Below are 115,343 nucleotides of genomic sequence, written 5' to 3' on the forward strand. Positions count from 1 at the left end.
TAAGTGAACGGCATTAGAGTCTAGGCTCTGCGTTTTTTCGTTCTTAATTCTCTGAATCTTATCCATAAAAAGTATCTGCAATGTTCTGTCAGATGAATACCTGAAAATATTTTGCGTCTTTTTCTAACCGCAGTCGTCTTACTCTGTGTAAAAACGATTTCGACTGGAGAATGCCATGTTCAAGCCACAGCCAACGCGCTCAGATATTAAAGACAAATTCATCAAGCATGATAACCAAATGCTCAACCAAGTGTACGGAACAGACCAAGTCGTACCGTATTGGATTGCCGATATGGACTTTCCTATTGCATCACCTATTTCGCAAGCGATGCAGCAACTTGTCAGCCGTGAAACCTTCTCATACGAGTTTGATAGCAAGACGGTTTTTCAGTCCATTGCTGATTGGAACAAGGATTTGCATGGTCTTGAGCTTAGCACTGATAACTTTGTTCAAGTGCCGGGCGTACTGAGTGCCATTGCGCTACTGATTCGCGAGTTCACCAAAGAAGGTGAGGGCGTATTGATTCAAACTCCGGTTTATCATCAGTTCCGACGTTTGATTGAATCAGCTGGCCGAACCGTTATTGGCAACACAATGAAAATTGAAAACGACCACTACGTGATGGACTTTGAGTTGCTTGAAAATCAGTTGAAAAGTGGTGAAGTGCAAATGATTTTGCTGTGCAACCCTCATAACCCAGTAGGACGAGTTTGGACCAAAGCTGAACTAGAGCGCATGGTGGCGTTAGCTGAGAAGTACAATGTGATGATCATCAGCGATGAAGTGCATGCCGACATCGTATTTGAAGGTTCAACCTTTACCAGTATGACTTCATTAGGTTATGAAAACAGCCTGACGATAATTGGTTCTCCGGCGAAAAACTTTGGTTTGAACAGCATCTCTAACGGCTACATTTATAGCGATAACCAGGCTCTTTTCGAGAAGATCAAAGCAACATCCGCTTCACTCTCTATCGATCATGGCAATGCGTTTACCACCTACGCGACCATTGCGGCTTACCAACAAGGTAAAGAGTGGTTTGAAGGTTTTCATGCTTACACGCAAAACAATCGTAACTGGATTATTGAGTTTATTGAGCACAACTTGCCACAGGTGAAAGCATTCCTACCACAAGGAACCAATCAAATTTGGTTGGATTTTTCTGGTTTAGAATTGGAATCTTCTCAGCTAAAAACCTTGCTGACAGAAGAAGCCAAAATGGCGTTGACGCCAGGTACTTGGTTTGGTGAACCCAATGAAAACTACTACCGCATGAACTTCGCTTGTTCTTTAGAGCAAATTCAAACCTCGTTTGAGCTGCTTAAAGCCGCTGTCGATAAACGTAAGTAAGTGAAGTGGTAGGAGAATAAAACGATGACACAAACCATCACTAAAGGCATCAAAGCTCTAGCGGAAGAAGCGCGCTTGAGTGTCGCAGATCTCTCTATTGAGGATGCCAAAGCGCTGTTTGCAGACGAAGGTTACGTATTCGTGGATGTACGAGAAACCGATGAAAGGCGCAAACTTGGCGTGATCCCGGGGGCATTTACCTGTCCAAGAGGCATGTTGGAGTTTTTGATTGATCCACAATGCCCAGTGCACAACCCAGTTTTTGCTCAAGATAAAACGTACGTCTTTTACTGTGCGCATGGACTTCGTTCCCTCTATGCGGCAAAACAAGCCACTGACATGGGGCTTGGGCCTGTGCTCAACCTTGCTGGTGGTTTTGCTGAATGGGTGAAAGCAGATGGCGCGGTTGAGTCTGAGTCATAATGTATAGGTCATACTTGCCATACGGCTTATATTTCGATTAATATCGAATTATTGTTTTATGTATAGAGACCGTCGCATGTTAGCAGAGTGGTTGGCACACAAAGAGCAGCTTAAAAACTACATTGTCAAACAGACCAGTGATCCAGATTTAGCCGATGACATTTTGCAAGAGGTGTACATCAAGGCGAGTCAAAAGATCGATCAGTTAGAAGCGCGAAGCAAAATCAAAAGTTGGTTATATCGCATCACGCACAACGCGATCATGGATCACTATCGTACGCACCAAAGTTATGAAGAGCTGATAGACAATCAGGTTGAAGAGGAAATGCCGATTGAGCTGGAGAATCTTCAAACCATGGGGCATTGTTTGCGCCCAATGTTTGAGTGTCTGCCGGAGAAATATCGCCAAGCCATGATTTTGTCTGAACTCGACGGTTTGCCTCAACAAACGGTCGCGGACCAGTTGGGGCTTTCGCTTTCTGCAACGAAAAGCCGAATTCAGCGCGGTCGAGTTAAGCTCAAAGCCTTGTTAGTTGAGTACTGCAATGTTGAAGCAGGTCGAGGAGGTATCGTTGATTTCTCGCCAGAACCGCAGTGTCTTCACATGGCTCAAATGTACAGTGCTGAAGTGGCATAAAGCCAAGATATCCGTTCGATTTACAATGTAAAAGCGCAGAGTTTTGGCTCTGCGCTTTTTTTGTTTCTACTCGCCGTTGGGAAGCTTTTCTTTGAGATAATCAATCAAGCAGCGAACCTTAAGAGGCGTATAACGGCTTTGTAGGTACACCGCATTGAACGGTAAATTTTGCCCTGTGTAGTCGCTCATCAATTGCGTAAGTCGCCTTTCTTTTAAGTGATGTTCAACCATCCAAATCGGAAGGATGACAATCCCCATTCCGGTTAACGCGACCTCTAGTAATACATCCCCATTGTCGCTTTGAAAATTACCATTTACCGCGACGGCATGTTTCTGATTTTGCTTGGTAAAGCTCCATACATTAATGTCTTTCATCCGCGAATAAACCAAACAATTGTGTTGTTTTAAGTCTTCAGGAGTTTTGGGTTCACCGTACTGTTGTAAATAATTCGGCGCGGCTAAAACTAGCATTGGGTTATCAAACAAATGGCGCGCAATCAGCGTCGAGTCTTCCAGTTGTTTAGCTCGAATCGCGACATCTATCCCATCACTGATCAAGTCGGTGTGCTGATCACTGAGCTGTAAATCCACCTTGATATCAGGATAACGTTGGAAAAACTCTGCCATGATAGGGGCAAGCAGAATGCGACCAAACGCCACTGGTGCTGAGATGCGAATCGTTCCCTGCGGAGAAGCCACCTCCGATCTTGCCTGAGCTTCGGCTTCATCCAGTTCACCTAAAATATCAACGCAAGTTTGATAATACTTCGCGCCTGCAGGCGTTAAAGCATGATCGCGACTGCTTCGAGCGAGGAGTTTGACGCCGATTTTCTTCTCTAACGCAGCCACTTTTTTGCTGATCGTTGTTTGTGAGGTATTCATTTCACGACCTGTGGCAGAAAAGCTGCCCGTTTGTACCACTCGAACAAATGCGCGCATTGCACTTAGTTGGTCCATTAGTGTTCTCAATTATTCCAAACAAGCATAGATACTAGTCATTGTAGCTCAGTTTTAGTCGATATTGGTTGGTTCTAAGATACATCCCAAGCCGAAAGACAAATCGGTAAGAAAGATTAACCAAGATTGATTCGCCAATGGAGGCGCTTATGGACATGCAACAAAAACTGCAACTACTACTTGATAAACAAGATATTACTGAAGTGATTTTCCGTCATGCTCGTTCTTTAGATCGTATGGATGCAGAGCTGATGAAGTCCACTTACTGGGAAGATGCCATTGAAGACCATCAAGACCCAATCTTTCCAGATTTGTTTTTCTATAACGACAGTGCCCACGCTTTTGTTGAACCAGCAATGAAAGGGTTTGAAGCGGTCAAAATTACACAGCACCGCATCAGCAACGTTCTCATCGAAGTGGATGGTGATACAGCAACTGCAGAGAGCTATGTGTGGGCGTACCACGTGCATGAAGAAGATGGCGTGGACAAAGAAGGCATTTTAGGTGGTCGTCACCTGTACCGTTTTGAACGTCGTGATGGTGTTTGGAAAATGGTACACCGTTTTACCGCTTTTGATTGGAACCAAAACCAAGATGCGAGCGCAGTGTGGTCTCCAGATTTTGAAGATAAGTACATAGGTAAACGCAATAAATCTGACGAAAGTTACGAATACATTCAACGATAACTCCGGTCTGTTAGTTGGAGCGCGACATGTGAGGGCAGCAATGCCCTCCACTCCAACCTGTGTCGCGCTCGTTTTATCTTAAACAACGTGAAGTAAATAGGACTGAATAATGACAACCACAAAATTTACCGCAGGTGACTTGTTCCCCTCTATCACTCTGCCAACGCTAAGTGGCGAAACTATCGAATTGGGTACACCTTCTGAGAATGTCGATTGGCGCTTAGTGGTGGTTTACCGCGGCAAACACTGCCCTTTGTGTACTCGTTACCTCAACGAGCTAGAGACACTAAAAGCGCGATTCTTGCAACTCGGGATGGATATCGTGGCGGTGTCCGCAGATAGCCAAGCACAGCTAGAACAGCATATGGAGCAGCTGAGCGTCACGTTCCCAATCGCTTATGACCTGACAGTAGAGCAGATGCAAACGCTAGGTCTTTACATCTCCGAGCCTCGCTCAGAAAAAGAGACAGACCATCTCTTTGCAGAGCCAGGTTTGTTTGTGGTGAACAGTAAAGGACAAGTTCAGTTAGTCGATATTTCCAACGGTCCATTCGCTCGACCTGACCTAGAAGTCTTGCTCTCAGGATTGGCGTTTATCCGTAACCCAGAAAATGATTACCCTATTCGTGGTACCTACCAAGTGGCAATCTAATCGCTGTTTTTGCTTGAGGCATTAAAAACCAACGACGTTTGCAGACTTCCTCTTCTAAAATGGGATTGTTCGTCTACTGGATTGTGGTAAAGTCCGCGCCTGCGATTTACTGCATCTATATTGTTGTACTGCCTCTTCAACCAAAAGCACAAGGTTAAGCTAATGCCATTTTCTAGTCTCTCTTTGAGTTCTGAGCTGATTCACGCACTGCCAAAAGATTTCAAGAAGCCAACTGATATTCAGGCTTTGGCTATTCCTGAGCTACTCAGTGGTAAAGATGTGTTGGCATTGGCAAATACAGGCAGTGGTAAAACCCTTGCTTATGGTTTGCCTTTGTTGGAAAAGCTAAGTGTAAATCCAGTGCAAAAAGCGCTGATTCTAGTACCAACACGTGAGCTAGCAACTCAGGTAAGTGAGGCGATTAACCAAGTTGGTCAATCTGTTGGTCTCAACGCCGTGTGTTTGTGTGGTGGCGTTGATAAAGAGGCACAACTACAAGCACTTGCATCAAATCCCCACGTTCTTGTGGCGACAACAGGTCGTTTAGTTGATCTGGCGAACAACGGTTTGGATCAGAGTAATATCCATTACCTAGTGTTGGATGAAGCAGATCGCTTGCTGGATATGGGCTTTTGGCCTGACGTACAAAATATTGCAGAGCTGATTTCAAACCAGCGTCAAACCGCGATGTTCTCAGCAACGTTTTCTGATGAGTTGAAGGGCAAAGCCAAGCTGCTGATGCATGCACCAAAACAGGTAGCAGCGCATCAAGAAAACAGCACCAATCAAGATATTTCTGAGACGCTATATCTCGTCAATAAAGGAAGCAAAACCAAAGCGTTGACTGAACTGATCAAGCAAAATGCATGGGCACAGGTATTGGTATTTATTGGCGCGAAAGAGAACGCTGATGGTTTGGCGAAGAAATTGAATAAAGCTGGAATCACAACCAATGCCCTGCACGGTAATAAGAGCCAAGCAGAGCGAGAAGAAGCGCTGGCGCAGTTTAAGTCTGGGCAAACACAGGTGTTGATCGCTACTGATCTATTAGCTCGCGGTATTCACATCGAGCAACTACCAGTGGTGATTAACTTTGAGTTGCCAATGCACGCAGAGACTTACGTTCACCGAGTTGGGCGCACAGCCCGTGCTGGCGAGCAAGGTGTTGCAATGTCGCTGGTCTGCCATGGCGAAGCCGAAGCGCTTACCGCGATCCGTAACCTGACTCAACGTGAATTGCCAACGCAAGACCTTGAAGGTTTCCCGGTAACGGATAAGCCATCAACAGGCGAAAGCAAACGCGCCCCACGCGATAAAAAAGCCAACCGCCGAACCAATGCCAAAAAGAGCATTAAGCAGTTCCAAGGCAAGCCGAAACGCCAAGCGCCTAAAGCTAAATAAACACAGCCAAATAAACAAAAGCCACGCTTCAATACGAGAAGCGTGGCTCTGTTTTATCTGTTGTTTGTATGGTTAGCTTAGTGCATGTTTGATTCTTACCAAGGCTTCATCCAGTGTGCCAGCTGGGCAGCCTAGGTTAAGGCGAACAAAGCCTGAGCCTTCTTTACCAAAAGCAATACCCATACTTGGCACAAGTCCAGCCGAGACAAATTTTTGTTCCAGCTCGGAGTCGGTCACTTTAAGCGCACGACAATCTAACCAAGCCAAATAGCCTGCTTGTGGGGCGACAAATCTCACATCTGGCAGTTCCGTTTCTACAAACAGCTCAAGTTTAGCGATGTTGGCTCGCAGGTAGTCTTTTAAGTCCACCAACCAACCGGAGCACTCTTGATAAGCAATAGTCGCGGCACTCATCGATAGGCTATTGAACACGTCCATGCCATGCGCATCTAGCCTGCGAGTAAACTGTGCTCGGAGTGATTCATCTGGAATCATAAAGTTAGAGATTCGCAGTGAAGACAAGCCAAACGTCTTGCTTGCAGCCGTAGCCACGATCAGACGTTTTGTGAGATTTTGTGGAAGACGCAAAGCCGAGTAGTACTGCGCATCGCCAACCACTAAATCGCCCCATATTTCATCACTTAGCAGCCACACTTGGTATTGCTCACACAGTTCGGCAACCTTTGTCATTTCGCTTTCAGACCAAACTCGCCCCGTTGGGTTATGTGGATTGCAGAAGATCATTGCTTTTGCACCATTAGCAAAACAGGTTTCGAGATGATCAAAGTCGAGTTGATAGTCGCCGTTGGTTTCCGTCAGTGGGTTCTCTACGACAACACGATCGTTGAATTCAATGATCTTACGGAAGGAGCCATATCCCGGACTTTGCATTACGATGCCATCGCCTTTTTCGGTGAGCATTTGTAATGCCATCGCGAGCCCAGGAAGTACGCCATGTACCGTAGTGATCCAGTCACGCTCAACGTTGGTAGCATGTTGGTTTTGATACCAATCGATAGTGGCTTGGTAGTACGCATCATCGCGTTCTGCGTAACCAAAAATCCCATGCTTCACACGTTGTTGTAGTGCGTCTAACACCACTTGTGGCGCTTTAAAATCATAATCGGACACCCACATCGGGAGTAAATCCGTCCCAGCCAATCCCAGCTTTTGCTGCATAAAGTCCCATTTAACAGAGCCACTTTCCTTGCGGTTCAGAATTTGGTCGAAAGCGTTCATCAATGATTTACCTTATTTTGTTTCTACTGCTGGTGTATTTGAATGCTCTTCAGCAATCTGTTGTTCGTTTTGTTCTGGCTTGGCTTTTGCGATACCAAAACCAGTGAAGCCATAAATCAGAGCGAAGATGACGCCGGTGTAACATTGAATCGCCCATGGTAGGTAATCCAAGGTTGCCACGCCTAGCGTACCTGCCATGTAGATACCCGCTGCTGTCCAAGGAACCAATGGCTCGATAATGGTGCCGGCGTCTTCGATGGTTCGAGACAGGTTCTTCGTGTCTAAGCCCATTTTGCGGTAAGCGTTTTGGAACAACTCACCCGGAATCAACAGCGCTAGCTTGCCGTCAGAAGTGGTGAAAACCACAGTGATGGTTGCCACAACGGTCGAAGCAATCAGCTGCCCTGTGGTGTGAATCGCATGTAGGAATTTGCCTAGCACCACGTTTAGTGCGCCAGTTAGGCTCAAAATACCAGCGAAGGCAAAGGCACAGAATACCAACAAAATCGTGCTCATCATTGAGAACAGACCGCCACGGTTAAGCAGCTTGGCGATATCTGGCACTAAGCCATTTACGCTGTGACCATTTGCCTCAAACATGGCTAGGTTGAAGCCGTCTACGTAGGCTTGGAAGCCTTGTTTTAGTGTGAAGTCTTGGAAAAACATGCCTAAAACAATCGCGATAGCCGATGCGCCAAGCATCAATGGCAGAACTGGCTTCTTAGTTAACGCGCCCCATAGAATCATCACTGGCGGGATAAGAAGTAGAATGTTGAAGTTGTAGAGGTTATCTAAGCCTGAGATGATTTGAACAACTTTCTCTGGCTCGTGAATGTTCGCGATATCAGCGCTTTGACCCGCAAAGAAGAACACCACAGATGCAATCACAAAACCCGGCAGAGTGGTGTAAAGCATGTGTTGAATGTGTTCATACAAGGTGGTACCTGAAACGACAGGCGCAAAGTTGGTTGAATCTGATAACGGTGAGATTTTGTCACCAAAGTACGCGCCAGATACCACTGCACCAGCCGCTGCTGCGAGCGAGACGTCAAGACCTGCTGCCACGCCCATTAGTGCGACACCAACAGTACCTGCAGAGCCCCAAGACGTACCGGTACAAACGGAAACGACACTGGTTACAAAGAAAGCGGCAATAAGAATGTATTCTGGGCTGATGACTTTTAGTCCCCAGTAAACCATGTAAGGGATTGTGCCGCTGACCATCCAGCTGGCAATCAAACCACCAACCGAGACCAAAATCAGAATGACTGGCATCGCCTTCGCCAGTTTTTCTACGATGGCGTTAATGATGTCATCCCAGTTGTAACCGATCTTCCACGCGATAAGACCAGTAAAGGCCGCTGAAATCAGCAACAGAACTTCAATGCGAAGTCCGAGTATTCCGTATCCGACAGCCAGAAGCGCAAACATCACCGCAATAGGGGCGAGTGCTAATCCGAACGACGGCAGAGGCTTAGAATTTGTCATGTTATTTATCCTCAGGATCGATGTAGGGTTTGTTCGGAATGGATAATAAAGGTCACATAATAGGCAAAATGAGAGCGGTGTGTTGTTTTCATGTAAGCGCTTACATGAGGTGTGCGAATGTAAGATTCATCACAGTTTTATCCGATCTTTTTTATTGCTTTGACGGTTTGACGGCAGACTAAGCTTGCTTCGAATTGATGTAAATTCGGTGGAGAATAGCCATCTTTACTCAAATTTAGCGCCAGTTTCGCCGCATAAGTCGACATTTCATCAATCGGGTTATGCATGGTGGTCAATCTTGGATAGAGGTAGCGAGCAAGCAACACATCATCAAATCCAACCACGGAGATATCATCTGGGACCGACAAACCCTGCTCATGCAAACTTGCCATTAAGCCAGCTGCCATTACGTCGTTAAACGTCACCACCGCAGTGACGCCCGGACAAGATTGAATAAGCTGGCGACCTGCTTGCTCCCCTCCAGACTCGCTAAAGTTTTGGTTGATTACCCAACCCGTTGGGATAGCTAAATTGGCTGCATTCATCGCGTCTCGATAACCTTCAAGGCGGTCGGTTCGATCTTCAATGGGCAAATCACTGGTTACACAGGCGATCTTGCGATGACCTTGCTGAATCAAATATTCGACCGATTTGCGCGCACCAGCTCGGTTGTCTACCCAGACAGAACGATTGGAGATTTGTGCAATGGTGCGGTTGAGCAACACCATCGCCGGAAGCTGCGCTGCGTACTGCATCAGCGTGGTGTCATCGAGCATTTTTGAGTGCACGACCATCGCCTCACAACCTTGGCTGATGAGAAAGTCGAGCCCTTCTTTTTCTCGTTGCGCATTGTGCCCGCCGCTGACCACGACCAACTGGCAACCATTGGCACGAGCCACTTCTTCTACACTTTTGGCGATCAAAGCGAAGAACGGATCGGCTAAGTTACCAGTTAATAGGCCAAGCGTATTATTGCTGCGGTTCGCCAACGCTGTTGCTCGTGCATCGCGGCGGTAGTTGAGTTCTTTAATCGCACGCTCGACTCGTTCTTGTGTCACTGGTTCAACATAACTGGTGCGATTGATAACACGCGAGACTGTTGCCGTAGATACGCCAGCCATGTCCGCGACGTCTTTCATGGTTGCCACTCGATTTCTCCAAGAGGATAACAAGGTAAAACAAAGGAAGATGAAACGTGGCTGAGTGTAGCGGCTATTTATTGTTGGTTATGTTAGTAAGCTCAAAGGATAGAACTTTAGAAAAAGAGGCTGTTTGCTTGTGTCGGTAATTCAACAAGATAGGAAGAACAAAAAGCCACAAACCTGACGATATCGGGTGTGTGGCTTATAAATTTGGTCACTTTAGGGGAGTCAGAAAGGGAATTAACCCGCAGTCGGACCAACCAAACGCATTTCCCAATCTTCGACTTCACCGGTTTCTAGGCGGCGTTCAACAAGCTTGCCCCAAGATTCAACCAATGGAAGTTCCGCCAGTTGGCTTAGCTCCGTTTTATCTAGGCAACCAGTAAATACTGCGCCCATGATGCGAGCCAATGACCAGTCTGGATAGGGTCTTTCGCACAGGATAATCTCGTCACCAGCGCCGATATCGCCTTCTTGCAACACTCGGAAGTACCAGCCTGTTCGAAGCGTGTCTTGTAGTCTTCTCGCCATGTCGTTTTGCTCAAAGCGGACGTTGAGTTTCCAGCAGGGCATGCGCCCTTGGGATACTTCTAACAAGGTTGAGCCGATGCGGATCTTATCTTTCAAGCAAATGGATTCTTCTGTTACGCCACTTGAGCTTAAGTTTTCGCCGAACGCGCCAGCTGCTTGGAAAATCGCTTTGTCGCCCAGCTCTTGCTGCCAAACCGGATAGTGCTCACTTGGATAAATATGAAGGGCTTTTTGAATCCCACCATGAAAGCGCGGGTCACCTTGTTCGTCACTGGTAAAACCCAGTTCTGTTGCGTGCTGGCGCTGCGGCAGAACCTGTTTGTTAATCGCACTTTTCGCACCATGTGCAAAGGCAACGGTTTTACCTGCTAATACGCTGTTAACTACGCCTAACTTCTTCATATTCTCTCCTTATCGCCTGAAACTGATTTGCCAAACGGCGTGAGACAAGACCACACTAGCGCTCGCCCAATGACTTAAATACCGGAATCGCTGCCAGTACTTCAATGCGCTTTTCTGTGCTTCTTAAGTAGCGCGTTTCGCTATCTGAAACCAACACATGACGTTGATAACCTTCCGTTTTAGGAAACTTGGTTAACACGGTTTCGAGCGATGCTTCGCACTTGTCTTGGTTGATGTTATCAATATCGACTTTGAATAAGAGTTGGTTTTCTTTGGATATTTCAACTTGATATCGCATACGTCGCACCTCACGGCTTCATTCACTTTGCCGAGCATGATAGCCTAGTGAGCTTGTGTCAGAGTAGGGATGTAAGGACAGTTAATGATGCCAACCCGCCAAATTGATTCTCACTCCGGTGTCATGACCTCCAATGAGATGATGGCTGCCAATCCCCACTCACCAGCTTTGGTTAAGACCATCGATATGCCTAAAGGTTACATTGATGCGATGCACCAACACACGTGGCATCAAGTCATCTTCCCTATCAAAGGGTTGTTACAAACCAAAACCGATCACTATCAACACCTTGTGCCCCATACCTCTGCGCTGTTTGTGCCTGCGGGTATTCAACATGAATCCATCGCGCTAAGCCATACGACATTTGTCGGTATCTATCTAAACCCTAAGTTCGGTACTGAGTACGAGCATCAAGTTAGAACCATCACTCTCACGCCGTTCTTAAACGAGCTGTTACAGGAAATACGCCACCAATGCGAAGGGCTCGTGAGTGATGAGGAAGTCTCACGATTGCTTGGCGTGTTGCATGATCAAATCATGAAAGATAACGTGCAGACCTTTCAGTTACTGCTGCCTGAAGACAGACGCTTAAAGCTGATATTTGAAGCGTTGACCGACACGCCAGCATTGGATTGGTCACTCAAACAGTGGGGAGAGACAGTAGGCGCATCCGAGCGAACTTTGTCGCGCTTGTTCTCCAAAGAGTTCAACACCTCGTTCCAACTTTGGCGACAACAAATTCGGCTGATTTATTCACTCTCTTTGCTAGATGAAGAGCTCTCCATCCAAAGCATTGCCGATCACGTGGGGTATCAAAACGACTCTTCTTACATCAAAGCATTTAAAGCCTATTTTGAAGTCACCCCACAACAGTTTCGCGTGAATGGTCGACGGGGGACTCTGTCTCTCCTTAGTTCGAAATACTGTTAGTTGATATAGAACCAGCATTAACTCATAAAATCAGCATTTTGCGAGACCATTAACGAAAAACACATCATATGATAAATGAAAGTATCATTTCATAAGGTTATGATTCACATCGGATTTACAGTATGAAATCAAAGCCAAACTTACTGTGAAGTGAGGACGGAAAACCACGGGTCTTAAAGGTGCGAGATAGCCGGGTTGCATTATATCAATGGATACGCCCATCAATAAGGGCGTGAGCTTTATCACTTGGAGTGTGAACAATGTCAAATCGGCTAATCGCGGCATTTACCCTGCCATTCTTGTTGTCTGCTTGCGGAGGAGGAGGATCTGATGACAACCCACCCCCACCCGATACTAATCCTCCTTCGATAACGTTATTCGGCAATGCCACTACGTATGTCGAGTATCAAAATACCTATAGCGAGCCTGGAGCCCTTGCCGTCGATGATGTGGATGGTGAAGTTGATGTCTCTATTACTGGTGTTGTAGACACCAATCAACTTGGTAGTTATGAAATTGTTTACTTTGCCCAAGATAGTAGTAACAACAGCTCGACCGTGGTTAGAACAGTTGAAGTTGTCGATAGCACTGCTCCGATTGTCACGCTGCAAGGTGGAAATCCAATTGATGTTGCTTTCGGTACAGACTTTTCTGACCTTGGTGCAACAGCGATGGACAATGTTGATGGACCTGTCGAGGTTACTATTTCTGGCTTTGTGGATACCAATCAACTCGGTCGTTACGAAGTGGCTTACTTTGCACAAGACAGCAGAGCTAATAGTGCTAAGGTCATTCGAACTATCAATGTCGTGGATCGTGAGGCGCCAGTTTTAATTTTGCAAGGAAACAACCCCCTCGAGGTTGCCTTGGGTAGCAACTTTAATGATCCGGGAGCAACCGTTACGGATAATGCTGACGATATGGTTGAAATTGCCGTTAATGGAAGTGTAGATGTTAACACTGTGGGCAGTTATGAAGTGTCATACTCTGCAATAGATGCTTCAGGGAATGAATCTAGCACTACGCGAGAAGTCGTTGTTAAGGATCTTGAAGCGCCCGTTATTAACCTAAATGGTGAAAGTAATATCATGCTCTTTGTCGGTGACATTTATGAGGAGCAAGGCGCAACAGCTTTGGATAACTTGGACGGTGACCTTACAAATGAAGTTGTTTCATCAGGCATAGTCGACCACACTTTAGCAGGAACTTATTATGTGGAGTATTCTGTTTATGATACAGCGGGGAACTTTGGTGAGGCCACACGTGAGGTAATCGTTGTAGAGAAGTCATATGACATTACTTTTAGGGATAGTGACTTAACATTGTACGAAAATGAGTACACCCATCGCTTCTGGTTCGATTTCGTTGAAGAGCAAAATACCTCTCGTAGTTTGACGTTTAAGGTATCAGCGCAATCAACCGCTGATCGTTTTGACTTTACTTTAGATCGCACGTTTAACCCAACAATGGAATCGAGCGGTTACATCGAGCTCACAATTTTTGATGATACCGTTTTTGAAGGTCAAGAAATCATCAGTATTGAAGTTCTAGATGAAGATCAGGAGTTAGTGACGCTAGTCGATATTAAGCTGGAAGACGAGAGCTCTCAACCAATTCGACACGCGCCTTTAAAAACAGATTTTCTAGACACAAGCTCTGCGGTATTCGATGACATACTTTACGTGACGGACGGTCAGAAAGTAGTGAAGTATGACCTAACAAAAGAGCAGAATATCGCATACGCTGAAAATATATTTACTCCGTATTTTTTCCTAGGAGATAGTATTGCTCACAATGGTGAGATGTACTATTTTGCTGATGGCGTTTTGCGGCGTTTAAATAAAGAGTTGCTAACATTTGAATTTGTTTCGTCTGCCCCAGAGGCTCTTGGCGGGAGCTCTCAAATTCAGGTAATCGAAAACAAAATCTATATGGTTGGGGGATTCAATGAACATGGAGATATTACCCGCTCGGCATACAGTTATGATCTTGAAGCACGAGAGTGGAAAACTTTAGCTTCTGCTAATGTTGAGCGCTATGATTCTGCTACCGCTGTTATTGGAGATACCCTTTATGTTTTTGGCGGTAACTACAGTAATTTTGAATACTCAAGCTACAATACACAGAGTGACTCATGGACCTCTTTAGGTACATATCATCCTTTAAACCGTGATAAACATACCGCGGTTACATCAGGAAAATACATATATGTATTGAAAACTGAGCTGTATGGCTATGGCTATCAAGAAGTAATGCGTTACGACACAGAGCTAGATACATGGCAAATACGCTACTTTGATGTCCTTAACTATGCATATCGAGACACATTCATTCATAAAGGCCGCATTTATCTTGTTGGTGGTGATGATGACGTAGAGGATAGCTCCAGAGTAGACTCTGTTTATTGGGGAGATGACTAAACTCATTTATAGCCAGCGTGAGATCGCTGGCTTGTACTTTAGATTGAAAGAATTACTCTAGCGGTAACTGGAATGTACTCTTGATTTCCTTAACTGAGACGTTGGATTGAATGGCGCTGATGCCTTTCACGCGGCGAATAGCACTGATGCGGTCAAAGTATTCGTCTAAGTCTCTCGCCACCACTTGCACCATGTAATCTGCGCTGCCTGCAATGCAGTGACACATTAAGATCCAATCGGTTTCTGCGACAAAGTCTTCAAAAGGCGTGGTGTTTTCTACCTCATGGCTGCCGAGGGTAACCAGAGTAAAACCAGAAACTTGGAAGCCGAGCTTTTTCCGGTTCAACTTCGCCGCGTAACCCTCAATGTAACCTTCCTCTTCCATCTTTTTCCAGCGTCGCCAGCAGGGTGTTTCACTCAGGTTAACGGTCTCAGCGAGCTTAGAATTACTCATGCGACCATCTTTCTGAATATGGTCAAGAATGGCGAAATCGGTACTATCCAATTCAAAGTTGGTGGATTCTTTCTTTTTCATAATTGTTTTAGAAATAGTCTGCTCAAATTGACTTTTATCGTAGCGCAGATAGCAATTTTCTTTCTACCCAAATCGTTAGACTGTTCCCATATTCGTTGATTACTTTTTGGGAGAGAGTGCATGAGTGCTCAATTGTTGGCGGCATTTTTGTTGTTTGCCGTTTCTATTTCTTTAACACCGGGAGCTGGTAACGTCGCGCTGTTAGGTATTTCAAGCCGATATGGGTTTTCTGCGACCGTGCCGTTTGTATTGGGCAATGCCGTCGGGGTGATCATTATGTTGCTTGGTGCAAGTGTGGGGCTTGTCAGTTTATTTACCCTTTACCCAGATTTGTACACGGCGTTAAAGTGGATTGGCGCGGCGTACCTGCTGTATCTTGCATGGTCGATTGCCACAATGGAAATCAACAATGATTCGAATGCGAAAAAGTCGGGCTTTTTATCTGGAGTTTGGGTGCAAATCCTTAATCCAAAAAGTTGGGTTGCGTCACTGACGGTGTTCTCTCAATTTATCTCGCCAAACAATGATTACCTAACTCAAGTGGTGATCATCATTAGCGTGATGGTGGGAACCGGTGTGCTGGGGATGTTTGCGTGGGCGTACTTTGGCACCGTATTAAACCGCTTTATACAGTCACCACAAAAGGTAGTGTGGGTAAACCGATGCATGGGCAGCAGTCTCGCTTTAGTGGTGGTGTTTATGCTGAGTCAGCCCGTTTAAGCTCTTATCTAATTTGACGTGCGCGCCGAGAAAACGTTATATACCCGTTTCCCTATGGCGCGCCATATTCCCTGTAACAATCCTGTGGTATCCAATGAGCTTAACCAAGACCAACTCGCATAAGACAAACACTCGCGTTAATCAACTGAGCTTTGGTTCGCCAAGTGAATCGTTGGTGTTGGAGCATGTTGAGCTAGAGCCACTCGCTTTGGGTAAAGTTCGCGTGCAAATCGAAGCCACGAACATCAATCCAAGTGACCGATTGTCGATTCAGGGAGTAGGGCAGTATCGTCGTACCCATGTACCGCCGCGAGTCCCAGGGTTTGAAGCGGTTGGACGTGTGGTTGAGATAAACGATTCGCATCAAACCGAATTTCACATTGGGCAAAAGGTGCTGGTGGCACAAAGCGGGACTTGGCAAAGCTATGTCGATGCGCCTGCGGAGAATGTCTTTGCAGTGCCGGAAGAGCTTGAGAATGGCTACGCTTGCCAGTTGTATATCAATGCCCTAACGGCTTGGGTGATCACCACTCACGTTGCCAAGTTGTGCGAAGAGGATGTGGTGATCATCAACGCGGGCAATTCTGCGATTGGTAAGATCTTCGCTCAGTTGTCGCATTCACTTGGATTTACTTTGATTGCGATAAGCTCCGCGCCAGAGCGTTATCCATACGACGCCATTGCAGTGCTAGATAACAAGCAGGATCTGCAATCTCAAATTGATGCCCGAGAGTTGCTTCAACCCAATGTCGCGTTCGATGCAATTGGCGGTAAAGTGGGTACAGAACTCATCCAAGTTGTGTGCAATTCGGGAACATACATCAATTACGGAACGCTTTCACTTACCCCTTATGAGTCTGCTTTCTTCGCTTATATGAAGCAGAACAATATCGATTTCAGCACGTTCTTTTTGCGTTATTGGGAAGAGTCGGTTGGTAAGACCGTTCGCAAACAAGTCTTTGCTGAGATGCTAGAACACTTTATGGAACACCAGGTACAACTCGATGTGGATTGCTACCTTCCGTTAGAACAATTCCAACGCGCCTTCGAGGTGATAGAAGATGAGTCGGTCACGCTGCAAGGAAAAATTATTCTGACCATGTAGTCACTGTATTCAAACACCTTGAGGTTACTGGGTAAATTGAAGAACAAAAAAGGGATAGAATTCACCATCCCTTTCGCGTTTTTGTTAGGGTTAACGGAACTGTGGCATGTAGTCGAGGTTGGCTTCAATTGTTTCTTCTAGAGCCTTTTCTAGAATCGTCCCTGTGGTTACTAACGGGTTCAAAATCAATGCTCGATGCGCGGCATTGCGGTCGCCTGTGACAGCCGCTTCTACCGTGAGTGATTCAAAGTCTTTCATCAATTGAATCAAGCGCAGTGTATCGCTTGGGAATGGCGCGACGTTTAAAGCCACAGGTCCCGATTTTGTGATCATGCAGCTGACTTCCACCGCGCAATCGTCAGGTAAACCTGCAATGGCACCGTTGTTACGGGTGTTTACGTGCATGATGGTGCGCTTATCGTTGTAGATAGAGCTCATCAGCTCGCAGGCAGCTTCTGAGTAGTATTGACCACCACGCTTTTCGAGCTCTTTTGGTTTCTCGTTGAGTTCTGGATTGCGGTAGATATCGAACAGTCGTTTCTCCATGGCTTTGACCACTTCACCGCGTGTGCCTTCGCCATTCGCTTCTTCAATCTCTTGGCTCATGATGTCTTCGCTGGTGTAGTAATAGCGTAGGTAAGCACACGGGATCATCCCCATATTACGCAGTAGCTCTTGTGGCCAGTCGAATGGAGGAATGTTTTGCGGCACCAAAGGATCGTTACCAGATAGGATCTCTTCGACCACTTCTTGAAGTTTGTCGCGACCTTCGTGCAGGATCTGGCGTGCCCAGATAAAGTGGTTCAAACCCGCAACTTGCAGTACAAATTCTTGCTCGTTAGCACCTAGCATTTGGGCGATGCCTTTTTGCATGATCACTGGCACGTTACATAAACCGACCGCTTTAACTTTGGTGTGTTTGAGAATCGCTTCTGTCACCATGCCTGATGGGTTGGTAAAGTTTAGCAACCAAGCATCTGGACACAGCACTTCCATCTCTTTACAGATTTCCAGCGCGATAGGAATGGTACGGCAGGCATTGGCAAAACCGCCTAACCCATTGGTTTCCTGACCGATCATGCCGTACTTCAGCGAGATGCGTTCATCACGGATTCGACCTTCCAAGCAGCCAGCGCGAAATTGAGAACATACAAAGTCTGCGTTTTTCAAAGCAGGTTTACGATCCAAAGTGACGTGCACATCAATATGCGACATGTCGTTTTTAGCCAACATGCGACGTGTTAAATCGCCAATGATGCTGACTTTCTCTGCGCCATCTTCAATATCAACCAACCACAGCTCGCCGATTGGCAGTTCATGATTTCGTTTGATTAGACCTTCGATCAGCTCTGGTGTGTAGCTAGAGCCTGCGCCAATGATGGTAATTTTAAGATTCTTTTTCATCGTGATGTTCTCGTTATGGATAAGACAGTTTGATTAAAAAGCATCCTGATTGGCTTCACAAACCAAACAAATCTTGCTATGGATTAGTACAGCTAATTTATAAAAGGTTGAGTGATGGACAGAAAGCAGCAGATGCTATCCAATATGTACACTTTTGCGATTGCAGGTAAGTTTCTTAGCTTTACCAAAGCAGCGGAAGAGCTCTTCATTACCCAAGGGGCGGTGAGCCAGCGAATCAAATCGTTAGAAGAGCAACTGGGCTTCAGTTTGTTTGTGCGCATGACGAGACGGCTAGAACTGACCAAAGAGGGTGAGCGATTACTGCATGCATTAAACCAATCGTTCGACGTTATTTTCTCTGAGCTCGAAGACATCAAGTTCAATGAACTGCGCGGTGAGTTATATATTGGAGCAGCTCCGACGTTCGCCCAGAGTTGGCTTTTGCCAAGGTTGCCAGATTTCCAACGTTTGTATCCGCATCTCAATATAAAACTGAGGGTGAAAGCGAGCCGTTTGGACTTTCAGCATGAGCCCGTCGATATCGCAATTTACTACAGCGATAGCGAACATCCGGGGTTTTACCATCAGCGTTTATTTGATGAAGTGCTATTGCCGGTTTGTAGCCCCAAATACTTTAACGACCATTTTACTGGGTCAGCACCATTGCTTGAGCAGCTGGCCAGCGTGACTTTTATTCATTGCTCTGAATCATTAGAGGCGAGTGAACCCAATCAAGAATGGGCGATGTGGCTGGATAAGCAATCTAACCCGCTACTCAACACACTTAACGTTATGGACAGAACGTACTTGTTTAATCACGCCGATATGGCAATGACAGCGGCTAAGAACGGAATGGGGTTGGGGATAGCCCGTGATTCTTTAGTGAAAAGCAGCTTAGAAAACGGTGAGCTAGTGGCACCTTTTGAGCGCGTAAGTGCAGAGCGAGGCTACGATTTGATCTGTTTAAACGGGCAGCAACACAGACCAAAGAATGCTGCATTTATTGAATGGCTTGAGACGCAATTGCCAAATAATGGATAAGGGATGATAGAGAAGGTAAAGCCAACTTCCTCCCTTCATTCATTTGATGAGAAGGGAGGAGGAACAAGCACTGTAATTAACTTGCGATTATCTCTTCCATCAAGCGGTCTATTTGAACGACTACTTGTTCGCTGGCGTCTTCCATAGCGTTAATTGCGGTCACCATGCCGGCCATGTTGCCAGATTTGGCTTGGCTCATCGCTTCACGTCCGCTGTCATGCACGCCTTTGTGTGGTTCTTCAAGTAACGCATAGCTTCTTAGGTGGCTGTAAGCCTTGCCATCGCCACGGTAGTACCACTGGCCTAAACGACACTCTGAGTGGCTATTCACCGTCTCACCGAATGCGCCGCTTTGTAGTAGGCGGTAAACGTTGTTTTTCCAGATGGCGTGGTCGAGTTTGATTGTATCTAAGAAGGCATGTGTTGAAGCGATATGAATTACTTGCTTCATGTGTTCTGACTTCACCACCACCTCATGCACGATGGTGCCAATTTGAGCCGAAGAGGCAGAGACTTCTTCCGCGCAAGTTTGGTTTTCATCGATGGAGTTTTTAATTGCGCTGACTTGCGTGAGAACTTGGTTAACCAATGAATCTATTTTCTCACTGGCCTCGCTTGCTTTGCCCGCAAGTGTTCTCACTTCGTCTGCGACCACGGCAAATCCACGTCCAGCTTCACCGGCTCGTGCAGCCTCAATGGCGGCATTGAGAGCAAGCAAGTTGGTTTGGTCAGAAATCTCTTGAATGGTAGATACAAGGTAGGAAATAGAAGTGGCGGTGTTATCTAATATTTGAACAGATTCAATGCTTTGTGAGGCTTGAGTGCTGATCTTTACAGCTCGGTTATCAAGTCGTGCTAAGGCTTGATGCGTCTGCTTAAACATTTCGTCAAGCTGTTGCAGTTCTTGGTTTTCATTCGCCATGGACTGAGCACTTTCGACCATTTCAGTTCGAATGGTCTGGAGCATATCGCCCCCTTTCAAGCTGCTCGACATTAACTCATCACAGTTGTGGTGCTCTTGTTGTGCTGAGCCAACAAGTTGTTGAGTTTCTTGGAGCTGATTTTCTAGAACGGCAACATCGGTTTGATATTTCTGCTTAAGGTCTGCTAACTCTTGTTTTAGCGCCTCATTTTCTGCTTTGATTCGTTTTAATCCAAACATAGGTTTTATAAATATTACAGAATTTAAAAAAACCATGTTAATCGAGTTGAGGAGCGAATACACGATGACTTTTATATCTTTGCTCGGTCGAATCACACTTTTTATGTAAGGTTATAACCAAGCAGAGGCTTCAAATCTTAAGAAAGATCTGACAGTCTCCGCCTACTTACACTTAGTTGTTATAGCTTTAGAGCTCTTGCATCAGTTGGATGTAGTTTCCGCAAGTATCATCAAGTACGGCAATCATCACAGTGCCTGCTTCTCTTGGCTCAATAGAGAACTGTACGCCAAGGGCAGTCAGCCTTTCATACTCACCATTGAGATCATCGACAGCGAAAGAAGTCCACGGAATACCCGCTTCTTTTAGGGAGGCTTGATACACTTTTGCTGGACCAAATGCCATCGGTTCTAACAATAGCTCCACACCCGATTGCTCTTGCGGAGAGACGACGGTGAGCCATTTATGTTCACCGATTGGTACTTCGGTTTTTTGATGAAGCCAAGAACATTAGTGTAGAAATCGAGGGCTTTGTCCTGATCGTCCACAGGTACGCTGGTTAGGGAAATTCTGATCACGGGTATTTACCTTTGCTGGGTTTGGATGAGGAAAAGATACTGAAAGTGAGGCTCAAAAACTTATTCTAGATTGCTTTTATGCATTTTTTGAAACGCTTTGGGTGAGTAACCCGTGCTCTTTCTAAAGACACTCGAAAACGTGGTTAGGCTCTCATAGCCAACCTGAAAACAAGTATCTGTTATCGAGTGATCTTCCTTGAGTAGCGCTTTGGCTTTCTTAATCCGCATATCTCTTAAATAGCTTCGTGGCGTTACGCCATACATCTGTTTGAAAATCCGCACATAGTGAAAGCGCGACATAAAAGAGGCTTTGGCTAAGTCGTTTAATTCGATGTTTTCTGAGTGATGCTTTTCCATAAACGCTTTCGATTGCCGAATTAGGAGAAATTGCTTTGGGCTCAACGGCATCTCGCTGTATACGCGGTCAATTTCTTGTTCATAGAAGGTCTTTGGGCGAGATGACATCGTATTTCCACATTCTGAAAGCATCGTATTGAGTCTAACACTGCTTCGGCAAGATTGGACAAACGAGTGAGTTAAGTGCTCGACCTTGCACGAAATACCTTTCATGCCTCACCCCAATCTCCTTCCTAAATGCGGATTATTTGATGGTGATTTGCTCGATCTGGTTAAAAAGGAATCACTCATTAACGTAAAGAATGCAAATGAGATTAATCATCATTAAGTTCATGTATTATGCTGCGCTCCCTCGTTATTGTTTATAAAATATAAGTAGTATTATGAAACTGAAGTCACTTTCCGCTGCCATCACCTTTGCGATTGCCTCTTTTGCTGCTCACGCTTCTGACGAAAACATCGTCGTTGTCGGTTCTGCTCTTGATCAACTTGTTCAAACTGAAATCAACTCAGAGACATTAGAACAAAAACAAGCGTCTGATATTAAAGACATCCTGAACACCATGCCGAGTGTAACGGTTGACGGTAACGCACGTTACTCGCGCAAGGTTTACATTCGCGGTATGGAAGACAAATACTCGGTTGTCACCATTGATGGTGCACGCCAAGAAGGTCAGTTATTCCACCACTCTGGCGACCAGACGTTTGACCCAGCCATGCTTAAATCTGCTGAAATCACCCTAGGCGGTAACTCGGTACTGTCAGGTGCGGGTGCGATTAACGGCTCATTCAGCTACGAAACGAAAGATCCCAGTGACCTCCTTGCAGAAGACGAAAGCATCGGTGCTCGCGTTAAAACGGGGTATCAAACGGCTTACGAACGCTTCACGACGAACGTTGCGGTTTACGCGAAACTGAACGATGAACTCCAACTTATGGGTATTGCGAACTACTCAGATGACGGTGAGTTGTACATTCCGGGTAAAGATGATGTGACTTCTAAGCAAGGTAAGCTGAAGTCTGGCTTGGTGAAAGTTGTGTTCGTACCAAACGACGCGAACGAATTCAAACTGTCTTACGACACGTACCAAGACGGTGGTAAACGTCAGCTATCGGGTGAGAAAGCGGGTGCACTTTACGCACACGATGAGCACAACTACCACTCGATTAACCGAGATACTGTGACGTTCATGCATCGCTATGACAATGGCAGTGACTTGGTGACCCTAAAGACGAACCTATACTACAACCGTCAGTACATGGATCGTGATGCGCTAACTGAAGAGTATGGCGATTGGAACCAAGTGAATGGCGCTTGGGAATTCACCAAAGACGGTGACCTATCAATTCCTTCTCGTGAGTACAACGTGACGACAATTGGTGGTGATATCCGCAACATCTCTTGGGTTGGCGAGCATGAATTGACTTACGGCTTCGAGGGTTACAAATCAGAGCAGTGGGTTGATTCTGGCCTTGGTCATTACACGTCGGGCTCGAAACTCGGTGAGACGAAGAACTACGACATCGACGGCGGCACAGTAACGGCTTACGGCATTTACGCTCAAGACGCATTCGAGATTAATGACTTCCGCTTTGTTACCGGTCTTCGTTATGACGTGCATGAGCTAGGTGGTGTATTTAAAGGTAAATACGATCAGTTGTCACCTAAGTTCCAAGGTGAATACCAAACCACAGATAACCTAAGACTGCGTGTTGGTTATGGTCGTCTATTCAAAGGCGCTTCACTACCTGAAACACTGACCATGAAATCTGCGGCTGACGTAACTCAGGCAGACACCAAAGCCATGACAGGTAATAACTACGAAGCGGGCTTCGATTACGACATGTCTGGTTTGTTGATGGCGGACAATGCGATTCTTGGCTTCACTGCATACCAGTACGATCTGGATAACCAAATGCATCCAACCAAGAACAACAGAACCTTGGCTAACCAAAATGATGTAGAAGTTTGGGGTGTAGAAACCGTATTTACTTACAGCATTGAAGATTTCGACCTGTACGCAAACCACTCATACTCTGATGGTGAGCAAACCAGTCTAGAAAGTGGCAAGACGAGCCACATGAACAAGACGGGTATTCACAACATCAAGGCGGGCTTCAAATACGACGTAACCAGTGAAGTGGTGTTCGGTTGGGATTCACGCTTCGTTCCGGGTAACGACTACACAGACGAAGATGGCGAGAAAGTGGAACGTCCTGGTTTCGCAACACATAACCTATGGGCTGTGTACGTACCAGATTTCGCGAAAGATCTATCAGTTAACCTAGCGGTTGATAACGTGTTCAACAAGCTATACGCAGAGCATACAGGCTTTGGTATCTCTTGGGGTTCAGTGAAATACACCAGCTACGAAGTAGGTCGTAACTTTAAAGCGTCTGTGGCTTACAGCTTCTAATCACGCTTAACTCAATCAGTCCAAAAAACAAAACCCCGATAATTGGTGATCAACTATCGGGGTTCTTTTTATCTCATTTTGCCTATCAAGGCGGAACGAGCATTATTTGGTATGAAAAATCTGCTCAGTCTCTAGCGACGTCATTGCACGAACTTGGCGCCAGATGTAGTAGAAAATACCAAACATCATCAACATGCTCGGAATCGCAATCATTGGGTAGCTGTACAGCGTTAGTTTTCCCAATTCTTCATTGAACGCTGCTGTACCTGATGGGCTGGTTACAATCCACGTTGCAAGGAAGTAGTTCATCGCTGAAGAGAATGCGAACGTACTTGCGAACATGTAGTTTGAAGACATTAGGCAGCGGTCAAACGCTTGTGTTTTGCCATTCTGAGCCAGACGCTCGTTAATCAGCGGCAGGTTCAAAATCGTGTCATTCAACAGCATCTTTTGCATCAACGGGTAGCGAGTGAAGGTTGAGCCCAACACTGCAAGACCAATCAATCCTGGGATTAATGCTTCTTTCAATGCCAACCAGCGCGTGTCTAGCTCTAACAGGCCAATACCACCGGTTAAGAGCACGCTGATAAAGCCCAGTGCAGAGATGAAGTTAAACTTTTTGTTGCGGATAAGATCCATACCGCCGTACACCAAAGGGAACATCAAAGCGACAACCAATGCCAATGCTGTACCTAGGTGCTCTTCACCACTGAACTTCATCAAAATGAATGAAGGAATGATGACGTTAAACAGGATCTCGAATAATGGATTCGACTTTTTCGCCGTCGTGTTACTCATAATTTTACTGACTCTACTATGTCGGCTGCGATTTTACTTTGGTGGGAAGTGTTCATCTCATTGCGCCAGATGTAAAGCCCTAAAGCCCCGAGTTGTGTAACGACTTATGAAATGAACGCCCAATTATCCACATATATGGGGATCTCTGTTCTTATTTACGAGTGGTGGGGCAAAAATGTGCTGCATTGCGATCTCAAAAGTCGTGTTCGCTTAAGCCGCTAAATTTGGCAGCGTTCGCCAAATACTAAAAAGCGCATTCTCATCGCCCTATATTGAATTGGGTTACAACCTCTCGTTGATGCCGCGCCTTATTCAGGTGATGCGTATTTATTTGTTCGTCATGACATCGGCAGGTTGAAAGACCACATTACATCACTGCCGCTCCCTTCGTAACTTATTAAGCTTCACCACTAACTTGAGAGCCTCTACGCGAGTTTCCCCTGCTGTAATGCTCTTGGGAGTGGCAAACGTGTATTCGTCATCCAATAAAACACCTGCTTTTAGGGCGCCTTGTTTCATCATGGCAAGGCTTCTGGATTTTCCATGGCAATGACCAGACACCAAACCGACCACCTGTGAGCCTTTTGAGGTAATGATTTGGCAAGCGTGTTCTATTGCGCCGGAGGTATTAAAACCACCACTAACGGTGTTGGTTGCTACGTCGTGTTTAGTGTAGGTTTTCTGGTTGGGGATAGGGCTAGAGGATGAGTGTCCCGTTAACGACAAGACGTAATCTCTACTGCTGTCTATCATGCCTTTTAGAGCCGCTTCGCTATCTGGGCTAAGACGTCCATCTTTTTGAAAAGTAGGGACAATATCCACAATATCTCGATGATCACGTCGAGTGCCAAGATGAAGAGAAGCGACTTTTCTCACAGGCTCTTGGGCTGCACCTGTTCGTCGTCTTTCAGCGTCTACTCTTGTTCGATTTGCTGCCCACCTTTGTTGGTCTGCATCGGTAAATCGAAGCTCTTCTGCTCGCGCTCGCCTTTGTCTGTTCAAGCGAGCGGACATTGTATCTTCTCTCCGAGGCTGACTGGTACTCTGCTGCACTGCGGGGTGCTGAGGTTGATACGCGCCGCCCGAAGAGGTGTGTGGTCTACCGTCTCGCCTTGTTGGGTTTCTTCCATCCATAGTTGCCTCGGCTGAAACAATCAAAGACTAAGAGTGTAGACGTCGTTAGGGCTTCGGTTATGCGTGCCAATGAAAAGGCTCGTTCTGACTATCAAAAAGCGCGTTTAGTTGGTGTATTGAGGCGCTTTCTCTCCTTCAGAACGATGGTTTTAACTTTTGTTAAGGCCAATGCCAAACAGATCGGTTAGCATCTCCAAATACAGAATCAAGAGAGGCAGTCGCATGGCAAATAACTTAACTTTCAGAGCCTTCCTACCAAGTGATAAAGAGGATTGCCTACGCATCTTCGAGGAAAACTGCCCTGAATATTTCGCAACCAATGAAAGAGAAGATTACGCGGAATTTCTTGATAGTGACCCACAAGGTTATGAAGTGTGCTTTCTAAATGGTGAACTCGTTGGTGCTTATGGTTTGAGTGGTAAAACACAGGCATTTCATAGCTTGAACTGGATTTTAATCTCACCAAAAGCGCAAGGCATGAAGATAGGGCATGAGTTTATGATCCGAGCTATTGATCGTGCTAAGCGCTTAAACGTCCCGCAAATCAAAATTGCGGCAAGTCATTTGTCTGCGCCGTTTTTTGCCAACTATGGTGCCGTAGAACTGAACTACATTCCCGATGGATGGGGCAAGGATATGCACCGCATTGATATGGAATTGAACCTCCCAAAGTAGCCAGATTCGGCTATTGAAAACGCCACGTGAGTATTCGGTCAAAACACTCTGCACCATATGGCGCTCAAATGAATTTCTGTTAGGTTATTGTTCTTGGTTATCGAAAGCGTATTTTGCCTTTCGTTATTAATATAAGGACAGACAATGCCAACAAAGATCTTAGTGCCAGCATTGGCGCTACTTCTCAGCGCATGTGGCGGCGATGGAGACTCGTCATCACCTGCAGACAGCGGCTCACAATCCCCAGATACACCACCGACAGAAATCACTTTTGCCGAGCAGATGCTGGCCGCCGTAAACGATGCTCGATCTAAAACTCAGCAATGTGGGTCTAAAACAATGCCACCGGTTGGCGCACTGACTTGGAGCTACGATCTCGAAAGCGCCGCTTATGGGCACTCTAGTGATATGGCAAACAGTGATTTTATGAGTCACACAGGGTCGGATGGCAGCACACTTTCAAGCCGAGTCAACGCGACGGGCTATGCTTGGAGTCGACTAGGTGAGAACGTGGCAGCTGGGCAAAGCTCAATTAATGCCGTGATGAACTCTTGGCTATCAAGTGAAGGCCACTGCCTCAATATTATGAATGCCAACTTCGACCAAATGGGGGCATCCATGGTTGAAAACCAGTCAGCAAGCTACCGCTATTACTGGACGCAAGTGTTTGCTAAGCAGCGTTGAGACTGAACGTTGGGTTAGGTGCTTGCAACCTTCTTCCACCTTTTGTTTGTTCGTGTTCTTGCTAATTATTTTCGATCGAGTTTGTGGTGAGTAGATTCCCAGTCTCACCTAGGTTCGCGGGAATGACGGGGAGAGAGCGTGAAACGAACTGCGTCATTCTGAAAGAGCCTAAGCGAGTATTCAGAATCTACTTTCAGCGCGTTGTTATGCCTACGGTGCGAATTGAATAATCCGTGAGTGCAGAACCCGTTCCTCCCCTTTGAGCTCGTTGTATTGAGAGCTTCGGAGTTTGATACAAGGGGAGGTTAGGTGGGGTCGCTGGTTTGAGGTTGAATGTTGGGTTATGTGCTTGCAACCCCCTCCAACTCCCCCTTTTCTCGACATGGTTTGCCAAGCTTTTGGATGTGGTTATCAGGGGGAGGGAATTCTTTGTTGCGGTGAGCTCAGAGCTTTCCCACCATCATTCTGAAGGAGCCTAAGCGAGTATTCAGAATCTGTTTTCAGCGCGTTGTGATGTTGCATTGTGAATTGAATTATCCATGAATGCAGAACCAGTCCCTCCCCTTTGAAATCGTTGTGTTGAGATCTTCGGAGTTTGATACAAGGGGAGGTTAGGTGGGGTTGCTGGTTTGAGGCTGAATGTTGGGTTATGTGCTTGCAACCCCCTCCAACTCCCCCCTTTTCTCGACATCGTTTGCCAAGCTTTTGGATGTGGTTATCAAGGAGGAGGGAATTCTTTGTTGCGGTGAGCTCAGAGCTTTCCCACCGTCATTCTGAAGGAGCCTAGGCGAGTTTTCAGAATCTACTTTCAGCGCGTTGTGATGCTGACAGTGTGAATTGAATTACCCGCGAATACAGAACCAGTTCCTCCCCTTTGAGCTCGATGTGTTGAGAGCTTCGGAGTTTGATACAAGGGGGAGGTTAGGTGGGGTTGGTGGTTTGAGGCTGAATGTTGGGTTATGTGCTTGCAACCCCTTCCAGCTCCCCCTTTTCTCGACTTGGTTTGCCAAGCATTTGGATGTGGTTATCAAGGGGGAGGGCTGTTCTTTCTTGTTGTGTGCTCAGTGCTTTCGCCACAAACCAAAAAAAGCCAGCAGTAGTAGCTGCTGGCAAAGTCTTTGGGCTTCTAGGTTTTTTGATTTTATTTCTTGTTACTCATCGCTGTCACGGTGCCCCGATTGGTTTTCCGGGGAAGAAAACACAGCACCGTGCGCTTTGTGCTCAAGAAATTGGAGATTAACCTTGCTTACGGATTAGGTAGTCAAATGCGCCTAAGCTTGCTTTTGCACCTTCACCCATCGCAATGATGATCTGTTTGTAAGGAACGGTTGTTGCGTCACCGGCTGCGAACACACCTTCTAGGCTAGTCTCGCCACGGCTACCGACTTCAATTTCGCCGCGCTCAGATAGCGCTACTTCTGAATCTTTTAGCCATTCTGTGTTTGGTACTAGACCGATTTGAACAAAGATACCTGACAGTTCAATCTCTTTGATCTCATTTGTGTTGCGGTCTTTGTACTTCAAGCTTGTTACGCGAGTACCGTCGCCTACTACTTCTGTTGTTTGTGCCATCGTGATGATGTCTACGTTTGGTAGTGAGTTCGCTTTGTCGATAAGCACTTGGTCTGCGCGAAGTACGTTTGCGAATTCAAGAACCGTTACGTGTTCTACGATACCAGCAAGGTCGATAGCCGCTTCGATGCCTGAATTACCACCACCGATAACTGCGGTTTTCTTGCCTTTGAACAGTGGACCGTCACAGTGTGGGCAGTATGCGACACCCTTGTTGCGGTACTCTTGCTCACCCGGAACGTTCATTTCACGCCAGCGTGCACCAGGGCTAAGGATGACACTCTTACTCTTCAGCGTTGCGCCGCTTTCAAGTTGGATGTGAATCAAACCATCTTCTGTGTGTGCTGCGCCCATTAGCTTCTCAGCTTGTTGCTCAGTCACGACGTCTACGTCGTATTCTTTTAGGTGTTCTGCTAGGTCTGTTGCTAGTTTTGGACCTTCAGTACGTTTTACTGAAATGAAGTTCTCGATTGCCATGGTGTCCATAACCTGACCACCAAAACGCTTAGCAACAACGCCAGTACGAATACCTTTACGAGCAGCGTATAGAGCAGCTGCGCTACCGCCAGGACCACCGCCGACAACAAGTACGTCGTATGGGTCTTTTTCGCTCAGTGCTTTCGCCGCTTTCTCGCTCGCGCCGTCATCCACTTTGTTTAGGATTTCAGTTAGAGACATACGACCTTGACCGAATAGCTCACCGTTCACGAATACGCTTGGTACGGCCATGATGTCGCGTTGTTTTACTTCATCTTGGAACAAACCACCGTCGATCATGGTTGCTTTTACTTTCGGGTTGATCGCCGCCATCATGTTGAACGCTTGAACCACGTCCGGACAGTTTTGGCACGACAGTGAAATGAAGATTTCTACGTCTAGATCTTTGTCTAGTGCTGCGATTTGCTCAATCACTTCTGGTTCTAGTTTGATTGGGTGACCGCCAGAGTGAAGCAGAGCCAATACTAGAGAGGTAAATTCGTGACCCATTGGCAAGCCTGCAAAGCGTAGTGCTGTGCCTTTTGCTGGGTTAGTTACCGCCATCACTGGTTTACGTGCGCTTGCGTTGTCGTCACGTTCAACGGTGATTAGGTCGCTCATCTCTGCGATTTGGTTCGCTAGAGACAAAATGTCATTCGATGCTTTGCTTTCATCTAGACTAACCACTAAACGAACTTCTTCTTTTACATTAGCCAGATATTGTTTGAGTTGTTGTTGGATCGCTTGGTCTAACATAGTTGTTACTACCTTAATTAAAACTAAAAAGTGGTTACTGTAGATAAAACCTGAGGGGGAGAGAGCAAATCAGGCAGAAGGTCGTCAAGGTATCTAACCTGAAGTGCTCTCTAATTCAGTTCTAATCAGAAAAAGGAAATCGGGAACTGATTAGAACTTAAATTTCAGTGACTTAGATTTTGCCAACTAGGTCTAGTGATGGAGCTAGTGTCTCTTCACCTTCTTTCCATTTAGCTGGGCAAACTTCGCCTGGGTGCGCTGCTACGTATTGAGCTGCTTTCACTTTACGTAGTAGGTCTTCTGCGTCACGACCGATACCTTCAGCAGTGATTTCCATTGCTTGGATAGTACCTTCTGGGTCGATTAGAAACGTTGCACGGTCTGCAAGACCTTGACCTTCACGCATCACACCGAAGTTGTTTGTGATGTTGCCTGTTTGGTCGCCAAGCATGTAGTACTGAATCTTACCGATTGTGTCTGAGCTGTCGTGCCATGCTTTGTGAGTGAAGTGTGTGTCAGTTGATACTGAGTAAACTTCTACGCCACGTTTTTGTAGCTCTTCGTAGTGGTCTGCTAGGTCGCCCAGTTCTGTTGGACATACAAACGTAAAGTCTGCTGGGTAGAAGAAGAATACTGCCCATTTACCTAGAACGTCTTGTTCTGTTACTTCAACGAATTCGCCGTTTTTGTACGCTGTAGCTGCAAATGGTTTGATTTGAGTATTAATCATAATTTACTTTCCTTTGAATGTTTTAAGCTGAGCTGTTGTTGCTTTCGGAAAGTATATTCTCATCGGAGTGTGTTTAAGGAAAATCGCTTGTAACTATCCTATTGATAGCCATTTCCTATTTCACTTGATAGGGAAATCCGATGTAAGTGAGTTTGCTTTGATAGGTTTTATTGAAAATGAATGCGGATTAGCAATAGAGAATACTGATGATGTCCTGGAGTAGCTCGTCTAGCTAAGATCGAAAGAGCCTGCATCTCGGCAGGCTCTTTCTAATAGGGAGTGGGTACGCTGATGCTTCTATTTTGTTAGCTCAGATTGTCGAGCACTTTGCCACACAACTTCTTCAGCATGATCATTTCATCTAGCTCTAAGGTGATTTTACACATCATGGCGTTTGGCACTGACTTGGCTTGTTCTTTGAGGACACGACCTTGTTCTGTTAGGTTTAGTACGCGAACGCGTTCATCGGTTTCACTTCGGCCGCGTTCCACATAGCCTTTTGCTTCTAAGCGTTTAAGCAGAGGTGTGAGTGTGCCTGAGTCCAAATGCAGTTGTGACCCCAATTCTTTCACGCTGGCACCGTCTTTCTCCCACAGCACCATCATCACTAAGTACTGCGAATAAGTCAGACCAAGCTCATCCAACAACGGGCGGTACGCTCGGATCACTGCATTTGCTGCGCTGTAGAGCGGGAAGCAAACTTGGTTTTCGAGTAAGAGTTTATCGTCGTTGGTCATGGTGTTGTCGGTGTAACACTGGCTCATTGGCGCTGCCTACCTGCTCATAGAGAAAGAGAGTCATAAAATAAATTGTGCACAATATAGTTGCAAACGATCTTTACTTCGATATAAGATTGCAAGCAATTAAATTGTGCGCAACTTAAATTAAGAAGGACACTCGCATGACTACTCTATACAAAATTCAAGCTACTGCTTTGGCTGGTCGTAATGGTCAAGTAAAAACAGATGACGGTCTTCTCGATCTAGAGCTGTCATACCCGAAGGAAATGGGTGGCACAGGCGCAGCAACTAACCCAGAACCGCTTTTTGCAGCGGGCTATTCAGCGTGTTTTTCTAACGCGATTCTTCACGTAGCGCGTGAAGGTAAAGTAAACCTGAAAAGCGCACCCGTAACAGCGGAAGTGGGCATCGGTCCTAACGATAACGGTGGCTTTGCACTAACAGTGAGCCTAGCGGTAGAGCTAGACATGCCACAAGAACAAGCGCTAGAGCTAACGCGCATTGCACACCAAGTTTGCCCATATTCAAACGCAGTTCGTGGCAACATTGATGTGGCAGTAACGGTAAACGGCGAAGCAATTTAAGCGGTTCTTATCACTGCACAAAGACAAGAAAGCCTGCAAATACGCAGGCTTTTTCTATATTTGAAGTAGAAGTCTAAATTTAAACTTAATTTGGTTTGTTCGAAATGCACAGGTATAGTTGGCAAGATTAGGTCAAAATCTAAACGAAAAATAGAATGTGATTAGCACTTTCTATTGATTCAAATATTTCGGTCAAACCTGCAGTATAGCTCGGCTGGGTTCGCTTGTTGTTACACCAGCGAGGTTGCCGATAGGAGTCATGTGATGAGCACTGAAACGGTAAGTTATTTAAAAAAGAATGCTGCGAAGCTTGAACTGGATGAACCAATGACGATTACGCAAAATGGTAAGCCTATTTATGTCGTTGAGTCTTATGAAGAACGTCAGAAGCGTGATGAAGCCATTGCTTTAATGAAGTTTGTTAGCTTTGCTCAAAATGATGTTGCGAATGAACGTGTAAAGTCATCAGAAGATATGAAGAGCACGTTAGCAGCACTCAAAGATTGAGTTTGATACGAGCATGGAAGCAAAAGTTCTCTATACACAAACCTTTGAAAATACGGCTATTCAGAGTATTAACTATTTATCGAACTGGAGCGCTCGCAACGATGTGATTGATAGATTAATTGCGGTTCAGCAGAGGTTTGAACACAACGTTTTGAATAACCCGTCTATCTATCCCCCTTGTTATGAACTGACAACAATCGGTGTTTACGACATCCGGCAATTTAGCTTTGATGGATTCAAGCTGCTTTACCGAATTGGTGACAAAAATACTATCTATGCTCTAGTGATTCTGAGTGATAAACAAAACCTACAAAACGCATTGATTGACCATTGCATCATGTTCAAATGATTCTATGAGAGACCGCATTAACGCGGTCTCTTTTGCTTTCTGGCTCTAGTGTATTAACGCGACTCTAGCGGGTAAGAGCGGTAGCTCCACATGCCGTAAGTACGCAGAGCATCGCGGTAGATACCAAGCAGTTCGCCATCGCTGGCTTTGGCTAAGTCTTTAAGTGGTTTGTCTGGGTAGCTCACTGTGTCAAAAGTGATGTCTTGCGGGCCAGTTTGCCAGCTTGCGATTTCAAACAAGGTTTGACCACGGCGCACATGGCTCGCTGAGCTTATGATGGTTGCGTGCTTGATGTTATGACGCGCCAAGGCGTAGCTGCTGAATAGGGCGTTACCTACCGTGCTGGTGGCGTAGTTTTCTTCAATGATGCGATCTTTGCTGATGCCTTTTTCGATCAGCCAATCCGCCATTAACTTGCCTTCCGTTTTGTGGTTCTTCGGTACGCCTCCCGTCAATACGATCAACGCGTCTGGGTTTGCTTTCGCCATTGCTAGCGTGGTTTCCAAACGCTCAACTAAGATCTGGTGCATAGAACCATCTGGGTTCAGCGCGTATCCCAATGTGACGATTGCGCCTCTGTCATCCAATTTGCCTTTGTCGGCTTTCTCTTTTAGTGGCGTTGCAAGTACGCGGTCTACGGTGTCGAAGATGCGTTGGATGTCTGCGGCTTTACCTGCATTGAGCTTAGTGAGCGTCGCCATGTGTTTCGCTGATTCCGCTTGGTTGCCCTCAAAGCGTTGCCATACCGCTAAGTAAGCGTGCAAATCCACATCGTCTGGCGCAACAGAAAGGGCTTGTTCGAACAGTTCAATCGCGCGATCTGCATTCTTGTTGTAGATCTGCGCATTTGCCGCAGAAATCAGCAGGTCAGTGCGGTACGGCTCAAGTTTGTAGGCTTCTAGTAAGCGGTCGGTAACAATCTCCATGTTGCTCGGCATTTTGGCGGTAAAACCCGCATGTGAGATACGCGCAGGGGATTTGAATGCTTGTACCGCGTCGTTCAGTAGTTGGTCGACAACCTGACGTTTAGTGACGATCTGTGAGTAATCGGCGGAAGATTGGACGGTAGCATCGTTAGCCGCGATAGAGTATGGGGCAGCAGTCAGCGCAATCACGCTACCAAGAGCAATGGCAAGTAAGTTCTTCTTCATGGAATGTCCTAGAGGTGCTGTAGTACCTAGTTTTTATTGTGCCTAGCGTTGTAGGTCGAACGGGGTCGATAGAATTTTTTCAGTCTAGGTTCGCTTCATGAATAATCTGTGAAATGAATCCCAACTCAGCCGAGCGAATGAATGCGCGTGGTCAAAACGCGAAGTAGGATCACGAAAATACTGAGGTATTCGTTCGTGTTCTAAGTAATTGGATTAAAAGATAAACAGCGTTTGGAAGAACGGACTTAAGCAACCAGAGTAAGAAATGAAAAAGCCTGCAATGATGCAGGCTTTTGGTTTATTTGATGGCAGTGCAGAAGCTAACGTCTGCATGGTGCGTTTGTGGGTCGAAGCTGTGGTAAAGCTCAAAGCAAGGGCGGTCGTCGTTCTCAATACCGGATTCAATTACCTTGCTCATGACATCATCCCACGCTTTTGAGTATTGGCTCGGGTCAGTAATGTGCTGGCGCATCACCGCATATTGACCGCCGGGGAAGTCTTGCAGCTCAATGCCTTTCGGAACTTCCGTGTCTTCTGGCACCATCAAGCAGATATCAGTACGGCACTTCTCGTCTGGCGTGATTTCAGGATTGTCATGGTAGATGAAGATGCAGGTATTGCCCGCCAAACCTTTCATTCCTGCCCATTGATACAGGCGACCTGATGGCTCTTCATAGCCTTGGCCGTAAGGGCCGTTTACACGAATGTAAGCCAGTTTTGCTTTTTCAAAGTTTTGCGTTTCCATTGTCGTGCTCCATTTGGTGAGTTCAGAGCCAGTATATGAATCGCTTGGTGTTACTTCGTTTCCATTCTTGCGCAACGTGTGTCCAATCTTGCTGTTTCGTGCTAATTCAGAAAACTGCTGGTAGTTTTCGCAGTCACGAAAGGCTGTAGGTGTGACGCCATAATGTTGTTTGAAGGCTTTGGCTAAGCTCTGTGAGCTAGAAAATCCGTACTCTAGGGCAATGTTCAATACCGGTTGCTTAGATTTGAATAAGTCATCGGCGGCGGCTTCTAGACGCAAACGTCGAATGAAATCAGCCAATGTCTCGCCTTGCACGGCTTTGAAGGTGCGATGAAAGTGATAAGGGGAAAGGTTCGCCAGCGCGGCCACTTCTGGCAGGTTGAGTGGTTCATTAAAGTGTTGTTCTAAATAACGAATCACAGGAACCAGTCGTTGGTGGTAGTCGACGCGCATCGGGGGATTTCCTTGTTCTGTTCAGCTTGTATTCTCTGCTCAAAGCCTACCGCAATCCAACAAGCTTGCAAGGGAGCAGGGTGAGAAATGCGTGGCGAGATGAGTGTCAATCAGTCACACTCAACGAATAGATGTTGAAGCAAAAACGTCGCGCTTATTATCTTTACTAACCGCTAGGACAATCATGATAGCTTGGAAACAGTCTCTGCCAGAGTACGAATGGCTCATTCATCAAGTTTGGTACTTGGAAGTGTCAGAGGGTGAAGTCATTGACCCCAAGCCGCACCTTATTCCAAATCCGCGTGCTCATTTACTCTTTACGCCACCAGAGCAAGGCTACAGCTACGACACGGGAGACACTAAGCTTGCTGGCAAAGGCTGCCACTTATTAACGGCTAACGAACACTTGCTGCTGTTGGAAGATACGGCTCCCATCAAGCGTATTGGTATCACCTTTCGTCCAGAGGGTCTGTATGCCATTGAATCACGGTTTAGTGATGCATCCCAAGTTGCAGCAATTAACCAATGCGAATGGTTTGATTGGCTCAACACGGCGTTTGATGTGTGCTTTCAACAAGGGTTATGGCAGCTAGAGTTGCAGGATTCACCGCAATGTTTGCTGGACTATATCAAGCGACATTTAGATGCGTTAGATATCGAACCTTGCCGCAGCAAACCGTTTTTGGCATCGCAAAAAGCGGTATCCGTGATGGACGCTCAAGCGCTACGCTCACCTGAGCTAGCGATGGATATTGATGAGATAGCCAAACAATGCGCCTGTTCTCGAAGAACGCTTGAGCGCAGTTTCAAGCAAGTGGTGGGGCTGAGTGTTAAGCAGTATCAACAAATGGCACGTCTGGAGCAGATGATTTTGACCCTCTACAAACAAGAAGCAATTGATTGGGCGAGTTTCTCACAACAATTTGGTTTCAGTGACCAATCGCATTTGATTCGTACCCTCAAACAGCAGCTAAGAAAAACGCCAAGCAAATACTTGAAAAAGCGCGACTTAACCATCGATATCTATGGCGATTTTGAGTCGTAATACATTGCTAATCAGCCCGAAAGTTGTCGCAAAAATCCAATTTTTCTCTTATCCGCTGGGCTACTATTTTCAGCAGATAACGAGGTAACACATGTCATATCAAAAACTAAAACAAGGCGAAGCCATCCCATTTAACGAATCGTTGACTATCCAACTGATTCAAGGCTCTGATCTACAAGATATTATCGAGATGTTGAACGACGATAAGGTCAATCAGTATCTGTTCTTCGCACCTGCTGACAACAGCCTGTATGAGGGTTTCTTTGGCCCTATTATTGAAAATACGGCACAAGCGATCAAAGAGGGTGTTTGGCCAGATAGCCCAACGTTCGTGATTCGTGACCAACAAGGCCAGTACATGGGAATGTGTGCAGTGACCGCGGTGATGTTCTTAACTGGCAACTACGAAGTGGGTTATCAATTACCTACTTGCGCATGGGGCAAAGGCGTTGCGACTCGCGCTTGTCAAATGATGACCGAGATTGGCTTTACTGAGCTAAACGCCCATAAAGTCAGTGCGGATTGCTACGCTTCTAATGCTGGCTCTTACAAGACGTTAGAGAAAAATGGTTTTACTCAAGAAGGCCGTCAGAAATACTACTACAAACTAGAGCAAGGCTTTGACGATAAACTTTACTACGGTATGACCGCAGAACAATTCGCGTCTTTAAATCGCTAATAACTAGCCGACAAAAAAGTAGCTAACAAAAAGGCCGTTAACCCACATGTTCGGGTTAACGGCCTTTTCTATATTCAGCGCTAATGGCTAAGACTTAGTTGCCTTGGTTTTGGCTTTGAAGCTTCTCTTTTGCTTCTTCAACCTTTGAGAAATCCAATCCCAACTCGTCTACGGCTTCTTTGATTAGCGCAGGGTTTTGCATCACTTGCGCCATCAGCATTTGTAGCTTGTCTTGTGGCAAACCTAGTTGGCTGATTGTTGCCATTGCCGCTAGAGGGTTTTGCGTCAGAGTCTGAAAAATCTCGTTGATTTGCTCGTCGCTGATGTTGTTCTCTTTTAGCAGCGCAATAATCGGGTTCATCGCATTTCCTTTTAATCACAGAATGAAATAGAACCCGAGTTTATCATTTGGCTGAGCTTGGTTGAACTAGGAACTTCTCGCCAAGGAAGTTGTTAGCTCCGCTGCGCGTTTTCGGTAGTTGAATAACATGCTCAAACTGATCACCGCAGTGAGCGTTTCTGCAAAGACTATGCTCGCCCAAATGCCGTCTTGTGGGAAGAACTTAGGCAATAGCAATACACCTAGCGCGACAAACACAAACCCTCGGCATAAGGAAATAAGCGTCGCTTGTTTTGGCTTGGCAATAGCTTGGAACAGGTTGGCAATCACCATGTTTAACCCCATCAAAGGGACGCCGAAGAAGTAGAACGTCAGTGCGCTTGCGGCGATTGGGATCAAATCATTTGCGTTACCCAAGTAAACTGAGGCAATCAGTGGCGCTGACAGCCAGATTCCTAAAAGAAAGACTGTGCCGCTGCCCATGGCTGCTTTCATCCCCAGTTTTAGAATCTCGTCAATGCGTTCTGGTCGCCCTGCGCCGTGGTTAAAGCTGATGATTGGCTGACAAGCTTGCGCGATACCGACCATCACAAACAGAGCGAATACACCGACATTGGTGGTTAAGCCATAGGCGATGATGTGGCTTTCACCGAATTGGCTCAGCAACACGTAGTTGAACAGCACGATGGTCATCGCGGATGTGACTTCGATAAAGAATGTTGGAGTACCGATGCTTAAGATTTCTTTAGTCTTGCTTAAGCCGATGCCTTTCAGACTGAATTCTAATGAGCCTTTCTTACCCACGAAATGAGTCAGCAAAATTAGTGCGATGACTGCTTGAGCAATGGCCGTACCATAAGCTGCGCCTTTCATCCCCATGTTCATCTCAATGATAAATAGGTAATCAAAAGCGAGGTTGGTAATGGCACCAATCGACATCGCATAGGTGGCCAATTTAGGGTTGGTATCGTTACGTACAAAGCAAGACAACACCCAAGCCAGTGAGTAAAGAACAAAGAAGGGTAGCAGCACGATCAGGTAATCATGAGCAAGCTGAGCCAAGTTGCCTGAAGCGCCCATCAAGGCTATCAATTCATCCAACCAAACGAGCGCGAGCGTCACCGTGATAGTGGATAGCAAAGTGGTAATCAACATGGATTGGCTAAACCACATCTGGCTGGATTCTGTGTTGCCTTTGCCTATTTCTATCGACATTTTGGCGGCGCCACCAATACCAACCATCATGGCGATGGCAGTAAAAATAGAAAAAGGTGGAATCACCAAGGCAATAGCACCAAGCCCATCGGGCCCGACGCCTAAACCGATAAATAACGCATCCCCCATGATGAACAGCGATTTAATCACCATTCCAGTGAGCGCTGGCCATAGATACTGATAAAAGGATTTTGAAATGGGATCAGTTTTTAGATTGATAGCCATGGATTAGAAAAATACCCGAATGTGGTGGATTTATGTTCGGGTATTATCAGTACATTCAAGCGTAGCGAAAAGGGATTATCCGCCCATTATATTGCACTATCTAAACATCGGTGACGAAATTCCGCTGGCGTTTCTCCTTTTTGTTTTCGATAGAAGCGGCTGAAATACGCAGGGTCATCAAAGCCCAATTCAAACGCTATGGTCTTGACGGTTTTCGTCGAAAACACCAGCTCTCGATTGGCTTCTAATATGATTCGATCATGAATCAGTTGCGTGACCGTCTTGCCTCTGTCGGCTTTCACTAACTCGTTTAGACGTTTGCTGGTAAGGGCTAATGCATCGGAGTAAAACTGGCATTTCTTTTGTTCGCGATAATGCAGTTCGATTAATTCGGTCAACTGAACGATGCGAGCGTCTTTCTGCTCCCCTTTCTGAGATGGCGTTTTAGCAAAGCGCAATGCATAGCGAAGAAAGCTGTTGATGAGTGATTCGACAAGGTCCCAGTCACAGTCCTCTCTTTCACACTCTTCTTTGATTAGGGTGTAAATCGATTCTAGGTAGGGAAAACTCTCGTCGCTGCAATCGAGGTACGGCGGTCGCTCAATCGTAGAAAATACGCTATTCACCAACTGTGTGCTACGTGGATTGGTTTCAGCAAAGCCAGGACGGAATATCAACATGCGAATGTTTTTACCCATGAACTCGGAATGGTGAACCTGCCCTGGTGAAATGGTAAACAAGCGACCAACGCGGTTTTGGTATTCGACGAAGTCGACGCTCTGCGTTCCGCTATTATCTAAACACCACACGATTTCCCAGTACTCGTGACGATGCGGTTCGATGTATGGGTCTTCTTGGATGTCTGAAAATTCAAGCGCTCGACACGGCTCACCTAAAATGAGTCGCACTTGTCGGATTGGCGAAATCATATTGCTCATGAGGGCATTCAACAGCTCTTGGGGATGAGGATTTGATCATTATGAATCGAATAACCAAGATTGCGCACGAAAATTTTTGTCCTCAGTAGCCGGTGAGTTCCATATAACCAGTCCCAGAATGAGATCCATCAATACGCACAGGGCCTTCCCAATAAGGCACCGAAAGGGGCATTTTCGCGTTCGGGTTGAGTGCAGAAACCGTAAGCTCGATTTGCTGGTTAGGAATCGACACTTGCCACTGGGTTGGATACGTTCGCCCTTGGATTTCTGTTTGCTTAGTCGCCTCTAGCTGAATGTCTTTCTGTGGGATAGCGAGGCCAGAACCATCTTGCTGCATCAGCCTTGCACTGGAGTAACTGGCTGCTCCGGTTTTGGAATCCCGCAATTGGAACATCACCAAGCTGGTGTCGTCACTCAACCTTAGGGCAAACCAGTCCCAGCCTTGTTGTGAGTCGAGTAAGAATTGCGAGCTCCACTCTCGGTCTATCCAACCTTTGCCGGATACTTGATGGGTTTCGCCGTCGATAGTGACCTCACCGGACACATCAATAAACGGTTGGCTGTAGTAATACGAAGCCACCTGACCATCGGCGCTTTTGGTGCTGTACCCTTGCTCGCCTTGCTTTTGATACGGTGCAGTGCTGGTAAGCGTCAGCGAATAGCCAAACTGTTCGGAGCTCGCCTTCAACGTGGCAGGGAATAGGTCGTTGGTTGAAGAAGTCCACTGCCAATCATCGAGGTAAACACGAAACGGTGAAGTGTCGACGCCGGCTAGAGAGGCTTGAGCGCGTGACCATTTTTCATCAGCGTAGTGTTTGTCCGCGGTCGTGACTGCGCTGTGCGCCATGTAGATTTGTTGAGCTTGCCACTCGGTTTTCTTCACGTCATCTTCGTCCTTTGGCGGCGCAGCAGCAAAGCGAAATTGTGTCCATTGGACGCCAAGTGGGTTGCCGTCTTCATCAATTAAGTTAGCGGTTAAGTACCACCATTCATGACGAAAGTTTGGGTGCGCTTGATGGTCTGCCGGGAAGGTGAGTTCATTCCCTTTTTCTACGGGTGTGAATAGGTTGCTCTCGCTTTGCGTATCTCCACTGCCCAGCAAAGTGCCCATATTTTGTTGTTGGGGATCTTCACAACCGAACAGGAACAGACTGCTCATGAATAGAGTAAGTGTGCTTGCTAATCGAACCATCACAACACCTCGCTTTGCAAACTGGATACTACAGGCTTGCTGACCAATCGCCACAGCGGAATCAAGGTTGCAATCACCGCCACCAAGATGGTGATCGCCGCAATACTGAGGGCATCACTCCAATTCCACAGATAATTTAAGCTCCAACCAAAAGCGCGCAAGGTGACGATGTCTGTCAGAACATAACCCACCATGGCAGCGAGGGGCAGGGCGATAATCAGAGTAAAACTGACCAGAGCGACGATCTGTCCGACCACCATGGTCATTAATTTACGACGACTAACGCCAAGTGCATACAGCCTTGCAATGGCGGCTTTACGCGCGTCGAGTAACATGAAACAAGCACTGAACAAACCAATCACCGCGACCATCAACGTCACGCCATTGAGCGCACGCGTAATGGCGAAGGTTTGCGAGAATATATCCAAAGCGATGGATTTGATTTGCGCCTGATCGTAGAGCTGACTTGGATGCAGATTCAATTGCTCGCGCAGTTGCTCGTATACGATTTGTGGGTCACCAGATACTTTAATGCCAAGGCTTGTCGGCAAGTCGGTAAAGCCGCTCTCTTGCCATAGCTTTGGTGCTAATAAGACTTCACCGTTAGGTGAGCCGTAATCATGGAATACCGCACCCACAAGCAGGTTCTTGTTTGGAACGGCATCAAGCGTGAGCTCGCTACCCAGTGATAAACCCAGTTTGACCGCGGTTGGCTCACTGATAGCGACTAACTCACCTTGGTAAAAGCGTGGCCAGAAGTTATCCAAATGCGATTTGAACACCATGGTTTGCTCTAAGGTGTCTTTGTCTTTGGTGCCAAGCAAAATCGGTAAGCCTTGCAGATTATCGTCGACGTAGTATTGCTTGTAGACGGTCTCAACATTGTCGAACTGTCCTAATGCGCGCTCTACATCAACGATTTCTCCTTGGGCAGGGCTAACGTAAATATCGGCGTGTAGCCTTTGTTCTAACCACTGTTTTAGGGTGGACTCGAAGCTACCCACTAGCGTGTTCATCCCCATATTGGCAGTAACGGCGAGTAGCAGTGCCATCATGGCGAGAGAAAGCGGAGAAATCAGCTCGCGCAGCTCAGCAAACAGATACTGCATCAAACCAGAACTGGTGCGCTTTTCACACCAATTGGCTAACATGCTGAGTGTTTTGGGTAGGTACAAAGGAATCGACACCACAAGCACGCCGAGCCACGCCATGGTGAAGCGGTGATGCTCACTCAGCCATAACCCTGCGAGTGCGAGAGCCGTCAACGCAGCACCTATCACGAACAATTGGTTTTCGTTAGAAGCTTCAGGTGCTTGATAAAATCCACCATGAGAGGAAAGCGGCTGACGCACTCGCTGTTTAAAGTGCTGCCAACATGCTAATAGGGTGGCGGCTAACGTGAGCAGTAGCGCTTGCGCCCACCATTGCCACTGCCAAGTGCCGGGCAGCAGTGTCGCGCCATAAAGTTGTTCAAGCGTTAGTGCCACGGTCGGGTGTAACCAATGGCTGAGCTGCATGCCCAATACAAAACCGAGGGAAGCACCGATGGTAACGAGAATAGTGAGTTCAACTAACAGCGCAGAGAACACAATGTTCGGCGCAACGCCCGCCTGTTGAATCTGCACTAACAGCCGATTGCGTTTCAGCAAGCTGTACTTTACGCCGTTGTAAGCGATGAACAGCCCGACTAAAAAGGCAAGTAAGCTCATTGCCGTGAGGTTGAGGTGAAAGCTGTCGGTCAGCGAACCAAGGTCTGTACTTTGATTATTGGAAATCCATTGTCCATGTTCGCCAACCAGCTTCTGCCATTTTGTTTGTTTGTCTTTATTACCTTTATCACCCGAATGGAAAACTGCAATGTAACTGAGCTGACCTTGTTTATTGAGCAGTTGCTGGGCAAAGCCAATGTCCATCAACATCCGGCTACCTAACTGCCATTCGTCTGGTAGCACCACCACTTGGGTTGGAATGTCGTCCAAAGTTAGGGTTTCTACCTCCCCTAAGTTTTGATGTTGAGATTGGCTCATCATTACGATCGGCTTGCCAGCCAAAAGCTCAGGTAAAGGTAAAGCACTGTCGAACAAAGACACGTTCTGTTCACTATCCGATGAATAGCGAGAACGTGAAGAGATAGCGGCAATCAACTCGCTACCTTGCACTGACCAGCGACGCCCTTGTTCGTCTCTCACTCGCCCTTCGATTACAGGTAGCGCTGCACTGAGCCCATTTTGTCTAAGGGTGAAGTAGAGCGATTCGGGCAGATAGTTTTGCCCCGCTGGTGGAATAATTAAGTTCTGAGCTTGTGCGCTGAGCTGCTCGGTAGACTCCGCATAACTGCGCTTGGCATTGAGGTTGATAGCTTGTACCGCAACAAACAAGGTCACAGCCAGCACGATACCGATTAGAATCGCGGCGGCTTGCAGTGGCGCCTGCCGATAGTGCGCTACAAACAGATTCAGGGCGAGTCGAGTATGAGTGAATCTGATATTTGATGGCTTAGCTTGCTTCATGGCGAAGCTCATGTTTGTTTACTTGATGACTGTTCTGTAGCTGACTATTATCCAATCGCAGCCGTGTTTTCATAAACTCCGCGCAGTCAGGACTGTGGGTGACTAACAGCACTGCCGTATTGCCTTGGGTGGTGATTTCACTGAGTAGCTTCATCACTTCTAACCCCGCTTTTTGGTCGAGGTTACCTGTGGGTTCATCGGCGAGTAGAAGCTTAGGTTTGTGTGCCAATGCGCGTGCGATAGCGACTCGTTGCTGTTGACCGCCGGAAAGGGCAGAAACATGTCTGTCGAGAAGTTGACTGATGCCTAGAGTCTCGACCAAATAATCGCACCAGTCGTTCCATTTCTTTTGATTCAAATGCAGAGGGAAGGCGATGTTTTGCTGCACGTTGAGCGGCGTTAATAGATTGAATTGCTGGAAGATAACACCGAGTTTTTGGTGTCGAAATCGGCTCCATTGTGGGTCTTTCCAAGCCGTCGTGTTATCGCCATCTAACCACAACTCACCTTCGGAAAGCGGCTCAAAGCCAGCGATGATGTTGAGTAAGGTGCTTTTGCCGCTACCACTGGCGCCCGTCAACGCAACACTCGCTCCTGTGTTCAACGTGAAGTCGACCCCTTCCAACACGCGATGTGTCTCTTTGCCATCAACAAAGCTTTTGCTGGCGTGTTTGAGTGTGACAAGTGGGCTTTCCATTTCCGCTCCCTGTATTCAAATGGTGTCGTTTCTTTTGGCAATCGCTATTGCAGTTAGTTCTCTAGAAACTTTAGACAACAATCAGATAAAAACAGCGATTTACATCGATTTCTTAATAACTTGTACTGAAAAGAAGAGGGAAGAGATTAAATGAGGAAGGGATATGACAGGCATTAAAAAAGCCCGAGTCAGACTCGAGCTTTCAAATACATTCAGCGTAGTCAGCTTACACGTAGTACGCTTCAACTTCGCCTTTAAGCTTGATTAGCATTGGGTTACCGAAACGGTCTTTTGCTTTAGGAGAAGCAATTTTTACCCAACCTTCGCTGATGCAGTATTCTTCTACGTCAGTACGCTCTTGACCGTTGATACGAATACCGATTTGGTGCTCGAAGCATTCTTTGATGAAGAATGGGCTACGTGGGTTACCCGCTAGGCGATCTGGTAGAGCTGGTTTAGCTGTATCTGTCATGTTTGTGACCTTGAAGTCATTAAAAAAAGTGCGCCATTGTAGTCAGTGCAAGGCGAGTGTTCAAGGATTCTCATCGCGTTTAATGACATCCTTCCTTAGGCAACACGGTGTATGTTTTCGATCAAGTAGTCAATAAGCAAACGAACTCGATTGGGTAAGTACTGCCTTGAAGAATAATAGACCCAAATGGTGGCAGGTTCTCCCCAATAAGGCTGCAAGATAGGGACGATGGTCTGCTGGCGCAATCGGAAAGCTGTGTAATGGTGCTTTGAATCGCTTCCAAAGAAGGGGTTAACTCATCGAAAAGTTGTTGGCCTGTTTGCGTCAAACTCAATGAGTGAGATGAGCGAAAAAACAGTTTCACTTGCCACTCTTCTTCGAGCTTGGTGATCGCCTTACTGACCGCCGGTGCGGAGATCCCCAGCGCTCGGGCTGCTTTGGCAAAGCTGCCGTTTTTTGCGACTTGAATGAAGATAGGAAGTTGGGATGGAAGTGATTTCATTAACCTTTACTCATCTTAAAAGTAACCATTTGCAACCTACAGGTTAATGAAATTTTGTTCAATACTATCGCCATTGAAGCAAAGCGCAGCAGCAACGAGGTCATCATGAACTTACCAGCATTACACCAAAGCATTGTCGATAATCACTATGAGCAGTTTGTTGGATTGATTGAGCAGGGTGCAGACGTAAACCAACTCGATCCTGTGATGGGAAACGCACCACTGCATATTGCCGCGCAACAAAGCTCAACGCAGTGGGTAAGCAAGTTGTTGGAATCGGGCGCGTTTATCAATCTTCAAACACCAAAGCATGGCGTGACACCTTTGATGGTGGCGGTTTGGCATCGTAAACCAGACATAGTGAAAGTGCTGCTCGCGCAACCAGATGTGAACACCGAGATTGTCTCTACCTTCGGAGCAAAAGCCGCGCAACTCGTCGACTTTGGCGCGAGCCGAGGTGATGTTTTTGGTCAGCACCAAGCCAAAGACATGGAGGGCATATTCGCCGACTACCAACAAAAATTCGCAGCTAAACAAGCACAATTGGCTGCTTATCAAGTCGTGACAGACGTGCAATCTAGCGACGAGCAAATGGCAGCGGCGCTTGACGCTTTGCAGGATTGGTCGACACTCAATGTAGCATCACCAGTCGATGCATCGGGAAATGACGAACACACGGCAGTAATGGTTGCCGCACGTGATGGCCATACCCAGAGCTTACGTTTGTTGATGGAAAAAGGGGGTGACCAAACCATTCCCGATCACTACATGAAGGCGATCCCACTGCATAAAGCCGCCTACAACGGTCGTGCTGATGTGATTCGCTTGCTGGCTAACTACGCTGGATTCCATGAAACGTTAAACACGCAAGGGCCAAACAATGGCTACACCCCTTTACATGATGCGGTTTGGCACGGACACACCGATGCGGCGAAAGCCCTTATTGAAGCGGGAGCAGAGGTGGCACTAAAAGGCTTTGACGGCAAAACACCACTCGGCCTCGCGAAAGAATACCACTACGCCGAGATTGTTGAATTATTGGAGAACAAATAATGAATGTACTTGTTGTTTATTGGCACCCAGAACCGAAGAGCTTTAATGGCGCAATGTTCCAAACGGCAATTGACGCGTTAGAAGGTGAAGGGCATAAGGTCAAAACATCGGACTTACACGCGATGAACTTTGATCCTGTTTCGGGTCGCCATAACTTCACGACGACCAATGATCCGGAGTTCTTCAAACAGCAGTTAGAAGAGATGTACGCGACCGATAATGATGGCTTCGCACCCGAGATTGAGGCTGAAATTCAAAAGCTCGAATGGTGTGATCTGGTGATCTTCCAATTCCCACTTTGGTGGTTTGGGATGCCAGCGATGCTCAAAGGTTGGGTGGATCGTGTGTTTGCAATGGGGCGCACCTATGGCGGCGGTCGCTTCTATGAAAATGGCGTTTACAAAGGCAAAAAAGCCATGGTCAGTGTCACCATGGGTGGCCCAGAAGAGCTGTATGTTAAAGACGGGTGGAATGGTGATTTGGATGCGATTCTTCGCCCAATTCATCGCGGTGTGTTTGAGTTCAATGGTTTCTCTGTGCTTGAGCCGCATAAGGTGTTTGGCCCTGCAAGAAAAACGGAAGACGAACGCAAAGCTGAGCTAGACAATTATGCGCAGCGACTCACGTCCATCTTTGAAGAACCTTCGATCAAAATTGGTCAGTACTAATTCCTTTTGCACACGGAAGTCGGCTTTTTCAACTTAGTTGGGAGTCCACTATGAACTCAGAAAAAACACATCAAGCCCTGATCGCGTGGGGGGCGAATAAGAACCAAATCGCCAAGCTTTTACCAAGCGATATGGATAAACAAGAAGCGATGCAACGTGAGCAGCATATCTTGGCAATTGAAGAGTGTTTGCAGCTACTTTTTCGTCAACCAGAAGAACGCAAAACCTTTATGAACAGCGCAAGCAAAAGCGTGTTCTTTGAAGGTAGAAAGCCACTAGAAGTGATCGCATCTGGCAGTCTCGACGACTTAGTAGAAGCACACCGAATCATTCGCAGTATGTTGTGTATCTAATCTGACCTGAAGGTTTGTATTATCGCTGTGCAATAAAGTACAAATCTTCAGGCAACAATCTTCAATCTTCCTTTTCCAAGCGTTGCTAATCTTATTACCAAGCAATCGGGGCGACTCGAAACACACAAATTGCGTTTTGTTGCTGAGGTCAGCAGCAAGAGAATTGGAGAAGAATCATGTCAAATAGCAACTTTGCAGCAATCAAACAAATCGGTTACGGCGCAATGGGTCTTGAGGGCTATTACGGTGAGAGTGATGACGCAGTGGCGGTGCAAACTCTGGTTCATGCTATTGAACAAGGCATGATGATCGACACTGCTGACGCTTACGGTGCAGGACACAACGAAGATTTGATCAAAAAAGCCATCGCGCAAACCAATCAAAAAGCGTTTATTGCGACCAAATTTGGCATCGTATTTGAAGAAGGCCAAACAGGTAGCACGCTAGACACTGGTTGGGGATTTCCTTTAACCATCAATGGTACAAAAGAGTATGTTGCTCGTGCGATTGATAACAGTTTAGAGCGTTTGGGTGTGGAACAAATTGACCTACTTTACGCACACTACCTAGATCCACAAATTCCGCTTGAAGAAACGGTCGCTGCAATGGCAGACGCTGTGAAAGCGGGGAAAGTAAAAGCGATTGGTCTGTCTAACGTTACAGCGGAGCAAGTGTTGCGCGCTAATGAAATCCACCCAATCTCGGCGGTGCAATATGAATACTCACTGTTCCGTCGTGAAGCGGAAACGGACATCCTACCTGCGGTAAACCAAATCGGTGCTGCGCTGGTTTGTTGGTCGCCACTTGGTGCTGGTTTTCTGACTGGTCAGGTCAAAGAGTTGGACGAAAATGATTTTCGCAACAACAACCCAAAAATGCAGGGCGATAACTTCACAAGCAATTTAGCGCGCTTAGAAGAGATCAAGAACATTGCTGCTGAGTATAACATCACTCCGGCACAACTTGCTTTGGCATGGTTGGTCGCGCAAGGCGATAACATCATCCCAATTCCGGGTAGTCGTAAAACCTCTCGCATTGATGAAAACTTGGGTGCTCTAAACGTCACTTTGAGCCAAGAAACGCTTGCGAAGCTTGATGAAATTGCTCCGATTGGCGCTTTCAAAGGCGCGACACTGGTTTAAGTCTTTTACTGTGTCCCGCATTTATCCCATCACTTGTTTGAACGAGTGATGGGCTTTTTGATTCCTAAAGAATGGTATCGTTAAAACAAAAAAGATACCGCCTATCAAGACGGTATCGAATGTTATGAATTTGGATGGTTAATGCTGATTAATCAGCCTGTTACGAGCAGCTGTCAATCAATGTCCAGCCTGAGTATGGGTCAGCAGGAGTGAGAGTCGAGTCTGTCCAACGGTCGGCTTCATACAAGCTGCCTTGGTAGGTCACTTGTTCGCCCGGTTGGTACTGTCTTTGCTCGAACTCTGGGATGTCGGCACAAATGCCATCACCGCCACCGCTGTTATCACCAATGACTTTCAATGACGTTGAATCTGAGGCATTTAGCTCGCCATCAGAAACCTGCACTGAAATCGAGAAAGTGAGGTCTGGGTCTGTGACCGGAGCCGTTACCACTAGCGTGTCGCTATTGGCGTCGCCGACAACCGTCAGGTCAGAAGGGACAGTCCATTGATAGCTAATCGAGCCACCATCCGGATCAGAGGCGTTAGCGGTAATGGTCACGCTTTCGCCGCTGTTCACTTGATAGTTCGGAGACAGTGAAACGCTTGGTGGATTATTGTCGACTGGTGGCTTATCGCCGCCGTCACCGCCCCAAATTGAGCCGTCACAATCGTTGCCAACCAAACACGTTGGATTTTGCGCGTAAGCGTCGACTTTGTTGTCTAGCCAGCCGTTGTCTGTGCCGTTTGAGCCAATGGTAACGACCGCCGTAGTTGAGCCACCACCCCAAAGTAAGGCAAACACGTTGCTTGCTGGTAGATCTTGCATAGCCACATGAGACCAGTCGTAGCCTGCGTCTTTTTCTAACAATTCGCGAACGTTACTCGCACCGTTGTAAGTGGTTGGATTGAGCTGCTTGTCGAGTAGGCCAGTACGTACGTTGTTGATATCCGTGCCGATGCGCGCATCACCCATAAAGTAAGAGCCACCAGACGCTTCATGCTCTACGTTGATCAGTGTATTGCCTTCATCTTGAGTCGGCATGTGGCCACCTGGGATTTGCCAAATCATGGCCGGAGACTCAACGCCATCACTGATGGTTTTCACATAAGATAGGTAACGCGTCCAGCTGGTGGCGTTGTACGCGTAGTTCGCGATCGCTTCTGAGCCGAAACCGTCGCGCTCATATTTGTCGAACACAATGTAATCTGGTTGGTAAGCGCCAGTGTAAACATCCAGCGAGTTGACGAAGTTCGCCACTTCTTGGCCTTTGTCAGCAGATTGGTCGTCGGTCTGGTGAATCCAGTTGGCAGAGCCTACCGCCCACAAGTTGATTTGCCAGCCGTAAGTTACGTCTTCTGCCAAGCCATTCATGATGAAGTTAAGTGACGCAATGTAGCCTTTCAGCGTGTTCTCGAATTGAGGAACGGCTACTGGTGGTTGATAACCGTAGGTCGTCTTCATGTAATCCAACGCACGAGCGAGTTGATCATTCACATTGACCGCGCCCGCTTGGTTTAGATCGTCCACATGGCTTGGATTTTTCTGTAGTTCACCTAAGAAGTCAGGGTTAAGTACAAACGACATTGGTGAGCTGCCATCACCAGCCGCGTACTCTTGCGCCGCAATGGCTTGAGTAATGAAGGTCGCGTAATGTTTGTAGAGCAATTCATCATCGACTAAGTCTGTCCAGCTTGCACCACCACTTGCGTTTGCGGTGTAAACCACCATCACTGGCAGAACGTGATGGCCTGAAAGATCTGAAGCGCTTTGTGCGTTCGCGTAGGTTCTATGCAGCGGAAGCTCGTCTTTCGGCAGGATTACCCCCGGATCACCAGAACCACTCAAGCCAGCATACTTGAAGATGGCGTTGACCTTGGTTGCGCCGATTTCATTGGTGGTCTGTTCGCTGTCGTTCGTCACCGTGCCGTTTGCTACGTAATCTGGGAAGCCTTTGACTGCAAGGCTCATCGCTTCGCGGAATGGCAGCGTCAGCAACAACGGAGCATCGCTTTGCGTGACAGAAACAGAGTCATCACCGTCGTAGGCGTAACGCGTGTCTCCAGCAAACACCGAATCGATTTGGATATCGTACTCACCCGGCTTAACGTCGTCAGGTAAGGTGAATGGCGAGCTAGTAATTTCGTAGCTGTAGCGACTAGAGCCATCTTTCGCGACAAGGTTGAGCACAATTGGCATCGCTTCTTGAGGTAAGTCGACAATGCTTGCTTGAACGGTAGTGAAGTCGTCACTCGCGATAGGCGTTTCAACGATGTTGGTGCTGATTTCTGTCGCCGTGTCTTTGTTGACCAATACATCGAGGTTGTCGCTCGGTTGGTAAAGCACGTTGTTCACCGTAATCGGTGAGTAGGAGAGATCGTATTTGTGGTTATCAAGCAGTTTGCTGATGTCGATCTCGCCGCCAAATGGCACCACTAGGCTGCGTTCAACGTCTTGCGTGCCTGCCGCTTTCACGGTGGCATCTGTGGTTAGGCTTGCCGTAATGCCATCCAGTGCAGGCATGGTGAGCGAGATGGTCGCGTAGTAGATAAACGCATCGTACTGCACGGAGACACTAGGCTGTGTTGCATCGCTATCGACAGTCACGGTTGAGGTTGGCGAGGAGGCGTGGGCAATCCCCATTTCGCTCGTTACGTCTTGCGCGGTGACTTGATACTCACCATCTTGGAGGTGCTCAAGCACAAAGCTGCTTCCCCACGGTACAGACACGGTCTCACTGTAGTTTTCACCCTCGACCAAAATCGAGGCTGCGGCTAGGCTGGCATGTGGTGCACTTGGTGCCTGTAAGGTGATCTTGCCTTGAAGCGCAGGATCATTCTTGATGATCACCTTCTCGACATGCACGTCGTTTCCATCGATGTAATCACCATTGGTAGCATTAAGACCAAAGAAGATTTGAGCTGTTTGACCATCGTTTAGAATTTGTGACGTGCTGTCATGAGTAAAGACAAACGTATTAGGAGCAGGGCTGCTGACATTAAAAGGTGCGCCCCATGAGCTATTCACCGTCGCGTCTTTGTCTGAGGTAACCCAAATCTCTGCGTCCGCCAAGTCTAATTGCTGACCTGAGATATTCTTCAAATCGACCTGCGCTTGTGAGTACCACTGGTCAACCTGTGGCACGGTTATCGTGGCAGAGACTGACTCGCTTTGAGCGGCCGTTATGATGTTTTCTTGTGTTGCGCCGAGTGCAGAGGTGGCCATGATTGGGGAACCCATGAGCACCGCTGTTACCATCAAACTGATTGTTGTTTTCTTCATTGTTGAATCCTCATCACTTGCTTTAAAAAGCTAAGTGACTGTCCTTGTTGATTTTCTATTCGTGGGGGATTTCCGGCGAGGACTTCAAACACTAAGCAAACGTCACAAAGAGAGGGAAGCCCCTTGATCTAACCACTGCCGAAATCACTCATATTTTTTGCTTACATCCAGTTACAAATGAAAAGAAACAACTCAAAATTTGAAGGCCGATTCAGAAAAAAATCACCATATGCACTTAGGTTTATAAACTGAGCTAATTTATTGATTGGGATGAATATTGATGTCAATTATTAGTGGTTAGAGTATTTACTTGATTAATACTTTTGGTTGGATGGGAGAGCATTGTTGGGGCGAATAAAATGAATTGCTAATACGATGAGAAAAGTGGATCTTGAGCCCAAAAATAGGCTGGTACAGAGTCAGAACAAGCGGGATAAAGTGATAAATTGGATGGCGATTTTGGTGTTCAAAACGGCCATCCAAGAGATAAAAATCAAGAGCAAAATCGCCTTGAAAGGGTTAAGCCCGATAAAACTTACTGTCGTTGAAAACATCACGATCACGCGGATCGTTCGATAGGAACTTCCACATCTCTTTCATGCTTTGTTCAAAGAACTCTTCTTCAAACACCACCATAGAGCAATGTTCACCAAGTCTAGTCACGAACGGTTCGAGTGCTTCAAACCCAATGCGCTCAATGTCTTCAATATCAATGAAATACAGCTTCTTATCGGTTCTTTGTTCGCTTCCTGCAGGTAATTCGCCTTTACCAAGTACAGAGAAGTTAAGCTCTACAGTTAAACCTGTGCGGTTTTGTTTGAGCTCATAAACCGCTTCCGTTTGCGCCATCACGTTGTAGTTCAAATCATCAAAGTAGCTCAGTGTTTCTTGCTTCATTGGGTGCATAAGTCTTCCATAAATTGTGCAGTTGAATCTGATGAGATTCCGTTACAAGCCTTTCAAGTATTGAGCGTTTGCCGTTGGGTGAATCATGGTATTAAGTGCTTCAACATGCTGCTCATTGTGTTCATTCAGCAGAGCGGTAAAGGCATCGATCAATTCAGGTTTGGTCATCGTGACTTTGGTTTCTGTCTGGATGTCGCGCAGGTCGATCAATACGTCAGTTAACAGTTGCGGCAAATCTTGCAGCACTTGTAGGTTCAACACGTTGTGCTCGCTGTAGATCGAGTTGTGACTGCCTTTTTGTTTTTGCACCACATACGGGTTGTCTTTTAGGTTGATGATCGATGTGCGCTTGTCACAACGCTTCAAACAGCCTTTGTTGACCTTAATTTTGCGGCAACCTTCGGTTTGTTGGAACAAACATTGGCGACTGGTGAGCAGTGTGTTCGGGTGGTAAACGCTGTAGTAGCTGCGCATGTTGTGTGGGCGCTTAATGTGGCGCATCTGCTTCATGTTCAGCTCGTTAGAGATAAACGCACCGCTTGCGGCGAACTCTTCTTGCAAACATTTGAACGAGTACGAGTTCACCGTGTTCATTTGCGGGCCTGCAACCCAACCTAATCCCAGCTCTTGAGCCAACATGCCCACGCCAGAGTTATTGGTGATCAATAATTCTGGCTTCACTGCCTCTAAGAATGCTCGTGCGGCTTGGTAATCGTCACCAATCAAAATAGCAGGGAACCAAGGTTTCAATCTTGGGTTTGCTTGGAACAACTCAATCATCGCATTCAGTTCACCCGCCAATCCCATTGGTAGCTGGAAATACACATCGACATTGCTGTCTTCGCATAGTGCGGTGTCTTCTACGGATGAAATCAATACAGATAGCTTCGGAGCGCCTTCGCGCATATCTGGTTGAGGCAGCGTCGGCAAAGTCGGTACATCAATCGCGCCTTTTAGGCTGCTGCCAGAGGCTTGCTCTGAAGTCACATCAAAATCTTGAGTCTTCTCTGCAACCTTCTCAATGATTGCGGTTTTGTCGTCGTAGAGCTTCTTCTTCACGCCTTGCACATCATCGGCGGATTCGCATTTGTAGATCTTCGAGAAGTGTTTTACGGCGTGATCGCGAGGGTTGTCGATGTACATCGCTTTACCGAAATCGCCTTGCAAAAACGCGTTAGAGAAATCGCGGTTAAATACGGTATACAACTCTGTGGTGTCGTTTGACAGTTCTACGCCATCACACAAGCGATCAATCTGTTTACGCCAGTTATCGACCACGGTGTAAACGTAGTGAGATTTCTTAATGCGGCCTTCCACTTTCAACGAATACACGCCCGCATCGGCAAGCGCTTCTAGATCGCCAAATGCCGAGTTGTCCTTCATGTTGAGAGGGTAGCTGTTGCCTGTTTTGGTGGTTTCGTATTGCTCACGACAAGGCTGGCTGCAGCGACCACGGTTGCCCGAAGCACCGTTGCGCGCAGAGCTGATGTAACAGATGCCAGAGAAACCAATGCAGTAAGAGCCATGCACAAACACTTCCATCATCACGTCATGCTCACGACCAAACTGAGCCAGGTGCTTGATCTCATTGATGTTCAGTTCACGAGAGAGGTTTACGCGGCTCGCCGTCAACTGATTAAGGAACAAGATCTGTCCTTCGTTGTGCGTGTTGAGCTGAGTTGAAGCGTGTACGTCTAGATCTGGGAAATGATTCTTGAGAATGTAAGCCAAACCAAGATCTTGCACGATCACGCCATCAATTGCGGTGGTGTTTAACTGGCTGAGCAAACGCACGATGGCTGGGATTTCGCTTTCCAGTATCAATACGTTCAGAGTCAGGAAGATCTTACAGTTGTGCTGATGAGCTAGCGTCAGCACGCCATTCAAGTTATCTAAAGTGAGGTTGGTCGCTCGGTTGCGGGCATTAAAACGGTCTAGTCCGCAGTAGATAGCATCGGCACCCGCAGCAATGGCTGCTTTGATGGAATCCAGATCGCCGCCCGGGGCTAATAACTCAAATTGATCGCGTGTCACTAGTTATCTCTTACTCAGTAAAATAGGTCACGTATTTTATGTGCTTCACGGTTTTAATGTTGGACTGATTAACGCTTTATTAATCTGAATCAATTTTCACTCTGGGTCGGTCTATTGTTGATAAGGAAAGCCGAAAATCAGACACGTGCAGGTCGCGAGTCTGGGTCTTGGCTTCTATAGTTTTTGGGTAGTGAGATCGAAGCATAAGGAATCAGCAGATGGTAAAAGCAATAACAGTAGGATTGGTCGCAGTGTTGGCGTCATTTTCCTCTTTGGCAGAAGAAAGTGTGGTACGAGTCGAGAGTCAACATTCGGTGCAAGATACGGCGAATAAGTTTGTCGAAATCGCGCAAAGTAAGGGCTTAAACGTGTTTGCGCGTGTGAATCACCAAGAGAATGCGGCTAAGGTCGATATGGATCTAAGACCAACCGAAGTGATTGTGTTTGGTAATCCCAAAGTGGGCACGCCGTTGATGCAATGCGCTCAAGAAGTCGCGATCGATTTGCCGCAAAAAGTGTTGGTTTATGAAGATGCAGAAGGCAAAACTTGGCTAGCTTACAACAACCCTATGTATCTAAAAGAGCGCCACAAGATTGAAGGGTGTGAAGAGGTGTTGACCAAAGTCAGTGGTGTGCTGAGTAAGCTCACAGGCGCGGCTGCGAAGTAGTTTCCTCATGCTGCTCGCGGTCTTTCCATGTGTGAGCAGCATTCTGCAAGCCAACCGTTACGGTGAGCGGCATTGTAAGCACCTCGACAACAGCGCAGCCAATCTCGTTTACTTGAGAAATAGGACGCGCTGCCTTTACAGATCTTAAGCGTCCATTTTGAACGTGCAGAACGCATGTGGGCGCAGCACCTTTTCATCCAGTTATTTCGGTGAGCGGCGAAGTAGGCTCCGCTGCATCCTTCTTGCCACGCTGTTCGTGTTTTGTAATCTGCCGCGCTTCTCATGCAGGCATCCAACGTCCATTTCTTTTGTGTTCTTGGTTCGCCCATATGAGCGCAACATTGCTCTAGCCACCCTCGATTTCTTGCCGCTTGATAGGCGCTTTTACAATGGCTAATCCATTCCGTACGAGTTTTGAATGGTCGGGCGCTTTGGATACAGGCTGATAAGTTCCACTTGAGTTCGATTGGTTTCATGTGGACGCAGCAGTCTTCTAGCCAACCGTTACGGTTAGCCGCGTTGTAAGCGCCGCTGCATCCGCGCTGCCAGTCTGAGCGAGTTTTGTACCGTTTGGCGTTTTCAGCGCAGGTTTCAAACGTCCACTTTTTCCCAGTTCGAGAAGGGAGCATGTGGGCGCAGCAATCTTCTACCCAGCCGTTTTTTCTGGCGGCATGGTAGGCGCTCTTACAGCCATGATTCCATGCAGAGCGAGTCTTGTATTTAGAGGCGCTTTGTTTGCACTTTTCGTACGTCCATTTCAGGCCAACGCGCTGCATATGAGCGCAACATTGGTCGAGCCAGCCGTTGCGATAAGCCGCGCTGTAAGCCGCTTTGCATCCCTCACACCACTCCGTGCGAGTCTTGAATTTTGCTGCACTTTGCTTGCACAGTTCTAGGTTCCATTTGCCCCGTTTTTTGGGTAGGTTCATAAGATTCATAAGCGCACCCCTTCAAAGTTTCTGAATAAGGTTGAAAAGCCGTTTCCCTAAAAGTTTTGCCTATCCTGCTCTCTGAGGAACTTACTGGTGTTGATAGGCGATAATGTTGATTGTGTTGCTTTTAAGTACGGTTATTCGGGGCTTTCGGGTCAAATTAAGCCGAATTTACAGGCGAGAAAAACAACAAACCCCGCAACATGGCGGGGTTTGAAATTAATGGTTGAATTGGGTTTTACGCCAGTTTGAAGGTTGCCACTTTCGAGTTGAGATCTTCTGCTTGAGATTTCGACTCAGATGACTGATTCATCGACTCTTCTGCACCGATAACCAAGTGATCCGTCACGTCTTTGATTGAAGTAACGTTTTGAGTGATTTCATTGGTCACGTGGGTTTGCTCTTCCGCGGCGGTGGCGATTTGTGTTGCCATATCGCTGATCATCGCCACTGCCGAGTTGATTTCATCCAACGCTTGAGAAGCACGGTCAGCATCTTCTACCGAGCCTATTGCTAGTTCAGAGCTGCGTTCCATCAAAGTAACAGCACGCTGAGTTGTGCGTTGTAGCGTTTCGATGGTGGATTTGATCTCTTCTGTCGATGTATGAGTGCGTTGAGATAGAACACGCACCTCATCCGCAACCACAGCAAAACCACGGCCTTGTTCGCCTGCACGCGCGGCTTCGATCGCGGCGTTCAATGCAAGTAGGTTAGTCTGCTCTGCAATGTCACGAATGGTCGACAGCACGGTATTGATGTCTTGAGCATGTTGGTTTAGTTCACTGATCACGCCGCTGGCTTGGTTCACTTCCGAAGACAGATTGTTTATCGAGTCTTTGGTGTTCACTACCAACGCATGACCATTTTGTGTGCTCACGGAAGAGTCCTGTGCCACTTTCGCCGTTTGCTCAGCATGAGAAGCGATCTCTTGCGTCGCAGAAGCCATTTCCGTCACTGCCGTTGCCACAAGTGTGATTTCTTGTTGCTGGTGGTTGAGCTCGTCAACGGATTGGTTTGCACGTTTGGTGCTCAGCTCTGACTGATGATTCAAGTCTTCCGCTTGGTGACGAATGTGGCCGATAAGTTGCTGAAGGCTGGCAACGAACTGATTGAAGTTCTCTGCCAATTCACCCACCTCATCACGGTTCTCGACTTTGATGCGCTGAGTTAAATCACCGCTACCATTGGCGATTTGCGATAGAGCATTAGAAACGTTGTAAAGCGGACGGAATAGGATGTTACACAGCAGATTAAACAAGGCCACACAGATGATCACTACGATCGTTGTCGCGATGATTTGGCCCCAAACTGCGTCGTAAAGTGGGGCAACCAAAGAGTCATTATCCAGAACCGTGACCGTTGTTAGCTTAGTACCGTCAATGGCTTTCGCGTAAACCACGAAGTCTTTGCCGTTGATGGACACAGTACGATCTTGACCAGAACTTGCTGCCGCTGTGATATCGCTGTTGTTCAGCCCCAATTTGCTGACAGGTTGGTTAAGCAGTTTGCTGTCATTGTGGGTGAAGATATTGCCTTGGTCGTTGGCGATAAACATATAACCTTCACCAGGCAGAATCACTTGGTTCAGGCTATTTAGGATGTCACCGATTTCCACGTCTGCACCTAGCACGCTGGTTTGACCGTGAAGTTGCAACGCCTTACCCAAAGACACCACGTTCGCGCCAGTTGCTGCAGCGACAGTAGGGTTGTCCATAAAGACTTTCGAAGGGTTTGCGATAGCGTTGGTGTACCAACCCCATTGACGAGGGTCGTCGTTACCCGGTGGCAGGACAACACCGTTCGCGTTGTCTTGAGAACCGTCTGGATACGCAAGGAAGACGTTATCAAACGCAGCAGAATCACGAACTTGTTTTAGGTGGGTCACAATGGCGGATTTCTCAGCATCTTGTGACAGTGATGTGAGTGCGCGCTCTTTCGACAGCAGCCAATCGCTCACATATTGGTTGTAAGATGCGCTGGTACTTTCTAGGCGTTGCGCGACTTCAACATCAAGTCGCTCCAAAGCATCACGGAAAGACAGCCCCTCCACCAACACTCCCCCGAGGATGATGGCAGCACTGGCAGAAATCGCCAGCTTGTTCTTCAAAGATAAATTCTTAAGCATAAAGGTATCGTTGGCTCTTATATTTATAAAAATGGGTGTTTCGCGCGAACATTATATTTTAGTAGTCAAAATAAATTCCGATCTATGTCGCGTATTTGAGTCGTATCAACCTCGATGAGTAAATATTAAACAATGCGTATTGCCTTTTTGCGCTAACTTGATTAATGGCGAAGTGTTATCTAAGACGTTGTAAAACCTTCTTATTTTATAAAATGTGAGCTAGATCTTACTATTCAGGCGTAGTTTTCATATTAAATATCAAGCATATGGCGTGCTCGATATATTGCCTCAATTGATTATTATTAGGGACGATAGTTATGCGTAGCACGTTGTTACTCACCGCATTGTTGCTGTCAGGGTGTGCTCTGACTCCCCAATCGACACCGCTTCAAACCGATCCGAATTGGTACGTTGATCAACTGCCTAATGGGATGAAATACCACATTTATCCAACCCAAGATGAAGAAGTCTCGGTACGTTTGATGATGAACGTTGGCTCCTTCCAAGAAGACGCGACTCAAAAAGGCTACGCGCATTTTATTGAGCACATGGCCTTCAACGGCAGCACTCACTTTTCTGGCAATGATGTTGTAAAGCTGTTTGAAGCATCAGGCGGCAGCTTTGGGGCAGATATTAATGCCACGACGACTTATCAACAGACGACTTACAAGCTTGATCTTGCTAATCCGAGTAAACTGGATGATGCGCTAACGTGGATGCGTGATATCAGTGATGGCATCGAGTTCGACCCAACGCAGGTAGAAAAAGAGAAAGGGGTGATTTTAGGAGAGTGGCGTCGTGCGCGGCCTGATGATAAATCCCTATCTTTTAACGCGTACCAAGCTTCTATTGAAGGCACGCCTTATGCGGAGCACGATCCGATTGGCACGCGTAGCTCAATAGAGAGCACGACATCGCCAGCGCTAAAAGCGTTCTATGACAAGTGGTATCAGCCGCAATACGCAGAGTTAATTGTCACAGGTAATGTTGATGTCGAATCCATCTCAAAGATCATTGAGAACAAATTTTCTAATTGGGAAAGCATTTCTAATGCGGCAGTAGAAAAGCGTCGTGATATTCGAGTGAATAACGCTAATCGCATTTTACCAAGCAGTAAGATGGAATCACCGAGCCTGCATTTGGTCATCGATCGGGATTCTGTTACTCGACAAACCATGCAGCAACAACACAAAGCTTGGCAAGATGAGTTGAGTGCTCAGTTGATCCAACAACGCTTACTGACGGTGTTGAATGATGCGGCGGAATCGTTCCAATACGCTTATGCGCAACCTTATTCTTCCAACTATCATCGCATGATGTCGGCAGGGGTGTCTTTTGCTCCTGAGCGCCGTGACAACATCCAACAAATCTTCTTGAATACTCTGACCTCGCTGCGTGATTACGGTGTGACTCAAGAGGAACTGGATGGCGTGATGTCGGGTTGGTATGGCGAACTGTCTAACCTAGATGCTGATTGGGCGAAGCGAAAGCCTGCTGGTTATGCAGAAGCGCGAGTGTATCAATTGGAGCGAGATTCAGTATCACAATCCAAACAAGGGTATGAGCAAAGCTTAGCCACCTTTGTCGCTGCCAATGACCTTAACCACGCGAACAACGAGTTAGAAGCCCTGTTATCGGAACCGGCGAATTTTGTGGTGGGATTAGGTAGAACGGAAAACAAAGAACAGTTCGCAGGTGAGTTTGCGTTGTTAGGCGCAGCTTACGCACAAGCCGGTGAAAAGCCGCTTGAGATGTACGCGAAAACCGATGGTTTTATTCAGCCAACTAAAGAAGGTGACATCACCGCCGTTCGAGAAGAGAAAGGCGGTTTCCAAGTTTACTCACTCTCAAATGGCATCGAAGTTTGGTTCCAGAAAGATGAGAAAGCGGCGAACCGAGCCTACATTTACTTGGCTAGCCAAGGTGGTAAGGCTGCACTTGATAAATCACTCTATCCTGCGTTTGAAGTGGCGACCATGGCAGCGGCACGCAGTGGGTTGGGGGATTTCTCAGGTTCTGAACTCGACAGCTACTTGCGCAAAAACGACATTTCACTCTTCCCAATCCTTGGGCCGACGAATCACGGCATTGAGGTCATCACACCCAAAGCACATTTAGCCAGTGCCATGAATGGTCTGTATAACGTGGCGACGGAAATCAAAGTCGATGAGCGTCAACTCGAAGCGGTAAAACGTGAATACGTTCAGCAGCGACGTGCTTTCTTTGAATCACCAATGGGCCAGTGGATTAAAGCCGCAAATGAAAACGCATACTTGCCGAACAGTCGCCATCGCCTTTTGTCCATCAATGGCGCAGAGAACGTCACACCGGATCAAGTGTTTGCGATGCATGAAGCCTTGTTCAAGCATAACTACGGTTACAAAATGATCATCGTAGCCGATGTCGAGCCTGAGCAGATCACACCGTTGCTGCGTAAGTATGTTGCATCGATTGATCTAAAACCGGCCACGCCTGTGGATTACCATATTGAGTTTGATCCCAATGCGAAAAGTCGTTTGGTCATGGCCGCAGGTAACGAGCCATCTTCGCTGTATTTGCTGCGTTTAACCAATGAGCGTGAGTCACCTAGAATGGCGCGTGATACGGTGGTTGAAGACATGCTGCAACGCATCGCTGCTGCACGTGTTACTGCACAATTACGTGAAGAAGCAAGCTTGGATTACAGCCCTGGTATCTACCCAATTACACAAGATAGAGAACAAGTATCGGATTGGTTCTTTGAATCACAAATCGATCCAAAAGACGTCGACAAGATGGACGCTCAGCTGGATAAAATCTTTGATGGTTTAGCGAAAAACATCACGCAAAAAGAAGTCGATACGGCTGCCAAGCAACTTGCTGTTTCTATGAAAGACATGGATGACAATCCGGGACAACGCAGTTGGTCATACACTCGCTACTTAGTGCATGATTACGGGCTTGATGTCTTGCTGGATGTTGATAAAGCAGCGCAAAGCGTCACGTTAGAAGAGGTGAGGGCGAAAGCGAAACAGGCCTTTGGTAGCAAAGCCAAACGTACCACCATCATTTTAAATCCCCAACAATAATCATCAAAAAGGGCGACATTCGTGTCGCCCATTGTTTTTGCGCGGTAAGGTAAACTCGATTACCCGTTTTAACCGCACTGGCAAGGCGTAGTTTCGCCTGTCTTTATTTGTTGCTTGTAAGCTTTAACGGCTTCTTTTCTTGCTGCATCAAGATCAGGGCGACGCACCACGACTTTCATCCCCGACTTAGGTTTTACCTTGCAAGCGTAACGAGGCTCACCGTCCACTTCCACTTTGCATACATGACAGCAACCGTGTTTACGTTTGTTCTTCAAACAAGGTGCGGCGATATTCACTTTGACCTTGCGTGCCACCTCAACCAGGTTTTGGTCGTCAGGTGAAAGGGTGATTTGGTGGTGATCAATCTCGATGATTGCAGGTTTAAAGGTAAACATAAGCTCTTAAATTAGGGTTAAACAACGACTAAGACGACGGACAAAAGAAAAAGACGAAGGAAATTGGAAATTATTTGTCGTTTTTGTCATATCAGTCTTTGCTTATTTTGTGACGGAAAGTCTCATATTTGTCAGGTACAGGAAACCATGTGGTATCGATTGAGTCTCACCTAACTCCAAACTGAAGTTAATGAAGGTTCCCCCAATGAAACGCTACCTATTGTCGACGATTCTACTACTAAGCAGCGCAAATGTATTTGCAGAAGCAGCACCAACTCAACCTGCAGCGCCAAAACCATTCGGTTTAGAGAGCATTACGGCTGATCAACAAGCGAAGATTGAAGAAATTCAAATCAATTTAAGCAGCAAACTAGCGGGTCAGCAGGATCCTAAAGCAGTACAAGAAAGTGCGAAGCAGTTCGAGAAGTTAGTGAAAGCGTCTTCTTTTGATGAAGCAAAAGCCAAGCAACTTATCCAACAAGCGCATGCAAAACAGCTGGACACGCAGTTGGCTCAACTTAAAGCACAGCACGACATCTACAATGTTCTAACTGCAGAGCAAAAGTCGACGCTAGAGAAGCGTCAACAAGAGCAGCTTAAAAAGTTAGAAGCGATGAAGCAGCAACAAGCGCAGTAATCGAAACCACTTTTTACTCCCTATAGAATGTTCAAGGCCCTTTAGCAGAGGGCCTTTATCGTTTATATTATTACGAGTAAATCAGGTTTAACTGACGTTAGTAACGATTAATCGTTCTTCTCTTTACCGTAAACGCGTACGCCCGCTTTAGAGCCTTCTGAGTTACCGTACACTTCGATGTTTTTCACACAGCGACGGTAACCGAAGTAACGCCAGTCCGTCATCTTGTCTTTCTTTAGATCACGGTGGAAGCGAATGGTTTTCTCGTCACCGTTTTGGAATCGCACAACGACCTTTCTTAGTTCTAGGTCTTTCTCTGCTTTCACTTTGATCGCATTGGTGTTGCGGCAAATCACCATTGGGATTTTTGCAGCTAGGTTACCGTGCTCAAGCAAGATAGTACGACCTAAAGTGAATTTATCGTCTGCGTGTGCAGGAGCGATAAGTGTTGTTGCAGCCAATGCTGCCGTGATAATAGCGGTATAAATTCTCATTTAAAAAATCACCAAAACACAGGAGCGCGAATCATAGTCGAGAGGAATGAAAAACAGCTAGCAATATTTTCTGATGTGGATGAAGTTTCACAATTCGCTGACTTTAGGCGAAGAAAGCATCAGTTGTATTAGGGAAGGGGCTAATTTTCCTCGCAACTTAGTCGGATCAAAAAAGGACCTGTTTTAAAGAGCACCAATTTGTGCCCTTCCATTTTGCTGCAATTACACGCTTTTGCGAGCTTGTGACTTATCCGTTTTATTGGTTTCAGTGGACTTCTCTTTCAGCGTCACCACTTCTTTTTCTGGTAGCTCTGCGGCCTCTCCAAAGAACTTGCCGCCTGCTTCAATACTCAGGTTGTTACTCCAAATTTTGCCACTGACACGGCCTTTTGCTAGCACTTGGATGTGTTCAGCATGGCAGTTACCATCAAGCAGGCCATTGACGATCAGTTGTTTCGCGTAGATGTCGCCTTTAACACGGCCACTCTCTGCGACGACCAATGTGCCTTCGACGTGCAATTGGCCTTCGATGATGCCATCAACCTGACTTTGAGTTCTCCGCTAACAGAACAGCCTTTGGCGATGAGAGTTGAAGCTGATGAGCCACTCGTTGTTCCACGGTTTTGATTAAAGATTCCCATCGTATTCTTCGCTCCTTGGTAAAGATGTCTTCAAAATTATTGAGGTTCCAATCCACGAATGGCCTTGGGTTTACGGCTCTTCCAATAAATCTCACTTCATAATGAAGGTGAGGACCAGAAGAGAGCCCGGTGTTACCAGAAATGGCGATGAGCTGGCCTTTTTTGACGAACTCACCGGTTTTGACTTTGAACTCTTTCAAGTGGGCATAAGCGCTCGAAAAGCCAAAGGAATGCTGTATATGCAGTAAGTTTCCATACCCTTTGCTACTTCGGCGTGTGGTTTCTATTACGCCATCAGCTGAGGCATACACTTTGGTGCCAGTGTTAACCGCGAAATCTAGCCCACGGTGCATTTTTGTTTTTTTGGTAACCGGATGAATGCGCTTGCCAAACCCCGATGAAAGCCGTGCTTTACCGACTGGAGAGCCGTTAGGGATCTGGTTGAGCATCACCATTCGAACATTAGACGTGATAGCGGCAGTATCAAAGCGCGCATCCAAACTCTCAGTGTTGGATTCGTTGGCGACACCGAGCACTTTCTCCAATTCGCCTAAACGCTCCGAGACCAATTGAACGCGCTCTTCTCGCTCTGAGAGGTCATTCTCAAGCTCTGATTTCAAAGCCTTTAGCTCACTTAACTCCTGACCCATACTGCGCGATTGCTCGGTTAACTTTGCTTGCTCAAGTACGGCGTTATCGACCTGAGAATAGAGATGATTGATCAAGATAGCGGTTGCGGTTAATCCCAAAAGAAATGCCACCAAGCCCGTTTTAAAGTTGCGCTGCATGGCTTTGCTGAAGTACCAATGCTTAGAGCCATTGATGTTGGAAATAGAGATAGTCAGCTGATCTTTCATGGTGATTAATGGCGCGATAGACGTTCAACATTCGTTATTGATAGCTCTGACTTTAAGTAAAAGTACGACCGTCTTCTAGAGGAGGAATCGACGAAAATGTCAGGTCGTGAGCTGTTTTCAGACAATAGAGAAAAATCGGTAATTGGATTTAATATTGCGTGGATTTTGGCCGATAGGGTATAGCATTTATGAAATTTTATTGAGTAACTTGCTAATAGTGCGGTCGCGCAATTTAACCAACTTCACGGTTCATCTTATAAATGTTGGATATCTTAAGAAATTGGCATTCAGCAAATAGATAACTCTGTTAGGCCGTTTATCATGGCATTGCAGATGAATAAATGCCGAAAATTGTCATCCTTCCCAAGCATTTATTCGGGGCTTAATGCTCACTCAAACCAATCTGTTGGTTTGAGGAAATAAAACTAAGACAACGGAGTTGGTCGTGAAAAAACTATTATTAGCTACTGCAGTGGTCGCAGCAGCAGGCGGTGCCGCGTATGTGTACCAAAATAACCTTGCCCAAGGTGAATCTTCAACCTCGCTACTTTCCCAAGTTCCAGCGGATACCTTGTTGATTACCTACCAAACGGAACCTTTTAATCACTACGAGTACATGAACGCATTCGGTACGTCGCAGCAACCACCAATGGGAGAACTGTTCGCAGAAGAAGATCTGACTCCTGGTTTAGAGTTTGCGGTTAACTTCTTGGATGCGTACATGGCTGCGGCGTCTTCTCCTGAGAGCTTGAAAGCCTTCTTAGGTACGGGCGATATGGTGAGCCCAATTATGTACACCCTAGGCCTTGTTCCTGTTTACAAGGTACAGCTAGAGAACCCTGCAGCGCTTTGGAAAACCTTGGATGAGCAAGAGCAACTTGCTGGCATCCAGCATGAGCTTGTGAAGCTAGATACGGTTGAGTTCCGCCGCTACGAGCTGACGGATTCGCAAGACCCACAATTGGGTATTGGTCTGGCGGTGGCAGTGGTTAACAACGTCCTGACCGTAACTTTCGACATTCCTGAACTTGGTGTTGAGAATCCACTTAAACTGGCTTTTGGTCTTGAATCTCCGAAGAGCAGCATCGTTGATTCTGGCCGTCTTGAAGCGGTACAAACTAAATACGGTGCGAGCAACAACTCATTCGGTATTTTCGACATCCGCGAAATCATTAAAGGTCTAACGACACTTGATGGCAACAGAATGGCGCGCCAACTGAAGATGGCAGACTCTGACCCAACGCTAGAGCAACTGCGTTCTCCTGCGTGTCACACTGAGTTCACTCAAATCGTTGAAAACTGGCCGCAAATGGTCGCGTTTGCCGAGTACAGTGCGGGTGACGATAAAGCTCGCATCAACGGCGGCTTTGTTGTTGAATCGAAAAACCAAGTGATTCTTGAAGCATTGCAATCAGTGCGCGGTGTCTTAGCGGAATCAAATGGTGAGCAGAGCATGTTTAGCGTGGCATTAGGTCTAGACGTGGCAACGTTGGCACCTGCGATTGGTAAGATCTGGACAGATTTAACGACCCCTGAGTACCAGTGTTCAATCCTAGCGCAGGCGCAAAATGACATGCGTGGTCAAAACCCAGCTCCGGCGATCAGCATGGGCGCGGGTATGGCAAATGGCCTGAAAGGTTTGAGCATGGAAATGTTCGGTCTTGATGTGAACATGAATGGCCAATACGGACCTGAGCTAGGTCAGCTGGATGCGATCTTCTCTATCTCAGCGGACGATCCAAACATGCTGCTGCAAACGGCACAAATGTTCATGCCTGAGCTGGCACAGATTCAAATCCAACCGGATAACCAACCAGTGAACATCGGTGGTCTGCTTGAACCATACGCGGGTAAACCAATGGATGTATTTGCTCGTCTAAACGGCAGCCACCTAACGCTTTACAGTGGTGAGGCAGCAGCGGCAGCAAGTGAGAAAGTCATGGCTCAACCGCTAACGGCCAATGGTCTATTGAGCTTCACTATGGACTCAGACCGCGTGCTGGAAGTAATTGAAACAGCGTCAGAAGTGTCTGGCGAGCCAGTACCGGAAGACGTGAAGATGAGCCTACAAGGTGAGCTTATCGGTGGTATGGCTTTGGACGTAACCAAAGATGGCATTGTGTTTGACTTCGACTACACAAGCTCAACCAAACCACAAGTGACGGTAGCGCAGCAATAAGCGTGATTCACCGGCTTCAATCTCGAAGCATTTCTTCATAATCAAAAGGCGACCTCGGTGTCGCCTTTTTTGTTTTTCTTGCGACAGCCCTTCAATTCCTTCTCTTTCATCCAAAAGTGGCCACCAAATAAGATCGATAAAAATCAGTGGTATGGATCTTTTCTTCTTATCAATGATCAAATGTATCTTTACTAAAACTGTACGGTACAGTACGGTTTGTGAGAATCATTAAGTTGGGTTTCAAAAATGAAGAAGAAAGTCATTGCGTTGTCGCTTGTTATTGGTTCGTTAGTCGCTGCAGGTTGTGCGTTATACCAACCGAATACGGTGACCACTGATAACGCTTATGTTCACTCGGATGTGACGGCGATTTCTCCGGAAGTTGGTGGGCAGGTAAGCCAACTTTTTGTCGAAGATAACCAGTGGGTCAGCAAAGGTGCACCGCTATTTTCGATTGATGATGAAGATTTCATTGCCAACCAAGAAATCGCGAAGTCGGCACTAGATGTTGCAAAAGCTGCGCTGACCGCAAACCAAACCAAAACCGAAATGCAGTTGGTAAAGATTGAGCAGGCGAAGCAGGGCATTCACAGTGCAAGTGCCAACGCGGAACATCAAGCGGCGGAGTTCAAACGTCTTTCACGCTTGGTACAAAAGCAGTCGGTGAGTAAGAACCAATTTGAAGCGCAAAGAACGCGTTCTATTGAAGCGAGCAGCAATCTTGAAACTAGCCAAGCTAGCGCTAGCCGCTGAACAGAAACAGCTTGATGCACTAGTAACAGAAAAGATGCAGCTAACCGCGCAACGCAAACAAGCCGAAGCGAACCTGAGACTGGTAAATATCGCCCTTGAGCGAACCATCGTTCGAGCGCCTTTTGATGGTTATGTGGCAGACAGACAAGTGCAAGTAGGTAAGTTTGTTCAACCGGGCATGGGTTTGATTGTGATGGTGCCGGATTACGTTTGGATTGAGGCAAACTTCAAAGAGACTCAACTAGAGAACGTCGCACAAGGGCAAGATGTAGAAGTGGTGTTAGACATGTTCCCTGATCATCCGTTGCATGGTCGTGTATCTTCTATTACCCCTGCAACAGATGCGCAGTTTAGTTTGTTACCACCGCAAAATGCGACCGGTAATTTTGTGAAAGTAGTACAGCGTGTGCCAGTGCGTATTGAGTTGGATATCCCACAAGAGCTGAAACAGCGCATCTACCCTGGCTTGTCGGCTGAAGTATCGATTGAGACCGCAACGCAAGGTTAATCGCCATGAAAACACGTTCACCATTGCTGATTTTTGCGCTGTTCGCCATTGCGGCTTTTGGGATCAATTCAGTGATGTTTACTGAGCTGTCCCACGAGATGGCCGCCACATCCGGTTTGTCCGCAGATGAAGTCGAGCAAGTGAAAATCGGCTTTATGATCACTCAAGTGTTGGGGTTTATGTTTACCCCAATCTTGGTGCGTAAGCTTGGTACGCCATTGCCATTACACTCTGCATTGCTGGTGGGTTTAGTAACAAACCTTGCGCTCTATTGGACTGGCCAGCATGCGTTGTTGTTTACGCTAACTTGGCTAGTAAGCGGCTTTTTCATGAGCATGTTATTGGTGGTGGTGAACCTTTATCTACTCAATACCTTTGAGCAGCGTTGGTTGCCTGCGATTATTGCGCTGACACTGATCTTCTCAACACTGTTACCAATGGGCGCTTATCCGTGGTTGGTGGCTGAGATTGTCGAAGTGTTTGATTGGTCGTTTTTGAACGTTGCCTCGGCTTGGTTGTACTTTTCAGCTCTAGTGATGATCGGCGTGTACAAACCTCAGGCGATTGAGATTGAAACCAAGCCAAAATCCTCAGGCTCGATGTACCTCGTACTCTCGTTGACAATGAGTTTGGTGGTGTTCCTACTCATGCGTGGCAGCTACTACAACTGGTTGGATTCAGACTGGTTTGTACAGGCTTCTTCAGTGGCTGCGGCACTAGCTTTGTTGGCGGTGTATCAGTTGGTGAAAACGCGCCAATTGGATACTGCGTCGATGCAATTGCACGGTAAGTTAAAGACCAACGTGTTTATGTATAACGCCTTTCTTGCGGGCTTTGCCGTGATGGCAAGTACAGTGCTGTTTGCCAACTTCCTAAAAATGGCGATGCACTACAACAGCCTCAATGCGGGCTATGCGCAATTACCATCGTTTTACGCCATGTTGGTCGGCATGCTGGTGAGTGTATTGGTGTATTACTTCCGCCGCCCGTTGGCGGATGCTGTGGTGCCTTTTGGCGTGCTGATGATTTTGTTGTCGGTGCACGAGTTCAGCCAATTACCAAGTTTTGTTGGCACAGAGTCACTACCCATCCCAATGTTGCTGCGTGGTTTTGGTGTTGGTTTGTTGAATGTGTCGGTGACGATTGCTGTGCTTATGTACTTCCAAGTAGGACAGCGTTTAGAAGGCATTGCTAACTTCTATCTGTTCCGAACCATGGGCGGGGTGATTGGCGGGGCGTCTTTCTCCCGTGTGATTCAAAGCCACAGCGCGCAAGCATCGGGCGAAATCGGTCGCACTCTGGACGGTTCAAACCATGTGTTTGCGGCGTATGAACAGGCATTGAGCAGTGCGATTCTGACTCATGGTCGCTTACCTAATCCGGCACTCGGCATGAGCCAAATTAGTGCGGTTGTGAAAGAGCAAGCTACGACATTAGCGCTGAGTAATTCGTTGGTGATGTTTATTGTCTCTATTTTTGCGCTTGCGCCAATCTTGTTGATTGGTAAGAAGCTAGCCGCAAAACAAGAAGCGCACTGAGGTTATGTAAACAGAACAAATAGCCAGCCAAGCAACTCGGTAACTAAGCCGTAAAAGAACAAAGGGAGCCAATGTGCTCCCTTTGTTTTTTTAGTTTTGAGGTTCTTATCGCTGATAAAGTTTAAGGAACGCCGTCACCGCTTTTTGTGTATGCGAATCCAATTCTTCATCGCTCAAGAAATCAAAGCCCATCAGTGCCATATTCTGGTAATCCATTTTGATCAGCGCGAGTAGCTGACCACAGGCTAAATCGGCATCATCGATGTTAAGTTGCTGGCTGATGGTTTCGGTTTTTAGAAACTCAATTAAGTATTGGTGAATACGCTGCGGCCCGGTTTGCCAAAACTGATTTGGAACCGAGTCATGTTTATTAAAATCAGCAGAGATGATGCGATAAAGCGATAGGATTGGGTTAGAGCAAATACCACGTAGATACTTTTTGGCGAAGTCTTCTAAGGTTTCTCTTAGAGGTTCGTTCTGTTTATCGGCAAGTTGGAAAACGGACTCTAGACTGATCTTGGTGTTATGTGCGAGCACTTCAACAAACAGCCCTTCTTTGTTGGAAAAGTAGCGATACAGGGTCTGTTTTGAACCACCACAAATCGCAACGATTTGATCGAGTGACGTGTCCTTGTAACCCTGTTCAATAAACAGCTCGGTTGCCACTTCGATGATTCGAGTTCTTTTCTTTTCAGTAGATGCGCGCATAACTAAATCAATCTAAATAAAACTGTTCAGTACAGTATCATTATTGCCGCCGAGACACACCGCTTTTCCGCGTTTAACGCTTTTTCATTGACCAAAATTAAAAAAGGCGACACGAGGCCGCCCTTGGAATCAGATTGGTTACGTTAACGTCGGTAGTACAACGAAATACGGTTGCCGTTAATCTCTTGCACGATAAATGGAATCTCGTAAATATCGCTCAGCACGTCGGCATCAATCACTTCTTCAACCAAGCCCGCTTTGATGACTTCACCAAGTTTCATTGCCACGATGTGGTCAGAGTAACAAGACGCAAAGTTGATGTCGTGAATCACGATCACTACGGCTTTGTTCTTCATTTCCGCAAGCTTGCGTAGCGTACTCATGATGTCGACGGAGTGTTTGATGTCGAGGTTATTCAGCGGCTCATCCAAGAAGATGTAGTCGGTATCTTGCGCCACCACCATAGCAATAAACGCCATTTGACGCTGACCGCCCGACAGTTGGTCGATAAAGCGATCTTTCAAATGGTCGATTTCCAAATGCTGCATCGATTCATCAATGATGCGGTGATCTTCTTCTGTCAGACGACCTTGCGAGTAGGGGAAGCGACCAAACGCCACCAAATCACGCACCGTAAAGCGCATGTTGATGTTGTTTGATTGGCGCAGTACTGATAGGCGCTTTGCCAAGTCTTCGGTGTTCCATTGGTCAAGCGGCTTATCACCAATCACGACGCTACCAGCATCGCTTTCTGTTAGACGGCTCGCCATAGATAGCAGGGTACTTTTACCCGCGCCGTTAGGGCCAATAATGCTGGTTACTTTACCAAGTGGAAAAAGGGCATCGGCGTTTTTTACCACGTATTTTTCGTTGTATTTTTTGCTAAGACCTTGAATACGGATCATGTGATGAACCCTTAATCGAATTTGTTTTTCATAAGCAGAAGCAAGAAGTAGCCGCCGCCGATAAAGTTGATAATAACGCTGATGGTGGTGTCGAAATCGAACAGGTTTTCAACCACCCATTGACCGCCAGACAGCAGCACAACTGACAGTACTGAGCTTGCAACAATCAATAAGCGATGCTGGTAGCCAGTGAAGATTTGGCGAGTCAGAGCCACAACAATCAAACCAAAGAACAGAATTGGACCAATCAAAGCGGTTGAGATAGACACCATCAAAGTGATGATGAACATGACTTGCATGGTCAGTTTGTGGGTATCCACACCGAGGCTTTTCGCGTTGTCGACGCCAAGCCACATTACGTCCAATTTGTGGGCGATGCGCATTAGGTATGCTCCACACAGCAGCATCGGAACCACACACCAGTACACCAATTCACTGTTGATGTTGTTAAAGCTGGCGAACATCGAGCTCTGGATGAAGGTGAACTCATCTGGGTCGGTGATCATGGTGAAGAAACCAGTGACACTGTTGAACAAGCTGCTCAGTACGATACCAATCAACAAAAGGGTGAAGATATTGCGCTGACGACCACGGAAGTAGAAGCTGAACAAAGTCATCGCACACACTATCATGATGCCAGTCGACAACACGAAGTTGAGCTTGCTGTTGATGACTAAAGCACTCAAGCCACCAAACATCACCACAAGCAGCACTTGAATCATCACGTACATGGAATCGAAACCCAGAATAGAAGGGGTGAGGATTCGGTTGTTGGTGATGGTCTGGAAAATTAGTGACGACGACGCAATCGCCATTGCTGCCAAGACAATCGCCAGTACTTTCGGGATGCGACGTGACAAGAAGAACTGGAAGTTATCTGGCGTTAAGCCTTTACCGATGAACACCGCACAAATCAAAACCGCCGCGATTGCCAGCAGCGTTACTTTCATAGAATCACGCATTCGATTTGTCTCTCAGAACTAGGTAAATGAAGATTGAGCCACCCAAGATGCTGATGATCATCGAAATTGGAATCTCGTAAGGGAAGATGATAAGACGACCGAGGATGTCGCAAGTAAGCACCAAAATCACGCCTGCGTATGCGGTCCAAGGCAAGTTACGACGCATGTTGTCACCAATGAACAAGGAGACAAGGTTTGGCACGATAAGCCCAAGAAACGGAATCATACCAACGATCATCACCACCGATGACGACAGCACAGCCACAAGAATGACGCCAACCAATACAATGCGTTGATAGTTCAAACCAATGTTTTTCGCGAAGCTCTCGCCTACACTCGCTGCGCTAAAGCGGTTGGCATAAGCGTAAGCCAGAACCGAAACCGGGAGCGCAAGGTACAAGAACTCGTAGTTACCGCGCAGTACCGATGCAAAGTTAGCCACAGTCCATGAACCAAGGGTCTGTACTAGATCGTATTTGTAGGCAATAAAAGTGGTCATGGACGAAACCACATTGCCGTACATGATGCCTATCAGCGGGACGAGCACGGTGTTCTTAAACTTCAAACGTTGTAAGAAGCGCACGAAGATCACCGTACCAATCACAGAGAACGCGAAGATGGTGATCAGGTGGACCCAACTACTCATGTCTGCAAACAGAATCAGTGCGACGATATAGCCGAACATTGCCCAATCGACGGTGCCAGTTGTGGATGGGGCTGCAAAGCGGTTTTGTACGATCTGCTGCATGATCAAACCAGCGATACTTAAGCCTGCGCCAGCTAAGACAATCGCCAACAAACGGGGTAATCGGCTAACCAGTAAGATGTTCAAACTGTGGCTGTCACCGGCCAAAATCTGCGAGAGAGAAACGTTCGCCACCCCAACCAGCAAAGAGGCGCAGGCGAGTACGACGAGCAATAAAAAAGCCAAGATATGATGTAATTTCATGGTGTATTTATAGGGTGATAAAAACAACAATGACCTTTCGCACCGTGAAGCGGGAAAGGTCATCTTTTAGAGTGAGATTGAACCGAATCTGTTAGTTAGCAATGACTTGGTTCAGCTCTTTAATCATGGTTTGCGTCGATTGGTAGCCACCTGCGGTTAAGTACCAAGCTGCTGGGTCCATAAACAGCACGCGGTTGTTTTTCGCCGCTGGTGTGGACTTCACAAGATCGTTGTCGAACAGCTGTTTTGCTTTACCGCTGCTCTGACCGATTGCTTGCTCGCGGTCAAGGATAAGCAGTACCTCAGGTTGCGCATCAGCAATGTATTCGAATGAAATCAGGTTGCCGTGGGTACGTGGTACAGATTTCACGTTCTCAGAAGTTGACGTTGCAAAACCTGCTTCTTCATACACAAATGAGAAACGGCTGTTGGTGCCAAACATCGCCAAGCTGTTACCGCTGTTTGAGACGGTCAGTGTGCGTGGTGGCTGAGCTTCTACTTTTGCGTGCAGGTGATTAATTTGTTCTTGAACGCCTTCAATCAACTGCTCTGCTTGCTCTTCTTTGTCGAAGATGTCACCCAGCGTGCGCCAGTGTTCTTGGGTTGTTTTCCAGTAGTCGGTGGTGTCGATACGGAACATGTAAGTTGGCGCGATGTCGCTCAGATCTTTGTAAATATCTGCCATGCGACCTTCTGCGATGATTAAGTCTGGCTTAAGCATAAACAGCGTTTCGAAGTTCACTTCTTTCACGCTGCCCGTGTTTGCGAACGAGTCGATTTGGAATTTTTCTAGCGACTTTGGCAGCAGCGTCTTTGGCATGCCGACGGGTGTTACGCCCAAAGCATCAATGTAGTCTAAACTGCCGTAACCCAACACAACGACGCGTTGTGGAACGCCATCAATGTCTACTGTGCCCAAGCTGTGTTGGTAGGTTTTAGCCATTGCCCCCATAGGAGCTAATGCAAGCAGCAAAGCTCCCGTTGCTACGCGAAGAGAAGTTTTACCAAACATAATGATTTCCAAAAGGTGCGATGCAATCTCGCATTAGTGCTTTAAAAATAAATAGTGCCTTAAAAACAAATAATGCTTTAAAAAATAGAGCGCGAGATTAGTCGTAAAGCGGTATAACTTATTTGATTAAAATCAAATAAGAATGATTATTGATTGCAGACACATTAGCAGATAGTCTATATGCAGCAACAGAATTAGCGGAATAGTGAGTATTCAAAAAATGAATTTAGCTCAAGTCGACTTGAACTTATTGTTTATTCTCAAACACCTACTTGAAGAGAAGCATGTTTCCAACACCGCGGTATCGCTCAATATGAGCCAACCATCGGTGAGCCGCTCTTTACAGAAACTCAGAAACTTGTTCAACGATGAGCTGTTAGTACGTACTGCACACGGCTATGAACTGACCCCAAAAGCGGAAGTGATCAAGCAAGATTTGAACACGGTGTTAACTGGGCTAGAAAAGCTGATGTACGGCCAGTCATTTGTGCCAGAAAAGAGCAACGGTACGATCCGTTTTTACGGCTTGGTTCCACAGGTGATTTTCTTACTGCCACCGATTGTTTCGCGCATCCGTGAAGAAGCGTCGAACATGATTGTCGATATTGATTCCATCCCGAAACGCCATTTCGATGCGCTGATCGCAGGGGATGTACATTTTGTGCTCTCAACCGCCGAGCCACCTAGCTCTGAGCAGAATTTGTACCGTATGAAAATTGCCAATCGCGACTACCGATTCTTGATGAGCGAAACCCATCCACTTGCCCATGTTGAGGAGCTGACGGTGGAGATGCTGCTCGATTGCAACTTCGGTCAAATCTCACTTCAAGGTGGCAAAACCCTGTCGATTTATCACCGTTTTGTTGAGCTTGGTGTGGTGGATAAAAAGCGCCAATTATCGATTCCTGTTCAGCTTTCAAACTTCAACGCTGCGCCAGCGATTGCCGAGCAAACGGACGTGATTTTCCACTTGCCAACGCCGTTTGCACAAGACGCTTGTCAGGGCAGAAAATTGATCACCAAAACCGTACCAAAAGCGATTCGAATGGACAGTGAATCGGTCTATTTATACTGGCATAAGCGCTATCATAACGACCCGATGTGTAATTGGGTTAAGTCATTGTTCAAGGAAATATATGGCTCAACTGAGGTTGAATGGTAAAGAATATTATTATTCATTTTTGACATAGTGGTAATTAATCCTACAAATGCTCGGTTGCTTGTCTTCGTCAAATAAAGGCTATTTAATGCGAACCATTATCATTATAAGTTCCATTAAAATTTATAGGTTTTTACCATGTCGAAGACGACTCCGTTTGCGCCAAAACCATTAGCAGTGGTGATCGGTGCGCTATGTACCTCTTTTTCCGTCTTTGCTGATACAACGCCAATCGAAACCGATGAGCAGCTTGTTGTAACAGCAACTCGTACCCAGATGGAGCTGAAAGATGCTCCAGCTTCTATGTCGGTGATCACCGCTGAAGACATCGAAAACGATCCAGGCATCACGCTGGCAGACATCGTGTCTAACGCAACCAGCGTGGAGTCAGACTTTGACAGCACACGTGCAGGTCGTCAGCAAATCTCGATTCGTGGTATGGATTCGAAATACACACTGATCATGGTAAATGGCCGTCGCATGAGTTCGGCAAGTGCGATCGTACGTGGTAATGACTTCGATCTTTCTGCGATCCCAATGGATTCAATTGAACGTGTGGAGATCATCCGTGGTCCTATGTCGGCGCTTTACGGCTCTGACGGTATGGGCGGTACGATCAACATCATCACTAAGTCACCAAGTAACGATTGGAGCTCCCAGCTTAGCTTAGACAACACCACGCCAAACGATGGCAATGGTGGTCAAGAGTACACAGTGGGTCTAACGACGTCGGGCGCTCTGATTGAAGACACACTATTTGCTCGTTTCTCTGTTTCTCAAACGAGTCGTAATGCATGGCAGCCATACTCTGGCGAGAAAGGCGGCATCGACCGTGAAGAGGTCACTGCACTTGAAGATCGCGATAGTTTAGCGATGTTCGGTACGCTTTCATGGCATTTGGCGGACAATCAATTTATCGATCTTGACCTTGGTTACAGTGACGACGAACGTGATACCGCAGCAGAAAGTGGCACAACGGTTCTGTTCTCGGAGTCTCGTGTTAAACGTAACAGCCAAGCGCTATCGCACACCGGTTTTTGGTCTTGGGGTGATACGCAAGTTCGTTACTCACGTGAAAACGTAGAGAACATTGAAGCGGCAAACGATGGTGCTGATTCAATTGAAGAACTCACACAAATTTTTGAAGCGTCAGCAACGACTTACCTAGGTGAAAGCCACACCGTGACGTTTGGTGTGGACTACCAAACTAGCGAGCTAACCAATCCAGAGCACATCGTGGGTAACAAAGCAGAAGCTTACCAAGGTGCGGTATTTATCCAAGACCAATGGGAAATGACCGATACGCTGATGGCGACGATTGGTGGTCGTTTAGACAAGCACGAGCACTACGGCGAAGAGTTCAGCCCGCGTGTGTACCTAGTACACCAAACAACGGATGACTTGGTACTTAAAGGTGGTGTGGGTAAAGCATTTAAAGCACCGACCATGACGCAAAACCACCCAGACTTCTCGATGAGCAGCTGTAAAGGTAACTGTAATATCGTAGGTAACGAAGATCTGGAAGCAGAAACCAGCGTGAACTACGAGTTCTCGGCGCTATACAGCGGTCGTAACTGGAACCTTGAAGGCGCGGTATTCCGTAACGAAATCGAAAACCTAATCGAACAGACAGACATCTTCTGTGAAGTTGGTACGTGGTCGAGCGCAGTAATGAGCTGTATTGATGACAATGGCGACCCAATCGATCGTGAACTGTCTAACCCGTACAAGTCTTACCAAAACGTATCGAAAGCCGTTATCCAAGGTGTGGAGCTAACGGGTAGCATTCAGTTCAATGAGCAATGGGCGATGTCTGGTAACTACACTTACTTAGACACCGAAGATAAGTCGACAGGTGAAGAGCTGAACGAGCGTTACAAGCACTCTGCATTTGCTCGCCTAAACTGGTACCCAACTCAAGATTTGAACCTGTTTGCGAGCGCACGCTACCGTGGTGACCGTAAGATTGATTCTCAGCTAACGCAAGACGCTTACACCACGATGGATTTAGGTACGGTTTACCATGTGAACGATGCACTACGTATTCGTGCGGGTATCACTAACTTAACTGATGAAAGTGTATCAAGAGAGCTAGAAAACATCGGTTATGTTGAAGCACCGCGTACTTACTATGTTGGTATGACAGCAGACTTTTAAGCTCTAATTACAGACTGATTCGATTGGATTTAAGTCGAATTTAATCGAAGCAAGACATGGCGTTGCAGTACACTCTGTAACGCCTTTTTTGCTTTTAGGGATAAATAGGAAAAGACAATGCTTCAAACTTCTTGGTTATTTTGGGCGCTCATGTCGGCGGTATTTGCGGCGATGACTTCAGTGTTGACCAAACTTGGTGTGGCGAACATCAACTCTGACTTGGCGACCTTTATTCGTACTTGCGTGATTCTTGTTTTGGTTGGTTTGATTGCTTACGCGACCAAGCAGTTCAGTGCCATTGGAGAGATCTCGACCAAAGGCATGGTGTTCTTGGTGCTATCGGGTTTAGCGACAGGTGCATCGTGGCTGTGTTACTTCCGCGCGATGTCATTGGGGCAAGCCTCTCAAGTTGCGCCGATCGACAAACTAAGCGTGGTGCTGGTGGCCATATTCAGTGTGGTTTTATTGGGAGAAAAGCTCAGCATGGTCAACTGGATGGGGATTGGCTTGATCACCGTTGGCGTGATTTTGGTGAGCCTACAAAGTTCTTAAAGATCACTATCACCTAAGTATCTCGTCTCTTGGAATAGCGAGAGACGGATGTAATTCAGAATCGATATGCAGAGTGCATGGGCTTGAAGAGAACAGTTTGGTTTCTCAGTACTTTGCTCTTCGATTCTTCGGGCACTGTTCTTTTCATTACGTCCTTTGCGCGACTTTCTGAATCACAAACGCTTGGCACTGATTAAACTGCGCGAAAGCATGTAGTTCCTCTTCTAAAGCGACGAAAAACGCCTCTCTGTCTTTGAGTGAAGGCTCGGTGACTAGGTTGAGAATGTTCAGCGTTGAACTGGTTTTATCCACTTTGCAGTCAGCGCGCGCGACCAGTTTCCCATCCCACAAAATTGGCAAACAGAAGTAACCGAACTGGCGTTTTGGCTCTGGAACATAACACTCTAGCAAGTAATCAAAGTTGAAAATTGCACTGGCGCGTTTTCGTTGGATAAGCAGGTTATCAAATGGGGAAAGGATTTTAGCGCGTTTGCGGTTGAGCCGTTTGTCGAGCAAGTTCAGCGCATCGCTACAGGCATAGTAAGCTGAATTGTTGATGCTAATGGCTTCTATCTCACCCAAATCGACCAATTCGGATAGAGCTTGTTGTACTGGCTTCTTAACTCCTTTCAGTAGGTAAACCATTTCAGGCAAAGTACCGACCCCATGAGATTTAAGATAGTTGAGGACTAAGAATCGCGCGTGTTCTTGCTCGGTTGGCATCGATATATCAATGTTTTGAGGCAGAACATGTGAGGTCAGGTCATACACTTTCTGGAAACCACGACGTTCGCTTATCATCAAATCGCCCTGCATGTATAAGTTCTCTAGGGCGCGTTTGGTTGGCTTAGTATTCCAGCCATCGGTCTTATGGTTGGCAGATTCGAAGTCCTTTGCCATCAATGGGCCTTCTTGCTCAATTCTCTTCAAGATAGACGCCATCAAGTCGTGGTCTTTTTTGTACCAATGCTTTTGCTGATCGGATTTGATCGCCGCTTTGCGAGGTAAGCTATGACGGTATTGCGACATAGGTAAATACGCCGCCGCATGAGACCAATATTCGAAGACTCTCTTTTCTGCCACCAGTTGGTCTAGGTGCTCAAGTTGGTAGCTTGGGTTTCGGCTCCATAAAGTATGATGGTGGGCGCGCTGAACGACAGAAATCGTATCAATCTGCACATAGCCCAGTTGTTCAAAGACGGCTAGAGTCTTTGCTTTGGCGCTGCCTTTGTTGCTTGCTAGCGGCAACCCTTGAGAGAGCAGAGCCAATTTTTGTGCTTGAGCAAGATTGAGTGATTTCATGTCGTTATTTGTCTTCCTTGTTACTTTTTATTGCCCGGACTCTATTGCTCGGAAGGTTGCTCAGTGGCAAAGCCTCGCAGAACGTTGGTCAGTGTGATGGTCGCAAAGACCACAATCACCAATGACAGATGCCACGCTTGGCTTAATCCGAGTTGCACCAATGCCATACTCACAATCGATGACACCACCATTTGCCCACCACCCGACATCGCCGCAGCTGCACCTGCTTGTTTCTTATAGGGTTGCATTACCATGGCTTGAGCACAAGGTAGAGCGATAGCATTGCCTAAAATCATCAACAGTTGGCCTAGCATTAAGTACAGCGGCTCAACAGGGCAGAAGAACAACCACGCGGCGGAACTGATATGCAGGATTGGCGTGACTAATAGCATCTTCTTTGTTCCGATGATTGGGCGCACACGGTTACAGATACTGGTGCCGCAAATCATGCCGAACGCCGGAATCAGTGCCCACATCGCGTATTGATCGGATGTCATGCCGATTTGGTTTTGCATGATAAAAGGCATCACCGAAACAGTGGTGATCATCAAGCTGAAGTTAAGCCAACCGATACTGGCAAAGCTCATAAAGTAACGAGAAGTCAGTAGGTCACGATATTGCAGCAGCATCTTTTTCGGTGATGGCAAGGCTGAGGTTTGTGTGATGGTTTCTTGGAAGCGAAATACGATCACAGTCCAAGCCAATAATACGTAACCCAACAGCGAGATAAACACCATAGTCCAGCCGAAATGAGCGTTAATGAAACCACCAATAACAGGAGCAACTAACGGTGTGATAGAAGCCGCCATCGCAATGTAGGACAAAGCGACAGGGAGCTCTGGACCATTGAAGCGGTCGCGAGTTGATGCTCTGGCTAACACCGCGCAACAGCCTGTGCCTAAACCTTGCAGAAAACGGCCTGCGACCATGCCAGTGAAAGTGTGGCTTAGGAAGATGATCATCAATAGACCTAGCATGGCAATCAACAAGCCGGCTAACAGCACCTTCTTACGGCCTAACGCATCGGATACCGGGCCATAGATAAACTGAGATGGTCCAAAACCAAGTAAGTAAACACTGACCAACAGCTGAGCTTGGTCGAGGGAAATATCAAAATCTTTCGCGATCCAAGGAAGAGATGGGAACACCAAGCCCATACTGAGCTGACCAACACTGATGATGAGACACGCCAGCAAGATGGTTTTAAATTCAATCGGTCGACTCATGATTTTTCACCATCGCCACGGCGGCGCAGGCTTCCTTCTTCATCAAATTCATTCAGTTTGGCTTTCACACGTTTGACCGTCGATAGGCTGACTTCGCATTGTTCTGCGACGCTTTGTAGCGTATTGCCTTCCAGAAGCAAAGTCGCAATGTGCTGATGCTTCGCTTTATCTGCTGGGCGACCTCGGAATTTCTGCTTCCACATCTGTGGGTCGTCTTTTAGCGCTTTTCGGCCTTGTTCTGCGGCGAACAAGCGATGTTGAGTTTGCACTTGCCCGTAGCCAGAAAGCAGCGAAAGCAGGGTTTGTGTTTGTACGGAACCGGGTTCAAAGGTCAATGGTTCACAAACGGTTTTTAGGGTGACGCCTTTGTTAAGCAGAGTTTGAATCGTGCTAAGGGCTTGGCTGAAGTCTCGGCCAAAGGCGGTTAACCACCAAAGTACAACGGTGTCGCCAGTTTGCACGGTAGTTAAGAGTTGTTGAAAGGCTTGTCGCTCGGCTGGTGGCGTGCAGCCGCGTACCTTGTCCTCAAGGTGAACTGCTTCTGGAGCAAAGGCTTTCAAAGCGTTGAGCTGCTCAGGGTAAGCTCGGTTTTTAGGGGAGTGCCGCGTATAGAGAAAGGTAGCCATGGATGCAATGCGTCTCTTGAAATTGGTTCATATACTGTAATGGTCCATAAATATACAGAGGTTCATTAGTAACCACAACACCAAATGAACCATTGGCTCGAAATCTTAGAAGCAGAAGTAAAAGATGAGAGGCAAGAGAAAGAAGAAATGAGGAAATAAAAAAGCCAACCGCTTGGATTGGCTTCTCTGGAACTAGGCTTTGGTTGTGCTGCGCTCTATCAATTTGACTGGCACCATCATCTTCACCAAGCTGCTGTTTTTATTGTTGATTTGATCAACGATGATTTTCACACACTCACGCGCCAGGCGACGGAAGTCTTGGCGGAAAGTGGTCAGTTGGTAGCTCAACCATTCCGTTTGTGGAATGTTGTCGAAGCCGATGACTTTCAGATCTTGAGGGATGCGAATACCACACTCAATACGTGCAATATCCATTACCGCCATTGCAAGGTTGTCGGTTGCACAGAACACGGCTTCTGGGCGATTCTTATCGGCCAGCATCGCACGTACTTTATCCAGCGAACTTGCGTAGTCGTAGCTCGCTTCAATGATGCGTGGTGTTTTACCCGTTAAGTCTTCAAACTCAGAGCTGAAGCCACTTTGACGCTCGTCGTTGGTAAAAGTTGGCACTTCACCCGTCAGGTAAACCGCGTTTTTCACCCCACTTTCGTGCAGCAGTTGTGCCGCTTGTTGACCAGCTTCGTAGTTGTCACTGATAACGTAACTGCTCTTTGTGCCTTCTACGACTCGCGCGTACTGAACGATAGGGATATTGAACTCTTCACACTCTTCATACAGTGATTTGTTGAAGGTAGCGGAAGCGGCAATGACACCATCTACACGGTATTGGAAGATGTTCGGGATCGAGTGGTTGTCTTCATCATCCACTTGCCATGGAATCAACACCGCTGAGTAGCCTTGCTTCTGCAATTCACTTGAAATCAATTGAAGTGTTTTCATGTGGATAGGGTAGTCCGCATCTGGGAATACCAAACCGATCAACTTAGATTCGTTGGTAGTCAAGCTACGTGCAAAAGCATTTGGACGGTAGTTTAGGGCTTTCGCGGCTTCGAAGACCTTTTGTTTGGTCTTTTCAGATACTGAGCTGCCCGGAACAAACACACGCGATACAGTAGATTGAGAAACGCCAGCCAGTTTGGCAACGTCCTTCGATGTTACGGTTTGTTTTGCAGGATTCATGTGAGTTGATTCATAAGTCAGTTTAACTGTGACTAGGTTAACACAAATAGGTACGTAGTCATAAAGAGAAATAAGCAAGATTTAAGTAAATAAAGGGTTAGATTGTCTTTGGTGGCGCAATTTGGGTAGTACCCAAGTCACATTTCATGTTTTGCATACGAAAAAAGCCTTACCCAAAAAAGGTAAGGCTTGCTCTTATTTCCCATTTCCACTAAATCGAATAAGTTACGTAACCGGAATAACTTATCTCGTGGTTATCAGAAGTAGTAGCGAATACCTGCCGCGAATTGATCATCACGGTTTTCGAATTTGCTGCCATCGTACTGATCTTTACCTAGGTCGAACTGGTATTCAGTCCAAACTAGGAATTTGTTCTTCTGGAAGTGGTATTCAAGACCAGGGATCAGCAAGTTACGCTCGTAACCTTGTGTCTCATCACCGCGATCTTCCATGTAGTTGTAGTTCAACGTTGGGCGCAGGCCGTTGTCGAAGTGGTAGTAAGTGTAGATTTCGCCACCTAGGGTATCGAACATTACGTCCGTACCGCCTTGGCTCACTGCTTCCCAGTTTTCGCCAACGTGGAAAGTCGCACCTGCGTAGAAGCCACCGTTGCTGTAGTTTGCGCCCAATAGCATGATGCGCATGTTGTCGCCGTTTTCTACACCAACCACGCTTGCGTCTAGATCCGCAACTTCATTTTGATGGTAAGCCGCACCCAGTGTTACGCCATCAACCGGTTTGTAAGTGATCGACGCACCCATGCCGTTTTTCAATGAGGCTGTCGCATTGCTTGCTAGAGCAACATCTTCACGCGTGGTTTGGTAAGTAAAGCCGTAGCTCACTTTTTCATTGATTGAATTACGGTACGTGATTGAGTTTTCTGCACGACCAGCACCGGATGCGATACCCCAGTCAGCTAGGTTGTAAACACCTGAGCCACGAGTACCGAATACACGACCTAAATCGGTGTACCATGCTACGTCGTAGAAGGTAGACCACTGCTTAGTACCCGCAGCAATCTTGCCGTATTTTTCGTGATCAACACCTGCGTATAGCAAGCGGTCGTAAATGTTGTCGCCGTTCGCGCCAGAGTTGTAGCCCCATTCCGCGTGACCGAAACCAGTCCAGCCGTTATCCAGACCCATTTGGCCTTTCAAACCGAAACGTGAGCTGCCGCTGTTCCATTCGCCGTTGTCATCACCGCCACGGTCTTGGTAGCGAAGATCGAAACGGCCATCGATGGTTAGGCTGTCGCCAGCGTCATTAACAAAAGTGTGTGCAGCAAAGGCTGAGCTAGAAGTAAGCGCTGCTAAAATCACTGCAGAAAGGGTCGACTTTTTCATCATCAATCTCATTATTCAGGGCGCAGAAAGCCACCGTGCGTTCATGCCCGTTGTGAATAAGGGTTCTATCTTTAGGTTGTGCCCCATCCTTGAGGCACGAGTTGGGAGCATGTCACCTGAACCGAGAGGGGATTCAGGCAACATAAAGGCGGGTTGACAATCCGCCCCTAGGACTTCTTATAGAGAAGGGTTTAGGATCTGTTGAGTACGCTCGAACACGTCTAGACCTTGCTGTTTTAGCCAGTAAGGAAGGTCGATCAGTACCCAGTTCTCAGATAGCTTGTCGCCGTCACGGTAGTAAACGTCAACCACTTGCATGTCTGCACGTACTTCACCACCTGTCATACCTAGGAAACCACCGATTGGCGTGTTAGATAGGTTTGGCCAGCCGAAGAAACAAGAGAAGTTACCTTCTGCAAAACGACATACGTGGCCGTTAAACTTCTTGTCTTTTAGGTTGTTACGGAACGGCAATTGGTGCTGCTGTTGGTAACGAGGAATTGTGTAAGACGCACCGATACCACATGGACCGTACCAGATCATGTCTTTAGACCAGCTCTTCTCAAGAACTTCTGGTGGGCAACCCATAGCGCCGCTGTCGTTTAGTGCAGATAGGTCATCAACCATCTTGTTCACTAGTGCTAGTGTTGCTACGCCTTCTTCTGGTGCTGCGTCTTCGAACAGTAGACCGTCGTGGTTACGAGGACCAGGGTATACGAAGTGCTTACCTGTTGATGGTGGTAGTGGGTAACAACCCGCTTGGTCCATCGCGCCTAGAAGGTCTAGGAATAGGCCAGTCTTAGTGATCTTGCCGTTTTCAACACAGTTAAATTCTGCGTAACGGATGTTCATGATTTTGCCAGTTGGGCGCATGCCTAGGTATTCAGCGTCGAACAGACCCATGAAGTGACCCATGCTCATTACCCAGATTTCACCTGATGTTACTTCGTTCTCACCACCGATGAAGATGTCTTGACGACGCTGCATGCGAGTCATTGATTTCATCAAAGGAGCCCAGAAAACGTCAGCCGCTGCTTGAGCGCCTTGTTGCTCACGGAATGGGTAAACACCACGCCATAGGTAATCTTCTGAAGTGTGTGCTTTTAGTACTTCTGCCACGTTCTCGTGAGTTGCGTTTTCCATTGCGCTGAAGTATTCACGTACAACGCGTTTCGCTTCTTGATATTTAGACATAATAAACTCTCTTATTTGCTGTCGAGTCGGCTTTGGGAACAGGACTCGAAATTAAGTTTTTTCATCCGGCCGGGGAGTCAGCCGGAGTTTTTGAAATTCAGTTACGCTTTTGCTGCTTCGGCTTTTTTGCTCTTATCGAACACGCCGCCTTTTAGTGTCTCTGGCAGTGATAGCCATAGAAGACCAGCAAGGATCCATACGATTGGTGAACCCCACATTGCGGTTTGTAGGTCGGTACGCTCTTGGATGAAGATAAGTACCATTGGTGCCCACATACCGAGGATACGACCGCCGTGGAATAGCGCTGCGCCGTAGCTACGTAGGTGTGCTGGGAACAGTTCTGAGAAGTAACCACCCCATACCGCTGAAGAAGACAGGCCGAAGTTGTAAATCAGACCAAGTAGAGCCAGCATGTTTAGGCCGCCAATCACCATGTCGCCAGGTGCAACAAAGAAGATTGAAACCATGATGCCTGCAAGGATGAAGCCAAACGCGTTCACCTTACGACCGAATTTGTCAGCTACCCAACCCCAGAACCACGCACCAAACAGTGAACCAAATGCTGAGATAGAGAAGATGAGACCGATGGTTGCACCGTCGAACATACGTACATCACGTAGGTAAGTGGTTACGAAGCCACCAAAGAATTGGAAACCGTAGAAGTTAAGGCCAGCCAGTAATAGACACGTTAGTGTGATCTTACGGTAAGGCTTGCTTAGCATTTCGCCCCAAGAGCCTTTTTTCTCTGGTGCATTTGATTCTTCTGCTTTTGCTTGCTCTTCTTCACCGTAAGCGATCACTTTGCTGTCGCTAGGTAGTACAAAGATCATGACAACAGCTGCTGCCAATGGTGGGATACCACCTACAAGCATTAGGCTTTCCCATGGTGCATCAATGCTTGCAATAAATGCTGCATACGCACCCATTACCATCAGTGCTACAGAGAACATAGAAGACGCGAATGCCGTCAACTTACCACGTACCGTTGGCGTAAATAGGCCGATCATTAGGCTTACTGCCACGGTGAAGTAACCACCCAGTGACAAACCAATGATGAAACGCATTGCTGCCCATGTTGTGTAGTCGGTGAACATCATATTGATGATCGTTGCGCCACCGTTTAGGGCTGTGATGGTAATAAGAGTGGATTTCTTACCAAATTTTGTTGCGAACCAAGCACAGCTCAATGCACCGATAAGTGCACCAACCGACTGCCATGTATAGAACTGGGCAGTGTCTGACAGGCTAATACCATCATACGCTTCAACGATGTATGGGCGTACGTAGTCAATAATTACAAAGTTATAACAATAGAAAAAGTAACCAACCAGTATCGCTAGATAGGCAGCTACCCTTTGAATCATAGGAACTTCGCTCATGTGTCTTTTGGCATTCATGACCGATAAACCTCTATTTCACTTAGGATTTGTTGCTATTCAAACTTAATGAACACGATCTTATTTGGATCATCTTCGATTTCGTGTCGGGGTGAATCATAGTTTTTTTAAGGTTATTAGATCCGTGATCAAAATCAATTTTAAAATGAATGCGTACCCATTTTGTGGGTTTTAGTGACAAGGATCTCACTAATCGGCGTTTTTGGCGATTTTGAATACATTTTCGCCTATATTGGTGATAATAATCACACTTACAGTGGGATTGTCGTTTAAAAATGCCTTTTTACAGTAATATCTGGGCATAATAATTAGCTACCCAGAATTAGGAAAACCTTAAAATGGTTACGTACTCAAGTTTTGTGGTGATTGCGTTATATGTAGCAATTACCATACTAATCAGCTATTTAGTGAATAAGCGCTACAGCAATGGTGGCGACTTTTCCACGGGTGGAAAGCAATTTGGCTGGTTTACGGCAGGTGTTTCGATACTTGCGACTTACATTAGTGCGATGACGTTTGTAGGGATGCCTGGTTGGGTTTATAGCTCTGGCATGGAAGCGATGAGTATTCACCTTAACTATCCCATCGTTATCTTTTTCACTGTCATTTTCTTTGTACCTGTCTTCTATAAGCTGGGTCTGACTTCGATTTATGAATACCTTGAGCACCGCTTTGGGGTGTATGCAAGAACCATCAACTCGATTGTGTTCATTGTGGTTCAATGTATCTCTGCGGGTGTGATTTTGTATGCCGTGGCGCTGATCTTAGTGCAAGTTCTGCCTATCAGTATTTCTGAAGCTATTATCTACATCAGTATTTTCACTGCTTGCTATACCTATGCGGGCGGGATTTCCACGGTTATCTGGACCGATATGTTGCAATCTGCAGTATTGGTTGCGGGCAGCATCGCTATCTTTGCCATTCTAATGACAGAGATTAATGCGGCAGATTACCTTTCTCGTGATCACCTGAATATCATCAATTTAGACTTTGATTTGGGCGTGGATACCACACTTTGGGCTGGCGTGGTTGCCGTGAGCTTTTTGCATTTGAGTGTGTACGGCACCAACCAATTGATCATCCAACGCACGTTAGCGACGAGATGTGAAAAGACGGCGCAGAAGTCGATGTTGTTGTGTGGTTACGGTGCGTTTTTCGTCTATTTGTTCTTCGCAGTACTCGGTGTTCTTTTGAGTGTTTTCTATCAAGATCAATCATTTGAAAACAGTAATGAAGTGATTTTGGATTTCGTCTTCAACCACACTAACCCAATTGTGGTTGGTTTGATCATTTCCGCATTGGCGGCGGCCGCAATGTCGACGCTGGACTCGACCTACAACTCGATGGCGACCGTCGCGACGTTTGATATCTACAAGCGTTTCGTTCGCAAGAGTGCTGATGATGAGCACTACGAAAAAGTCGCAAGAAAGATGAGTTTGCTTGCTGCGGCTATGGTGGTAGTGCCAGCTCTTCTGGCGGTATCGAATGAATCGGTACTCAAAACCATCGCTAGCCTGACTTCCATCTTTGTTGGTATCCGTTTGGGTTCATTCGTGCTTGGTTTATTCTGGGCGAAAGCCAATGAGAAAGGCGTGATCGTTGGCAGTATCATGAGTGTGATTGCGGTGTTTACTGCGATGTATCTCGACGTGGCTTGGCCGTGGTTCGCGCCAATTGGTACGTTCGTCTTCCTTTTGTTTAGTGTGTTAGTGAGCCGTCGTTGGGGCGCTGTGACTGCCGAGCAACAAATCTTTATCAATAATCAAAAACATCTTTTTGCAAAGCCAACCGCAAGCCATTACGGGCTGTTGGTGTTCGCTGTGGCGACCATCGCTGCTTGTATGGTTCTCCCTGATTGGCTTTATGCTGCATTGTCGTAATAGGTAAGTTTATGCTGTCCATCTTTGATATTTACAAGATTGGTGTGGGCCCTTCTAGCTCTCACACCAATGGTCCAATGATCGCGGGTTATCACTTCACTCGTTTGATTGAATCGAACTTGGCAAAAGTGGTTCGTATTCAAGTCGATTTATACGGCTCACTCTCGTTAACGGGGATTGGTCACCATACAGACCGTGCAACCATTTTGGGTCTGTTGGGTAACAAACCAGATACCATCAAAATCGCTTCTGCGAATAAAGCGATGCGCAAGGCGATTGAAGAGGGCATGATGTCTGTCGATGGCCGTCATGAAATCGAATTCAACTACAAAACGGACATGTTGTTCCACGAAGAGAACCTTCCTCTGCATGAGAATGGCATGACGATTACTGCGTTAGATGCGCACGGCAATCAGGTTGGGTTTGAAACTTACTACTCAATCGGTGGTGGTTTCATCGCAACGGCGGATGAACTGCAAAATGGCAGCGCGACTGATCCCGTAGAAGTTGAGTTTCCATTCTCCAGTGCGGACGAAATGTTGGCACAGGCAGAGAAGAACGGCATGAGCCTTGGCGGCATGATTCTGAAAAACGAACAAGCGTTTCAGGATATGGAAGCCATCAATCACCGTGCAGAACAGATCTGGCGTGTGATGACGCGTTGCATGGAGCGTGGTTTCGAGACAGAAGGTATCTTGGATGGCGGCTTGAACGTGACCCGCCGTGCGCCTAACTTGCTGAAGAAGCTTGAAGCAAATGCAGCGATTGAAAACGATCCAATGGAAATCATGGATTGGATTAACCTGTTTGCTTTTGCGGTGAGTGAAGAAAACGCGGCTGGTGGACAAGTCGTAACGTCGCCAACCAATGGTGCGGCGGGTGTGATTCCGGCGGTATTGATGTACTACCATCGCTTCATCAAAGAGCTTGATACTAAACAGCTTAAAGACTTCCTTGCTGTATCCGGTGCGATTGGCATTTTGTACAAAACCAATGCGTCTATCTCGGGTGCCGAAGTGGGTTGTCAGGGCGAAGTTGGTGTGTCTTCTTCCATGGCGGCAGCTGGCTTGACCGCGCTGCGTGGTGGCAGCAATGAACAAATTTGCATTGCGGCTGAGATTGCCATGGAGCACTCACTAGGCATGACGTGTGACCCGATTGGTGGCTTAGTGCAAGTACCGTGTATTGAGCGTAATGCAATGGGTGCAATGAAAGCGATCAATGCATCTCGCATGGCATTAAAGCGTAATAGTAAATGTTTGATCTCGTTGGATAAGGTGATTGAAACCATGTATCAAACGGGCAAAGATATGAACAAGAAATACCGCGAAACGTCACTGGGTGGATTGGCTTTGATCCACTTAGCGCCGCCTTGCGAATAAGCACAAAAAAAGCCAGTCAGAAACCTTCTGGCTGGCTTGCTACTCAAAGCGAGTGGCAGGGGGATTATGCCCCACAACCCCACCTTACTGCTCGATACTACTGAGCCCCCGATATCGAACAAGCAAGATGAGACTGTGTTGAGTGGGCAAGGAATTAAAACTTCTTATGCTGTCGCTGTCTTTGCTTGTTTTGCTTTATCACGCATGCCCAATACGACGGTCAGAACAAAAGCAGTTGCGAACGCGATAACCATACCGACAATGTAGTAACCAATCTTATCTGGTGCGATAGAAATAATGCCCGGCAGACCAGCAGCCCCTAGTGCTTGCGCTTTAACGTTAAATAGCGTGATGAATGCACTCGCGACAGCTGAACCGATGATCGCAGCGATAAATGGGTAGCGTAGTTTTAAGTTCACACCAAACATTGCTGGTTCCGTGATCCCTAGTAGACCAGTCACGCCCGATGGCACCGCGATGCCTTTCATCTTGGTATCTTTAGTAGTAAAGCCAACCGCCAGTGCTGCAGCACCTTGTGCAACGTTAGACATTGCCGCGATAGGGAAAATAAATGTACCGCCAGTGGTTGCGATATCAGCCAATAATTGGGTTTCAATCGCGATAAAACTGTGATGCATACCAGTGATAACGAACGGTGCGTAGATAAAGCCAAATAGCGCGCCACCCACAAAACCGGCTGAATCGTAAAGCCAGTTAAGGCCGTCACCCAGCATAAAGCCAAGGTCACGCGTAAACGGACCAACCAAAGTAAACGTTACGAAACCCGTAATGAAGATAGCCAGCATTGGTGTGAGCAAGTTATCCAATACGGATGGAATGACTTTACGTAAACCAAGTTCAACTTTAGCCAGAATGAATGCAGAAACCAGAACAGGCAACACTGAACCTTGGTAGCCAACCTTTTGGATTTCCAAACCCATGATGTTCCAAGTCGGTACCGTGCCGGATACAGAGGCGCTACCAAAACCCCAGCCGTTAAGCAGATCGGGGTGAACCATTAACATACCCAGTGCAGCGCCCAAGAATGGGTTACCGCCAAACTTCTTCGAAGCTGAGAACGCCAATAAAACAGGAAGGTAAACAAATGGTGCGTTCGCGAAGGTGTTGATCATGTTGGCCAAATCGGTCAGCCCTGGGTAGGCATCAATGATCGATTTACCTTCAATGAATAGACCTTGCGCCGTTAAGACATTGAACAGACCCATCAACAAACCACCTGCAACGATCGCTGGAATGATCGGAACGAAAATATCCGACAATCCTTTAACTGCGCGTTGAATTAGGTTTTGTTTATCCGCTCCGGCAGAAGCAACATCGTTGGTCGACATCTCAGCCAAGCCAGTTTGTTTCGCCATCTCTGCGTAAACTTGGTTTACGATGCCAGAGCCGAAAATGATTTGGTATTGACCCGCAACTTTGAATTGGCCTTTTACGCCATCAAGGTTACCGATCGCTTCTTCGTTGACCTTTTCTTCGTCTTTTAGCGCTAAACGTAAACGTGTTGCGCAGTGAGCAAGGGCTTGAATGTTTTCTTTACCGCCTAAATGCTCAAGTAGTTGTTTTGCTATGACTGGATAGTTCATTGCACACCCCGATTGGTATTACTTGTCTTTAATTGAAATAAATATTGTTTTGGTTATTATTGGGAACGTTTGCAAAGCGAATTTTTGATGATTAATGGCAACGGGTCAAAAGATAAGGCCGAATTATGTGAGAATGATCGTTATATTGGGTGACAATGATCCGCTTAACGAGGGTAAAATCACGTTAATCCTTCATGGGAAGTGGCAGATTTCTGCAAACAATCCCAATAATCAACAATGACAAAGATGGAATAGGGACAATATGGCGAGTTTGCACGATGTGGCGCGTTTGGCTGGCGTATCCAAATCTACAGTATCCCGTGTGATCAATAATGAATACGGGGTAAAAGAAGCGACGAAAATCAAGGTGCGCAAAGCGGTGGAAGAGTGTGGCTATGTCGTCAACCAAGTCGCCAAAGACCTAAAATCGCAAAAGACCAATTTGATTGGTGTGATAGTGCCTCGTGTTTCATCCCATGCGATTTCTCAGGGTGTGGACGGTTTAACCGCGATCATTGAGCAAGCAGGTAAACACGTCCTGTTAGCGAATACTCACCAAGTGTACGAAAAAGAAATCGAGTACATTCAGATCTTCAATCAAAAGCGTGTAGAGGGCATTATCCTATACGCCACGCACTTTGATGCCGCGCTGAACAAGGCCATTCAACAATCCAATGTTCCTGTCGTATTGGTGGGGCAAGATGGTTCACTGCATAACGTACCAAGCGTGGTGCACGATGACGTTCGGGTTGGCTTTGAAGCTGGTAATCGCTTAGTCGCCGCGGGTTGCAAGCAGATTGGTTTTATTGGTGTGCAAGGTGAAGACATCGCTGTTGATGTGCAGCGCTCGCAAGGGTTAAAGCAATCTTTGGACTTTCATCAGCAAGCTTTACTGTTCCACGCGCGCGGTGATTTCTCGATTGAATCTGGCTATCAGCAAGCGAAAGAACAGATGGAAGCGTATCCTCATTTGGACGGACTTTTCTGCGCCACCGACCGTATTGCCGTAGGTGCGGTTAAAGCACTTCGTGAGATGGGCGTAAAAGTGGGGGAGCAAGTTCGCGTACTCGGTGTGGGTAACGATGAACTGGCAAGCATTAGCATTCCAAGCCTATCTACTTTCAACTATGCGTTTGATAAAGCGGGCGAAAACGCAGCGAAAATGTTGATTGAACGAATCGAAGGTCGAGGAAAAGAGATGAGTAAAGTTGTGCTTACTTTCCAAAATATTGAGCGTGAAAGTTGCTAAGGTGAGGATACTTTAGAGAACGTTCCCGAAAAGGTACTAAAATTGAACGTAAAGCCGATGTGGAGAAGACGCATCGGCTTTATTTTTGGGTTTCTTTCTCAGAGCGACAGGCGAGCTTTCAGGCTTATCGCAGCAAGAAATAAGGCGTATTTACGTAAGCATGCCCTGCGGAAATCGCGTAAGGCAATACCACCTTACCAACAGAAACCGCCGTGTTGACTAGTGGCTGAACGTTGATGTTCGCGTTCATCAGCGTTGGGCGAACATTGGGGGCGAGGCGATAATGACCTGGTGTAGACACGCAACCAGAAAGTGTTGACGTGAATAGCAGTGCGATGATGATTGATTTGATGGCTTTCATAATGGTTACTCTCAATATTTTTATTTTGGCTCTGGTTTTGGTTTTCTGTATGAGCCTTGGTTGAGACGAAGATTGCCTGAGCGTGCACAGTACGGCCATCAATGCTGAACAAGTCACAGTTAAGAAGACTAAAAGTAACGATAGGCGTTACTAAGTATGAGTAATTGCGATGAAAGTCATTAAACCTGATGCTTTAGTCATGCCTTTTGAGACTTAAATAAGTAAAACGATAAGTTAGAAGCTCTCGATGGGGTAGGAGAGCGAAGTGGTGATTCAGAGCTGCTTTGAATTGTTATCAGAAATCGAATGTTATACAAATAAATCGAGTTAGCTTAGATACTCATATTATTGAGGTTTATTATAAAGACAAAAATAAATTACCAAGTTTGATTTATTGCATCTAAAATAAAAATAACTATTGAGAGTTGGATTAAATTACTTTTTAATAGCCTCAGATTCAATATCTAATAAATCATAACTGCGTGCGGATTTTACATATCAAGTAGTACGTTTTTAGAGTAATTATAGAAGGAGAGTAATATGAAGAAGTTTGTATTGGCTGTACTGATTATGCTCATCGCGCCTTTGTCTATTGCGAGCAGTGAACGCAATATGCCTGATTCTCCAAGGTATGAGGCGTGCCTGATTGATGGCAAGGTTGTCATGATGCAACCCAATATGTGTTATGCCATGGGTGGTCGCCGAGGCGGTTAATCAGCAAAACTCTGTTTTACGAAAAGTCGCGTAAGCGGCTTTTTTATTATCTATTTAAGACCTAAATAAAATAGAAATGGAAAGCTAACTAAAATTATTTTCTTTTATTCTTTCTAGAAAGTATATTTTCGTTAAATTAAGTGTAATTAAGTAAATGTTGAATTGTATTTACGAATGAAAGCGTAAATTCTTGTAATATATACCCAAGTAACCTCTCGCTAATGACAGGTTTGAATCTTTCACATTGAAGTCACTTGGGTATAAAAAAGCCAGAATGAAACCGCCCATTCTGGCTTGGAGCTAAACGAAGGCGCTCAAAACACAATCTGGAGGCAGATTGCTTACATGGAACGTACGGTCAGTGGTCGGCGGCGACCAATCTTAGTTAGGGCGAGCTGCCATAAACTCAAATCTCGTGAGCGAAAGGCGCCAGCACAGCTGAGTAAGTAGTATTTCCACATACGGTAGAAATCTTCACTGTAATCGCCTTTGATCTGATTCCAAGAGTGTTGGAAGTTAGAGAACCAGCACATCAAGGTTTTGTCGTAGTCTTCACCGAAGTTGTGCACATCTTCGATATTGAATCGGTCTTCCATCGCCTCTGCGAGGTTCTTCATCGATGGAATGACACCATTTGGGAAGATGTATTTCGAGATCCACGGGTCCGATGCGGTAGTGCTGTGGTGTGAACCAATGGTGTGTAGCAAGAACACGCCATCGTCTTTCATGAAGCGCTCTGCGCACTCGAAGTATTCCGCGTAGTTCTTCGGTCCCACGTGTTCAATCATACCGATAGACACTAGACGATCGTATTGCACGGTGGGTTTGAACTCACGGTAGTCCTTCAAAATGAAGTTTGCGACGACGCCATTTTCTATTGCCAGTTTGCTGCCGAGCTTCTTCTGCTCTTTGGATAGAGTCAGACCATCGCAAATTACGCCATACTTCTTCGCCGCGTAAATCATAAAGCTGCCCCAACCACAGCCAATATCGAGGATACGCATTCCCGGTTGTAGGTCGAGCTTACGACAAATCAAATCCATCTTGTGCTCTTGCGCTTCGTCTAACGTCGCAGCTCGGTTCCAATATCCGCAGGTGTAGGTCATGCGTGAATCGAGCATCTTTTGGTAAAGCTTATTGCCGATGTCGTAATGGTGCGGTACATCGAATTTACAACGCTCAATGCTTTGTGGGTTAACCCAGCTTTTCAGTTTTAACTTCGCAGCGGAAGAGGCGAACTTGAGCTTTTCAGCCAGTCCTAGTTTGCCTTCAATATCGTTTAAAAGTACGCGTTCAAAGAACTGATCCAAGCGGCTGCAATCCCACATCTTGGACATGTACGCTTCCCCTAAACCCAAGGAGCCTGACTGCATCACAAGCTCATACACTTTTGGGTTAAACACTTGGATATCCCACGGTTTAGAACCATTGATGGTGATACCTGCTGGGGCTAACGCCTCTTTAAACATCTCTTCTAGTTTGTTCATACTATGCCTATTTCACGTGCATGTTCGCTACGTATTCATCTTCTGCCCAATACATACGTTCGGCGACTTTGGCTTCCGGATTTAGGCTAACGCCATCTAAGACGCGCTCTCTAAAACGCAAGTAGCCGCCTTTATCAATCAGATGTCCCATGTGGAGGTAAATCGGCTTACCGCCCAACATCTCTTTTTCAAATTCGAACAGATTGTCGATGACAGGGTGTAGGACGTCTTCCGTTACCCAATTGAGGAACATCTTGCCAACGCGAGGGGTCTTCTTCGAAGTTCGACCGCCCAGTTTGACCATATAGAATTGTTTTGGATCTCGACGCCAAGCCAGTGTCGGACAAGCAAGCACACATTCGCCGCAGCCAATGCATTTGCTTTCTTCCTTCACCGCTTTACCGTCTTTGAGTGACAAGCAATCTACTGCGTGGTGCGCACAAGCTTTGACGCAAGCACCACAACCAATACAGCGATGACTTTCGAAATTAATTTTGGCGATACCTAAGATGCCGAAATCTGCCATATTGGCTTTGGCACAATCGTTCGGACAGCCTGCCATGACCATTTTTAAATGGTATTTACTTGGGTAAACGTGACGCTCCATTCGCTGTGCCAAGCCAGTGGTATCGGTATTGGCTTTTTGGCAGATTCGACTGCCCTGACACGCGACGATATTACGCCCACCAATCGACTGATAACCTGCTTGTGTGTCTTCGACATCAATGCCGCACGTATCGACGGTGATGTCTTTGATGAAGGGCTCCAGCGCTTTGTTGACCTCTGGAATGTCTTCATAACGAATGCCGGGCATCGCCAGTTTTTGTCGTGTGGTGAGGTGAATGACACCATTGCCCCATTTTTCGGCGATCTCTTGCGCGGCACCGAGTAAGTATGCGGGCATAATGCCACCCGGAATGCGCACGCTGATCATGCACTCGCCACGCACTTTCGATAGGCGGTAATCGCCATTGGCGCGCATTTTGATGATATCTACGTCCATCGTCATTGTGATTCCCTCCTAATCAATCATGGTTCTGGCGTGGTCATAACGGAAAACCGGACCATCCAAGCACACGTATTTGTCGCCAATTCGGCAGTGACCGCATTTACCAACTGAGCAAGCCATTCTGCGTTCGTAGTCGACCCAAATCTGATCTTCTTGAATGCCTCTGGATAAGAAGTCCTGCACGACAAACTTAATCATGATCGGAGGGCCCACTACGATGACGCGGATGTTTTCTTTGTCAGAGAGGTCAAGCTTGCTGATGTGTTCGGTGACCAGGCCGCTCTCATAGAAGTGTTCGTCGCCACCGTCATCCAAGGTGGTGATGACGTGATTGGAGTAAGACCAATTCAGCAAGTCGTTTTTGTACAATACGGCATCTTGGTTTTTGAATCCGAGGATCAAAGACATCTTCTTCACATCACTTGGGTTGTTGTGAAAGTAGTTAATCAGCCCTTTAACCGGAGCAACGCCAGTGCCGCCCGCGACTACAATGAGGTGTTTATCTTGGTATGCTTCCATCGGGTAGCCGTTGCCCATTGCGCCGCGCATCATCACGCGATCACTGGCGTTTAATTGGAACAGCTCGCTAGTTACCTTGCCGACATTACGTATCAGTAAGTCGACGTAACCTAAGCCGTAATCGGAGACGGAAATAGGTGCTTCTCCTACTAGGGATAAACCTACTTCGACAAATTGTCCGTAGTGCACCGGAAAGTCGCATGCAACGCGAAAGTTCCATTCCAGTTCGGTGTGCTTTTCGATATGAATAATCGGGTAGCTTTGCGGCAGCATTTTGTTTTCACAATCGCACATTAGAGCGCCTCCTCTACAATCGATGTCATCTTGTTGATGATGTTGCTAAATGAGATGTAGTGAGGGCATCGGTCGTCGCAGCGTCCGCATCCAACACACATATGGTGTTCACCTTGGCGAGACTTAAAGTCGTTGACCTTATGCAAGGCGCGATAACGTAAGCGCTCTCCGGTTTTATGGCGGAAGCTGTGACCGCCGCCTGCCATATCCGAGAAGCCATCAATCATGCAACTGGCGTGTTGGCGGCGACGCTCACCCACTTTGGCTTCTTGGTTGTAAACCACATCAAACACGTTGAAGCAGGCACAAGTCGGGCATGAAGAAGTGCAGCGACCGCAACCAATGCAGCGTGAGTCGTATTCTGACCACACCGGATGGCTGAGTAACACTTCACGTATTTTCGTTGGGTCATCGCAAACCGAATCTGGCGTACGGACTTTGACCGGATTGGACTTGACGAAGCTGACACTGTGCTCAACGTCTTTGCCTTGTGAAAAATACGGCGTCAATTCTGGATCTTTAATAGTGACAATGGCGCCATGGTCACTAAATTGCACTGAAGCGGCGAAGTTATCGATTTTGTTGGTCCCCATAGAGACACAAAAGCAGTTTTCGAAACTTTCGCTGCACTCAATCAGTACGAGTTTGAGTTTCTGGCGTAGACGTTTGTAGTAGAAGTCTTCGTGACCGCCGTTTTCTAAAAACATGTAATCAAGGCTTTTGAGCGCATTGATGTCACAAGCTCTGAGAAACAGAAACACGGGGCGCGCATCGACACTGGATTCTCGCAACTCGTCGGCGTTAAACCAAAACAGAGTTTCGGTGATTGGGAAGACGATCTCTTTGGGTGAAAAATGGCTTTTCTCTTTCCACTCCAGTTGGTCGTAACGTTCCAATTCTTGGTAATCCAAATTTGGGGTATGGGCAAAACGACCCGCGTATTCTTCATAGACGGGCGCCATCACCTTATAGCTCTGACGTAACGCCTCGATCGCCGAACCCATTTGCTGAGTAGTTAAAAACTTAGGCATTGTTCTATCTCGTTATTTTCAAAAACTAGTGAATCGTGCGTTCTAAACAGGGCTCGGCGGTGGACTCAAACCATTCCAGTGACTGCGAAAGGGAAACCACGCCTCCGACCACTATGATTGCTGGCAGTGGTGGTTTTTGCGTTTTGCTGGTTTCATACAGTCCGGCTAAGGTAGTGACGATCTTGCTTTGATTTTCTCGTGTCCCATTGCTAACGATGGCGCAAGGTGTATCTGGCGCGAGACCGTGAGCAATGAGGTTGTCTGCGATCGCTTCTGCTTTGTGTAGCCCCATGTAGAAAATTAGGGTGTGGTCGATGGCGGCAAGTGCGCTCCAATTAGGTTCGCTAGCATCATTACAGTTTCGTCCCGTTACCAAGGTTACACCCCTCGAAACTTGTCTATGAGTGACCGGTATCCCCGCGTAAGCGCAGCATCCTAGAGCCGCAGTTACACCCGGTACAACCTCATAGTTGATGCCTTGCTGTGTTAAATAGGTCGCTTCCTCACCGCCTCGACCAAATACAAACGGGTCGCCCGCTTTTAAGCGACATACCGTAAGACCTGTGATTGCGTAGCCCTTCATCATTTCGTTGATTTCTGCCTGAGTTTGCGAACACTTACCGTAGTGTTTACCCACGCAGATCTTTAGCGTTTTTCGTGGGATGACGTCCAAGACTTCTTCCGAAACCAGATGGTCATAAAGCACGACATCAACGCGATTAAGCAGACGAAATGCTTTAATGGTAAGCAGTGACGCATCGCCTGTGCCTGCTCCAACCAAATAAACCTGACCATAAGATGGATTGGATGCCTTCATGAGAAAATACCCCAAATCAATACAACGAATAGGATGGCGGCAATAACCCAATAAAGAACTTGATGGACGTTATCGCTGACCCAACCTAGTTCTTCTAACATCTCGCTAGTCAGGTCTAAATTTATCTGCTCTACGTAATCGTCCAGTTCTTTCATTTTCAATTGGCTTCGTGCAATCCCCTGATGCATTTAAGGTTATTGATGAGAGCCGTTAAGTTAAATCAAAGAAAAATAAACACCTGTTCAGAACTGATTAACGAGAGGGTATTTAGGGGCAGAATTTGAGTCGGTTAAAAGACGGAGAAAAGAGAGAAGTGTTGTGTCAGGATTTATGGGTTAACTGATTGTAATAAAGATAAAAAGCCAGAGCGATGTCTGCTCTGGCTTTGTCGTTTTTGGGAAAGAAAAGCGTTATGCCGCTTTGAGGTGGCAGACGCGATTCTTGCCCAATCTTTTTGCTTGATAAAGTGCTTTGTCTGCTTGCTCCACTACATGGTGATAGCTGGTTTCTAATGGCGTAAACCCAACACTTGCTGTAAATCGCACATCGCCACAACCCAATGTGAGATGGCTTCTTTGCAACGCAGTTAGGAAGTTATCAAGCTGATGTTTGGCATCAAACTCGTCATTGGCTTGGAACACGATGGCAAACTCTTCACCACCATAACGTGCTAAACAAATCCCTTTTGGTTTAGGGAAGCAATCGCGCATCACTTCAGCTGTTTTTTGGATGACTAAATCACCCACTGGGTGGCCGAATTTATCGTTGATGTATTTGAAGTTATCAATATCGACCATCGCGATAAAACGGTTCTCTGAATCAAGCTCTCTCGACACTTTTGCTGCTAAACACGCTTTGTTTTCGAGTTGCGTCATTGGATCTTGATGGCGCAAACGGTCATGTAATTTGAGGTTTGCCAAGGCTACTTGGGCGTAGTTCTGAATCAAACTGAGCACGCATTTGTAGGTTGGGAATCGACAACTGACATAAGTCACGCCAAGCAGTTCTCGTCCATCAAACAATGGAATGCAGTAGTGGTTACTGTTGATCTTGAGTTTTTTCGTCAGCTCATCGCCGTACTTCTTCGTTCTGTACGTTAAAGCGCTATAAGAAAAACGCGCCGCGAGTTCCGCGTCGGTTAACACCAGCTTTTTATTGCCATGATAATCGAGGGTGTAGAAGCTGTAATTCAAGCTGTCGTATAAACAGAACTGTATGCCTCTGTGGTAGCAAAAGCGATCCAAGACATGCTTGAGCTGGGTTTTGAACTCACCAACGCTCTCCGTGCCATTTAGGCGTGCTAAAGACAAATGCAGTTGGTAAGTGAGGTAGTTGATTCCGATGGCGAGTGCGAGCAGAGAGGCGATGACACCGGCGGTTAGCGTGAACGGATAACTGCTGTTGAGGATGTCGGCACGGTCTGTTCCTGCGACAAACACCCAGTTTAAGCCGTTGTCTGCATCGAAGACCGAGATCTTAAAATTATCTTGGTAATAGTATTCGTGTTTACCGAACAGTAAGCCCGATGCAACCTTATCGCTGATACCGCCATGATAACTTACTGAATAGTCACCGATGCGGCTTGGATCTGGATGGAATACCAGTCGTTCTGTATCTCTGTCTACGACAAACACATAACCTTTATTCAGTGTTTTAAGACCACGCAATTGTTGAGTGGTATGAAGAAGATCGAACTCAAGCCAAAGTTGATACTTTAGATTCGGATTGACGTGTTTGATGGCGAATACCCAGCGTTGTTGTGGGTTTTGGTACAGCGAAGAGATAGAGAATTTATCGCTGACAGTATCCAGTTTGTGCCATTGAATTGCGCTGGTGTCTGCTTGTTTTATTTGACCAGATAGGCCATAAGCGACGCTGTTGTTGGATGTGGTATAGAGGATATTGGAGTATTGCGGGGAATAGTCGATGATGCCTTGGCTTAGTTCGCGGAAGTCAGGATCATTGAGGTCTTGTTTGCTTGCTTTTAATGCCGTCTCTAGAAGGTAGAATTTGCTGAAAGCCGCTTCGATTTGAGAGTGGATCAACCGCTCGGCGGTGATGATATTGGTCTGTGATTGTCGATAGACCATCGACTCGGAATCGACTAACTGAGCATAAGCCAGATAGACCATGAAACCTGCGAGTAATAGCAGGTAAGGCCGCAGAATGCGGATTAAGAATTTAGGTAAAGCCATATGCCAAATAACGTTGTATATATTATAAATGTGATTTGGCTGGCAATATTAGATTAGTTTCACTTGTGCATCAATGCGTATGGTGTGCCATTTGAGCTGATTGCTGTTTATCTATTCGAAACGTTGATAAAACAAACCCAGCGCATGGCTGGGCTTGTCAGTTTTTGTAGGAATAAGCTTCGCTTGTGTCAGGTAAGGTTCTTATTCTGGTTGATAATGCAAAATTGCCATCGACGTAGGAGACAACAGTACTTCGCCTTCGGCATGACCAGGATTGAGATTTCGCACATTGGTATCACACACGGTTACCCACTCTTGACCACGTTCATTTGGTAGCTTAAATCGCGCAGGTGCGTTGGTTTGGTTGATCAGGTAAACCAACTCTTGTCCTTCCTTACCGATGCCTAAATGCAGCGCTACAGAGCTTAAACGGTTCCAATCGTCGTGCTCCATCAAGCTGCCATCAATACGACGCCAGAAGATACGGTTGTTATTGCGATTCTCACCACTGAACGCTCGAATGAATGGCACCATATACTGATTGCGATTAGCAACCATCTGTGACATCCACACTTTGAAGTGCTGTTTGCGTTCTGTGCTCGACCAATCTAGCCAGCTAGTTTCGTTATCCTGACAGTAAGCATTGTTGTTACCGCCTTGCGTGTGCGACAACACATCCGCGGTTAGGATGTGAGGGATACCAAAGGCAAACAGCAAGCTCGCCATTAAGTTGCGCTTTTGTTTTTCACGCGTGGCGATGATCATCAGGTTTTCGGTTTCGCCTTCCACGCCATAGTTTTCAGAGCGGTTATCGCCGTGGCCATCGCGGTTTTCTTCACCGTTCGCTTCGTTGTGCTTCTGCTTGTAAGACACCAAATCTTGCAGGGTGAAACCATCGTGATACGTGATGTAGTTAACCGTGAGTTTGTAAGGCCAGTTTGCTGCGCTGTAGATATCACGAGAGCCCATCAAACGAGTCGCAAATTCTTTTAGGTAGCCTTGATCACCGCGCCAGAAGCTGCGGGAGATGTCGCGCAGTTTATCGTTACACTCGTTCCAACCAAATGGGAAGTTACCCACTTGGTAACCGTTAGGACCGATATCCCAAGGTTCGGCGATCAATTTGGTTTCGCGAAGAATAGGGTCTTGCGCGACGGCTTTAAAGAAGGCTGCTTCTGGATTGTAATCGTCGCCTTGGCGACCTAGCGTTGCTGCCAAGTCAAAACGGAAGCCATCGACTTTAAATTCACTCACCCAGTATCGCAGCGTATCCATAACGAGATTCAGGGCTGGCTGGTAAGTTAAGTCGACTGTGTTGCCACAGCCAGTAAAGTTCGCGAAGTTCTGACCATGTTTGATGTAGAAACGTGAATCGAGTGCTTTTAGGTTGAAGATCGTTGAGCCTTCACCGCCTTCCGCCGTGTGGTTATACACCACATCGAGGATCACTTCGATGCCGTGTTTATGCAGCTCACGGATGGTAGTTTTGAGCTCGGTTACCGCGTCTTTTTCTGCATAGCGAGGGTCCGGCACCATGAACAAGTATGGGTTGTAACCCCAGTAGTTCACTTTATCCATCTTAAGCAAATGCGGTTCATGCATACACGCTGCGACAGGTAGCAATTGCAACGTATTAATGTTTTGCTGTTTGTAGAACGCCAACATTTCAGGTGAAGACAAACCTAAATAACGGCCTTTTGTATCGCTTGGAACTTCAGGGTTCTGCTGAGTGAGCCCTTTAACATGAGTTTCAAACAACACCATCTCTTCCCGTGGTATGCGAGGATGATCGGTGTCTTGCCAATCAAAGTTGTCTTCAATGACGACACACTTTGGCATATCGAAGCTTTTTGCAGGAGAGAATGGAGGCTGGTAGTGAAGGGCTTTATCAATCGACTTTGCATAGGGATCGGAGATCAGCAAAGGTTCATCTTTATGCGTCACTACATATCCATACTTTTGCCCCGGTTTGATGTCAGGGATAAAAGTATGGCGAATGCCTGCATATTCGCCTGGCAAGTCGTGCAGCTTGTAACTACCGTCTTCCGCAAATAGCGCTAGTTGAATGTCTTTACTACTCGGAGCGTGAATAGAGAAGTTACAACCTTCTTTATTTACGGTTGCGCCGAGTGGGTATGGGCGAGAGTGAAGTTGTGTCATCAGCGAATCTTTTTTTAATTTTATTGCTACCTTTAAGAAACTATAAGTAAAAAACTTTGTCTTACTAAGGTCAACCACCTTATATCGAAAATTATCACTGTAATTAAATTACTTTCTACGACCTATTTTTGACAAAAATATGAAATGGCTATCACTTTGTAGCGGCCATAAACTGAAGAAACTTACTAATTCCTCCCTAGATTGGTGATCTAACTCGAAAAAACACCATTCGGTATATTTTCTCATCCCTTCTCATCCCCCCTAAATTAGTTTGGGGCGGAGGAAGTCATCCTTGTACTCCTTGGGTAATCTGCAGACTGTTGAAACAAACGGGGACTTGTTCCCATCTTACCTCTCTTTCTTTAGGTGCATTTTTACTGCCTATATGTATCTAAAAGAGTGAGCAGGGAAGACAGAATTATAAATACCCTTAATGGAGTTAAGAATGAAAAAAGTAAGTGTAATTGCTGCTGCTGTTGCTGCAACTTTAGCTGCTGGTTCTGCTTTCGCAGTGGACTTTCATGGTTACATGCGTGCTGGTGTTGGCGTAAGCGCTGACGGTGGCCAACAACTAACGTTCGAAAAGAACAAAATTGGTCGTCTAGGTAACGAAGGCGACATCTACGGGGAAATCCAATTAGGTAAAGAAGTTTACAACAACAACGGTAAAACGTTCTACGTAGACTCTATGATTGCAATGACTTCTAACGGTTCTAACGACTGGGAAAGCACTGCAACTAACTGTGGCCTAAACGACGCTGGTGATGCAGTAAGCTGTACTGACGACGCTCAATTCGCTCTACGTCAGTTCAACGTTCAAGCTAAAGGCGTTCTAGGTTTTGCTCCTGAAGCAACTCTATGGGCAGGTAAGCGTTACTACCAACGTCACGACATCCATATCTCTGACTTCTACTACTGGAACATCTCTGGCGCGGGCGCTGGTGTTGAAGGCATCGAAGCTGGTCCAGGTAAAGTATCTTTTGCATGGGTTCGTAACGACCGTGGCGATATCGCTGACCCAGGTAACGATGGCGGCGATGCAAACGTTAACACTCTAGACGTACGTTACGCTGGTCTTCCAGTATGGGAAAACGGCTCTCTAGAACTAGGTCTAAACTACGCTCTAGTTAACGAAACTGACGACGCACCAAACAGCACTAAAGATGCAGAAGACGGTGTAATGTTCACTGCTGAATTGACTCAAGGTCTAGATTCAGGCTTCAACAAAACAGTATTCCAGTACGGTACAGAAGGCTACTCTAAAACAATGGCATTCTACGGCGACGGCAGCTGGTACGGTGCAGAAGCTGACAGTGGCGCATCTGGTTACCGCCTAATCAACTGGGGTGTAATCGGCATGGGCGAAAACTGGGAAATGGGTCACCAGTTAGTATACGGTGTTGGTGAAGACATGTGGGCTGGCCAAGACAAGTGGGAAGCAATGTCTGTAGTTGTACGTCCAATGTACAAATGGGATGACAACCACAAAACTATCTTCGAAGCTGGTTACGCTATCGATGATAACGACGGTGCAGAGAACAAGTTCGGTAAACTAACTGTTGCTCAAGCATGGTCTGCTGGCTCTAGCTTCTGGGCTCGTCCTGAAATCCGCGTTTACGCGTCGTACCTAACTGCAGATAAAGACGACAACTCTAACGCATTTGACGGCGGTCGTTCAGACGATACATTCCAATTCGGTGTACAAGCTGAAGCTTGGTGGTAATCATCTAGCCACTAAGTCCTAAATTGTCCTAGAATGATACAGCCAGAAACTTATCTGGCTGTATTTATTTCAAAAAACAATAATGAGTCGAGGTAGACGGTAATGAAAAAATGGCTTGCTCCCGTGCTGTTGGGAATGTTGGCTACAGGATGTACTTCTGTAGAACAAGTCGATATGAGCCCGAAAGGTCAACAACAAGTGATCACGCAATCGGGTGATATTCAATGGGTACCAGTTGATGTACCTGTGGTTACTGAGTTCGCTTTGACTGATAAAAGCCAGATGCTACTAGATGGTAATAGCGCAGGTGCAATTGCAGCGTTCGCATTACCAGGCAATCGTGGCAGTCTCGATATCAAACTAGAGACCTTCGTAAACAAAAATCTAGAGTTTTACGCACCTAACGTCGTTGTTATGAACACGGCAGGTGAAACTATTTACCAAGCAGATTTCTCAAAGTTTAAGTACGAGCCAGCAAAACTGTTGGACAACGATAAATTCGTACTTGAAATGAACGTGATTCCAGACATGACAGGTAATGACTTGCATGTACTGGTTTATACAACTTCCGCTGATCTAAAAGGAAGTTCTGAAGTTCTTCACCCTGCAAAAGCCTTCGCACTGGCAAATCACACTCAGCCGCCAGATATTGCAGACCCTCAAGCGAAACACAGCCCACTTGGCCAGTTCCGCTTTTCAGTATCCGCGAACGATATCGTGAATACTAAGATTGTTGCGAAAAACGACAACATTCCTCAAGGTACGGATTTAACCAGCTACTACCACAGCTCTATCAAGGCAGCGGTTGCCGCGGATGATATTCCTAAAGCGTTAACACTGCTAGATGAAGCAAAAGAACTGGGCATCGAAGGAGCACAAGAAGTATTTGTTAAAGCGGTAAATACCAAATAAATGAATAAAAAAGGTCAGCAAATTGCTGGCCTTTTTTAATTGATTTTAGAACGATAAAACTCACCCCTACATATAGTTAACTTATTCACAAATTTATTTGTTTTACTTTGTTTTTCATATTTAACAGATCAATAATTAAAGTGTGTTCCTAACCTTACTCGTCATCGATTAGGAAATAATTAAACCTCTCAAAGTAATCTGGCTCAGCAAGATAGAGAATAATATTCTTTATCGCTAGTTTGGTATTTTGTTCTTTTTAAATATTAACTTTATCCAGATTGGTGAGTTTGTATTTACTTTGGAATATTAAAAAGGAATTAACGTGAAAATGAACATGATGAAAACTTCACTTGCTGCTGCCTTACTTGTTGCTCTTGCTGGTTGTCAATCGACAGCAGAACCAGAAGGTGCTGCTGAACCTATTGTTAATCTGTCTCAAGACGAAGTCGTTGCTTTCATGGCGGCTTGTGACAACCCAGATAGCACGGCGAAAGGCCCAATTTCTAAACCTCTGTTTGTTGTCGGTACGTTTGCTGATTCAGATTGGAAACATGTACCTCAACGTAAATACACTTACAAAGGCAATAACTTCTATCAAGTTGTGACGCAAGAAAAAGCAGGCTCTTTCAAAATGCAGTACGCGACTGAGTTGTGGTTCCCACAATTTACCGCGAAAGGTAATCGAATGAATGTCGGTGAATTAACACCATTAACATTTGGTGGTTACGGCACAGATACTGCGGTTGATATTAAAGAAGATGGAAAATACGTTTGGAGCCTCCAATTTGAAGGAAAAGGTAAGCCACTTCACGTAATGGTTAATAAGTGCCAATAATATTCCATTCAGTTATTTAAAATTTATTTTTTATTTATTAACCCCTACATGGGAAACATGTTGGGGTTAATTTTATTTGGGAGAGCTTAATGCGCAACGTACGATATAAAAAACTATTTGGCCAATCGCTTTTAGCCTTGAGTGTGGTTGGTGTTTTATCCGCGTGTAATTCCTCTGGTGGAAGCGATAATGGCAGCACGCCACTTCCTGATACAAGTTATGCTTGCCAAGCGAATGTAATGGAGCAAAGCAACCAACTTCGCACCTATCAAATCATGGTTGAGAGCTTTGTTGATGGCGATTCGAGTATCGGCCATGGCACAGGTTACGGCACCAGCCATCATAACGGTGATCTTCAAGGGGTTATTGATTCGCTCGATTACATCCAAGACTTGGGCATGAATGCGATTTGGCTGACGCCAGTTTTTGAATCGGAAGCCATTGATGGACAAGATCATTGGGCTGATCGTTTGGATGCAACGGGCTACTTTGCCACGGATTATTTTAAGATTGATCCTCGCTTTGGCGATTTAGAAACGGCGAGAACCTTAGTTGATGAAGCACACAAACGCGGCTTGTATGTTTTCTTTGATGGCGTGTTTGGTCATCACAAAGAAGGGTTAATTAAGCCGTCTCCATCGGGTTTATTACCTTCTGGTTCGAGCAATCCGGTCGACTACCCAGCAAGCTTGGATTTCTATAAAGAAGTCGCGACTTACTGGGTCAAAGAGCTAAAAATTGATGGTTGGCGTTTAGACCAAGCGTACCAAGTTCCTACCGACGCATGGACACAAATCCGCAAAGCGGTGGATGAAGCCTCACAGAGTGTGACTTACACCAACGCAGAAGGTGATCAAGTGAATCCTCTGGGTTACATGGTGGCTGAGATTTGGAAAGGCGAGTCAGAAATCGCGAGTGACGCATACGGCGCGGCTGACGATCCTGCGTTGTGCTCGGCATTTGATTTCCCAATGCGCTATCGCGTGGTGGAAACACTGGCTGTTAATGAGAGCGGTGTCGGCGGTCGTGGTGTGGATTGGTTAGACAATGGCTACCAAACACACAACCAATATCCGTCTCATGCTCAGCCAAACTTGATGATTGGCAATCACGATTTGGTTCGCTTTGGTGACTTGTTGCAACGAGGCGGATTAGCGGATGTGAACGATGCTGAATACTGGCAACGCCACAAAGCCGCATTTGCATTCCAAGCGGCTTACACCGGACCAATCACACTCTATTATGGAGATGAAATCGGTGACCAAGTTGATGGTTTTGACGCAAAAGAAGACAACAATACGTGTGCGGTTCGTGGCGTGTGTGATGACCATGTCGCTCGCAGCAGTGCCAAGATCGAAGGCGTAACGGCAACCCTAGATGCTAACCAAGTTGATCTGAAAAACTACGTTAAGTCATTGATGACGATGCGTGCTGAACATCCTGCTTTGTATCAAGGCAGTCGCACTAACTTGGTAGCAAGCAATGGCAGTTATGTGGACTTGAAAGTATCTGGCGATGACCAAGTCTTATTTGCTTTGAATACCCTTGAGAGTGCCCGCAATATTGTGCTGACAGAAGCGCAAGTCGGCAGCAATCAAGCGCTGGTGGATTTAATCACTAACCAACAAATCACACCAAGTAACGGGCAATACCAGATCCCGATGTCATCATTACAAGGACGCTTCTTCAAAGTTACGGCAAACACTCAATAAGTCATTCTCAATCAAGATAACCTATACCAAGCCAAGTGTTGTTCTCTACCCCAATAGAAACGCACTTGGCTTTTTTTATCGCTTTGTCTAAGATGCCGCTCTTTTTAGTCATAGGTAGCGATATTCCACTTTGAACTCCCGCCTTCTTTCTTTGCATCTCTTTGTTTTTTATCGCACAACCGACGTTGAACAGATGAAAGAAACAGTACGCAGTTTGTGAGATGTGCTGCACGATAATGAGAATATTCACATTCATGCAACGTCAAACTGTGATTTATGACTTACTCATGTGTAATTGTTATGTTTATCTTTTTGGGGATTTATATAACTAATGGAAAATTATAATGAAATCCATAACGAAACTCCTCTGTCTCTTACCTCTCATTTGCTCTCCAATCGCCTATGCTGAGGTCTTGAATGGAGACTTTGAACAGTGGAATGGTAATGCACCAACGCAGTGGTCTGTGATTGATTCCGGCATTGCTGTTTCACCGACCAGTGACCCGCACCAATCTGGTGGTCTTGCGGCTCAAGTTATCGTAAATACAGGTACCCAAAGCAACACCGACTTTTTGCAAACCATTAATGTGGAGCAAGGGAAAACCTACCCATTTTCTGTCGCGGTTTATCATACGGAAGGTAATGTTAAAGCGCGTTTGGTCGTTGATGGATACCACAGCTACTCTAATCCTCAGCAAACCAATCAGTGGCAACAACTCACGCACAGTTACACTGCATCATCAAACAAAACGATCAATGTCGGGTTGCGCTTTTATGATGAGTCGGGTTTTGACGGTTCTGAAGTCGTTTATGTCGATAACTTTCAGCCAAACCAAAATGGTGGCACTCAGCCACCGGTAGAAAGCTGTAATGACAACGAAGTGTTACTGACATTGAACACTGACAGTTATGGCTCAGAAACCAGCTGGGAACTGAAGGATAGCCAGTCACAAGTGTTGTTTTCTGGCCAAGGTTTCGAATCGTCGAAAACTTACGAAAAAACCATGTGTCTAGCGAACGGCGATTACCAGTTTACGATCAGTGATAGTTATGGTGATGGCATTTGTTGCGGGAACGGTAGTGGCTCATACGCCTTAATGTTTGGCCAAACCACATTAGCGTCTGGTGGTGAATTCACGAAATCTCAAACCACAAGCTTTACTCTTGGCGGTTCAACGACGCCTCCGCCTGTTGTGGGTGAGTACTATAAAGCCGCAGAGGGCAAAACAGGTTTTGAGTTGAAAACAGCGCTGTTTAACATCATCAAAGATCACACAGGACGCGGCTACTCAGCGATTTGGACCTTAGTGAAAGACGCGGACATAGACAACTACTACGAGAAAGATGGCTCCATTCTCGATATGTATTCTGAAAAACCATCTGGCAGCGATACGGTGAGCTTTACCAAAGTTACAGACCAATGTGGCCAATACAAAACGGAAGGCGATTGCTACAACCGTGAACACTCATTCCCTAAGAGCTGGTTTGGTGGCAAGGTTGAACCGATGAACTCCGATGGTCACCACCTGTTTGCAACTGATGGCTATGTGAATGCGAAGCGCAGCAACTGGCCATTTGGTGAAGTGGGTAACAGCACTTATGTATCTAGCAATGGCTCAAAAGTCGGCTCAGCAAGCTCTACTTTGGGCTATTCAGGAACGGTATTTGAGCCTATTGATGAGTTCAAAGGTGATTTTGCTCGTGCGTATTTCTACATGGCGACGCGCTATGAAAACGTCATTGGCAACTGGGAAAGCAACTCTAGCAACTCTGACGCGGTATTGAACGGCACGAAAACGACCGTCTTTGAACCATGGATGCTGAACATGTTGAAACGTTGGCACAAAAACGATCCAGTCAGCGCGAAAGAGATCAGCCGTAACCAAGCGGTGTTTGAGTTCCAAGGTAACCGTAACCCGTTTGTGGATCACCCTGAGTTTGTAGAGATCATTTGGGGAAACTAACCCCGTAGCTAAAGCAAATCATTAGAAACAACAAAGCCGCCATCGTCACTGTTCGGGCGGCTTTTTTTATGCCGTTTTACAGGCACAAAAAAGGGGAGGTTTTACCCTCCCCAAGCTAGCACATGATTGCGCCTACTGTTTTTAGTTCTTAGTCACTGTCACGATTGGTGCTGCTTTATCTGCTGCGTTGAAGTGGAAGTTGTAGTTTCCTTCTTCTGCAATCGTGATCTTAAGGTTCGCACTTGAACCGCCTACATCCATAGTAACGGCTGTGTCTAGCTCAACACTGCCTTCGCCACCAAAGTTGGTTGCATCAGCCCAATCTGCACTTGCGATCTTCATTTCGTAGCTGCCTGTTGCTAGGTCGATATCTAGCGAGTAAACATCTGCTGCAACGTAAGTGAACTTCGCACTTGAGGTCTCAGCTGGAGTATCCCAAGTCGTGATTGTGCCGCGCAGGAACAGTGAAGTTTCACCGAACGTTGGAGCGTCTGCTGCTTTCGTTACAGAAACAACTGGTTTGTCAGCTGAATCGCTTTGCTCATGAATTGCATTTAGAACGAAAGTGTATTTGCCTGTTTCAGTAACGGACAATGCACAGTTACCCTCAGTACCCAAGTCTAGAGATCCAGAAGCTTGTTCTACGTAATCACAGCCAAAGTTTGGTGTACCCCAGCTATCATCAGCAAACTTAAAGCCGTAATCACCTGCTTCAAGTACACCCGTTACTGAGTACATACCGTTGCCAATGAATGACATTTCCCATTCTTCTGATGGATTCCAACCGTTCATGTCACCGCGAACATAAACTTTGGTTTCACCGTAAGGAGGAATGCTCGATACGTCTTTGTTGTCAGTGTTTACTGGTAGACCTGCACCTTGAGCGCCGTTTTGTGGTTGAACAAATACCGCTGTTGTTAGTGCTGGAACCGTAAAGGTTTCGCCTGAGAAGCTTGCGCCTTTCACACGGCTATCAGCAGAGTCTTTTTGAACTTCATGCAGTTCGAAGCCAGTTGCACCTTCAACTTTGAACGATTTCGTTTCTGATGTTGAGTTCACTACAGCCACGATTGCATCGTAGTTCGCGTCGAGATCTTTACCTGCTGATACTCCGTCATCAATAGACATGACGATCAAGCCTTCCACTTGGTCTTTGCCTACGTTGCGGAAGTCAACGCGGTTCATGACTTCTTGAGCAGTATCTAAACGGAACAGTTCGCTTGAGCTACGAATAGTCAGTAGTTCTAGGAATTGTTGCTTAGTTAGCTCGATATCGTCAGTGTTTGGCATCGCAGTGCTGTCAGCAACGATAGTTTTGATCAGCTCCCAGTTTGCGCCGTCTTTGTCTTCACGAGGTAGACCGACGTTCCAGTTGTTGTCGCTACCGTCGAAGTAAACGCGGTTGAACCAGTCACCTGAATCGTATGAGTCACGCTGCATTGATTTCGAACGCAGTAGCTCAGAACCCATGTGGATGAACGGGATACCTTGACCAAGCATTACTGTAGATAGAGACACAGTTTGCATACGTGCGCGGTCAGCAGATGAAGTGCCAGTCGCGATCTTGTACGCGTTGTTGTCCCATAACGTTTGGTTATCGTGCTTAGATACGTAAGAGATGTTCTCAGAAGGGATCTTAGTGTAACCCGCTGGCGCACCGTTGTAGTCTACGTTCTTACCAAGTTTAGTCTCACCTTCAAAGTCTAGAAGAACGAATTCTGCTAGGTTACCTGCCATGCCCAGACGTACTAAGTCTTGGTTGTGTAGACGACCGTTTACAGATTCCGCATCTGTCTTCGTTTCTTCGTTCGGGTAACCTGCGTTACCAAAACCTTGGTTAAAGCGAAGTGGGTGCTTACCTTCAGAGTCCACACCGCCATCGAATGGACTACCACCACGAACCGCGTCACGTAGGCGGTCAGAGAAGGTACCGATGCCAGTGCCAGCCATGTTGATTTGTGTTGCTTGGTCGAAGCGAGCGTTGTTTGCTACTTCACCGAAGTCCCAACCTTCACCGTAGAATAGCGTATTTTCATCGACTTCTTTAACGCGCTTCAGAGCGTATTCCATCAAGTCTTTTGGTTGGTGTGCCATCAAGTCAAAACGGAAGCCGTCAACTTTGTAGTCGTCCGCCCACACAAGCAATGAGTCAACCATCAGTTTACCCATCATCAAGTTCTCCGTTGCTGTGTTATCACAACAAGTTGAGTTCTCAACGCCACCTGTGTTCACATTCAGACGGTGGTAGTATCCTGGGACGATCTTATCTAGGACAGATTTTTCGTTTACGCCCGATGCGTTAGTGTGGTTGTACACCACGTCCATAACCAGCTTCAGATCCATTTTGTGTGTCGCTTGAACCATTTCACGGAATTCAAGGATACGTTTAGAACCGTTTGGATCGGTCGCGTAGCTGCCTTCTGGAACAGTGTAGTGGAATGGGTCGTAACCCCAGTTGAAGCTGTCTAGCATGCGTAGATCGTTCATCAGTGCTTGTGCAGCACCCGTTGCTGGATCGTAGCTGTTTAGTACATCTTCAATGATTTTAGCGTCGTCTTCTGTTTCACAGATTGAAGCTGCTGGTTTGATGCCACATAGCTTGCCTACGGTATCGGTGATATCAACGCGGTTTGCTGCGTTTTCGTCAACCGTTGCAATATCGAACGCTGGCAGGATGTGAAGCGTGGTTAGACCTGCGTCTTTCAGTGCTTGAAGGTGAGTAACCGACTCACGCTCAGGCTCTGTCAATGCAAGGTACTTACCGTTTAGAGATTGCGTACCTTTAGTATCACTAAAGCTGAAGTCACGAAGATGTGATTCGTAAAGAACGTGGTCTTCATCTTTTGCAACCGTTGGGCGGTCGTAGTTATCCCACTCTGCTGGTTTCAACGCAGCGCTGTCTAGATCGACAACTTGTGAGTACATTGAGTTTTGCGACAAGCTTAGCGAGTAAGGGTCAGTCACTAGGCGAGTTTCAACAACACCAGTCGTTGGGTGGTAAACCTTCACTTGGTAACGATAGAATTTGTTCAGTACGTTGCCTTGCGCTTCCGATTCCCAGATACCTGTTTCTGGGTTCTCAGTCATTGCAACTGTTGCTTCTTCCGCAAAGTTCGCATCGTAGATGATTAGGTCAACGTCTTGCGCTGTTGGTGCCCAAAGTTTGAATGTTGCCGCGCTACCTTCAACAATTGCGCCCAACTCTTCACTGATTGCATTACCTGCATCTTCATCTGCAAATACGGCATCAAGCACGCCTGGTTTTTGTACTTCAGTAGCAGAAGTCACATCGCCATCGGCATTGTAAGCGACCATTACGATTTGTGACTTCAAAATCGTACGTAGTGTCTCTGCATTCACGTCGATACCCGCCGCTTGCAGGCTAGCAAGGTGACGGAAACGCTCTTTTAGTTCATCAGACAAGTCGCCAGCTTTTGTCAGCTCAACCGCTGTACCGCCAGTGATTTGCTTGTCTTCATCCATCTTGATGTCATTGGTCAAGCTGTAGTAAAGCTTCATTGAGTCAGCACTACCTGCCGCTTCCCAAGCGATGGTTTCAGCGTCTAACCAATGGGCTTTTTGACCATCGATGTCTACAGGGCGTTCTTCGATTGGCTCGTAGTAAAGCTCGCTGCTGCCGTGGAAGCCGAATAGACCTTGTGATTCACCTAGCTTGGTCAGTTCCACTTTAGAGTTTGCGCTGCCGAAGGCTTTTTCGTCGCCTTTGTGCAGGATGAAGTTCATACAGTTGTGCGGGTCAGACGCATCTGGATCGACTTTAAGCACGTAGTACGCACCGTAAGTGTCGCTGATGCCATCGAATGGAAGTGGTGATGCCCAGTCTGTACCACCGTCAGCAATACCCATTGCTTCTAGGTCAGTACTGGTACAGCCTTCACCATTCCAAAGGTGCAGACCCCAACCTTCGTAGTCGCTTGCTGTTGAAGCTGATGCTACGTCACGTTTGTAATAGATGACAACTTCGTTCTCTCCCGCAGGGTGTAGGCCAGAGCCCGGGTTCGTTGTGTCATCGCTAGAGCTATCACTGCCACAACCGCTGATAACCGCTACGGAAATCAAAGGCAGAACGGTTTTGGCGATCGCTGATAATTTAAATGTTTTATTGTCCACGTTTACAAATCCATTGTTATTGAATTGATAATAGATTGGCAAAATGCCGAAAAGGAAATGTTCAACTAGATGCTAATACACTGAACTATCAGCAAAATGTGAGAGCAGGCCGTTAAGTTTTTTACAAGTGAAAATTTTCTATCACAGTAGATTTTGTTCACAAATTAAATAATAAATCGTTCGCATAGTGAGATATCGAGCACAGCCTAATGATGTAAATTTTTATAGGAGGAGAAAGGGGGGATGATAGGGGATGAGAATGTCTAAGCCCCAAAACTGTGACTTATTTCTATAAAAATAAGGGGGATATTTATCGACTAAAAATAAGTTTGGTTGATATTGAATAAAAAGACGTCATTCATGACTTGTAAACTTCAGATTTTACTTACACGGTCGTTATATACTAGAGACGGTGTGCGCTTCATTGCGTGAGCGTATTGACACCCAAATTCGAATTTACAAGATTTTCCTATCGAAGGGGAAATCCTTATGGGCCCGATTTAAAAGAGGCGGTTTATGAGTAGTATGGGCATTGCTATTGCAGCAACTGGCCTTTCACTCATCCTGATATTTGTTTGGATGATCTCGTTGTCGATGCGAAAGCAACGTCTCGAGGCAGAGAGGAAAGCGCGCGAGGCGGCGTATCGCAAGGCGATGCAAAAAGCGCGAGAGCAAGAACGTAAAGAACGTGCGTTTAAGGCGGAAACGGGTCATGTACCGACCATTCTTTATTTAGCAAAAGAAGCGGAACGAGAAAACATCAAGCAAGCTCTGTATTGGTACGACAAAGCCGCCAAACTGGATAACGTTACCGGCATGTACGGTGTCGTTCGTTTGGCAGAGCGTATGCGTGAAGACGTGATCTTAAGAGAGCAAGCCAACTTTTGGCGCACGGCGATTGCGGGCTTAGAAGGGGATGTTGAGGCGAAGTTTGCCACTGGTAAAGCGCTCGTATTTGGGCGTGGTACAGAGAAAAACATTCCCAAAGGTCACCAATTAATCGAAGAAGCTGCTGATGAAGGCTGTATTCCAGCCATGCTGTATATGGGTGAGTGGCAGTTATCACCAGAAAATACATCAGGCCAGCGAGCAGACGCCTTATTTTGGTTTATGAAAGCCGCAGAACAAGACAGTGCGGATGGTAAAATCCAAGTCGGCCTTTGTTACCTCAATGGCATTGGTACTGAAAAGAGCATGGTAAAAGGCTGCTACTGGTTAGAACGAGCAGCAGAATGTGGCAGTGCAGAGGCCATGTATCATGCCGGTGAAGCTTGGAAAGACACGGGCAAAACAGGTAACGCGATTGCTTACGTTTGGTTGTTCCTGTCTGCGAATATGGGGTATGAGCCCGCGAGAGTTGTGCGCGATGAGGTTGCCAGCAACATCGGTGTCGATGT

The 115,343-nt window shown here is 46.5% G+C and carries 98 protein-coding genes, 2 pseudogenes and 1 riboswitch (1 of these 101 running past the window's edge); of the genes and pseudogenes, 42 read left to right on the forward strand and 58 right to left on the reverse strand.

The window, feature by feature from the left end:
* Window positions 1–175 precede the first annotated feature (175 nt).
* From H735_RS07265 to sigZ, 3 genes are all read left to right on the forward strand, one after another.
* Complete coding sequence (locus H735_RS07265) at window positions 176–1,351, forward strand: MalY/PatB family protein (RefSeq protein WP_020195527.1); 1,176 nt, start codon at window positions 176–178, stop codon at window positions 1,349–1,351.
* Window positions 1,352–1,375: 24 nt separating this feature from the next.
* Complete coding sequence (locus H735_RS07270; protein ID WP_020195528.1) at window positions 1,376–1,774, forward strand: rhodanese-like domain-containing protein; 399 nt, start codon at window positions 1,376–1,378, stop codon at window positions 1,772–1,774.
* A 76-nt stretch (window positions 1,775–1,850) separates the two neighbouring features.
* Complete coding sequence (gene sigZ / locus H735_RS07275; protein WP_020195529.1) at window positions 1,851–2,411, forward strand: RNA polymerase sigma factor SigZ; 561 nt, start codon at window positions 1,851–1,853, stop codon at window positions 2,409–2,411.
* 66 nt (window positions 2,412–2,477) lie between these two features.
* Here sigZ and H735_RS07280 read toward each other — a convergent pair whose 3' ends face one another.
* The gene (locus H735_RS07280) at window positions 2,478–3,368 is read right to left on the reverse strand and encodes a LysR family transcriptional regulator (protein WP_020195530.1); all 891 of its coding nucleotides are present in this window, start codon (window positions 3,366–3,368) and stop codon (window positions 2,478–2,480) included.
* A gap of 149 nt (window positions 3,369–3,517) precedes the next feature.
* On the opposite strand from H735_RS07280, the gene H735_RS07285 reads away from it, so the two are divergent.
* From H735_RS07285 to H735_RS07295, 3 genes are all read left to right on the forward strand, one after another.
* Window positions 3,518–4,054, forward strand: a complete 537-nt coding sequence (locus tag H735_RS07285; RefSeq protein WP_020195531.1) for a nuclear transport factor 2 family protein — start codon at window positions 3,518–3,520, stop codon at window positions 4,052–4,054.
* Window positions 4,055–4,163: 109 nt separating this feature from the next.
* The gene (locus H735_RS07290) at window positions 4,164–4,706 is read left to right on the forward strand and encodes a peroxiredoxin-like family protein (RefSeq protein WP_020195532.1); all 543 of its coding nucleotides are present in this window, start codon (window positions 4,164–4,166) and stop codon (window positions 4,704–4,706) included.
* 162 nt (window positions 4,707–4,868) lie between these two features.
* Window positions 4,869–6,107 carry a DEAD/DEAH box helicase gene (locus tag H735_RS07295; RefSeq protein WP_020195533.1) on the forward strand — a complete coding sequence of 413 codons (1,239 nt, stop codon included), beginning with the start codon at window positions 4,869–4,871 and terminating at the stop codon, window positions 6,105–6,107.
* Window positions 6,108–6,179: 72 nt separating this feature from the next.
* Here H735_RS07295 and H735_RS07300 read toward each other — a convergent pair whose 3' ends face one another.
* The 5 genes from H735_RS07300 to H735_RS07320 form a co-directional block, all read right to left on the reverse strand.
* Window positions 6,180–7,346: a MalY/PatB family protein gene (locus tag H735_RS07300; protein WP_020195534.1), complete on the reverse strand. Its 1,167-nt coding sequence runs from the start codon at window positions 7,344–7,346 to the stop codon at window positions 6,180–6,182.
* A 12-nt stretch (window positions 7,347–7,358) separates the two neighbouring features.
* Complete coding sequence (nhaC, locus tag H735_RS07305) at window positions 7,359–8,834, reverse strand: Na+/H+ antiporter NhaC (RefSeq protein WP_020195535.1); 1,476 nt, start codon at window positions 8,832–8,834, stop codon at window positions 7,359–7,361.
* Between the two features lie 137 nt (window positions 8,835–8,971).
* Window positions 8,972–9,982, reverse strand: a complete 1,011-nt coding sequence (locus tag H735_RS07310; RefSeq protein WP_020195536.1) for a LacI family DNA-binding transcriptional regulator — start codon at window positions 9,980–9,982, stop codon at window positions 8,972–8,974.
* A gap of 234 nt (window positions 9,983–10,216) precedes the next feature.
* Window positions 10,217–10,909 carry an MOSC domain-containing protein gene (locus H735_RS07315; protein WP_020195537.1) on the reverse strand — a complete coding sequence of 231 codons (693 nt, stop codon included), beginning with the start codon at window positions 10,907–10,909 and terminating at the stop codon, window positions 10,217–10,219.
* Window positions 10,910–10,964: 55 nt separating this feature from the next.
* Window positions 10,965–11,207: a hypothetical protein gene (locus tag H735_RS07320; protein WP_020195538.1), complete on the reverse strand. Its 243-nt coding sequence runs from the start codon at window positions 11,205–11,207 to the stop codon at window positions 10,965–10,967.
* A gap of 84 nt (window positions 11,208–11,291) precedes the next feature.
* Between H735_RS07320 and H735_RS07325 the strand changes: the two genes are divergently transcribed.
* Together H735_RS07325 and H735_RS29600 are read left to right on the forward strand one after the other, a co-directional pair.
* Window positions 11,292–12,137, forward strand: a complete 846-nt coding sequence (locus H735_RS07325) for an AraC family transcriptional regulator (protein ID WP_020195539.1) — start codon at window positions 11,292–11,294, stop codon at window positions 12,135–12,137.
* Between the two features lie 123 nt (window positions 12,138–12,260).
* A riboswitch (cyclic di-GMP riboswitch) is annotated at window positions 12,261–12,340 on the forward strand.
* Window positions 12,341–12,397: 57 nt separating this feature from the next.
* On the forward strand, window positions 12,398–14,557 hold the full coding sequence (locus H735_RS29600; RefSeq protein WP_080641572.1) for a DUF5011 domain-containing protein: 2,160 nt from the start codon (window positions 12,398–12,400) through the stop codon (window positions 14,555–14,557).
* Between the two features lie 52 nt (window positions 14,558–14,609).
* Here the strand turns inward: H735_RS29600 and H735_RS07335 are convergent, their stop codons facing one another.
* Window positions 14,610–15,092 (reverse strand): Lrp/AsnC family transcriptional regulator, encoded by a 483-nt coding sequence (locus tag H735_RS07335; RefSeq protein ID WP_005450000.1) that lies wholly within the window; start codon window positions 15,090–15,092, stop codon window positions 14,610–14,612.
* Window positions 15,093–15,212: 120 nt separating this feature from the next.
* Between H735_RS07335 and H735_RS07340 the strand changes: the two genes are divergently transcribed.
* The gene (locus tag H735_RS07340; RefSeq protein ID WP_020195542.1) at window positions 15,213–15,812 is read left to right on the forward strand and encodes a LysE family translocator; all 600 of its coding nucleotides are present in this window, start codon (window positions 15,213–15,215) and stop codon (window positions 15,810–15,812) included.
* Window positions 15,813–15,906: 94 nt separating this feature from the next.
* On the forward strand, window positions 15,907–16,917 hold the full coding sequence (locus tag H735_RS07345) for a zinc-dependent alcohol dehydrogenase family protein (RefSeq protein ID WP_020195543.1): 1,011 nt from the start codon (window positions 15,907–15,909) through the stop codon (window positions 16,915–16,917).
* A 90-nt stretch (window positions 16,918–17,007) separates the two neighbouring features.
* Here H735_RS07345 and H735_RS07350 read toward each other — a convergent pair whose 3' ends face one another.
* Window positions 17,008–18,321, reverse strand: coding sequence for a 6-phospho-beta-glucosidase (locus H735_RS07350; protein ID WP_020195544.1), 1,314 nt, complete (start codon window positions 18,319–18,321; stop codon window positions 17,008–17,010).
* A gap of 114 nt (window positions 18,322–18,435) precedes the next feature.
* On the opposite strand from H735_RS07350, the gene H735_RS07355 reads away from it, so the two are divergent.
* Complete coding sequence (locus H735_RS07355) at window positions 18,436–19,362, forward strand: LysR substrate-binding domain-containing protein (RefSeq protein WP_020195545.1); 927 nt, start codon at window positions 18,436–18,438, stop codon at window positions 19,360–19,362.
* A 76-nt stretch (window positions 19,363–19,438) separates the two neighbouring features.
* Here the strand turns inward: H735_RS07355 and H735_RS07360 are convergent, their stop codons facing one another.
* The 3 genes and pseudogenes from H735_RS07360 to H735_RS07370 form a co-directional block, all read right to left on the reverse strand.
* The gene (locus H735_RS07360; RefSeq protein WP_020195546.1) at window positions 19,439–20,524 is read right to left on the reverse strand and encodes a methyl-accepting chemotaxis protein; all 1,086 of its coding nucleotides are present in this window, start codon (window positions 20,522–20,524) and stop codon (window positions 19,439–19,441) included.
* 187 nt (window positions 20,525–20,711) lie between these two features.
* Window positions 20,712–21,100 (reverse strand): annotated as a pseudogene (locus tag H735_RS32000) (VOC family protein).
* Between the two features lie 60 nt (window positions 21,101–21,160).
* Window positions 21,161–21,565 (reverse strand): helix-turn-helix transcriptional regulator, encoded by a 405-nt coding sequence (locus H735_RS07370; RefSeq protein ID WP_020195548.1) that lies wholly within the window; start codon window positions 21,563–21,565, stop codon window positions 21,161–21,163.
* Between the two features lie 275 nt (window positions 21,566–21,840).
* On the opposite strand from H735_RS07370, the gene H735_RS07375 reads away from it, so the two are divergent.
* Window positions 21,841–23,874, forward strand: a complete 2,034-nt coding sequence (locus tag H735_RS07375) for a TonB-dependent receptor plug domain-containing protein (RefSeq protein ID WP_020195549.1) — start codon at window positions 21,841–21,843, stop codon at window positions 23,872–23,874.
* Window positions 23,875–23,976: 102 nt separating this feature from the next.
* Here the strand turns inward: H735_RS07375 and H735_RS07380 are convergent, their stop codons facing one another.
* Both H735_RS07380 and H735_RS07385 read right to left on the reverse strand, forming a co-directional pair.
* Entirely contained in the window at window positions 23,977–24,672 is a 696-nt protein-coding gene (locus H735_RS07380; RefSeq protein ID WP_020195550.1) for a VC0807 family protein, read from the reverse strand.
* 372 nt (window positions 24,673–25,044) lie between these two features.
* On the reverse strand, window positions 25,045–25,806 hold the full coding sequence (locus H735_RS07385; RefSeq protein ID WP_027726642.1) for a hypothetical protein: 762 nt from the start codon (window positions 25,804–25,806) through the stop codon (window positions 25,045–25,047).
* 222 nt (window positions 25,807–26,028) lie between these two features.
* On the opposite strand from H735_RS07385, the gene H735_RS07390 reads away from it, so the two are divergent.
* On the forward strand, window positions 26,029–26,481 hold the full coding sequence (locus tag H735_RS07390; RefSeq protein ID WP_020195552.1) for a GNAT family N-acetyltransferase: 453 nt from the start codon (window positions 26,029–26,031) through the stop codon (window positions 26,479–26,481).
* 144 nt (window positions 26,482–26,625) lie between these two features.
* A complete protein-coding gene (locus H735_RS07395) occupies window positions 26,626–27,165 on the forward strand; it encodes a CAP domain-containing protein (protein WP_020195553.1) in 540 nt (179 codons plus the stop codon).
* Window positions 27,166–28,401: 1,236 nt separating this feature from the next.
* Here H735_RS07395 and ahpF read toward each other — a convergent pair.
* The 3 genes from ahpF to ohrR form a co-directional block, all read right to left on the reverse strand.
* Window positions 28,402–29,970 (reverse strand): alkyl hydroperoxide reductase subunit F, encoded by a 1,569-nt coding sequence (gene ahpF, locus H735_RS07405; protein WP_020195555.1) that lies wholly within the window; start codon window positions 29,968–29,970, stop codon window positions 28,402–28,404.
* A gap of 172 nt (window positions 29,971–30,142) precedes the next feature.
* The gene (gene ahpC, locus H735_RS07410; RefSeq protein WP_005374632.1) at window positions 30,143–30,700 is read right to left on the reverse strand and encodes an alkyl hydroperoxide reductase subunit C; all 558 of its coding nucleotides are present in this window, start codon (window positions 30,698–30,700) and stop codon (window positions 30,143–30,145) included.
* A gap of 305 nt (window positions 30,701–31,005) precedes the next feature.
* Complete coding sequence (ohrR, locus tag H735_RS07415; RefSeq protein ID WP_020195556.1) at window positions 31,006–31,464, reverse strand: transcriptional regulator OhrR; 459 nt, start codon at window positions 31,462–31,464, stop codon at window positions 31,006–31,008.
* A gap of 137 nt (window positions 31,465–31,601) precedes the next feature.
* Between ohrR and ohr the strand changes: the two genes are divergently transcribed.
* From ohr to H735_RS07430, 3 genes are all read left to right on the forward strand, one after another.
* Entirely contained in the window at window positions 31,602–32,024 is a 423-nt protein-coding gene (gene ohr, locus H735_RS07420) for an organic hydroperoxide reductase Ohr (protein ID WP_020195557.1), read from the forward strand.
* 264 nt (window positions 32,025–32,288) lie between these two features.
* Window positions 32,289–32,531: a type II toxin-antitoxin system Phd/YefM family antitoxin gene (locus H735_RS07425; RefSeq protein WP_005383516.1), complete on the forward strand. Its 243-nt coding sequence runs from the start codon at window positions 32,289–32,291 to the stop codon at window positions 32,529–32,531.
* A gap of 13 nt (window positions 32,532–32,544) precedes the next feature.
* A complete protein-coding gene (locus H735_RS07430; protein ID WP_020195558.1) occupies window positions 32,545–32,880 on the forward strand; it encodes a type II toxin-antitoxin system RelE/ParE family toxin in 336 nt (111 codons plus the stop codon).
* Window positions 32,881–32,933: 53 nt separating this feature from the next.
* Here H735_RS07430 and H735_RS07435 read toward each other — a convergent pair whose 3' ends face one another.
* On the reverse strand, window positions 32,934–34,031 hold the full coding sequence (locus H735_RS07435; RefSeq protein ID WP_020195559.1) for a YdcF family protein: 1,098 nt from the start codon (window positions 34,029–34,031) through the stop codon (window positions 32,934–32,936).
* Window positions 34,032–34,329: 298 nt separating this feature from the next.
* Entirely contained in the window at window positions 34,330–35,229 is a 900-nt protein-coding gene (locus tag H735_RS07440) for an AraC family transcriptional regulator (RefSeq protein WP_020195560.1), read from the reverse strand.
* A gap of 184 nt (window positions 35,230–35,413) precedes the next feature.
* On the opposite strand from H735_RS07440, the gene H735_RS07445 reads away from it, so the two are divergent.
* Both H735_RS07445 and H735_RS07450 read left to right on the forward strand, forming a co-directional pair.
* The gene (locus H735_RS07445; protein ID WP_020195561.1) at window positions 35,414–36,274 is read left to right on the forward strand and encodes a helix-turn-helix domain-containing protein; all 861 of its coding nucleotides are present in this window, start codon (window positions 35,414–35,416) and stop codon (window positions 36,272–36,274) included.
* 91 nt (window positions 36,275–36,365) lie between these two features.
* Window positions 36,366–36,953 carry a GNAT family N-acetyltransferase gene (locus H735_RS07450; protein WP_020195562.1) on the forward strand — a complete coding sequence of 196 codons (588 nt, stop codon included), beginning with the start codon at window positions 36,366–36,368 and terminating at the stop codon, window positions 36,951–36,953.
* Window positions 36,954–37,047: 94 nt separating this feature from the next.
* Here the strand turns inward: H735_RS07450 and H735_RS07455 are convergent, their stop codons facing one another.
* From H735_RS07455 to H735_RS07490, 8 genes are all read right to left on the reverse strand, one after another.
* Entirely contained in the window at window positions 37,048–37,314 is a 267-nt protein-coding gene (locus H735_RS07455; protein ID WP_004746427.1) for a DUF2999 family protein, read from the reverse strand.
* Window positions 37,315–37,380: 66 nt separating this feature from the next.
* The gene (locus H735_RS07460) at window positions 37,381–38,733 is read right to left on the reverse strand and encodes an MATE family efflux transporter (RefSeq protein ID WP_027726643.1); all 1,353 of its coding nucleotides are present in this window, start codon (window positions 38,731–38,733) and stop codon (window positions 37,381–37,383) included.
* An 86-nt stretch (window positions 38,734–38,819) separates the two neighbouring features.
* Window positions 38,820–39,671 carry a helix-turn-helix transcriptional regulator gene (locus tag H735_RS07465; protein WP_080641574.1) on the reverse strand — a complete coding sequence of 284 codons (852 nt, stop codon included), beginning with the start codon at window positions 39,669–39,671 and terminating at the stop codon, window positions 38,820–38,822.
* Between the two features lie 82 nt (window positions 39,672–39,753).
* Window positions 39,754–40,863, reverse strand: a complete 1,110-nt coding sequence (locus H735_RS07470) for a lipocalin-like domain-containing protein (protein ID WP_020195565.1) — start codon at window positions 40,861–40,863, stop codon at window positions 39,754–39,756.
* A complete protein-coding gene (locus tag H735_RS07475) occupies window positions 40,863–43,373 on the reverse strand; it encodes an ABC transporter permease (RefSeq protein ID WP_020195566.1) in 2,511 nt (836 codons plus the stop codon). Before H735_RS07475 ends, H735_RS07470 begins: the two co-directional genes overlap by 1 nt.
* Window positions 43,360–44,070, reverse strand: a complete 711-nt coding sequence (locus tag H735_RS07480; RefSeq protein WP_020195567.1) for an ABC transporter ATP-binding protein — start codon at window positions 44,068–44,070, stop codon at window positions 43,360–43,362. The genes H735_RS07475 and H735_RS07480 overlap by 14 nt, the downstream gene beginning before the upstream one ends.
* Window positions 44,071–44,296: 226 nt before the next feature.
* A complete protein-coding gene (locus H735_RS07485) occupies window positions 44,297–44,542 on the reverse strand; it encodes a DUF3297 family protein (protein WP_005374689.1) in 246 nt (81 codons plus the stop codon).
* Between the two features lie 121 nt (window positions 44,543–44,663).
* Entirely contained in the window at window positions 44,664–45,044 is a 381-nt protein-coding gene (locus tag H735_RS07490) for a LysR family transcriptional regulator (RefSeq protein ID WP_020195568.1), read from the reverse strand.
* A 105-nt stretch (window positions 45,045–45,149) separates the two neighbouring features.
* Between H735_RS07490 and H735_RS07495 the strand changes: the two genes are divergently transcribed.
* The 4 genes from H735_RS07495 (at window position 45,150) to H735_RS07510 (ending at window position 48,260) form a co-directional block, all read left to right on the forward strand.
* Window positions 45,150–46,097 (forward strand): ankyrin repeat domain-containing protein, encoded by a 948-nt coding sequence (locus H735_RS07495; protein ID WP_027726644.1) that lies wholly within the window; start codon window positions 45,150–45,152, stop codon window positions 46,095–46,097.
* Window positions 46,097–46,765: an NAD(P)H-dependent oxidoreductase gene (locus tag H735_RS07500; protein WP_020195570.1), complete on the forward strand. Its 669-nt coding sequence runs from the start codon at window positions 46,097–46,099 to the stop codon at window positions 46,763–46,765. The genes H735_RS07495 and H735_RS07500 overlap by 1 nt, the downstream gene beginning before the upstream one ends.
* A gap of 50 nt (window positions 46,766–46,815) precedes the next feature.
* Window positions 46,816–47,118: a hypothetical protein gene (locus H735_RS07505; protein ID WP_020195571.1), complete on the forward strand. Its 303-nt coding sequence runs from the start codon at window positions 46,816–46,818 to the stop codon at window positions 47,116–47,118.
* Window positions 47,119–47,294: 176 nt separating this feature from the next.
* Window positions 47,295–48,260 (forward strand): aldo/keto reductase, encoded by a 966-nt coding sequence (locus H735_RS07510; RefSeq protein WP_020195572.1) that lies wholly within the window; start codon window positions 47,295–47,297, stop codon window positions 48,258–48,260.
* A 160-nt stretch (window positions 48,261–48,420) separates the two neighbouring features.
* Here H735_RS07510 and H735_RS07515 read toward each other — a convergent pair whose 3' ends face one another.
* The 3 genes from H735_RS07515 to H735_RS07525 form a co-directional block, all read right to left on the reverse strand.
* A complete protein-coding gene (locus tag H735_RS07515; protein WP_020195573.1) occupies window positions 48,421–51,540 on the reverse strand; it encodes a PKD domain-containing protein in 3,120 nt (1,039 codons plus the stop codon).
* A gap of 519 nt (window positions 51,541–52,059) precedes the next feature.
* A complete protein-coding gene (locus H735_RS07520) occupies window positions 52,060–52,446 on the reverse strand; it encodes a hypothetical protein (RefSeq protein ID WP_020195574.1) in 387 nt (128 codons plus the stop codon).
* A gap of 42 nt (window positions 52,447–52,488) precedes the next feature.
* Complete coding sequence (locus H735_RS07525) at window positions 52,489–54,480, reverse strand: U32 family peptidase (protein WP_020195575.1); 1,992 nt, start codon at window positions 54,478–54,480, stop codon at window positions 52,489–52,491.
* Between the two features lie 218 nt (window positions 54,481–54,698).
* On the opposite strand from H735_RS07525, the gene H735_RS07530 reads away from it, so the two are divergent.
* The gene (locus H735_RS07530) at window positions 54,699–55,148 is read left to right on the forward strand and encodes a DUF302 domain-containing protein (protein ID WP_020195576.1); all 450 of its coding nucleotides are present in this window, start codon (window positions 54,699–54,701) and stop codon (window positions 55,146–55,148) included.
* A gap of 5 nt (window positions 55,149–55,153) precedes the next feature.
* Here H735_RS07530 and H735_RS07535 read toward each other — a convergent pair whose 3' ends face one another.
* The gene (locus H735_RS07535) at window positions 55,154–56,086 is read right to left on the reverse strand and encodes a hypothetical protein (protein WP_020195577.1); all 933 of its coding nucleotides are present in this window, start codon (window positions 56,084–56,086) and stop codon (window positions 55,154–55,156) included.
* A gap of 232 nt (window positions 56,087–56,318) precedes the next feature.
* On the reverse strand, window positions 56,319–58,205 hold the full coding sequence (locus tag H735_RS07540) for a methyl-accepting chemotaxis protein (RefSeq protein ID WP_020195578.1): 1,887 nt from the start codon (window positions 58,203–58,205) through the stop codon (window positions 56,319–56,321).
* A gap of 317 nt (window positions 58,206–58,522) precedes the next feature.
* Between H735_RS07540 and H735_RS07545 the strand changes: the two genes are divergently transcribed.
* Entirely contained in the window at window positions 58,523–61,273 is a 2,751-nt protein-coding gene (locus H735_RS07545) for a M16 family metallopeptidase (protein WP_020195579.1), read from the forward strand.
* Window positions 61,274–61,341: 68 nt separating this feature from the next.
* Here H735_RS07545 and H735_RS07550 read toward each other — a convergent pair whose 3' ends face one another.
* A complete protein-coding gene (locus tag H735_RS07550; RefSeq protein ID WP_005434274.1) occupies window positions 61,342–61,668 on the reverse strand; it encodes a 2Fe-2S iron-sulfur cluster-binding protein in 327 nt (108 codons plus the stop codon).
* Window positions 61,669–61,873: 205 nt separating this feature from the next.
* Between H735_RS07550 and H735_RS07555 the strand changes: the two genes are divergently transcribed.
* On the forward strand, window positions 61,874–62,305 hold the full coding sequence (locus tag H735_RS07555) for a Spy/CpxP family protein refolding chaperone (protein WP_009706585.1): 432 nt from the start codon (window positions 61,874–61,876) through the stop codon (window positions 62,303–62,305).
* Between the two features lie 107 nt (window positions 62,306–62,412).
* Here H735_RS07555 and H735_RS07560 read toward each other — a convergent pair whose 3' ends face one another.
* From H735_RS07560 to H735_RS07570, 3 genes are all read right to left on the reverse strand, one after another.
* Complete coding sequence (locus H735_RS07560) at window positions 62,413–62,799, reverse strand: DUF2541 family protein (RefSeq protein WP_005434277.1); 387 nt, start codon at window positions 62,797–62,799, stop codon at window positions 62,413–62,415.
* A 222-nt stretch (window positions 62,800–63,021) separates the two neighbouring features.
* Entirely contained in the window at window positions 63,022–63,318 is a 297-nt protein-coding gene (locus tag H735_RS07565) for a bactofilin family protein (protein ID WP_020195580.1), read from the reverse strand.
* Window positions 63,319–63,337: 19 nt separating this feature from the next.
* Window positions 63,338–64,297 (reverse strand): M23 family metallopeptidase, encoded by a 960-nt coding sequence (locus H735_RS07570; protein ID WP_020195581.1) that lies wholly within the window; start codon window positions 64,295–64,297, stop codon window positions 63,338–63,340.
* A gap of 445 nt (window positions 64,298–64,742) precedes the next feature.
* Here H735_RS07570 and H735_RS07575 point away from each other — a divergent pair, with 445 nt between their 5' ends.
* From H735_RS07575 to H735_RS07585, 3 genes and pseudogenes are all read left to right on the forward strand, one after another.
* Complete coding sequence (locus tag H735_RS07575) at window positions 64,743–66,476, forward strand: hypothetical protein (RefSeq protein WP_020195582.1); 1,734 nt, start codon at window positions 64,743–64,745, stop codon at window positions 66,474–66,476.
* Between the two features lie 246 nt (window positions 66,477–66,722).
* Window positions 66,723–67,737 (forward strand): annotated as a pseudogene (locus tag H735_RS07580) (HlyD family secretion protein).
* 5 nt (window positions 67,738–67,742) lie between these two features.
* Window positions 67,743–69,275 carry an MFS transporter gene (locus H735_RS07585; RefSeq protein ID WP_020195583.1) on the forward strand — a complete coding sequence of 511 codons (1,533 nt, stop codon included), beginning with the start codon at window positions 67,743–67,745 and terminating at the stop codon, window positions 69,273–69,275.
* A gap of 105 nt (window positions 69,276–69,380) precedes the next feature.
* Here the strand turns inward: H735_RS07585 and H735_RS07590 are convergent, their stop codons facing one another.
* The 5 genes from H735_RS07590 to H735_RS07610 all read right to left on the reverse strand — a co-directional run bounded on the left by H735_RS07590 (window position 69,381) and on the right by H735_RS07610 (window position 73,811).
* On the reverse strand, window positions 69,381–69,983 hold the full coding sequence (locus tag H735_RS07590) for a TetR/AcrR family transcriptional regulator (protein WP_020195584.1): 603 nt from the start codon (window positions 69,981–69,983) through the stop codon (window positions 69,381–69,383).
* Between the two features lie 143 nt (window positions 69,984–70,126).
* Window positions 70,127–70,888 (reverse strand): iron ABC transporter ATP-binding protein, encoded by a 762-nt coding sequence (locus tag H735_RS07595; RefSeq protein WP_005434322.1) that lies wholly within the window; start codon window positions 70,886–70,888, stop codon window positions 70,127–70,129.
* Window positions 70,889–70,899: 11 nt separating this feature from the next.
* On the reverse strand, window positions 70,900–71,850 hold the full coding sequence (locus H735_RS07600) for an iron chelate uptake ABC transporter family permease subunit (RefSeq protein ID WP_020195585.1): 951 nt from the start codon (window positions 71,848–71,850) through the stop codon (window positions 70,900–70,902).
* Entirely contained in the window at window positions 71,843–72,799 is a 957-nt protein-coding gene (locus H735_RS07605; RefSeq protein ID WP_005429179.1) for an ABC transporter permease, read from the reverse strand. Before H735_RS07605 ends, H735_RS07600 begins: the two co-directional genes overlap by 8 nt.
* Before the next feature lie 91 nt (window positions 72,800–72,890).
* Entirely contained in the window at window positions 72,891–73,811 is a 921-nt protein-coding gene (locus H735_RS07610; RefSeq protein ID WP_005434328.1) for a siderophore ABC transporter substrate-binding protein, read from the reverse strand.
* A gap of 220 nt (window positions 73,812–74,031) precedes the next feature.
* Between H735_RS07610 and H735_RS07615 the strand changes: the two genes are divergently transcribed.
* The 3 genes from H735_RS07615 (at window position 74,032) to H735_RS07625 (ending at window position 77,679) form a co-directional block, all read left to right on the forward strand.
* A complete protein-coding gene (locus tag H735_RS07615; RefSeq protein ID WP_020195586.1) occupies window positions 74,032–74,973 on the forward strand; it encodes a LysR family transcriptional regulator in 942 nt (313 codons plus the stop codon).
* A 135-nt stretch (window positions 74,974–75,108) separates the two neighbouring features.
* A complete protein-coding gene (locus tag H735_RS07620) occupies window positions 75,109–77,127 on the forward strand; it encodes a TonB-dependent receptor domain-containing protein (RefSeq protein ID WP_020195587.1) in 2,019 nt (672 codons plus the stop codon).
* Window positions 77,128–77,244: 117 nt separating this feature from the next.
* Entirely contained in the window at window positions 77,245–77,679 is a 435-nt protein-coding gene (locus H735_RS07625; protein ID WP_020195588.1) for an EamA family transporter, read from the forward strand.
* Between the two features lie 147 nt (window positions 77,680–77,826).
* Here the strand turns inward: H735_RS07625 and H735_RS07630 are convergent, their stop codons facing one another.
* The 7 genes from H735_RS07630 to H735_RS07660 all read right to left on the reverse strand — a co-directional run bounded on the left by H735_RS07630 (window position 77,827) and on the right by H735_RS07660 (window position 85,967).
* Complete coding sequence (locus H735_RS07630) at window positions 77,827–78,981, reverse strand: winged helix-turn-helix domain-containing protein (protein WP_020195589.1); 1,155 nt, start codon at window positions 78,979–78,981, stop codon at window positions 77,827–77,829.
* A gap of 41 nt (window positions 78,982–79,022) precedes the next feature.
* On the reverse strand, window positions 79,023–80,207 hold the full coding sequence (locus H735_RS07635) for a multidrug effflux MFS transporter (RefSeq protein WP_020195590.1): 1,185 nt from the start codon (window positions 80,205–80,207) through the stop codon (window positions 79,023–79,025).
* Window positions 80,204–80,833 carry a recombinase family protein gene (locus tag H735_RS07640; protein WP_020195591.1) on the reverse strand — a complete coding sequence of 210 codons (630 nt, stop codon included), beginning with the start codon at window positions 80,831–80,833 and terminating at the stop codon, window positions 80,204–80,206. The genes H735_RS07635 and H735_RS07640 overlap by 4 nt, the downstream gene beginning before the upstream one ends.
* 192 nt (window positions 80,834–81,025) lie before the next feature.
* Window positions 81,026–82,033 (reverse strand): LacI family DNA-binding transcriptional regulator, encoded by a 1,008-nt coding sequence (locus H735_RS07645; protein WP_005429187.1) that lies wholly within the window; start codon window positions 82,031–82,033, stop codon window positions 81,026–81,028.
* Between the two features lie 257 nt (window positions 82,034–82,290).
* Window positions 82,291–83,376 carry a porin gene (locus H735_RS07650; RefSeq protein WP_017634480.1) on the reverse strand — a complete coding sequence of 362 codons (1,086 nt, stop codon included), beginning with the start codon at window positions 83,374–83,376 and terminating at the stop codon, window positions 82,291–82,293.
* 177 nt (window positions 83,377–83,553) lie between these two features.
* Window positions 83,554–84,570 carry a nuclear transport factor 2 family protein gene (locus tag H735_RS07655; RefSeq protein ID WP_005374772.1) on the reverse strand — a complete coding sequence of 339 codons (1,017 nt, stop codon included), beginning with the start codon at window positions 84,568–84,570 and terminating at the stop codon, window positions 83,554–83,556.
* 101 nt (window positions 84,571–84,671) lie between these two features.
* Window positions 84,672–85,967 (reverse strand): MFS transporter, encoded by a 1,296-nt coding sequence (locus tag H735_RS07660; RefSeq protein WP_020195592.1) that lies wholly within the window; start codon window positions 85,965–85,967, stop codon window positions 84,672–84,674.
* 338 nt (window positions 85,968–86,305) lie between these two features.
* Here H735_RS07660 and H735_RS07665 point away from each other — a divergent pair, with 338 nt between their 5' ends.
* Window positions 86,306–87,847: a sodium:solute symporter family protein gene (locus H735_RS07665; RefSeq protein ID WP_020195593.1), complete on the forward strand. Its 1,542-nt coding sequence runs from the start codon at window positions 86,306–86,308 to the stop codon at window positions 87,845–87,847.
* Between the two features lie 11 nt (window positions 87,848–87,858).
* Window positions 87,859–89,229 (forward strand): L-serine ammonia-lyase, encoded by a 1,371-nt coding sequence (locus H735_RS07670; RefSeq protein ID WP_020195594.1) that lies wholly within the window; start codon window positions 87,859–87,861, stop codon window positions 89,227–89,229.
* Window positions 89,230–89,393: 164 nt separating this feature from the next.
* On the opposite strand, the gene H735_RS07675 is transcribed toward H735_RS07670, so the two are convergent.
* On the reverse strand, window positions 89,394–90,833 hold the full coding sequence (locus tag H735_RS07675) for a sucrose-specific PTS transporter subunit IIBC (protein WP_009706546.1): 1,440 nt from the start codon (window positions 90,831–90,833) through the stop codon (window positions 89,394–89,396).
* A 262-nt stretch (window positions 90,834–91,095) separates the two neighbouring features.
* Here H735_RS07675 and H735_RS07680 point away from each other — a divergent pair, with 262 nt between their 5' ends.
* Complete coding sequence (locus H735_RS07680) at window positions 91,096–92,082, forward strand: LacI family DNA-binding transcriptional regulator (protein ID WP_009706545.1); 987 nt, start codon at window positions 91,096–91,098, stop codon at window positions 92,080–92,082.
* Between the two features lie 124 nt (window positions 92,083–92,206).
* Here H735_RS07680 and H735_RS07685 read toward each other — a convergent pair whose 3' ends face one another.
* Window positions 92,207–92,443: a hypothetical protein gene (locus tag H735_RS07685; protein WP_005449600.1), complete on the reverse strand. Its 237-nt coding sequence runs from the start codon at window positions 92,441–92,443 to the stop codon at window positions 92,207–92,209.
* A gap of 540 nt (window positions 92,444–92,983) precedes the next feature.
* On the opposite strand from H735_RS07685, the gene H735_RS31350 reads away from it, so the two are divergent.
* Window positions 92,984–93,157, forward strand: a complete 174-nt coding sequence (locus H735_RS31350; protein WP_020195596.1) for a hypothetical protein — start codon at window positions 92,984–92,986, stop codon at window positions 93,155–93,157.
* Between the two features lie 341 nt (window positions 93,158–93,498).
* Here H735_RS31350 and cfa read toward each other — a convergent pair whose 3' ends face one another.
* From cfa to glgX, 8 genes are all read right to left on the reverse strand, one after another.
* Window positions 93,499–94,644 (reverse strand): cyclopropane fatty acyl phospholipid synthase, encoded by a 1,146-nt coding sequence (gene cfa / locus H735_RS07690; protein WP_020195597.1) that lies wholly within the window; start codon window positions 94,642–94,644, stop codon window positions 93,499–93,501.
* 7 nt (window positions 94,645–94,651) lie between these two features.
* Window positions 94,652–95,653, reverse strand: a complete 1,002-nt coding sequence (gene asrC / locus H735_RS31355) for a sulfite reductase subunit C (RefSeq protein ID WP_005429205.1) — start codon at window positions 95,651–95,653, stop codon at window positions 94,652–94,654.
* 12 nt (window positions 95,654–95,665) lie between these two features.
* Entirely contained in the window at window positions 95,666–96,466 is an 801-nt protein-coding gene (gene asrB, locus H735_RS31360; RefSeq protein ID WP_009706541.1) for an anaerobic sulfite reductase subunit AsrB, read from the reverse strand.
* Entirely contained in the window at window positions 96,466–97,497 is a 1,032-nt protein-coding gene (asrA, locus tag H735_RS07705; RefSeq protein WP_042979740.1) for an anaerobic sulfite reductase subunit AsrA, read from the reverse strand. Before asrA ends, asrB begins: the two co-directional genes overlap by 1 nt.
* Before the next feature lie 25 nt (window positions 97,498–97,522).
* The gene (gene cobA / locus H735_RS07710; protein ID WP_020195599.1) at window positions 97,523–98,314 is read right to left on the reverse strand and encodes a uroporphyrinogen-III C-methyltransferase; all 792 of its coding nucleotides are present in this window, start codon (window positions 98,312–98,314) and stop codon (window positions 97,523–97,525) included.
* Window positions 98,311–98,469 carry a hypothetical protein gene (locus H735_RS31365; RefSeq protein WP_009706538.1) on the reverse strand — a complete coding sequence of 53 codons (159 nt, stop codon included), beginning with the start codon at window positions 98,467–98,469 and terminating at the stop codon, window positions 98,311–98,313. The genes cobA and H735_RS31365 overlap by 4 nt, the downstream gene beginning before the upstream one ends.
* Before the next feature lie 255 nt (window positions 98,470–98,724).
* Entirely contained in the window at window positions 98,725–100,446 is a 1,722-nt protein-coding gene (locus H735_RS07715) for a sensor domain-containing diguanylate cyclase (RefSeq protein WP_080641576.1), read from the reverse strand.
* Between the two features lie 264 nt (window positions 100,447–100,710).
* The gene (gene glgX / locus H735_RS07720) at window positions 100,711–102,669 is read right to left on the reverse strand and encodes a glycogen debranching protein GlgX (RefSeq protein ID WP_009706536.1); all 1,959 of its coding nucleotides are present in this window, start codon (window positions 102,667–102,669) and stop codon (window positions 100,711–100,713) included.
* A gap of 445 nt (window positions 102,670–103,114) precedes the next feature.
* On the opposite strand from glgX, the gene H735_RS07725 reads away from it, so the two are divergent.
* The 5 genes from H735_RS07725 (at window position 103,115) to H735_RS07750 (ending at window position 109,815) form a co-directional block, all read left to right on the forward strand.
* Window positions 103,115–104,392, forward strand: a complete 1,278-nt coding sequence (locus H735_RS07725) for a maltoporin (protein WP_009706535.1) — start codon at window positions 103,115–103,117, stop codon at window positions 104,390–104,392.
* A 102-nt stretch (window positions 104,393–104,494) separates the two neighbouring features.
* On the forward strand, window positions 104,495–105,304 hold the full coding sequence (locus H735_RS07730; protein ID WP_009706534.1) for a MalM family protein: 810 nt from the start codon (window positions 104,495–104,497) through the stop codon (window positions 105,302–105,304).
* A gap of 328 nt (window positions 105,305–105,632) precedes the next feature.
* Window positions 105,633–106,139 carry a hypothetical protein gene (locus tag H735_RS07735; protein WP_020195601.1) on the forward strand — a complete coding sequence of 169 codons (507 nt, stop codon included), beginning with the start codon at window positions 105,633–105,635 and terminating at the stop codon, window positions 106,137–106,139.
* Window positions 106,140–106,228: 89 nt separating this feature from the next.
* Window positions 106,229–107,851: an alpha-amylase family glycosyl hydrolase gene (locus tag H735_RS07740; protein WP_020195602.1), complete on the forward strand. Its 1,623-nt coding sequence runs from the start codon at window positions 106,229–106,231 to the stop codon at window positions 107,849–107,851.
* Window positions 107,852–108,195: 344 nt separating this feature from the next.
* The gene (locus tag H735_RS07750) at window positions 108,196–109,815 is read left to right on the forward strand and encodes an endonuclease (protein WP_020195604.1); all 1,620 of its coding nucleotides are present in this window, start codon (window positions 108,196–108,198) and stop codon (window positions 109,813–109,815) included.
* 141 nt (window positions 109,816–109,956) lie between these two features.
* Here the strand turns inward: H735_RS07750 and pulA are convergent, their stop codons facing one another.
* Window positions 109,957–113,946 carry a pullulanase-type alpha-1,6-glucosidase gene (pulA, locus tag H735_RS07755; RefSeq protein WP_020195605.1) on the reverse strand — a complete coding sequence of 1,330 codons (3,990 nt, stop codon included), beginning with the start codon at window positions 113,944–113,946 and terminating at the stop codon, window positions 109,957–109,959.
* A gap of 516 nt (window positions 113,947–114,462) precedes the next feature.
* On the opposite strand from pulA, the gene H735_RS07760 reads away from it, so the two are divergent.
* On the forward strand, window positions 114,463–115,343 hold the 5' portion of the coding sequence (locus H735_RS07760; RefSeq protein WP_020195606.1) for a tetratricopeptide repeat protein. 325 nt of this gene lie beyond the right edge of the window; only the first 881 of its 1,206 coding nucleotides appear in the window; its start codon is at window positions 114,463–114,465; the stop codon falls past the right edge of the window.

This window comes from Vibrio owensii CAIM 1854 = LMG 25443, assembly GCF_000817815.1.
Taxonomy (GTDB): domain Bacteria; phylum Pseudomonadota; class Gammaproteobacteria; order Enterobacterales; family Vibrionaceae; genus Vibrio; species Vibrio owensii.

Bases quoted from the DNA above. Each gene is read 5' to 3' on its own strand.
- H735_RS07370 (WP_020195548.1), bottom strand. From the start codon at position 21,565: ATGTCATCTCGCCCAAAGACCTTCTATGAACAAGAAATTGACCGCGTA.
- H735_RS07490 (WP_020195568.1), bottom strand. From the start codon at position 45,044: ATGAAATCACTTCCATCCCAACTTCCTATCTTCATTCAAGTCGCAAAA.
- nhaC (WP_020195535.1), bottom strand. From the start codon at position 8,834: ATGACAAATTCTAAGCCTCTGCCGTCGTTCGGATTAGCACTCGCCCCT.
- cobA (WP_020195599.1), bottom strand. From the start codon at position 98,314: ATGAAGGCATCCAATCCATCTTATGGTCAGGTTTATTTGGTTGGAGCA.
- H735_RS07610 (WP_005434328.1), bottom strand. From the start codon at position 73,811: ATGTTTGGTAAAACTTCTCTTCGCGTAGCAACGGGAGCTTTGCTGCTT.
- H735_RS07335 (WP_005450000.1), bottom strand. From the start codon at position 15,092: ATGAAAAAGAAAGAATCCACCAACTTTGAATTGGATAGTACCGATTTC.
- H735_RS07675 (WP_009706546.1), bottom strand. From the start codon at position 90,833: ATGAACTATCCAGTCATAGCAAAACAACTACTTGAGCATTTAGGCGGT.
- H735_RS07615 (WP_020195586.1), top strand. From the start codon at position 74,032: ATGAATTTAGCTCAAGTCGACTTGAACTTATTGTTTATTCTCAAACAC.
- H735_RS07655 (WP_005374772.1), bottom strand. From the start codon at position 84,570: ATGTCTAAATATCAAGAAGCGAAACGCGTTGTACGTGAATACTTCAGC.
- H735_RS07540 (WP_020195578.1), bottom strand. From the start codon at position 58,205: ATGCTTAAGAATTTATCTTTGAAGAACAAGCTGGCGATTTCTGCCAGT.
- H735_RS07475 (WP_020195566.1), bottom strand. From the start codon at position 43,373: ATGAAGCAAGCTAAGCCATCAAATATCAGATTCACTCATACTCGACTC.
- H735_RS07435 (WP_020195559.1), bottom strand. From the start codon at position 34,031: ATGAAGAAGAACTTACTTGCCATTGCTCTTGGTAGCGTGATTGCGCTG.
- H735_RS07515 (WP_020195573.1), bottom strand. From the start codon at position 51,540: ATGAAGAAAACAACAATCAGTTTGATGGTAACAGCGGTGCTCATGGGT.
- H735_RS07280 (WP_020195530.1), bottom strand. From the start codon at position 3,368: ATGGACCAACTAAGTGCAATGCGCGCATTTGTTCGAGTGGTACAAACG.
- H735_RS07295 (WP_020195533.1), top strand. From the start codon at position 4,869: ATGCCATTTTCTAGTCTCTCTTTGAGTTCTGAGCTGATTCACGCACTG.
- H735_RS07750 (WP_020195604.1), top strand. From the start codon at position 108,196: ATGAAATCCATAACGAAACTCCTCTGTCTCTTACCTCTCATTTGCTCT.
- H735_RS07395 (WP_020195553.1), top strand. From the start codon at position 26,626: ATGCCAACAAAGATCTTAGTGCCAGCATTGGCGCTACTTCTCAGCGCA.
- H735_RS07270 (WP_020195528.1), top strand. From the start codon at position 1,376: ATGACACAAACCATCACTAAAGGCATCAAAGCTCTAGCGGAAGAAGCG.
- H735_RS07425 (WP_005383516.1), top strand. From the start codon at position 32,289: ATGAGCACTGAAACGGTAAGTTATTTAAAAAAGAATGCTGCGAAGCTT.
- H735_RS07500 (WP_020195570.1), top strand. From the start codon at position 46,097: ATGAATGTACTTGTTGTTTATTGGCACCCAGAACCGAAGAGCTTTAAT.
- H735_RS07445 (WP_020195561.1), top strand. From the start codon at position 35,414: ATGATAGCTTGGAAACAGTCTCTGCCAGAGTACGAATGGCTCATTCAT.
- sigZ (WP_020195529.1), top strand. From the start codon at position 1,851: ATGTTAGCAGAGTGGTTGGCACACAAAGAGCAGCTTAAAAACTACATT.
- H735_RS07495 (WP_027726644.1), top strand. From the start codon at position 45,150: ATGAACTTACCAGCATTACACCAAAGCATTGTCGATAATCACTATGAG.
- glgX (WP_009706536.1), bottom strand. From the start codon at position 102,669: ATGACACAACTTCACTCTCGCCCATACCCACTCGGCGCAACCGTAAAT.
- H735_RS07620 (WP_020195587.1), top strand. From the start codon at position 75,109: ATGTCGAAGACGACTCCGTTTGCGCCAAAACCATTAGCAGTGGTGATC.
- H735_RS07480 (WP_020195567.1), bottom strand. From the start codon at position 44,070: ATGGAAAGCCCACTTGTCACACTCAAACACGCCAGCAAAAGCTTTGTT.
- H735_RS07585 (WP_020195583.1), top strand. From the start codon at position 67,743: ATGAAAACACGTTCACCATTGCTGATTTTTGCGCTGTTCGCCATTGCG.
- H735_RS07520 (WP_020195574.1), bottom strand. From the start codon at position 52,446: ATGCACCCAATGAAGCAAGAAACACTGAGCTACTTTGATGATTTGAAC.
- asrC (WP_005429205.1), bottom strand. From the start codon at position 95,653: ATGACGATGGACGTAGATATCATCAAAATGCGCGCCAATGGCGATTAC.
- ohrR (WP_020195556.1), bottom strand. From the start codon at position 31,464: ATGAGCCAGTGTTACACCGACAACACCATGACCAACGACGATAAACTC.
- H735_RS07555 (WP_009706585.1), top strand. From the start codon at position 61,874: ATGAAACGCTACCTATTGTCGACGATTCTACTACTAAGCAGCGCAAAT.
- H735_RS07285 (WP_020195531.1), top strand. From the start codon at position 3,518: ATGGACATGCAACAAAAACTGCAACTACTACTTGATAAACAAGATATT.
- H735_RS07460 (WP_027726643.1), bottom strand. From the start codon at position 38,733: ATGGCTATCAATCTAAAAACTGATCCCATTTCAAAATCCTTTTATCAG.
- H735_RS07455 (WP_004746427.1), bottom strand. From the start codon at position 37,314: ATGAACCCGATTATTGCGCTGCTAAAAGAGAACAACATCAGCGACGAG.
- H735_RS07560 (WP_005434277.1), bottom strand. From the start codon at position 62,799: ATGAGAATTTATACCGCTATTATCACGGCAGCATTGGCTGCAACAACA.
- H735_RS07730 (WP_009706534.1), top strand. From the start codon at position 104,495: ATGAAAAAATGGCTTGCTCCCGTGCTGTTGGGAATGTTGGCTACAGGA.
- H735_RS07510 (WP_020195572.1), top strand. From the start codon at position 47,295: ATGTCAAATAGCAACTTTGCAGCAATCAAACAAATCGGTTACGGCGCA.
- H735_RS07315 (WP_020195537.1), bottom strand. From the start codon at position 10,909: ATGAAGAAGTTAGGCGTAGTTAACAGCGTATTAGCAGGTAAAACCGTT.
- H735_RS07325 (WP_020195539.1), top strand. From the start codon at position 11,292: ATGATGCCAACCCGCCAAATTGATTCTCACTCCGGTGTCATGACCTCC.
- H735_RS07735 (WP_020195601.1), top strand. From the start codon at position 105,633: ATGAACATGATGAAAACTTCACTTGCTGCTGCCTTACTTGTTGCTCTT.
- H735_RS07320 (WP_020195538.1), bottom strand. From the start codon at position 11,207: ATGCGATATCAAGTTGAAATATCCAAAGAAAACCAACTCTTATTCAAA.
- H735_RS07725 (WP_009706535.1), top strand. From the start codon at position 103,115: ATGAAAAAAGTAAGTGTAATTGCTGCTGCTGTTGCTGCAACTTTAGCT.
- H735_RS07645 (WP_005429187.1), bottom strand. From the start codon at position 82,033: ATGAATCCTGCAAAACAAACCGTAACATCGAAGGACGTTGCCAAACTG.
- H735_RS07660 (WP_020195592.1), bottom strand. From the start codon at position 85,967: ATGAATGCCAAAAGACACATGAGCGAAGTTCCTATGATTCAAAGGGTA.
- asrB (WP_009706541.1), bottom strand. From the start codon at position 96,466: ATGTGCGATTGTGAAAACAAAATGCTGCCGCAAAGCTACCCGATTATT.
- H735_RS07430 (WP_020195558.1), top strand. From the start codon at position 32,545: ATGGAAGCAAAAGTTCTCTATACACAAACCTTTGAAAATACGGCTATT.
- H735_RS07465 (WP_080641574.1), bottom strand. From the start codon at position 39,671: ATGAGCAATATGATTTCGCCAATCCGACAAGTGCGACTCATTTTAGGT.
- H735_RS07625 (WP_020195588.1), top strand. From the start codon at position 77,245: ATGCTTCAAACTTCTTGGTTATTTTGGGCGCTCATGTCGGCGGTATTT.
- H735_RS07600 (WP_020195585.1), bottom strand. From the start codon at position 71,850: ATGCGTGATTCTATGAAAGTAACGCTGCTGGCAATCGCGGCGGTTTTG.
- H735_RS07685 (WP_005449600.1), bottom strand. From the start codon at position 92,443: ATGAAAGCCATCAAATCAATCATCATCGCACTGCTATTCACGTCAACA.
- H735_RS07535 (WP_020195577.1), bottom strand. From the start codon at position 56,086: ATGAATCTTATGAACCTACCCAAAAAACGGGGCAAATGGAACCTAGAA.
- H735_RS07265 (WP_020195527.1), top strand. From the start codon at position 176: ATGTTCAAGCCACAGCCAACGCGCTCAGATATTAAAGACAAATTCATC.
- H735_RS07505 (WP_020195571.1), top strand. From the start codon at position 46,816: ATGAACTCAGAAAAAACACATCAAGCCCTGATCGCGTGGGGGGCGAAT.
- H735_RS07590 (WP_020195584.1), bottom strand. From the start codon at position 69,983: ATGCGCGCATCTACTGAAAAGAAAAGAACTCGAATCATCGAAGTGGCA.
- H735_RS07630 (WP_020195589.1), bottom strand. From the start codon at position 78,981: ATGAAATCACTCAATCTTGCTCAAGCACAAAAATTGGCTCTGCTCTCT.
- H735_RS07635 (WP_020195590.1), bottom strand. From the start codon at position 80,207: ATGAGTCGACCGATTGAATTTAAAACCATCTTGCTGGCGTGTCTCATC.
- H735_RS07680 (WP_009706545.1), top strand. From the start codon at position 91,096: ATGGCGAGTTTGCACGATGTGGCGCGTTTGGCTGGCGTATCCAAATCT.
- H735_RS07290 (WP_020195532.1), top strand. From the start codon at position 4,164: ATGACAACCACAAAATTTACCGCAGGTGACTTGTTCCCCTCTATCACT.
- H735_RS07375 (WP_020195549.1), top strand. From the start codon at position 21,841: ATGAAACTGAAGTCACTTTCCGCTGCCATCACCTTTGCGATTGCCTCT.
- H735_RS07355 (WP_020195545.1), top strand. From the start codon at position 18,436: ATGGACAGAAAGCAGCAGATGCTATCCAATATGTACACTTTTGCGATT.
- ohr (WP_020195557.1), top strand. From the start codon at position 31,602: ATGACTACTCTATACAAAATTCAAGCTACTGCTTTGGCTGGTCGTAAT.
- ahpC (WP_005374632.1), bottom strand. From the start codon at position 30,700: ATGATTAATACTCAAATCAAACCATTTGCAGCTACAGCGTACAAAAAC.
- H735_RS29600 (WP_080641572.1), top strand. From the start codon at position 12,398: ATGTCAAATCGGCTAATCGCGGCATTTACCCTGCCATTCTTGTTGTCT.
- H735_RS07485 (WP_005374689.1), bottom strand. From the start codon at position 44,542: ATGACAGATACAGCTAAACCAGCTCTACCAGATCGCCTAGCGGGTAAC.
- H735_RS07545 (WP_020195579.1), top strand. From the start codon at position 58,523: ATGCGTAGCACGTTGTTACTCACCGCATTGTTGCTGTCAGGGTGTGCT.
- H735_RS07450 (WP_020195562.1), top strand. From the start codon at position 36,366: ATGTCATATCAAAAACTAAAACAAGGCGAAGCCATCCCATTTAACGAA.
- H735_RS07390 (WP_020195552.1), top strand. From the start codon at position 26,029: ATGGCAAATAACTTAACTTTCAGAGCCTTCCTACCAAGTGATAAAGAG.
- H735_RS07670 (WP_020195594.1), top strand. From the start codon at position 87,859: ATGCTGTCCATCTTTGATATTTACAAGATTGGTGTGGGCCCTTCTAGC.
- H735_RS07385 (WP_027726642.1), bottom strand. From the start codon at position 25,806: ATGGATGGAAGAAACCCAACAAGGCGAGACGGTAGACCACACACCTCT.
- H735_RS31350 (WP_020195596.1), top strand. From the start codon at position 92,984: ATGAAGAAGTTTGTATTGGCTGTACTGATTATGCTCATCGCGCCTTTG.
- asrA (WP_042979740.1), bottom strand. From the start codon at position 97,497: ATGCCTAAGTTTTTAACTACTCAGCAAATGGGTTCGGCGATCGAGGCG.
- H735_RS07300 (WP_020195534.1), bottom strand. From the start codon at position 7,346: ATGAACGCTTTCGACCAAATTCTGAACCGCAAGGAAAGTGGCTCTGTT.
- H735_RS07640 (WP_020195591.1), bottom strand. From the start codon at position 80,833: ATGGCTACCTTTCTCTATACGCGGCACTCCCCTAAAAACCGAGCTTAC.
- H735_RS07550 (WP_005434274.1), bottom strand. From the start codon at position 61,668: ATGTTTACCTTTAAACCTGCAATCATCGAGATTGATCACCACCAAATC.
- H735_RS07605 (WP_005429179.1), bottom strand. From the start codon at position 72,799: ATGAAATTACATCATATCTTGGCTTTTTTATTGCTCGTCGTACTCGCC.
- H735_RS07380 (WP_020195550.1), bottom strand. From the start codon at position 24,672: ATGAGTAACACGACGGCGAAAAAGTCGAATCCATTATTCGAGATCCTG.
- H735_RS07340 (WP_020195542.1), top strand. From the start codon at position 15,213: ATGAGTGCTCAATTGTTGGCGGCATTTTTGTTGTTTGCCGTTTCTATT.
- H735_RS07350 (WP_020195544.1), bottom strand. From the start codon at position 18,321: ATGAAAAAGAATCTTAAAATTACCATCATTGGCGCAGGCTCTAGCTAC.
- H735_RS07650 (WP_017634480.1), bottom strand. From the start codon at position 83,376: ATGAAAAAGTCGACCCTTTCTGCAGTGATTTTAGCAGCGCTTACTTCT.
- H735_RS07530 (WP_020195576.1), top strand. From the start codon at position 54,699: ATGGTAAAAGCAATAACAGTAGGATTGGTCGCAGTGTTGGCGTCATTT.
- cfa (WP_020195597.1), bottom strand. From the start codon at position 94,644: ATGAACAAACTAGAAGAGATGTTTAAAGAGGCGTTAGCCCCAGCAGGT.
- H735_RS07360 (WP_020195546.1), bottom strand. From the start codon at position 20,524: ATGTTTGGATTAAAACGAATCAAAGCAGAAAATGAGGCGCTAAAACAA.
- H735_RS07470 (WP_020195565.1), bottom strand. From the start codon at position 40,863: ATGGTTCGATTAGCAAGCACACTTACTCTATTCATGAGCAGTCTGTTC.
- ahpF (WP_020195555.1), bottom strand. From the start codon at position 29,970: ATGTTAGACCAAGCGATCCAACAACAACTCAAACAATATCTGGCTAAT.
- H735_RS07715 (WP_080641576.1), bottom strand. From the start codon at position 100,446: ATGGTCTATCTGGCTTATGCTCAGTTAGTCGATTCCGAGTCGATGGTC.
- H735_RS07570 (WP_020195581.1), bottom strand. From the start codon at position 64,297: ATGAAAGATCAGCTGACTATCTCTATTTCCAACATCAATGGCTCTAAG.
- H735_RS07665 (WP_020195593.1), top strand. From the start codon at position 86,306: ATGGTTACGTACTCAAGTTTTGTGGTGATTGCGTTATATGTAGCAATT.
- H735_RS07595 (WP_005434322.1), bottom strand. From the start codon at position 70,888: ATGATCCGTATTCAAGGTCTTAGCAAAAAATACAACGAAAAATACGTG.
- H735_RS07740 (WP_020195602.1), top strand. From the start codon at position 106,229: ATGCGCAACGTACGATATAAAAAACTATTTGGCCAATCGCTTTTAGCC.
- H735_RS07345 (WP_020195543.1), top strand. From the start codon at position 15,907: ATGAGCTTAACCAAGACCAACTCGCATAAGACAAACACTCGCGTTAAT.
- H735_RS31365 (WP_009706538.1), bottom strand. From the start codon at position 98,469: ATGAAAGAACTGGACGATTACGTAGAGCAGATAAATTTAGACCTGACT.
- H735_RS07440 (WP_020195560.1), bottom strand. From the start codon at position 35,229: ATGCGCGTCGACTACCACCAACGACTGGTTCCTGTGATTCGTTATTTA.